General features: G+C 59.9%; 102 protein-coding genes and 2 pseudogenes (1 of these 104 cut by a window edge). 57 read left to right on the forward strand and 47 right to left on the reverse strand.

The features are described 5' to 3' along the window. From atpG to ACIO0C_RS00055, 11 genes and pseudogenes are all read left to right on the forward strand, one after another. Positions 1-847: pseudogene (gene atpG / locus ACIO0C_RS00005) on the forward strand (F0F1 ATP synthase subunit gamma); the annotation flags it as partial. A gap of 27 nt (positions 848-874) precedes the next feature. Next, positions 875-2,254, forward strand: a complete 1,380-nt coding sequence (gene atpD / locus ACIO0C_RS00010) for a F0F1 ATP synthase subunit beta (protein WP_401306338.1) — start codon at positions 875-877, stop codon at positions 2,252-2,254. A gap of 45 nt (positions 2,255-2,299) precedes the next feature. Continuing rightward, positions 2,300-2,725, forward strand: a complete 426-nt coding sequence (locus tag ACIO0C_RS00015) for a F0F1 ATP synthase subunit epsilon (protein WP_007969909.1) — start codon at positions 2,300-2,302, stop codon at positions 2,723-2,725. A gap of 114 nt (positions 2,726-2,839) precedes the next feature. Next, on the forward strand, positions 2,840-4,207 hold the full coding sequence (glmU, locus tag ACIO0C_RS00020; protein WP_401306341.1) for a bifunctional UDP-N-acetylglucosamine diphosphorylase/glucosamine-1-phosphate N-acetyltransferase GlmU: 1,368 nt from the start codon (positions 2,840-2,842) through the stop codon (positions 4,205-4,207). 200 nt (positions 4,208-4,407) lie between these two features. Further along, positions 4,408-5,187, forward strand: coding sequence for a DeoR family transcriptional regulator (locus tag ACIO0C_RS00025; protein ID WP_180202467.1), 780 nt, complete (start codon positions 4,408-4,410; stop codon positions 5,185-5,187). A 1-nt stretch (position 5,188) separates the two neighbouring features. Beyond that, on the forward strand, positions 5,189-7,021 hold the full coding sequence (glmS, locus tag ACIO0C_RS00030; RefSeq protein ID WP_401306344.1) for a glutamine--fructose-6-phosphate transaminase (isomerizing): 1,833 nt from the start codon (positions 5,189-5,191) through the stop codon (positions 7,019-7,021). Positions 7,022-7,098: 77 nt separating this feature from the next. Beyond that, positions 7,099-8,001: a LysR family transcriptional regulator gene (locus tag ACIO0C_RS00035; RefSeq protein ID WP_401306347.1), complete on the forward strand. Its 903-nt coding sequence runs from the start codon at positions 7,099-7,101 to the stop codon at positions 7,999-8,001. Positions 8,002-8,130: 129 nt separating this feature from the next. After that, positions 8,131-8,757, forward strand: a complete 627-nt coding sequence (locus ACIO0C_RS00040; RefSeq protein WP_401306350.1) for a glutathione S-transferase family protein — start codon at positions 8,131-8,133, stop codon at positions 8,755-8,757. Positions 8,758-8,820: 63 nt separating this feature from the next. Continuing rightward, on the forward strand, positions 8,821-10,851 hold the full coding sequence (locus tag ACIO0C_RS00045; RefSeq protein WP_401306352.1) for a pyridoxamine 5'-phosphate oxidase family protein: 2,031 nt from the start codon (positions 8,821-8,823) through the stop codon (positions 10,849-10,851). 109 nt (positions 10,852-10,960) lie between these two features. Then, positions 10,961-12,157, forward strand: coding sequence for a DUF3142 domain-containing protein (locus ACIO0C_RS00050; protein WP_401306355.1), 1,197 nt, complete (start codon positions 10,961-10,963; stop codon positions 12,155-12,157). Further along, positions 12,144-14,273, forward strand: a complete 2,130-nt coding sequence (locus ACIO0C_RS00055) for a hypothetical protein (RefSeq protein WP_401306358.1) — start codon at positions 12,144-12,146, stop codon at positions 14,271-14,273. Before ACIO0C_RS00050 ends, ACIO0C_RS00055 begins: the two co-directional genes overlap by 14 nt. A gap of 3 nt (positions 14,274-14,276) precedes the next feature. Here ACIO0C_RS00055 and ACIO0C_RS00060 read toward each other — a convergent pair whose 3' ends face one another. Next, positions 14,277-14,906, reverse strand: a complete 630-nt coding sequence (locus ACIO0C_RS00060; protein ID WP_401306360.1) for a LysE family translocator — start codon at positions 14,904-14,906, stop codon at positions 14,277-14,279. A 146-nt stretch (positions 14,907-15,052) separates the two neighbouring features. Here ACIO0C_RS00060 and ACIO0C_RS00065 point away from each other — a divergent pair, with 146 nt between their 5' ends. Continuing rightward, entirely contained in the window at positions 15,053-15,526 is a 474-nt protein-coding gene (locus tag ACIO0C_RS00065) for an Lrp/AsnC family transcriptional regulator (RefSeq protein ID WP_401306363.1), read from the forward strand. 109 nt (positions 15,527-15,635) lie between these two features. Here the strand turns inward: ACIO0C_RS00065 and lpdA are convergent, their stop codons facing one another. Beyond that, positions 15,636-17,036, reverse strand: a complete 1,401-nt coding sequence (lpdA, locus tag ACIO0C_RS00070) for a dihydrolipoyl dehydrogenase (RefSeq protein ID WP_401306366.1) — start codon at positions 17,034-17,036, stop codon at positions 15,636-15,638. 321 nt (positions 17,037-17,357) lie between these two features. Here lpdA and cfaB point away from each other — a divergent pair, with 321 nt between their 5' ends. Continuing rightward, positions 17,358-18,542, forward strand: coding sequence for a C17 cyclopropane fatty acid synthase CfaB (gene cfaB / locus ACIO0C_RS00075; RefSeq protein WP_401306369.1), 1,185 nt, complete (start codon positions 17,358-17,360; stop codon positions 18,540-18,542). On the opposite strand, the gene cls is transcribed toward cfaB, so the two are convergent. Next, positions 18,539-19,978 carry a cardiolipin synthase gene (gene cls / locus ACIO0C_RS00080; RefSeq protein ID WP_401306371.1) on the reverse strand — a complete coding sequence of 480 codons (1,440 nt, stop codon included), beginning with the start codon at positions 19,976-19,978 and terminating at the stop codon, positions 18,539-18,541. The two genes, cfaB and cls, sit on opposite strands and share 4 nt — an antisense overlap. 133 nt (positions 19,979-20,111) lie before the next feature. Between cls and ACIO0C_RS00085 the strand changes: the two genes are divergently transcribed. Next, a complete protein-coding gene (locus ACIO0C_RS00085; protein ID WP_401306373.1) occupies positions 20,112-20,633 on the forward strand; it encodes a DUF3617 domain-containing protein in 522 nt (173 codons plus the stop codon). 58 nt (positions 20,634-20,691) lie between these two features. On the opposite strand, the gene ACIO0C_RS00090 is transcribed toward ACIO0C_RS00085, so the two are convergent. Further along, complete coding sequence (locus ACIO0C_RS00090) at positions 20,692-21,591, reverse strand: His/Gly/Thr/Pro-type tRNA ligase C-terminal domain-containing protein (RefSeq protein ID WP_401306375.1); 900 nt, start codon at positions 21,589-21,591, stop codon at positions 20,692-20,694. Positions 21,592-21,787: 196 nt separating this feature from the next. Continuing rightward, entirely contained in the window at positions 21,788-22,684 is an 897-nt protein-coding gene (folE2, locus tag ACIO0C_RS00095; RefSeq protein WP_401307319.1) for a GTP cyclohydrolase FolE2, read from the reverse strand. 92 nt (positions 22,685-22,776) lie between these two features. On the opposite strand from folE2, the gene zigA reads away from it, so the two are divergent. Next, the gene (zigA, locus tag ACIO0C_RS00100; protein ID WP_401306378.1) at positions 22,777-23,982 is read left to right on the forward strand and encodes a zinc metallochaperone GTPase ZigA; all 1,206 of its coding nucleotides are present in this window, start codon (positions 22,777-22,779) and stop codon (positions 23,980-23,982) included. 3 nt (positions 23,983-23,985) lie between these two features. Here the strand turns inward: zigA and ACIO0C_RS00105 are convergent, their stop codons facing one another. Continuing rightward, positions 23,986-24,342: an NADH:ubiquinone oxidoreductase gene (locus ACIO0C_RS00105; protein WP_401306380.1), complete on the reverse strand. Its 357-nt coding sequence runs from the start codon at positions 24,340-24,342 to the stop codon at positions 23,986-23,988. A gap of 26 nt (positions 24,343-24,368) precedes the next feature. Here ACIO0C_RS00105 and ACIO0C_RS00110 point away from each other — a divergent pair, with 26 nt between their 5' ends. Further along, complete coding sequence (locus ACIO0C_RS00110; protein WP_401306383.1) at positions 24,369-25,334, forward strand: CobW family GTP-binding protein; 966 nt, start codon at positions 24,369-24,371, stop codon at positions 25,332-25,334. Positions 25,335-25,346: 12 nt separating this feature from the next. Here ACIO0C_RS00110 and ACIO0C_RS00115 read toward each other — a convergent pair whose 3' ends face one another. After that, entirely contained in the window at positions 25,347-25,760 is a 414-nt protein-coding gene (locus tag ACIO0C_RS00115; protein WP_274073754.1) for a DUF3301 domain-containing protein, read from the reverse strand. A gap of 120 nt (positions 25,761-25,880) precedes the next feature. Here ACIO0C_RS00115 and pdxY point away from each other — a divergent pair, with 120 nt between their 5' ends. Next, positions 25,881-26,753, forward strand: coding sequence for a pyridoxal kinase PdxY (gene pdxY, locus ACIO0C_RS00120; protein WP_401306386.1), 873 nt, complete (start codon positions 25,881-25,883; stop codon positions 26,751-26,753). A gap of 63 nt (positions 26,754-26,816) precedes the next feature. Here the strand turns inward: pdxY and ACIO0C_RS00125 are convergent, their stop codons facing one another. Further along, entirely contained in the window at positions 26,817-27,299 is a 483-nt protein-coding gene (locus ACIO0C_RS00125; protein WP_008064551.1) for an acyl-CoA thioesterase, read from the reverse strand. Positions 27,300-27,586: 287 nt separating this feature from the next. On the opposite strand from ACIO0C_RS00125, the gene ACIO0C_RS00130 reads away from it, so the two are divergent. Further along, positions 27,587-29,350: a cation:proton antiporter gene (locus ACIO0C_RS00130; RefSeq protein WP_401306389.1), complete on the forward strand. Its 1,764-nt coding sequence runs from the start codon at positions 27,587-27,589 to the stop codon at positions 29,348-29,350. A 23-nt stretch (positions 29,351-29,373) separates the two neighbouring features. Here the strand turns inward: ACIO0C_RS00130 and ACIO0C_RS00135 are convergent, their stop codons facing one another. From ACIO0C_RS00135 to uvrD, 3 genes are all read right to left on the reverse strand, one after another. Then, positions 29,374-29,781, reverse strand: a complete 408-nt coding sequence (locus tag ACIO0C_RS00135) for an SMI1/KNR4 family protein (protein ID WP_007934432.1) — start codon at positions 29,779-29,781, stop codon at positions 29,374-29,376. Positions 29,782-29,919: 138 nt separating this feature from the next. Further along, positions 29,920-30,798, reverse strand: coding sequence for a Tim44 domain-containing protein (locus tag ACIO0C_RS00140; RefSeq protein WP_401306392.1), 879 nt, complete (start codon positions 30,796-30,798; stop codon positions 29,920-29,922). Between the two features lie 269 nt (positions 30,799-31,067). Further along, entirely contained in the window at positions 31,068-33,251 is a 2,184-nt protein-coding gene (uvrD, locus tag ACIO0C_RS00145) for a DNA helicase II (protein ID WP_401306394.1), read from the reverse strand. A 257-nt stretch (positions 33,252-33,508) separates the two neighbouring features. On the opposite strand from uvrD, the gene ACIO0C_RS00150 reads away from it, so the two are divergent. Beyond that, positions 33,509-36,373: an EAL domain-containing protein gene (locus ACIO0C_RS00150; RefSeq protein WP_401306396.1), complete on the forward strand. Its 2,865-nt coding sequence runs from the start codon at positions 33,509-33,511 to the stop codon at positions 36,371-36,373. Positions 36,374-36,461: 88 nt separating this feature from the next. Here the strand turns inward: ACIO0C_RS00150 and ACIO0C_RS00155 are convergent, their stop codons facing one another. From ACIO0C_RS00155 to aspA, 3 genes are all read right to left on the reverse strand, one after another. Beyond that, the gene (locus tag ACIO0C_RS00155) at positions 36,462-37,466 is read right to left on the reverse strand and encodes an asparaginase (RefSeq protein ID WP_401306399.1); all 1,005 of its coding nucleotides are present in this window, start codon (positions 37,464-37,466) and stop codon (positions 36,462-36,464) included. A gap of 138 nt (positions 37,467-37,604) precedes the next feature. After that, complete coding sequence (locus tag ACIO0C_RS00160; RefSeq protein WP_401306401.1) at positions 37,605-39,056, reverse strand: alanine/glycine:cation symporter family protein; 1,452 nt, start codon at positions 39,054-39,056, stop codon at positions 37,605-37,607. 378 nt (positions 39,057-39,434) lie between these two features. Next, complete coding sequence (gene aspA, locus ACIO0C_RS00165) at positions 39,435-40,859, reverse strand: aspartate ammonia-lyase (protein ID WP_020797941.1); 1,425 nt, start codon at positions 40,857-40,859, stop codon at positions 39,435-39,437. 180 nt (positions 40,860-41,039) lie between these two features. Here aspA and ACIO0C_RS00170 point away from each other — a divergent pair, with 180 nt between their 5' ends. Continuing rightward, the gene (locus ACIO0C_RS00170) at positions 41,040-41,951 is read left to right on the forward strand and encodes a LysR substrate-binding domain-containing protein (RefSeq protein WP_401306405.1); all 912 of its coding nucleotides are present in this window, start codon (positions 41,040-41,042) and stop codon (positions 41,949-41,951) included. Between the two features lie 37 nt (positions 41,952-41,988). On the opposite strand, the gene ACIO0C_RS00175 is transcribed toward ACIO0C_RS00170, so the two are convergent. Beyond that, a complete protein-coding gene (locus ACIO0C_RS00175; RefSeq protein ID WP_401306407.1) occupies positions 41,989-42,585 on the reverse strand; it encodes a reprolysin-like metallopeptidase in 597 nt (198 codons plus the stop codon). Between the two features lie 362 nt (positions 42,586-42,947). On the opposite strand from ACIO0C_RS00175, the gene purE reads away from it, so the two are divergent. The 4 genes from purE to ACIO0C_RS00195 all read left to right on the forward strand — a co-directional run bounded on the left by purE (position 42,948) and on the right by ACIO0C_RS00195 (position 45,512). Continuing rightward, positions 42,948-43,439: a 5-(carboxyamino)imidazole ribonucleotide mutase gene (gene purE / locus ACIO0C_RS00180; protein ID WP_007971731.1), complete on the forward strand. Its 492-nt coding sequence runs from the start codon at positions 42,948-42,950 to the stop codon at positions 43,437-43,439. An 11-nt stretch (positions 43,440-43,450) separates the two neighbouring features. After that, the gene (locus ACIO0C_RS00185) at positions 43,451-44,533 is read left to right on the forward strand and encodes a 5-(carboxyamino)imidazole ribonucleotide synthase (RefSeq protein WP_401306410.1); all 1,083 of its coding nucleotides are present in this window, start codon (positions 43,451-43,453) and stop codon (positions 44,531-44,533) included. 113 nt (positions 44,534-44,646) lie between these two features. Beyond that, positions 44,647-44,892 carry a GlsB/YeaQ/YmgE family stress response membrane protein gene (locus ACIO0C_RS00190; RefSeq protein ID WP_020797938.1) on the forward strand — a complete coding sequence of 82 codons (246 nt, stop codon included), beginning with the start codon at positions 44,647-44,649 and terminating at the stop codon, positions 44,890-44,892. An 83-nt stretch (positions 44,893-44,975) separates the two neighbouring features. Then, positions 44,976-45,512, forward strand: coding sequence for a DUF3299 domain-containing protein (locus tag ACIO0C_RS00195; RefSeq protein ID WP_401306413.1), 537 nt, complete (start codon positions 44,976-44,978; stop codon positions 45,510-45,512). Positions 45,513-45,596: 84 nt separating this feature from the next. On the opposite strand, the gene ACIO0C_RS00200 is transcribed toward ACIO0C_RS00195, so the two are convergent. Together ACIO0C_RS00200 and ACIO0C_RS00205 are read right to left on the reverse strand one after the other, a co-directional pair. Beyond that, on the reverse strand, positions 45,597-46,496 hold the full coding sequence (locus ACIO0C_RS00200; RefSeq protein WP_401306416.1) for a D-hexose-6-phosphate mutarotase: 900 nt from the start codon (positions 46,494-46,496) through the stop codon (positions 45,597-45,599). 73 nt (positions 46,497-46,569) lie between these two features. Continuing rightward, entirely contained in the window at positions 46,570-46,974 is a 405-nt protein-coding gene (locus tag ACIO0C_RS00205; protein WP_007896491.1) for an acyl-CoA thioesterase, read from the reverse strand. A gap of 361 nt (positions 46,975-47,335) precedes the next feature. Here ACIO0C_RS00205 and ACIO0C_RS00210 point away from each other — a divergent pair, with 361 nt between their 5' ends. The 8 genes from ACIO0C_RS00210 (at position 47,336) to ACIO0C_RS00245 (ending at position 57,954) form a co-directional block, all read left to right on the forward strand. Next, entirely contained in the window at positions 47,336-48,634 is a 1,299-nt protein-coding gene (locus tag ACIO0C_RS00210) for an MFS transporter (protein WP_401306418.1), read from the forward strand. Between the two features lie 152 nt (positions 48,635-48,786). Beyond that, entirely contained in the window at positions 48,787-49,788 is a 1,002-nt protein-coding gene (locus ACIO0C_RS00215; RefSeq protein WP_401306421.1) for a phosphate ABC transporter substrate-binding protein PstS, read from the forward strand. Positions 49,789-50,026: 238 nt separating this feature from the next. Next, complete coding sequence (locus tag ACIO0C_RS00220) at positions 50,027-52,309, forward strand: ABC transporter permease subunit (RefSeq protein ID WP_401306423.1); 2,283 nt, start codon at positions 50,027-50,029, stop codon at positions 52,307-52,309. A gap of 15 nt (positions 52,310-52,324) precedes the next feature. Then, positions 52,325-53,995: a phosphate ABC transporter permease PstA gene (pstA, locus tag ACIO0C_RS00225; protein WP_401306425.1), complete on the forward strand. Its 1,671-nt coding sequence runs from the start codon at positions 52,325-52,327 to the stop codon at positions 53,993-53,995. 94 nt (positions 53,996-54,089) lie between these two features. After that, positions 54,090-54,923, forward strand: coding sequence for a phosphate ABC transporter ATP-binding protein PstB (gene pstB, locus ACIO0C_RS00230; protein ID WP_008064516.1), 834 nt, complete (start codon positions 54,090-54,092; stop codon positions 54,921-54,923). Between the two features lie 118 nt (positions 54,924-55,041). After that, positions 55,042-55,803 (forward strand): phosphate signaling complex protein PhoU, encoded by a 762-nt coding sequence (gene phoU, locus ACIO0C_RS00235; RefSeq protein WP_401306429.1) that lies wholly within the window; start codon positions 55,042-55,044, stop codon positions 55,801-55,803. Between the two features lie 166 nt (positions 55,804-55,969). Continuing rightward, on the forward strand, positions 55,970-56,863 hold the full coding sequence (locus ACIO0C_RS00240) for a response regulator (RefSeq protein ID WP_401306431.1): 894 nt from the start codon (positions 55,970-55,972) through the stop codon (positions 56,861-56,863). 194 nt (positions 56,864-57,057) lie between these two features. After that, positions 57,058-57,954 (forward strand): peptidoglycan DD-metalloendopeptidase family protein, encoded by an 897-nt coding sequence (locus tag ACIO0C_RS00245; RefSeq protein ID WP_401306433.1) that lies wholly within the window; start codon positions 57,058-57,060, stop codon positions 57,952-57,954. A 6-nt stretch (positions 57,955-57,960) separates the two neighbouring features. Here ACIO0C_RS00245 and ACIO0C_RS00250 read toward each other — a convergent pair whose 3' ends face one another. From ACIO0C_RS00250 to phoB, 3 genes are all read right to left on the reverse strand, one after another. Further along, on the reverse strand, positions 57,961-59,301 hold the full coding sequence (locus tag ACIO0C_RS00250) for a hemolysin family protein (RefSeq protein WP_272604052.1): 1,341 nt from the start codon (positions 59,299-59,301) through the stop codon (positions 57,961-57,963). Between the two features lie 123 nt (positions 59,302-59,424). Then, on the reverse strand, positions 59,425-60,711 hold the full coding sequence (gene phoR / locus ACIO0C_RS00255; protein WP_401307322.1) for a phosphate regulon sensor histidine kinase PhoR: 1,287 nt from the start codon (positions 60,709-60,711) through the stop codon (positions 59,425-59,427). Between the two features lie 80 nt (positions 60,712-60,791). After that, entirely contained in the window at positions 60,792-61,481 is a 690-nt protein-coding gene (phoB, locus tag ACIO0C_RS00260; RefSeq protein ID WP_008064504.1) for a phosphate regulon transcriptional regulator PhoB, read from the reverse strand. Positions 61,482-61,633: 152 nt separating this feature from the next. Here phoB and ACIO0C_RS00265 point away from each other — a divergent pair, with 152 nt between their 5' ends. Continuing rightward, the gene (locus ACIO0C_RS00265; RefSeq protein WP_401306437.1) at positions 61,634-62,020 is read left to right on the forward strand and encodes a hypothetical protein; all 387 of its coding nucleotides are present in this window, start codon (positions 61,634-61,636) and stop codon (positions 62,018-62,020) included. A gap of 48 nt (positions 62,021-62,068) precedes the next feature. Here ACIO0C_RS00265 and ubiA read toward each other — a convergent pair whose 3' ends face one another. Beyond that, positions 62,069-62,959, reverse strand: a complete 891-nt coding sequence (gene ubiA, locus ACIO0C_RS00270; RefSeq protein ID WP_401306440.1) for a 4-hydroxybenzoate octaprenyltransferase — start codon at positions 62,957-62,959, stop codon at positions 62,069-62,071. Further along, positions 62,959-63,522, reverse strand: coding sequence for a chorismate--pyruvate lyase family protein (locus tag ACIO0C_RS00275; protein ID WP_401306443.1), 564 nt, complete (start codon positions 63,520-63,522; stop codon positions 62,959-62,961). The genes ubiA and ACIO0C_RS00275 overlap by 1 nt, the downstream gene beginning before the upstream one ends. Positions 63,523-63,723: 201 nt before the next feature. On the opposite strand from ACIO0C_RS00275, the gene ACIO0C_RS00280 reads away from it, so the two are divergent. From ACIO0C_RS00280 to ACIO0C_RS00300, 5 genes are all read left to right on the forward strand, one after another. Continuing rightward, positions 63,724-63,894 (forward strand): rubredoxin, encoded by a 171-nt coding sequence (locus tag ACIO0C_RS00280; protein WP_007995385.1) that lies wholly within the window; start codon positions 63,724-63,726, stop codon positions 63,892-63,894. Positions 63,895-63,912: 18 nt separating this feature from the next. Further along, a complete protein-coding gene (locus ACIO0C_RS00285) occupies positions 63,913-65,061 on the forward strand; it encodes an NAD(P)/FAD-dependent oxidoreductase (RefSeq protein ID WP_401306446.1) in 1,149 nt (382 codons plus the stop codon). A gap of 194 nt (positions 65,062-65,255) precedes the next feature. After that, entirely contained in the window at positions 65,256-65,531 is a 276-nt protein-coding gene (locus ACIO0C_RS00290) for an HU family DNA-binding protein (protein WP_003213368.1), read from the forward strand. Between the two features lie 447 nt (positions 65,532-65,978). Further along, positions 65,979-66,353, forward strand: coding sequence for a DUF6124 family protein (locus ACIO0C_RS00295; RefSeq protein ID WP_401306449.1), 375 nt, complete (start codon positions 65,979-65,981; stop codon positions 66,351-66,353). A 148-nt stretch (positions 66,354-66,501) separates the two neighbouring features. Further along, positions 66,502-66,885 carry a hypothetical protein gene (locus ACIO0C_RS00300; protein WP_047535153.1) on the forward strand — a complete coding sequence of 128 codons (384 nt, stop codon included), beginning with the start codon at positions 66,502-66,504 and terminating at the stop codon, positions 66,883-66,885. Between the two features lie 97 nt (positions 66,886-66,982). Here ACIO0C_RS00300 and ACIO0C_RS00305 read toward each other — a convergent pair whose 3' ends face one another. The 6 genes from ACIO0C_RS00305 to exbB all read right to left on the reverse strand — a co-directional run bounded on the left by ACIO0C_RS00305 (position 66,983) and on the right by exbB (position 73,804). Further along, positions 66,983-68,383 carry an aminoacyl-tRNA deacylase and HDOD domain-containing protein gene (locus tag ACIO0C_RS00305; protein WP_401306453.1) on the reverse strand — a complete coding sequence of 467 codons (1,401 nt, stop codon included), beginning with the start codon at positions 68,381-68,383 and terminating at the stop codon, positions 66,983-66,985. A 78-nt stretch (positions 68,384-68,461) separates the two neighbouring features. Continuing rightward, positions 68,462-70,537, reverse strand: coding sequence for an ATP-dependent DNA helicase RecG (gene recG / locus ACIO0C_RS00310; RefSeq protein ID WP_401306455.1), 2,076 nt, complete (start codon positions 70,535-70,537; stop codon positions 68,462-68,464). A gap of 8 nt (positions 70,538-70,545) precedes the next feature. Then, positions 70,546-71,475 (reverse strand): hydrogen peroxide-inducible genes activator, encoded by a 930-nt coding sequence (locus ACIO0C_RS00315; protein WP_008064487.1) that lies wholly within the window; start codon positions 71,473-71,475, stop codon positions 70,546-70,548. A 173-nt stretch (positions 71,476-71,648) separates the two neighbouring features. Beyond that, positions 71,649-72,398 carry a TonB family protein gene (locus ACIO0C_RS00320; protein WP_401306457.1) on the reverse strand — a complete coding sequence of 250 codons (750 nt, stop codon included), beginning with the start codon at positions 72,396-72,398 and terminating at the stop codon, positions 71,649-71,651. Further along, positions 72,395-72,823: a TonB system transport protein ExbD gene (exbD, locus tag ACIO0C_RS00325; RefSeq protein WP_008064483.1), complete on the reverse strand. Its 429-nt coding sequence runs from the start codon at positions 72,821-72,823 to the stop codon at positions 72,395-72,397. The genes ACIO0C_RS00320 and exbD overlap by 4 nt, the downstream gene beginning before the upstream one ends. A gap of 6 nt (positions 72,824-72,829) precedes the next feature. Then, positions 72,830-73,804 (reverse strand): tonB-system energizer ExbB, encoded by a 975-nt coding sequence (exbB, locus tag ACIO0C_RS00330; protein WP_401306460.1) that lies wholly within the window; start codon positions 73,802-73,804, stop codon positions 72,830-72,832. Between the two features lie 190 nt (positions 73,805-73,994). Between exbB and ACIO0C_RS00335 the strand changes: the two genes are divergently transcribed. After that, positions 73,995-74,852 (forward strand): SDR family oxidoreductase, encoded by an 858-nt coding sequence (locus ACIO0C_RS00335; RefSeq protein WP_401306462.1) that lies wholly within the window; start codon positions 73,995-73,997, stop codon positions 74,850-74,852. A 126-nt stretch (positions 74,853-74,978) separates the two neighbouring features. Here ACIO0C_RS00335 and ACIO0C_RS00340 read toward each other — a convergent pair whose 3' ends face one another. From ACIO0C_RS00340 to ACIO0C_RS00365, 6 genes are all read right to left on the reverse strand, one after another. Beyond that, positions 74,979-75,719 carry a hypothetical protein gene (locus ACIO0C_RS00340; RefSeq protein ID WP_401306465.1) on the reverse strand — a complete coding sequence of 247 codons (741 nt, stop codon included), beginning with the start codon at positions 75,717-75,719 and terminating at the stop codon, positions 74,979-74,981. A gap of 67 nt (positions 75,720-75,786) precedes the next feature. After that, positions 75,787-76,167, reverse strand: a complete 381-nt coding sequence (locus ACIO0C_RS00345) for a RidA family protein (protein WP_003229509.1) — start codon at positions 76,165-76,167, stop codon at positions 75,787-75,789. 27 nt (positions 76,168-76,194) lie between these two features. Beyond that, a complete protein-coding gene (gene spoT, locus ACIO0C_RS00350; RefSeq protein WP_008062824.1) occupies positions 76,195-78,300 on the reverse strand; it encodes a bifunctional GTP diphosphokinase/guanosine-3',5'-bis pyrophosphate 3'-pyrophosphohydrolase in 2,106 nt (701 codons plus the stop codon). A 57-nt stretch (positions 78,301-78,357) separates the two neighbouring features. Next, positions 78,358-78,621, reverse strand: coding sequence for a DNA-directed RNA polymerase subunit omega (gene rpoZ, locus ACIO0C_RS00355; protein WP_007921129.1), 264 nt, complete (start codon positions 78,619-78,621; stop codon positions 78,358-78,360). A gap of 167 nt (positions 78,622-78,788) precedes the next feature. Continuing rightward, positions 78,789-79,409 carry a guanylate kinase gene (gene gmk, locus ACIO0C_RS00360; RefSeq protein WP_008062825.1) on the reverse strand — a complete coding sequence of 207 codons (621 nt, stop codon included), beginning with the start codon at positions 79,407-79,409 and terminating at the stop codon, positions 78,789-78,791. Between the two features lie 10 nt (positions 79,410-79,419). Beyond that, complete coding sequence (locus ACIO0C_RS00365; RefSeq protein ID WP_401306469.1) at positions 79,420-80,283, reverse strand: YicC/YloC family endoribonuclease; 864 nt, start codon at positions 80,281-80,283, stop codon at positions 79,420-79,422. A gap of 267 nt (positions 80,284-80,550) precedes the next feature. On the opposite strand from ACIO0C_RS00365, the gene rph reads away from it, so the two are divergent. From rph to gltS, 3 genes are all read left to right on the forward strand, one after another. Further along, positions 80,551-81,273 (forward strand): ribonuclease PH, encoded by a 723-nt coding sequence (rph, locus tag ACIO0C_RS00370; RefSeq protein ID WP_007975179.1) that lies wholly within the window; start codon positions 80,551-80,553, stop codon positions 81,271-81,273. 30 nt (positions 81,274-81,303) lie between these two features. After that, positions 81,304-81,672 carry a DUF4870 domain-containing protein gene (locus tag ACIO0C_RS00375; RefSeq protein ID WP_401306473.1) on the forward strand — a complete coding sequence of 123 codons (369 nt, stop codon included), beginning with the start codon at positions 81,304-81,306 and terminating at the stop codon, positions 81,670-81,672. 422 nt (positions 81,673-82,094) lie between these two features. Then, positions 82,095-83,303 carry a sodium/glutamate symporter gene (gene gltS / locus ACIO0C_RS00380; RefSeq protein WP_401306475.1) on the forward strand — a complete coding sequence of 403 codons (1,209 nt, stop codon included), beginning with the start codon at positions 82,095-82,097 and terminating at the stop codon, positions 83,301-83,303. 105 nt (positions 83,304-83,408) lie between these two features. Here the strand turns inward: gltS and ACIO0C_RS00385 are convergent, their stop codons facing one another. Further along, positions 83,409-84,188: an exodeoxyribonuclease III gene (locus tag ACIO0C_RS00385; protein WP_008062840.1), complete on the reverse strand. Its 780-nt coding sequence runs from the start codon at positions 84,186-84,188 to the stop codon at positions 83,409-83,411. An 82-nt stretch (positions 84,189-84,270) separates the two neighbouring features. Between ACIO0C_RS00385 and pyrE the strand changes: the two genes are divergently transcribed. Then, complete coding sequence (gene pyrE / locus ACIO0C_RS00390) at positions 84,271-84,918, forward strand: orotate phosphoribosyltransferase (RefSeq protein WP_401306477.1); 648 nt, start codon at positions 84,271-84,273, stop codon at positions 84,916-84,918. A 108-nt stretch (positions 84,919-85,026) separates the two neighbouring features. On the opposite strand, the gene argB is transcribed toward pyrE, so the two are convergent. From argB to coaBC, 4 genes and pseudogenes are all read right to left on the reverse strand, one after another. Continuing rightward, positions 85,027-85,932 carry an acetylglutamate kinase gene (argB, locus tag ACIO0C_RS00395; protein ID WP_008047078.1) on the reverse strand — a complete coding sequence of 302 codons (906 nt, stop codon included), beginning with the start codon at positions 85,930-85,932 and terminating at the stop codon, positions 85,027-85,029. 17 nt (positions 85,933-85,949) lie between these two features. After that, positions 85,950-87,353: pseudogene (locus ACIO0C_RS00400) on the reverse strand (phosphomannomutase/phosphoglucomutase); the annotation flags it as partial. Between the two features lie 176 nt (positions 87,354-87,529). Continuing rightward, positions 87,530-87,985 carry a dUTP diphosphatase gene (gene dut / locus ACIO0C_RS00405; RefSeq protein WP_008054604.1) on the reverse strand — a complete coding sequence of 152 codons (456 nt, stop codon included), beginning with the start codon at positions 87,983-87,985 and terminating at the stop codon, positions 87,530-87,532. Positions 87,986-87,990: 5 nt separating this feature from the next. Continuing rightward, complete coding sequence (gene coaBC / locus ACIO0C_RS00410) at positions 87,991-89,199, reverse strand: bifunctional phosphopantothenoylcysteine decarboxylase/phosphopantothenate--cysteine ligase CoaBC (protein WP_401306481.1); 1,209 nt, start codon at positions 89,197-89,199, stop codon at positions 87,991-87,993. Between the two features lie 136 nt (positions 89,200-89,335). On the opposite strand from coaBC, the gene radC reads away from it, so the two are divergent. After that, the gene (radC, locus tag ACIO0C_RS00415; protein ID WP_401306484.1) at positions 89,336-90,010 is read left to right on the forward strand and encodes a DNA repair protein RadC; all 675 of its coding nucleotides are present in this window, start codon (positions 89,336-89,338) and stop codon (positions 90,008-90,010) included. 19 nt (positions 90,011-90,029) lie between these two features. Here radC and ACIO0C_RS00420 read toward each other — a convergent pair whose 3' ends face one another. Continuing rightward, positions 90,030-91,616, reverse strand: a complete 1,587-nt coding sequence (locus ACIO0C_RS00420; RefSeq protein WP_401306486.1) for an ABC transporter substrate-binding protein — start codon at positions 91,614-91,616, stop codon at positions 90,030-90,032. A 446-nt stretch (positions 91,617-92,062) separates the two neighbouring features. On the opposite strand from ACIO0C_RS00420, the gene rpmB reads away from it, so the two are divergent. Next, positions 92,063-92,296 carry a 50S ribosomal protein L28 gene (rpmB, locus tag ACIO0C_RS00425; RefSeq protein WP_003176907.1) on the forward strand — a complete coding sequence of 78 codons (234 nt, stop codon included), beginning with the start codon at positions 92,063-92,065 and terminating at the stop codon, positions 92,294-92,296. A gap of 11 nt (positions 92,297-92,307) precedes the next feature. Next, entirely contained in the window at positions 92,308-92,463 is a 156-nt protein-coding gene (rpmG, locus tag ACIO0C_RS00430; RefSeq protein ID WP_007894709.1) for a 50S ribosomal protein L33, read from the forward strand. Between the two features lie 71 nt (positions 92,464-92,534). On the opposite strand, the gene ACIO0C_RS00435 is transcribed toward rpmG, so the two are convergent. Continuing rightward, positions 92,535-92,897, reverse strand: a complete 363-nt coding sequence (locus ACIO0C_RS00435) for a cupin domain-containing protein (protein WP_008054608.1) — start codon at positions 92,895-92,897, stop codon at positions 92,535-92,537. Positions 92,898-93,131: 234 nt separating this feature from the next. On the opposite strand from ACIO0C_RS00435, the gene ACIO0C_RS00440 reads away from it, so the two are divergent. Both ACIO0C_RS00440 and ACIO0C_RS00445 read left to right on the forward strand, forming a co-directional pair. After that, positions 93,132-94,625, forward strand: coding sequence for an aldehyde dehydrogenase (locus ACIO0C_RS00440; protein ID WP_401306490.1), 1,494 nt, complete (start codon positions 93,132-93,134; stop codon positions 94,623-94,625). A gap of 184 nt (positions 94,626-94,809) precedes the next feature. Further along, a complete protein-coding gene (locus ACIO0C_RS00445; RefSeq protein WP_401306493.1) occupies positions 94,810-95,955 on the forward strand; it encodes an MFS transporter in 1,146 nt (381 codons plus the stop codon). On the opposite strand, the gene ACIO0C_RS00450 is transcribed toward ACIO0C_RS00445, so the two are convergent. Together ACIO0C_RS00450 and ACIO0C_RS00455 are read right to left on the reverse strand one after the other, a co-directional pair. Further along, entirely contained in the window at positions 95,952-97,520 is a 1,569-nt protein-coding gene (locus ACIO0C_RS00450) for a phospholipase D family protein (RefSeq protein ID WP_401306494.1), read from the reverse strand. The two genes, ACIO0C_RS00445 and ACIO0C_RS00450, sit on opposite strands and share 4 nt — an antisense overlap. A gap of 60 nt (positions 97,521-97,580) precedes the next feature. After that, the gene (locus tag ACIO0C_RS00455; protein ID WP_401306496.1) at positions 97,581-99,014 is read right to left on the reverse strand and encodes a PLP-dependent aminotransferase family protein; all 1,434 of its coding nucleotides are present in this window, start codon (positions 99,012-99,014) and stop codon (positions 97,581-97,583) included. 179 nt (positions 99,015-99,193) lie between these two features. Here ACIO0C_RS00455 and ACIO0C_RS00460 point away from each other — a divergent pair, with 179 nt between their 5' ends. Further along, positions 99,194-99,439 (forward strand): DUF1127 domain-containing protein, encoded by a 246-nt coding sequence (locus ACIO0C_RS00460; RefSeq protein WP_401306499.1) that lies wholly within the window; start codon positions 99,194-99,196, stop codon positions 99,437-99,439. A 142-nt stretch (positions 99,440-99,581) separates the two neighbouring features. Here ACIO0C_RS00460 and ACIO0C_RS00465 read toward each other — a convergent pair whose 3' ends face one another. Beyond that, positions 99,582-100,895, reverse strand: coding sequence for an NAD(P)/FAD-dependent oxidoreductase (locus ACIO0C_RS00465; RefSeq protein ID WP_401306502.1), 1,314 nt, complete (start codon positions 100,893-100,895; stop codon positions 99,582-99,584). 146 nt (positions 100,896-101,041) lie between these two features. Between ACIO0C_RS00465 and ACIO0C_RS00470 the strand changes: the two genes are divergently transcribed. Further along, positions 101,042-101,395, forward strand: coding sequence for a YkgJ family cysteine cluster protein (locus ACIO0C_RS00470; RefSeq protein WP_401306504.1), 354 nt, complete (start codon positions 101,042-101,044; stop codon positions 101,393-101,395). A 38-nt stretch (positions 101,396-101,433) separates the two neighbouring features. Here the strand turns inward: ACIO0C_RS00470 and ACIO0C_RS00475 are convergent, their stop codons facing one another. Then, positions 101,434-101,922 carry an Lrp/AsnC ligand binding domain-containing protein gene (locus tag ACIO0C_RS00475; RefSeq protein WP_003177284.1) on the reverse strand — a complete coding sequence of 163 codons (489 nt, stop codon included), beginning with the start codon at positions 101,920-101,922 and terminating at the stop codon, positions 101,434-101,436. 157 nt (positions 101,923-102,079) lie between these two features. On the opposite strand from ACIO0C_RS00475, the gene dadA reads away from it, so the two are divergent. The 6 genes from dadA to ACIO0C_RS00505 all read left to right on the forward strand — a co-directional run bounded on the left by dadA (position 102,080) and on the right by ACIO0C_RS00505 (position 108,214). Beyond that, positions 102,080-103,384, forward strand: coding sequence for a D-amino acid dehydrogenase (gene dadA / locus ACIO0C_RS00480; RefSeq protein WP_401306507.1), 1,305 nt, complete (start codon positions 102,080-102,082; stop codon positions 103,382-103,384). Beyond that, positions 103,356-103,709 carry a RidA family protein gene (locus ACIO0C_RS00485; RefSeq protein WP_180202157.1) on the forward strand — a complete coding sequence of 118 codons (354 nt, stop codon included), beginning with the start codon at positions 103,356-103,358 and terminating at the stop codon, positions 103,707-103,709. The genes dadA and ACIO0C_RS00485 overlap by 29 nt, the downstream gene beginning before the upstream one ends. 107 nt (positions 103,710-103,816) lie before the next feature. Beyond that, the gene (alr, locus tag ACIO0C_RS00490) at positions 103,817-104,896 is read left to right on the forward strand and encodes an alanine racemase (RefSeq protein WP_401306511.1); all 1,080 of its coding nucleotides are present in this window, start codon (positions 103,817-103,819) and stop codon (positions 104,894-104,896) included. A 122-nt stretch (positions 104,897-105,018) separates the two neighbouring features. Further along, on the forward strand, positions 105,019-105,567 hold the full coding sequence (locus tag ACIO0C_RS00495) for a cupin domain-containing protein (protein WP_007947433.1): 549 nt from the start codon (positions 105,019-105,021) through the stop codon (positions 105,565-105,567). A gap of 182 nt (positions 105,568-105,749) precedes the next feature. Further along, entirely contained in the window at positions 105,750-106,163 is a 414-nt protein-coding gene (locus tag ACIO0C_RS00500) for a cytochrome c5 family protein (RefSeq protein WP_306669899.1), read from the forward strand. 128 nt (positions 106,164-106,291) lie between these two features. After that, the gene (locus ACIO0C_RS00505; protein WP_401306514.1) at positions 106,292-108,214 is read left to right on the forward strand and encodes an acetyl-CoA hydrolase/transferase C-terminal domain-containing protein; all 1,923 of its coding nucleotides are present in this window, start codon (positions 106,292-106,294) and stop codon (positions 108,212-108,214) included. 129 nt (positions 108,215-108,343) lie between these two features. Here the strand turns inward: ACIO0C_RS00505 and ACIO0C_RS00510 are convergent, their stop codons facing one another. After that, positions 108,344-108,916, reverse strand: coding sequence for a xanthine phosphoribosyltransferase (locus ACIO0C_RS00510; RefSeq protein WP_007934646.1), 573 nt, complete (start codon positions 108,914-108,916; stop codon positions 108,344-108,346). 56 nt (positions 108,917-108,972) lie between these two features. Beyond that, on the reverse strand, positions 108,973-110,982 hold the full coding sequence (gene rep, locus ACIO0C_RS00515) for a DNA helicase Rep (protein ID WP_008054626.1): 2,010 nt from the start codon (positions 110,980-110,982) through the stop codon (positions 108,973-108,975). 254 nt (positions 110,983-111,236) lie between these two features. Between rep and ACIO0C_RS00520 the strand changes: the two genes are divergently transcribed. Then, on the forward strand, positions 111,237-112,129 hold the 5' portion of the coding sequence (locus tag ACIO0C_RS00520; protein WP_401306519.1) for a putative bifunctional diguanylate cyclase/phosphodiesterase. 781 nt of this gene lie beyond the right edge of the window; only the first 893 of its 1,674 coding nucleotides appear in the window; it begins with the start codon at positions 111,237-111,239; its stop codon lies beyond the right edge, outside the window.

Genomic DNA, 112,129 nt, shown 5'->3' on the forward strand with positions numbered 1-112,129 from the left:
AAGAGATACGCAGTAAGATTGCGAGCATCAAAAGCACGCAAAAAATTACCAGCGCCATGGAAAAAGTGGCGGTCAGCAAAATGCGCAAGGCACAAATGCGCATGGCTGCTAGCCGTCCTTATGCGGAGCGCATCCGCCAGGTTATTGGGCATCTGGCCAACGCCAACCCGGAATACCGCCACCCGTTCATGATCGACCGCGAAATCAAGCGTGTTGGTTATGTCGTAGTGAGCAGTGACCGTGGTCTGTGCGGTGGCTTGAACACCAACCTGTTCAAGGCCCTGGTCAAGGACATGGCGGTAAACCGCGAGAAAGGCGTCGAGATTGATCTGTGTGTAGTGGGTAGCAAGGGTGCGGCCTTTTTCCGCAACTTCGGCGGCAACGTCGTAGCAGCTATCAGCCACCTGGGTGAAGAGCCGTCGATCAACGACTTGATCGGTAGCGTCAAAGTGATGCTGGATGCTTACCTGGACGGCCGTATTGACCGCCTGTCCGTGGTGTCCAACAAGTTCATCAACACCATGACGCAACAGCCTACCGTGGAGCAATTGATTCCACTGGTGGCAACCCCGGATCAAGACCTCAAGCACCACTGGGACTATCTCTACGAACCGGATGCCAAAGAGCTGCTTGACGGCTTGATGGTCCGCTACGTTGAGTCGCAGGTCTACCAGGCGGTGGTCGAGAACAACGCGGCTGAACAAGCTGCGCGGATGATCGCAATGAAGAACGCTACCGACAACGCCGGTGATTTGATCAGCGATTTGCAGCTGGTCTACAACAAGGCGCGTCAGGCTGCGATCACCCAAGAGATCTCGGAATCGTCGGCGGCGCTGCCGCGGTTTAACGGTTCAAATATTCAGAGGATCCAGCTATGAGTAGCGGACGTATCGTTCAAATCATCGGCGCCGTTATCGACGTGGAATTTCCACGCGACAGCGTACCGAGCATCTACAACGCGCTGACAGTTCAAAGCGCGGCCGCAACCACCCTGGAAGTTCAGCAGCAGCTGGGCGACGGCGTGGTTCGCACCATTGCGATGGGTTCCACCGAGGGCTTGAAGCGCGGTCTGGAAGTGACCGACTCTGGCGCAGCCATCTCCGTACCGGTCGGTAAAGCGACCCTGGGCCGGATCATGGACGTACTGGGCAACCCGATCGACGAAGCTGGCCCAATCGCCACCGACGAGCGTTGGGGCATCCACCGTGCAGCGCCTTCGTTCGCTGAACAGGCAGGCGGCAACGACCTGCTGGAAACCGGCATCAAGGTTATCGACCTGGTTTGCCCGTTCGCCAAGGGTGGTAAGGTCGGTCTGTTCGGTGGTGCCGGTGTAGGCAAAACCGTAAACATGATGGAACTGATCCGTAACATCGCCATCGAGCACAGCGGTTATTCCGTGTTCGCCGGTGTGGGTGAGCGTACTCGTGAGGGTAACGACTTCTACCACGAGATGAAGGACTCCAACGTTCTGGACAAAGTGGCACTGGTTTACGGTCAGATGAACGAGCCGCCGGGTAACCGTCTGCGCGTAGCACTGACCGGCCTGACCATGGCCGAGAAGTTCCGTGACGAAGGTAACGACGTTCTGCTGTTCGTCGACAACATCTATCGTTACACCTTGGCCGGTACTGAAGTATCCGCACTGCTGGGCCGTATGCCTTCTGCAGTAGGTTACCAGCCGACCCTGGCTGAAGAGATGGGCGTTCTGCAAGAACGTATCACTTCGACCAAGGAAGGTTCGATCACTTCGATCCAAGCGGTATACGTACCTGCGGACGACTTGACCGACCCGTCGCCAGCGACCACTTTCGCCCACTTGGACGCCACCGTCGTTCTGTCCCGTGACATCGCTTCCCTGGGTATCTACCCAGCGGTAGACCCACTGGACTCGACTTCGCGCCAGCTGGACCCGAACGTTATCGGCCAGGACCACTACGACACCGCTCGCGGCGTTCAGTACGTTCTGCAGCGTTACAAAGAACTGAAGGACATCATTGCGATCCTGGGTATGGACGAGCTGTCGGAAGCCGACAAGCAGTTGGTAAACCGTGCTCGTAAGATCCAGCGTTTCTTGTCGCAGCCGTTCTTCGTGGCTGAAGTCTTCACCGGTGCATCGGGTAAATACGTTTCCCTGAAAGACACCATTGCTGGCTTCAAAGGCATCATCAACGGTGACTACGACCACCTGCCAGAACAAGCGTTCTACATGGTTGGCGGCATCGAAGAAGCGATCGAGAAAGCCAAGAAACTGTAATCCCGGCGCCCGGTAACGGGCGCTAATTTAGGTTGAGGCAATCAGATGGCTATGACAGTCCATTGCGATATCGTCAGCGCGGAAGGGGAAATCTTTTCCGGTCTGGTCGAGATGGTGATTGCGCACGGTGCACTGGGTGATCTTGGTATCGCCCTGGGTCACGCGCCGCTGATCACTAATCTGAAGCCAGGTCCGATCCGCCTGGTCAAGCAGGGCGGGGAAGAGGAGGTGTATTACATCTCCGGTGGTTTCCTCGAGGTTCAGCCGAACATGGTCAAGGTTCTTGCCGACACCGTGCAACGTGCTGCCGACCTGGACGAAGCTTCCGCTCAGGAAGCCGTCAAGGCTGCCGAGAAGGCCTTGCATGAGCGGGGCGCGGAGTTCGATTACGGTTCCGCCGCCGCACGTCTGGCCGAGGCCGCAGCTCAGCTGCGTACCGTCCAGCAGATCCGCAAGAAGTTCGGCCACTAAGGCGGCGCTTGTTGTGTGATTGATTAAAAAGGGTAGCCTCGGCTACCCTTTTTTCTTTTCCGATATTCACCACGTTGGTCGCAGCCGCTGACCACCCAGGATTGGTAGCCAGTCATGTCTCTTGAAATCGTTATCCTCGCTGCTGGCCAGGGCACCCGCATGCGTTCGGCCCTGCCGAAAGTCTTGCACCCGATTGCCGGCAATTCGATGCTCGGCCATGTTATCCACAGCGCCCGTCAACTTGATCCACAGCGCATTCACGTGGTGATTGGCCATGGTGCCGATGTGGTACGCGAGCGCCTGGCCGCCGACGATCTGAACTTCGTCCTTCAGGATAAACAATTGGGTACCGGTCATGCCGTGGCCCAGGCTGTTCCCTTCATCAAGGCCGACACCGTGCTGGTGCTTTACGGTGATGTGCCGTTGATTGAAATCGAAACCCTGCAGCGTTTGCTCAAGCTTGTAGTTCCCGGGCAGATGGGTCTGCTCACCGTCGAGCTGGATGACGCAACCGGTTACGGTCGCATCGTTCGCGACACTGATGGCAAGGTCTCTGCCATCGTCGAGCACAAGGACGCCAACGAAACCCAGCGCGCCATCAAGGAAGGCAACACCGGCATCCTCGCGGTGCCGGCCGATCGCCTGGCCGACTGGACGGGCCGCCTGTCGAACAACAACGCGCAGGGCGAGTACTACCTGACCGACGTGATTGAAATGGCAGTCAGTGACGGTCTGGTGGTGGCCACCGAACAACCCCACGACCCCATGGAAGTGCAGGGCGCCAACGACCGCAAGCAGCTTTCCGATCTCGAGCGTCATTATCAGCTGCGCGCCGGCCGTCGCTTGATGGCCCAAGGCGTGACCCTGCGCGACCCGGCCCGTTTCGATGTTCGGGGAGAGGTCAGTGTGGGTCGCGATGTGCTGATCGATATCAACGTGATCCTCGAAGGCAACGTTGTCATTGAAGACGACGTGGTCATCGGCCCGAACTGCGTGATCAAGGACAGCACCTTGCGTAAAGGCGTGGTGATCAAGGCCAACAGCCATATCGAAGGGGCGATACTCGGTGAAGGCAGCGATGCCGGTCCGTTCGCGCGTTTGCGTCCAGGCACCGTGCTGGAAGCGCGGGCGCATGTGGGTAACTTCGTCGAGTTGAAAAATGCTCACCTGGGCGAAGGTGCCAAGGCAGGCCACCTTACCTATCTGGGCGATGCCGAAGTGGGCGCGCGCACCAACATCGGTGCCGGCACCATCACCTGCAACTACGATGGCGCCAACAAGTGGAAAACCGTGTTGGGCGAAGATGTATTCATCGGTTCCAACAATTCGTTGGTGGCACCTGTGGATATCTTGTCTGGTGCGACAACAGCAGCCGGTTCGACTATTACCTCCACTGTGGATAAAGCACAGTTGGCGGTAGCCCGTGCTCGCCAGAAGAACATCGACGGGTGGAAGCGTCCGGAGAAGCTCAAGAAGAGCTAAGTTATCCACACATCAATGCTCGGAAGGAGTTATTCACAGGGCATAACCTGTCAATAATATTAACCGGCAAGTCTCGCTCCCTTCAGGAGGCTTGCTGTTAATAATTTTATCCACAGGGTCTTTTGCTCACTCCGCGCTTGACGAAATTTCACTGATAGGGTTTGATTGCTTTCGTTATCTTTCGAATCGAAACTTATCAAATCATGTCGAAGCGCAATACACCTCAACGACGCCACAACATCCTTGCCTTGCTGAACGAGCAGGGCGAAGTCAGTGTGGATGAGTTGGCCAAGCGTTTCGAAACCTCTGAAGTTACGATCCGCAAGGACTTGGCGGCTCTTGAGAGCAATGGTCTGTTGCTGCGTCGTTATGGCGGCGCGATCACCCTGCCTCAGGAACTGGTGGCTGACCTGAGTCAACCAGTCTCCAGATACAAGCAGGCCATTGCCCGTGCAGCCGTCGCGCGGATTCGCGAACATGCACGCATCATCATAGACAGCGGCAGCACCACCGCATCGATGATTCCGGAATTGGGCCAGCAACCGGGCCTGGTGGTGATGACCAACTCCCTGCACGTCGCCAACGCCTTGAGCGAACTTGAGCATGAACCGGTGCTGTTGATGACCGGCGGTACCTGGGACCCGCATTCCGAGTCCTTTCAGGGGCAGGTCGCCGAGCAGGTACTGCGCTCCTACGATTTCGATCAATTGTTCATCGGTGCCGATGGTATTGATCTGGTCCGCGGTACAACCACCTTCAACGAATTGCTGGGGCTTAGCCGGGTCATGGCCGAAGTCGCCCGTGAAGTGGTCGTGATGGTGGAGGCCGACAAGATCGGCCGCAAGATTCCCAACCTGGAGCTGCCCTGGAGCAGCGTCCATACCCTCATTACCGATGATCGTCTGTCGCTCGAAGCGCGGGATCAGATTAAAGCCCGCGGTATCACTTTGATTTGCGCGGCTGTCAGTCAGGAGAAATAACATGTGTGGAATTGTCGGCGCAGTTGCAGAACGTAACATCACCGCCATCCTGGTCGAGGGCCTCAAGCGCCTGGAATACCGTGGGTACGACAGCGCGGGCGTAGCGGTGTACACCAACGATCAAAAGCTCGAGCGCGCACGTCGCCCGGGCAAAGTCAGCGAACTTGAACTGGCCTTGGCCGAAGAAGCGCTGATCGGCCGACTGGGCATTGCCCACACTCGCTGGGCCACTCACGGTGCACCGTGCGAGCGCAACGCGCATCCGCATTTCTCTGGTGATCTGGCAGTGGTGCACAACGGCATCATCGAAAACCACGAAGCCCTGCGCGAACAGCTCAAGGCCCTGGGTTACGTCTTCACTTCGGACACTGACACTGAAGTCATCGCCCACCTGCTGAACCACAAACTCAAGGACATTCCTGACTTGGCCGAGGCCCTCAAGGCAACGGTGAAGGAACTGCAAGGTGCTTACGGCTTGGCGGTGATCAGCGCCAAGCAACCAGATCGCCTGGTAGCAGCCCGCAGTGGCAGCCCGCTGGTGATCGGCCTGGGCCTGGGTGAGAACTTCCTGGCGTCCGACCAATTGGCGCTGCGTCAGGTGACCGACCGTTTCATGTACTTGGAAGAGGGTGATATCGCCGAAATTCGACGCGACAGCGTGCAGATCTGGGATGTGAGCGGCAAGGCTGTCGAGCGCGAGACCGTGCAGTATCGCGATGGTGCCGAAGCGGCTGAAAAAGGCGAGTTCCGCCATTTCATGCTCAAGGAAATCCATGAGCAACCGTCCGTGGTGCAGCGCACCCTGGAAGGTCGTTTGAGCCCGAACGGTGTGCTGGTACAAGCTTTCGGCCCACAGGCCGCCGAGCTGTTCGCCAAAGTGCGCAATGTGCAGATCGTCGCCTGCGGCACCAGCTATCACGCCGGCATGGTTGCCCGTTACTGGCTCGAAGAACTGGCCGGCATCCCGTGCCAGGTCGAAGTCGCCAGCGAGTTCCGCTACCGTAAGGTCGTGGTACAACCCGACACCCTGTTCGTGACCATCTCCCAGTCCGGCGAAACCGCCGACACCCTGGCGGCGCTGCGCAATGCCAAGGAGCTGGGTTTCCTCGCCAGCCTGGCCATCTGCAACGTCGGCATCAGCTCGCTGGTGCGTGAATCCGACCTGACTCTGCTGACCCAGGCCGGTCGCGAAATCGGCGTGGCGTCTACCAAAGCCTTTACCACGCAATTGGTGGGTCTGCTGTTGCTGACCCTGTCCCTCGGCCAGGTCCATGGCTCGTTGGCTAAAGGCGTTGAAGCAACGCTGGTCGAAGAGCTGCGTCGCTTGCCAGCCCGTCTGGGTGAAGCGCTGGCAATGGACGGCACCGTGGAAAAAATCGCTGAACTGTTCGCCGAGAAGAATCACACCCTGTTCCTGGGACGCGGTGCGCAGTTCCCGGTCGCGATGGAAGGGGCCCTCAAGCTTAAGGAAATTTCCTATATCCACGCCGAAGCCTACCCGGCTGGCGAACTGAAGCACGGCCCGCTGGCGCTTGTGGATAACGACATGCCAGTGGTGACCGTGGCGCCAAACAACGAACTGCTGGAGAAGCTCAAGTCCAACCTCCAGGAAGTCCGCGCCCGTGGTGGCGAACTGATCGTCTTCGCTGACGAGAAGGCCGGCATGACCAATGGTGAAGGCACGCACGTTGTGCACATGCCGCACATCCACGACATCCTGTCGCCGATCCTCTACACCATCCCGCTGCAGTTGCTGTCGTACTACGTGGCCGTGCTCAAAGGTACCGACGTCGACCAGCCACGCAACCTGGCGAAATCGGTGACTGTGGAATAAGTTATCCACAGCGATCGAACCTAAAAAAATCGCAGCCTTTGGTTGCGATTTTTTTTATCAGAATCGAGGACACGCCCATGGACCGCTTCCAGGAAATGCAGGTCTTCGCTGCCGTCGCCCAGGACCAGGGCTTTTCGGCGGCGGCACGGCGGTTGGGTCTGTCGGCCGCCAGCGTTACTCGGGCGGTGGCGGCGCTGGAGAAGCGCATTGGCACGCAGTTGCTTACGCGCACTACGCGTAGTGTGTATTTGAGCGAGGCGGGGCAGCGTTATCTGGAGGACTGTCGGAGAATTCTGGCTGAAGTGCAGGAAGCTGAGGATTCGGCGGCAGGCAGTCACGCCCAGCCCCGTGGGCAGCTGACGATTACGGCGCCGGTTTTGTTCGGCGAGTTGTTCGTCACTCCGCTCATGGTGAGTTTTCTCACGCAATTTCCCGACGTGACGATCAATGCGCTGCTGGTAGACCGGGTAGTGAGTGTCGTCGAGGAGGGGGTCGATGTGGCCATCCGCATCGGTGAGCTGCCTGATAGCAACCAGCATGCGATTCGGGTGGGAGAAGTGCGACGGGTGATCTGTGCATCGCCGCGGTTTCTGGCTATCCATGGTCGGCCAAAACATCCACAAGAGCTGGCTCAGGCGCCGATTATCGCGACGTCCGCCATCGGACAGTTGAAACACTGGCCCTTCCTCGAGCGCGGCGAGCCACTGAGTGTGCGGGTAGAACCGCGGCTGACCGTGACAGCGAATCAGGCAGCGATTACCGCGGCCGCGCTTGGGCTGGGTTTCACGCGGGTTCTGTCCTATCAGTCGGCAAGCAAAGTGGCGGCAGGGGAGCTGGAAATCGTTCTGGCGGATTTCGAAATGCCACCATTGCCCATCCATGTGCTCTATCAAGGCGGGCACAAGGCTGCGGCGCGCGTTCGCAGTTTTGTCGATTTTGTGGTGAAGGCACTGCGCGAACATCCGGCGTTGCAGGACTGATGATTTGTTTCACTGGATGAAATAATGGATTGCGTTTGCTGGTTATTCTGTTGTTTTGGTGGCTGGGGGAAGATGACCGCCATCGGTGCTGATCTCTTCCGACAGCGCCACTGACCAGCGGAGTCGACCATGCAAGCCATCAAACTCTACAACTTCCCACGTTCCGGCCACGCGCATCGTGTGGAGCTGATGCTTTCGTTGCTGCAGCTGCCGACCGAATTGATCTTCGTCGACTTGGCCAAGGGCGAGCATAAAAAACCTGAGTTCCTGGCCCTCAACGCTTTTGGCCAAGTGCCGGTGCTGGACGATGAAGGTGTGGTGTTGGCGGATTCCAATGCGATCCTGGTCTATCTGGCACAAAAATACGGTAAAGGTCGGTGGCTGCCAGCCGATCCGGTCGGTGCTGCCAAAGTGCAACGCTGGTTGTCGGCCGCTGCCGGACCAATTGCCTTTGGCCCCGCCCGGGCCAGGCTGATCACCGTTTTCGGTGCGCCGTACAATCCTGATGAAGTGATTCCTTACGCCCATAGCGTGCTCAAGGTGATCGATCAGGAACTGGCCAACACACCTTTCCTGGCGGGCAGCGAACCAACCATCGCCGACGTGGCTGCCTACAGCTACATCGCCCATGCACCGGAAGGCAATGTGTCGCTGGACGACTACGCCAACATTCGCGCCTGGTTGGCAAGGGTCGAAGCCTTGCCCGGTTTTGTTGGCATGCCGCGCACTGTCGCCGGCCTGCAAAAAACTGCCTGATGTTTTTCGCCCGACGCTATCGGGCCCTTCACGCTGTGCCGATGGCGCAGGGGAGAAGCCGCTATGGATCATTCACCGTGGCATGCTGGCGAGAAAGAGTTACAGGCTCACATCGGTGTCAGTGAGCGAATGGATATACTCGGGCGCAGGGTGATTCGCGACGAGATGCCTGATCAACACCGCACCTTCTATCAGCAGCTTCCGTTCATGTTGTACGGCGCGGTTGATGCTGACGGTCGTCCTTGGGCCAGCGTGCTTGAAGGTGAACCGGGCTTTGTTCATTCACCCGAACCAGGATTGTTGAACTTCAGCAGCTTGCCGGCTGCCGATGATCCCGCGCAGTTGAGCGCGGGGGCGGCGATCGGGCTGCTGGGGATTGAGTTGCATACCCGGCGCCGTAATCGCATCAATGGCCATATCGGTGCAATGACCGCCAGCGAATTTGCAGTGACGGTGGATCAGTCCTTTGGTAATTGCCCGCAGTATATCCAATTGAGGCAGTTCCGCTCGGTACCCCTGGCAGATCCGGCAACACGTCCCGCGCAGCAATTCAATGAACTGGATGATGCGGCCAAGGTCATGATTGCCGAGGCGGACACCTTCTTTGTCGCGAGTTTCGTGGACGTCGATGGCGTACGGTCGGTGGATGTTTCCCACCGTGGCGGTCAATCGGGTTTTGTCCAGGTGGAAGGCAATCGCCTGACCATCCCGGACTTTGCTGGCAACCTGTTCTTCAATACCTTGGGCAACCTGCTGATCAATCCAAAGGCCGGGTTACTGTTCATCGATTTCAATTCCGGTGACCTGCTACACCTCAGCGGGCGCACTGAAATAATTCTTGAAGGGCCGCAGGTTGAGGCATTTCAAGGCGCCGAACGTTTGTGGATGTTCCACGTGGAACACGTTGTGCGTCGTGCCGCTGCACTCGGTTTGCGCTGGCGCTTTGACGGTGTTTCGCCCACCAGTTTGCTGACGGGAACTTGGGAACAGGCCAAGGCGCGCTTGCAAGCCAAGACTTTGGGCGATCAATGGCGGCCGCTGCGGGTGGTGCGGATCGAAACGGAAAGCCAGCACATCCGCTCGATATATATGGAGCCAGCCGACGGCGCCGGATTGCCCTTGTTTCAGGCCGGGCAGCATTTGCCGCTGCGCTTCAACATTGATGGCGAAACCCATATCCGCACCTACAGCCTGTCGAGTGCACCATCGGATGACTTTTTCCGTATCAGCGTGAAGCGTGACGGTCGGGTGTCTTCGCACCTGCATGAGCAGGTTCGTGTCGGTGACCTATTGGAGGCACGGGCGCCCCAGGGTCATTTCACAGTGGCTCCCCATGAGCGTCGGCCGCTGGTGTTGTTGGCCGCTGGCGTGGGTATTACGCCGCTGCTGTCGATGCTGCGTGAGGTGGTCTATCAAGGCTTACGTACCCGCCACATCCGGCCGACCTGGTTCTTCCAGAGTTCACGCTCGTTGGCCGATCAGCCGTTTCGTGCCGAGGTGGATCGCTTGCTTGAGCGTGCCGGCGACGCGGTGAGGGTGGTGCGCCTGCTCAGCCAACCTGAGCCCGAGGCGCGGGAGGGCGAAGACTTCGATTTGACCGGGCGAATTGATGTCGCTCGGCTTTCGGAACTGCTCGAAGTCGAGGACTACGATCAGCTGGATTTTGTGCTTTGCGGCCCCGGCAGTTTTACCCAGGCGTTGTACGACGCCTTGCGCGAACTGGATATTCGCGATGCGCGGATTCACGCCGAAACCTTCGGTCCCTCAACGTTGCGCCGTCGGCCCGACCCTGACGCCGTAGTCATCGAACAACCGCCAGCGGCTACCACCGCAGTGCCGGTGGTGTTCCAGCGCTCAGCCAAGGAGGCTCGCTGGCAACCGGATGGCGGCAGTCTGCTGGAGCTGGCGGAAAGCCGCGGCTTGCACCCGGAATTCAGTTGCCGTGGCGGCTCCTGCGGCACCTGTCAGACACGGCTGATCAGTGGCCAGGTCCATTATCCACAGCCGCCAGCGGAGGTACCGGGTGAAGGTCAGGTGCTGATTTGTTGCGCAGTTCCGGCTCAAGGCGCCCAGCCTTTGGTCCTGGATCTCTGAGAGATCGTTGCAGGAGCCATTGCCCGAAGGTCGATGGCTGAGTAGGGTAGGGAGTACGAAAAAGGGCCGAGAAAGGCCCTTTGTGCATGTCAGGGACAGGCGTTTTTTCATGGTTTTTCTCACTCGCGTGATCATCACGCTGACGGCGCTCGCGCTGCTTGGTGGTTGCGAGCAGCACGATGCCCCGCCACTCGATCAGCAACTCTATGTCTGGCAACGACAATGGACTCCGGCGCATGACGCTGCGTTGCGGGACAGTCGCGCTGATTTCTCCACCTTGCGGGTGCTGGCACTACAGGCCTTCCCTCAGGCGGGCTGGAGTCGTGCGCGGATTGATCCTGCGCTGCTCAAGCGGGATGGCCGGCCATTGATTGCGGTGGTTCGCCTGGATGGCCAACTCAAGTCGCTGGATCAGGACGAGGTCATGGGGCAGATCCAGCAACTGATCAGCGATTGGCAGGGGCAGGGGCTGGTTCTCGCCGGGGTGGAAATCGACCACGATGCGGGCAACGCTCGGCTACTCACCTACCGCGAATTTCTTGTGCGCCTGCGTTCTGCTCTGCCAGCGCCCATGGCCTTAAGCATCACGGCATTGCCCGCGTGGCTCGACAGTCAAGAGTTGCCGGCGTTGTTATCCACCGTCGATAGCAGCGTGTTACAGGTACATGCCGTGAGCGATCCCCGGCGCGGTTTGTTCGATCCCGACCTCGCTCACCAATGGGCAACGGCCTGGAGTCGCATCACGTCGAAACCCTTTTTCCTGGCCCTGCCGGCCTATGGCGTCGCGTTGTTGCCGAGTGTCGGTGGCGCGCCGATGGTGGAAAGCGAAGTAGCGATTGAACGTAACGGCAAGCGCCGGGAGCTGTTGGCTGATCCACTGCAATTGAGCAAGCTTGCTGCCCGGTTGCGCGCGGATCCGCCGACTCATCTGGCCGGCTTGATCTGGTTTCGCCTGCCTTTGGACGGCGACCGTCGAGCCTGGAGCCTGGCGACCTTGCGAGCGGTGTCGCGTGGTGAAGTTCTTGGGAGTCATCTGGCACTGAATCTTTCGGAGCGCGGAGGCCTCTATGACATCGGTATCACCAATGAGGGCAACCTCGACAATGCCTGGCCCGAGCGCGTGACGCTGGCGGTACAGGGTTGCGAGGGGGCCGATGCGCTGGCCGGTTATACGTTGCAACAAGAGCCGAACCTGCTTACCTTCACCCGCCTGCGCGACGGTCGGATAGCGGCTGGCGGACAGCGCGCCATCGGTTGGGCGCGCTGTGCAACCATTGATCAAGGAGCTTCGAATGTTCACCCGTAACTGGCCCCGTCACTTGCTCTGTCTGAGCCTTGGCCTGACATTGCCGGCCATGGCGTGCGGGCCGGATTTCCCCATGCGGCTGCTGGACAATCGAGGTCAATCCCTGGCGGAGTTGCCGGAAGGCAATTTCAGCTTCGAGGTGAGTCGCATCGGTCATGCGATTGCCGGTCTCAAGCCTGTTACGGCAGCCACCCTTGTCCCTGGCGCAGCCTATGGAGAAGCCTCGGCTCATGTTGAACAGCGGGATCAGGCCGAGCAGGTTGGTTTGACCCATGAGCAGCAGGCGCAGGTGAAACAGTTGCGTGAGCTCTCCGATGCCCGCCAGGTTGAAGCACAGGGTACGAGCCTGCCCGCCGAGCTCAAGTTGTATCTGGCGGGCGCGGTGGCGTTCAATGCCGGCGACCAAGCACTGGCTGCCGAATACTTCCGCCAGGTGCTGGCGCTGCCCGCCGATCAACGGGCATTGCGCAGCACCTGGGCTGCCTACTCGCTGGGGCGGGCATTGTTCGCCATGAGTTCGCAGGCCGATGCGGCTCCCGACCTGCTGGAACAATCGCGCAAAGCCTTCGAGCAAACGCGTCAGCTGAGCATCGACGGTTTCAGCGACCCGCTGGAACTGGGCGTCGCCAGTCTCGGTGAAGAAGCTCGCGTGGCGCGGACGGCGGGTGACTGGAACCGCGCCGTCGAACTCTATGCCACGCAAAACCTTCAGGGGTCGGCCGTGGGCTACACCTCGTTGAAGCTGTTGATGGCAGATCTGGCTTCGCTGCCTGAGGATCAACTGTCCGTGCTACTCAAGGGTCAGCCTGTGCAGCAACTGGTGACCGCCTCCTTGATCAGTCGGCTGGGCTGGTCATTCGGTGATCAACCACCGAACGAGCAAAAACTGATCAAACTGTTGCAGAACAGCACGCGCGGCAGCCTCGACAATGCGGACCGTCTGGCCGCGATGAACTATCAACAGGGCGACTTCAGCAGCGCCAAAGCCTTTCTCGAGCACGCCGGCGAGGGCGGCCTGGCCTGGTGGCTGCGGGCCAAACTGGCGGTGCGCGATGGCGATAAAACGGCGGCTGCGGCGGCGTATGCCAAGGCAGCCAAGGCCTTTCCGCAGAATGAAACCTGGGGCGATCGGAGAACGCCGGACTTCGATTTCGAAACCCTGCAACCCAAGTGTCGGGTCGAGGGCGAAAGTGCGATCCTGGCTCTGCAACGCGGGGATTATCTGCAGGCGTTCGACCAGTTGTACCGTAGCCAAGGCATCTATTGGTTCGATGCGGCCACTGTTGCCGAGCGTGTCCTGACGCTCGATGAACTCAAGCACTACGTCGACACCCAGGTACCGCCACCGCCACCACTCAGTCAGCAGGACCTGGACAACTACGTGCCCCTGCCTGTGGCGGCGAGCCTGCGCAATCTGCTTGGGCGGCGTTTGTTGCGCGAAGGACACTACGAGCAAGCGCCGGCTTATTTCGATAACGATGGCTTGCGCCACAAAGCCAGGCTGTACGGCCAGCAACGGATGGCGGCGGATTCGGCATGGTGGCCGACGCGACGTGCCGCGGCACTGTTCAATGCTGCCTGGACCGCACGTGAATGGGGGATGGATATTCTCGGTTATGAAATGGCGCCGGACTACGCCACGTTCGGGGGCAACTTCAGCCTTGAGAGTGCTGAACTCAAGGTCGGGCCGCTGGTAGCCGAGGACGAAGTGAAGCGTCAGCTAGCCAGCGCTGCCCAACCCGATCAGCGTTACCATTATCGCTTCGTGGCAACGGCACTGGCCAGCCGTGCTGCCGACAATCTGCCGCACACCAGCCAGGCGTTCGCCGCTGTGCTGTGTGAAGCGGCCGGCTGGAACAGCAGTCTTGAAGAACAAAGTGCGCTCTACCAGCGATATGTCAAAGAGGGGCCATTCGTGGAGTGGGCGGCGGACTTTGGGCATCAATGCCCGTATCCCGACTTCGAGAACGCCGACAAGCGCTATGTCACCCAGGCCACCGACGCTACTCGCTCGGCCCTGCGGCCGTACAAGACTGCTCTGCAGATAGGTGTCGTGCTGGTGGTCATGGCGGTGGCGCTGGTGCAGGTCAAGCGCCGCCGCCGCAAGGTGCGATAAGGTTCAAGCCTGTTGAACAAAGGTCAGCCGCACGGCGAAACCGATCAACAGGCTACCGAACAGCCATTGTTGCAGGCGCTGGGCGCCGGGGCTGCGTTGCAGCCAACGACCCAGCGCGGCGCCGGTCAAGGCGTAGGTGCTATCGAACATCAAACCGACACCGACCAGCACCAGTCCCAGGATCGCAAATTGTGCGAGTACCGGTCCGTTGAGTGGATCGATGAACTGCGGCAGCAACACCGAGCAGAACAGCAGCGCCTTCGGGTTAAGCAGGTTGGTCAGTAAACCGCGGCGGATCGCTTCGCCCCAGCGTGGTTCTTCGTCCGTTGCACCTGGACCGTTCAGGCTAGGCAGCATCGTCGTTCGCAAACATTGAATGCCGATCCACAGCAGATAAGCGGCACCGACCAGGCGCACCACGTCAAAGGTCCAAGGAGCGGCCTTGAACAATGCCGCCAACCCCAACGCCGCCAGCACTACATGACAACCGCGGGCGATCCCCAGGCCGACCGCCGTGGCCAGCGCAGCGCCTTTGCCCTGACGGGCACCTGTTTGCAGCAGCAGGATCATGTCCGGGCCGGGTAACAGATAGACCACTGCCAGCGCCATGAAAAACAGCCCGAGTCCCGCCATGTTGCACCCCTGTCCGTTGTCGATTCAGTAGGGCTAGTCTAGAGCCAGGTAGCAGGGCATGTGCTTGCGTAGTTCGCTTCTAAAGCTGTCTGATTTGGCATAACCTGCCAACAAATCACAGCTCAGCCAGCAGGATCTGCCAAACGATGAAACTGGATGCCTACGACCGCAAGATTCTCGCCGCGCTGCAACGGGATGGTCGCCTGAGCAATGTGCAGTTGGCTGAAGAAATTGGTCTGTCTGCTTCGCCATGCTTGCGCCGGGTGCGGATGCTAGAGGAGGCCGGAGTGATTCGTGGTTATCAGGCCAATTTGGATCGCGATGAAGTGGGGCTCGGGCTGACTGTGTTCGTCGGGGTGAAAGTCGAGCGCCATAACGATGAACAGGCTGAATCTTTTCGCTTGGCCGTGACCGCATTGCCGGAGGTGATTTCGGCGTTCCTGGTGTCAGGTGAGTCGGATTTTCTGTTGCAAGTGGTGGTACCGGATTTACGCGCCTACGACCGGTTTCTAACTGGGTGTTTGTTGACGCTGCCAGGTGTGAGCGATATCCGCAGCAACTTTGCGATTCATACCGTGAAGACGCCGGGAGCGTTGCCGTTGGGGCATTTGCCGCTTTAGGCCGCGCTCGCAAGCTCGCTCCCACAACTGATCCGTGGCGTTCACAAAATCACTGTGGGAGCGAGCTTGCTCGCGGTGGCGATAGATCAATCACCGCCAATTTCCAGGCCTACATCTGCGTCGCCATCCCCTCCACATTCATCGCGGCCTGGCGCAAGGCTTCGGATCGGGTGGGGTGTGGATGGCAGGTCAGGGCAATGTCTTCGGCGGATGCGCTGAACTCCATGGCCACGCAATATTCGCCAATCATTTCACTGACGCTTGGCCCCACCAGATGCACACCGAGGATTTCGTCGGTACGCTCATCGGCCAGTACTTTGGCGAATCCTTCGGTTTCATGATTGATCTTCGCCCGGCTGTTGGCGGTAAACGGAAATTTGCCGACCTTGAATGCGCGACCTTCGGCCTTCAACTGTTCTTCGGTCTTGCCGACGCTGGCCAGCTCCGGCTTGGTGTAGATCACGTTGGGGATCAGATCGTAGTTGACCTCACCTGCCTTGCCGACGATCTGTTCGACACAGGCCATGGCTTCGTCTTCAGCCTTGTGGGCAAGCATCGGTCCGGAGGTGACGTCGCCAATCACCCAGACGCCCGCGGCTTCGGTACGGTGCCCCTTGTTGGCGAGCATGCCGCGTTTATCGGTGGCGAGACCGACGTTCTCCAACCCCAGACCTTGGGTATAAGGCCGACGTCCAATCGCCACTAGCACGTAATCGGCCTCCAGGGACTCGGCGGTGCCGCCCGCGGCGGGCTCGACGCTGAGCTGCACACTGGTTGCGGATGTCGTGGCGCTGGTCACTTTTGAACTCAGTTTGAAACTGATGCCTTGCTTGCTCAATGAGCGTTGCAGCGTTTTGCCTGCTTCGCCGTCCACGCCCGGGCAGATCCGATCGAGGAATTCGACCACGGTCACTTGCGCCCCCAAGCGCCGCCAGACCGAACCCAGCTCCAGCCCGATCACCCCGGCGCCAATCACCACCAAGTGTTTTGGCACTTCAGTCAACGACAGTGCGCCGGTGGAATCGAGGATGCGTTGGTTATCGATGTCCACGCCGGGCAGGGGAGTGGGTTCGGAACCGGTGGCGATGATGATGTCTTTGCCGATCAGTTCAGTCTTGCCGCCGGCGTTATCCGTCACGGTGACTTTGCCCGGCCCGTCGATGTGGCCCCAACCCTTGATCCAGTCGACCTTGTTTTTACGAAAGAGAAACTCGATGCCCTTGGTCAGCCCGGTCACGCTTTCGTCTTTCTGTTTCATCATCTGCGCGAGGTTAAGGGTCGGTTTTACCTCGATGCCCAGATTGGCGAATTCCGCACCCATAGCTGCGTCGTAGAGTTCAGAAGCGTGCAGCAATGCCTTGGACGGCATGCACCCCACATTCAGGCAGGTGCCGCCGAGCGTGGCGCGACCTTCTACACAGGCCGTTTTCAAACCTAGCTGGCCAGCGCGGATTGCCGCGTTGTAACCGCCAGGGCCGCCGCCCAGAATCACGACGTCATATGTGCTCATGAATGTACTCCTGTAAACGAGGACGGAAGGGTAAAAGGTAGCTCGTTTCGAGGTATCTCGTTCAAAGGTTCCACGTGGAACAAATATGTAATGAGCAATTCCTGAATTGAACCAGGGGTAGGTTTTATTGGCTTGGAAAATTTTCAGAACTGCATGCCGGGTTTGCTGTCATTAATGCTGAGGGTCTGTCATTTAGTGGATTCGCGGTGGATAAGACTGCCCCCTCGGGAATCATAGAAATTGGCTATTAATTCGATAGCCAGCTATTTTTCAAGGATGGTCTAACCTCTCAGCAGACGTCTGAAACAAGGGGAATTTTCCATGCTCGCGCAACTTCCACCGGCCTTACAGAATCTGCAGCTACCGCTACGCCTGCGACTCTGGGACGGCCATGAGTTCAATCTGGGGCCGACGCCCAGTGTCACAATTGTGGTCAAGGACCCACAAATGGTCACCCAGTTCACCCATCCTAGTTTGGACGCGCTAGGGGCTGCGTTCGTCGAGGGCAAACTGGAACTGGAGGGTTCCATCAGCGATGTGATCCGTGTCTGTGATGAGTGGAGCCAAGCATTGCTCGGTGATCTCGACAGTCAGCCTGTGCGCACCGTCCACGACAAGGAAACAGACGCCAAGGCGATCTCCTACCATTACGACCTCTCGAATGCCTTTTATCAACTGTGGCTCGACAGCGACATGGCGTATTCCTGCGCGTACTTCGAGACGGGCAGTGAGTCCCTTGAACAGGCCCAACAAGCAAAATTCCGTCACCTGTGTCGCAAGTTGCGCCTGCAACCCGGCGAATATCTGCTGGATGTCGGCTGCGGTTGGGGCGGGCTGGCCCGGTATGCGGCCCGTGAGTTTGGCGCGAAGGTGTTCGGTATTACCCTCAGCAAGGAACAACTGGCCCTGGCCCGGGAACGCGTAAAAGCGGAAGGGCTGGAGGATTTGGTCGAGCTGCAGTTACTTGACTACCGCGACCTGCCTCAAGACGGGCGCTTCGACAAAGTGGTCAGCGTCGGCATGTTCGAACACGTCGGGCACGCGAACCTGGCCGAGTATTGCAAAACCTTGTTCGGCGCGGTGAAAGAGGGCGGGCTGGTGATGAACCACGGAATCACCGCCAAGCACACCGATGGTCGCCCGGTGGGACGCGGTGCCGGGGAGTTCATCGAGAAGTATGTGTTCCCCAACGGCGAGCTTCCGCACCTGTCGATGATCTCTGCCGAGATCAGTGAAGCAGGGCTGGAGATCGTCGATGTCGAGAGCCTGCGCCTGCATTACGCACGGACCCTGGATCACTGGAGCGAGCGTCTGGAAGACAACCTGGAGGCCGCCTCGAAACTGGTGCCGGATCAAGCCCTGCGCATCTGGCGCCTGTACCTGGCCGGTTGTGCCTATGCGTTCGCCCGTGGCTGGATCAACCTGCACCAGGTTCTCGCGGTGAAGGCCCACGCCGATGGCAGTCATGAGCTGCCTTGGACGCGAGACGATATCTACAATCCCTAGAGGATGGGTGAAATAAGCCGGGCGACCCGCATGCCGACCTGCTGCAAGCGATGGGTCTCCCGGCCTTCTTCCTTGGCGATTTCGTGAGCCTGGTCAAAGTCGTCGTTGAGCATCTGCTCCACCTTGGCAGCGAACGCCCTGTCGACCGTCAGTAACATCACTTCGAAGTTCAATCGAAACGAACGGTTGTCCATGTTGGCGCTGCCAATGGCGCTGATTTCACTGTCAATCAACACCACTTTCTGATGCAGGAAACCGGGTTCGTAGCGGAACACCCGCACACCGGCGCGCACGGCTTCAAAGGCATAGAGGCTGGAAGCGGCGTAGACGATTCGGTGATCAGGCCGCGACGGCAGCAGAATGCGCACATCCACCCCGCGCAAGACTGCCAATCGCAACGCAGCGAGCACCGCTTCATCGGGGATGAAATACGGGCTGGTGATCCACACCCGTTCGGTCGACGCGTGAATCGCTTCGACGAAGAACAGTGAGCAGGTTTCGTAGGCATCCGCCGGGCCGCTGGCAAGCATTTGGCACAGCACTCCGCCGTCCGGATAAACCTGCGGCAGGATCAGCTGCGGTAATTCGCGAGCCGCCCAGAACCAGTCTTCGGCGAAGGACTCCTGCATGCAGGCCACCACCGGCCCCCGTACTTGCACATGGGTATCGCGCCAAGGTGCCAGCGGTGGTTTCTCGCCCATGTATTCGTCGCCAACGTTGTGGCCTCCCACGAAGCCAAGGATGCCGTCGACGACCACGATCTTGCGGTGGTTGCGAAAGTTGACCTGGAAGCGGTTGAGCCAGCCGCTACGGGTAGCGAAGGCTTTGACCTTGACACCGCCATCGCGCAGCGACTGGACGTAACCGTGGGGCAGGGAGTGGCTGCCGATTCGGTCGTAGAGCAGGTAAATCACCACGCCTTCGCTGGCCTTGTGCAGCAGCAGGTCACGCAGGCGTCGGCCCAGGCGATCATCGTGGATGATGAAGAACTGGACCAGCACGGCTTCCCGGGCCTGGTTGATGGCCTGGAAAATCGCCTCGAAGGTCGCCTGCCCATTCACCAGCAAGCGCACTTCATTGTTTGCCAGGCAAGGCATGCGCCCCAGTTTCGGCATCGCCCTCAGCGACGCGTAGGCGCTGGATGCGCGAGCGGTGAGGGCTTCCTCCACCCATGGCCGCCAGTTGAGCTCGGAGACCGCCTTGCGCATCTCCTCGTTGGCCTGGCGCCGTGCCTTGATGTAGCCGTCGAAGGAGCTGCGGCCGAATACCAGATAGGGAATGAGGGTCAGGTAAGGCATGAACATCAGTGACAAGGCCCAGGCAATCGAGCCTTGTGCGGTGCGGACGGTCAACACGGCATGGATTGCCGCGATCAAGCCCAATGAGTGCAGCAGGGCGATGACATAACCAAAGACATGCGGTCCAAAATAATCCATGGGGGGCAGCCTTGCTCCTGAAGATTCAATGCTTAACAGACCATGTTCCGTGCAGAATGTCGCTATTTAATTGGCCCATGAACCGAAGCCCGTCGGCGACGTCTAACGGCCACTACTGATCAGGAGTTACTCGATGAACGTTCGTCTGCTGGGTTTGGCCATGGCATTTGGTTTGGCACTTCCTGTGGCTGCTCAGGCGCAGATGCTTCAGCCAGGTTTGTGGGAATTGACTTCGAGCAACATGAAAGTCGATGACCAGAACCTGCCGGATCTGCAACTGATCCTGGGTCAAATTCAAAGCCAGATGACCCCTGAACAGCGCGCGCAGCTGGAAAAACAGGGCATCACCATGGGTGGCAAAGGGATTCGGGCGTGCTTGACCCCAGAGCAGGTCAGGAGCGACAACATTCCGCTGACCGACCCACAATCGGGCTGCAAACAGGAAATCACCGAGCGCACCGGCAACCAGTGGAAATTCCGCTTCAGCTGCCCGAAAGCCCAAGGCGCGGGTGTTGCCACCTTCCTCAGCGATCGTGAGTTCACCACCAAGGTCAATGGTACATTCAACGCCACCGGCATCCAGCAGAAGGGTAGCCTCGATACCCGCGCGGTCTGGTTGGGGCAGGATTGCGGCACCGTGAAGCCAAGAGCCTAAGCGTTATCGAGCAAGCCTCGCTCTTGTTTGGTAGGAGCGAGGCTTGCCCGCGGACCTTTCAGTCACCTGAAATCCCTGGCTGACCCAACCACTCACACACCGCCTCAACTTTCATCCTGCCGAAATCCTCCCCGTTGCGATTGCGCACGCTGACATACCCGCCAGCCCTTTCCTGTTCACCGACTACCACCAGGTACGGCACCGTCTGACTGTGATGACGAATCTTGTGGCGAACCTTTTCGTTGCGCAGGTCTGCCAAGGCGCGTACGCCGCTTCGGCGCAGGCGTTCGGTGACCGCGTGGGCGTAGCTCGTCTGGCGCTCATCCATGGTGACGACCACCACATGGGCCGGCAGGCGCCATTGCTGAAGCTCCTGGTGGCTGGACCAACAGGTGCCATAGATGCGTTGCTGCAAGGTCCCGTTGATGTGATCGAGGGCAAACGCCTGTAAGACCCTGGTGGTGGGCACATGCGGGCCGCTCGTCAAATAGTCGGTGTCTGCGAGGCGATACAGCGACAGATCGGCGCGAGACGGGGAGTGGCTGCGACTGCGGCGAATCGAGTGGTTGGCCGCCGCCAATGATTGCATGCGCGCTTCGATCAGCGGCAAATCAGCAGTCCGGATTGGGCGCTCGACACTGAACTCGCAATAGAACCCGTCACCCAGCGACGAGCCGGTTCGCAATTGAGCATGGGAATGCATTTGCTTGACCGCCATCGCCAACATCAGCGAACACGAGCGCCGGAGAATCTCCAGGCCATCGGGTTCCTGGGGTGTAATGATGCTGACCCTGGCATTGGTCCGGATCACGAACTCACAGTCCACCAACAGACCGTCCACCCGACCCGCTACCGCAGCGTTGGCCAGCCCGGGGCCAATACTCGCGGCAACTTCATGCACGGACAGCGGTTGATCGTATTCACGCAATGAACCATCGGGCAGAGTGATCTGGATCATGATTGTTGTTCTCGAATGCTTCGATCACATGCGTCAGCGGATTAACCTTAGATCCAAACCCCGGTCGCTGTCATGTAGACGTTTGTCGTGCCCACTTAAAACTCTTTTCACAAAGCCCTGTAGACGCGCAGAAGATTGCTTGTCGATGCGCGATACATGCTTGGGTCCACATTCCGGCGCAAAGCCTGGAAACGCATTATACGGCCTCCCAGTTCCAGCGACTTTCGGCAATGGCATCGTGGGCATGCAGACTTTCAGCATGGATAACGCGTATCTGAAAGCCGCTGATGCCGGGTGAGCGTTTGAGGGCCAGGTTCAAGCGTCGAGCGGCGTCTTCGCAGAACATCAGGTTCTGCCCATTGGCCAAGGCGAACGCCTGTTCATCAGCGCGTTTGACGGCAGTCTGCACCGCGGTGCCGAGCGCTGCTTCGGCGTCGTTGATGACTGCGATAAGTGGCAGCTCATCCACGCACTCGTGCAAACGCAAACTCAAGTGCGCCGTGCTGCGTTGACTGTGGGGCGTCGCGACGATGCCCTCAGGGGAGCCGAGCCAAGCCAGCACCTCGGCGTGATGCAATGTCCGGTTGGCAAAATCATCGACGAATTGCTGTTGAATCAGTTGACGGGAAAGCGCGGCTGAGCAAGGACAGGTTGAGGAATAAGGCAGCGCGATTTTAAGTTCCACGTGGAACATATGGTTTTTCAAACGGGCTTCGATGCTGACGGGATAGCTTTTCCAGCCAGCCAAAGGACTGAGCAGAGCCGGTCTTTTCAGTAGTAGATCGGTGTGAATGTTCAGGTAGGCGCTGTTTGATAGCCCTGCGTGACTGCTCAGGAAACAGTGCAAAACCCGTCCCAGCAAGCTGGGCGAGAGCGGCTCTTGCTCAAGCGTTTCCAGCGCGAGATACAACCGCGACATATGAATACCGCGTGCCTCGCCGTTATCGAGGCTTACACCGGCATCGACCGTTGCAGGCAATTTTTTGCTATCGAGCAAAACAGGAAGAGCAATGCCACACATGCCCACCCACTCCAGGGGCAGGGCTTGGCGTGAGGCCTGCGTGGCGATGTCCGGCAGAGTCAGTGCGTTCATGAGGAAATCCATCGTGGAAACGTGATTGCAATGTTATATGATAACATCAAGCCAACGATAGATTTTTATGAATGGCCTGTGAGGAGCCTCTGATGCCAAATCGCCTTCCCGTGACCGTCCTTTCGGGCTTTCTTGGAGCAGGAAAAAGTACACTTCTTAATTACATACTACGTAATAGAAATGGCCTGCGCGTTGCCGTTATCGTCAACGACATGAGTGAAATCAACATCGACGGCAGCGAAGTCCAGCGCGACGTCAGCCTCAATCGTGCGCAAGAGAAGCTGGTGGAAATGAGCAATGGCTGCATCTGCTGCACGTTGCGTGAAGACTTGCTGAAGGAAGTCGGCTCACTCGCCCGGGAGGGTCGTTTTGATTACCTGTTGATCGAATCAACCGGCATTTCAGAACCGTTGCCAGTGGCGGAGACATTTACCTTTCGTGATGAAAACGGCCAGAGCCTCACCGACATCGCCCGGCTCGACACCATGGTTACCGTGGTCGATGGCATGAATTTCCTGCTCGACTTTCAGGCTGCCGAAACCCTGGCTTCCCGTGGCGAGACGCTGGGGGAGGGGGATGAGCGGGCGATTACCGACCTATTGATCGAGCAGATCGAATTCGCCGACGTCATCCTGATCAGCAAGATCGACTTGATCAGCAGTCGTGAACGCGAGGAGCTGACGGCAATTCTCAAACGCCTCAACGCTCAGGCGCAGATCATCCCGATGGTCATGGGCGAAGTGCCGCTGGAGAAGATCCTCGATACCGGTCGCTTCGACTTCGAGAGAGCGGCGCAGGCGCCGGGCTGGTTGCAGGAACTGCGCGGCGAACATGTGCCGGAAACCGATGAGTATGGCATCGCCTCCTACGCCTATCGCGCGCGTCGCCCCTTCCATCCGCAGCGCTTCTTCAATTTCATCGACGGCCCGTGGCTCAATGGCAAGCTGCTGCGCTCCAAGGGTTTCTTCTGGTTGGCGAACAAACACACGGACGCCGGCAGCTGGTCCCAGGCCGGCGGGATGATGCGTTATGGTTTTGCCGGGCGTTGGTGGCGGTTCGTGCCGAAGGACCAGTGGCCGCAGGACCAGGAAAGCACCGCCGCCATCTTGCAGAACTGGGACGCTGATAGCGGGGATTGCCGGCAGGAACTGGTGTTCATCGGCCAGAACATTGATTTCGCGCAGCTTGCCGCCGAGCTGGCCGATTGCTTGTTGAGCGATGAGGAGATGGCGCTGGGAGCAGAGAGCTGGTGCTCGTTGCCTGATCCGTTCGGCCCTTGGTATGAAGAGGTCGCTTGACCCTCAAGGCTTGAGCCAGGTCCCCTGGCTCTGGGCTTCGCAAAACGGCTTCAAATACGCCGCATCCGTGGCAACGCCGTAATAGTGAATATCCTGCCGGTAAGGCATATTGGCGACTTGGGCGTTGCTGCACACGCCGAACGCGCCACCAGGGCATTGGTCGACGTACTGCACCTCGACTCTCTGCCCTGCAAGGCTTGGTTGGCAGAAGCCATCGGCAAAGAGCCTTTGCGGAATATTGCGGTTTTGCTGGCAGACTTTAACGTCGAGCCGCTCCGCCTGACTGTGGACCACGCAAGCCTGGGCCAGTGCCTCGCCGCAATTGAGCGCCAGCAGCAACGACACGCCAATCCACCGCATCCTTACCTCCCTAGACACTTTCGATCATGTTGCAGAACATACCCACCCATGTCATCGCCGGGCCATTGGGGGCCGGCAAGACCAGCCTGATCAGACACCTGCTGGCGCAACGTCCCGCTGGCGAGCGCTGGGCGGTGCTGATCAATGAATTCGGACAGATCGGTATCGATGCCGCGTTGCTGACCCGTGACGCCGATGGTATCGCACTGGGTGAAGTGGCCGGGGGCTGTTTGTGTTGCGTCAACGGTGCGCCGTTTCAGATCGGCCTCGGCCGTTTGCTGCGCAAGGCGCGACCGGATCGACTGTTCATCGAGCCGTCCGGGCTGGGGCATCCGGCGCAGTTGCTCCGGCAGTTGCGTGACGCGCCGTGGCAAGGTGTCCTGAGTGTCCAACCCTGCGTTCTGGTGCTGGACGCCCAGGCGCTTGCCGCTGGCAAGCCGCTACCGCCGGCGCAACAGGAGGCACTGGAGAGTGCCGGTCTGTTACTGATGAACAAGTCGGAACACCTCGATGAAACCGCTCGCCAACGTCTCGTCGCGCAGTTGCCGGTACGCCCGTTGTACTGGGTGCAGCACGCAGCCTTGCCATTGAGCCAATTGCCTGGCCTGGACGCTCAGGCTGTGTCAGGTGTGGATAACTTCGTTGCACCCAAAGGGCTGACGCCGTTGCCGGCGATCTGGACTGATCCGGCGTTGCCGATTTGCTTGAGCCAGGCACAGGAGGGCGGTTGGAGCATTGGTTGGCGCTGGCATCCGACCCAGACTTTTGACACGGACAGGATCGCTCGGTGGCTCGCAGGCCTTGAATGGCGGCGGGCCAAGTTGGTTATCCATGGCGCCGAGGGCTGGGTGTCGGTGAATGCGCTGGATAACGCGGTGCTGGATTGGAGAAGCAGCGAGTGGCGGCAAGATTCGCGGATTGAGCTTATTTTTAGCGAGTTACAGGATGTAGAGGTGTTGAAAAAAGGCCTGGACGGCTGTCGGTTGGGGTGAAGATCAAAAGACTCAAGGCCGCCACTTGGTATGTTCCTGGCGCCACTGGCTCAATTCGATCACTTCGGCACGTGGCTTGACCACGTCGACTACCGTGGGGGTGTCGTCGAATGGCACGGGATAGGGCGCCAGTTCGATCTGTGCGCTGTGCGGGCCGAATTGTGTGATGGTACCGTTGTGGCGGGTTTCGCCGGTCACGGTGAATTCGAAGTTATACACACGGGCCAATCGTCGCCGACCATTGGCATCCTTGATGAAGGCGATTTTTTTCAATGCTACGTTGCCATCCAGCAACTCGATGCCGAGCTTGGCGCAATGCTGCTTGACCCGCTCCAGTGCGTGTTCGCGCAAGCCGTGGTTGTGCCATAGCCACGCACCCGCGGTAGCGAAAAGCATCAGCACTAGAATATTTCCGAGGGTCAGCATCAACAGGGCGCTCCAACAAGATAGTGTCAGCTTAACTGTGTCGTCGGTCTGTCGTACAGGCTGCGTTTAGTCGCATACTGCGTGGCTCGAATTTCAATCGTTTTACGGATAACTCACCGCATGAAACGTACGCCCCATCTGCTCGCTATCCAGTCCCACGTGGTGTTCGGTCACGCCGGCAACAGTGCCGCGGTTTTCCCGATGCAGCGGGTCGGGGTGAATGTCTGGCCGCTCAACACCGTGCAGTTCTCCAATCACACCCAGTATGGCCAATGGGCGGGTGACGTGTTGGCACCGCACCAGATTCCCGATCTGGTCGAAGGTATCGCGGCCATTGGCGAATTGGGCAATTGTGATGCGGTACTGTCCGGTTACCTCGGCAGTGCGGCCCAGGGCAGGGCAATACTGACGGGCGTGGCGAAAATCAAATCGATCAATCCCAAGGCGCTGTACCTGTGTGATCCGGTAATGGGCCATCCGGAGAAGGGCTGCAGCGTACCGGCGGAAGTCAGCGATTTCCTGCTGGAAGAGGCCGCCAGCGTGGCCGACTTCATGTGCCCCAATCAGCTGGAGCTCGACAGCTTCTCGGGACGCAAGCCGCAGTCGCTGTTCGATTGCCTGGCGATGGCGCGTGCGCTGCTGGCACGTGGACCGAAGGCGGTGCTGGTCAAGCACCTGGATTATCCCGGAAAAAAGACGGATGTCTTCGAGATGTTGCTGGTGACGGCCGAAGGCAGCTGGCACCTGCAGCGTCCGCTGCTGGCGTTTCCGCGTCAGCCGGTGGGCGTTGGCGACCTGACGTCCGGGTTGTTCCTGGCTCGCGTGCTGTTGGGCGACAGCCTGGTGGTGGCTTTCGAGTTCGCCGCGTCGGCGGTGCATGAGGTGTTGCTGGAAACCCAGGCCTGCGCCAGTTACGAGATGGAGCTGGTTCGGGCTCAGGACCGGATCGCCCATCCGCGGGTGCGGTTCGAGGCGACTCCGATCAGTTTGTAATCCGGTTACGGTTAAAAAGATCGCAGCCTGCGGCAGCTCCTACAGTGGCTGCGATCTTTGGCTTTAAGCGTCGCCCTTGATTTCCTGATAACGCTTTTCCAGTTCCTGGCGAATCTGGCGGCGTTGCTGCGCCTGCATATAACGGCGCTTGTCCTCACTGTTTTCAGGTTGCAGCGGCGGTACCGGGGCGGGCTTGCGCTGGTCATCCACGGCGACCATGGTGAAGAAGCAGCTGTTGGTATGGCGTACCGAGCGCTCACGGATGTTCTCAGTCACCACCTTGATGCCCACCTCCATGGAGGTGTTGCCGGTGTAGTTGACCGAGGCCAGGAAGGTCACCAGTTCACCGACATGGATCGGCTCGCGGAAAATCACCTGGTCCACCGACAGGGTCACCACATAGCGGCCGGCATAGCGGCTGGCGCAGGCGTAGGCGACTTCATCGAGGTACTTGAGCAGGGTGCCGCCATGAACATTGCCAGAGAAATTGGCCATGTCGGGGGTCATCAATACTGTCATCGACAGCTGGGCGTTTCCGGGTTCCATAGCGATCTCACGGGTCAAGGCAAGGTTGAGGGACGCACCTCTGCGGGCGCTTCAGCGGTTTTTTTCAAACCAACAGATATCGGGACGCCGCGCGGACGACCGCCGTCACCCCCAATCGATCTGTTTCCATATATTGCACCGCCTTTGCGCTGGAAGTCGCGGTGTTACCCTGCAAAAGCCCAGACCAAGGGAAATAGTCCTACACGAGAAGCAGATTTTTACACTGCTCAAATCGGAGGTTTCCTGCGTCCGGTGATCAAGCCATTGCACCCAAGGAGCCCCACGCCATGCATGCCATCAGTTTTATTCAGGATCTGGCAGTGATCATGTTGGTCGCAGGCGTGGTGACCGTACTTTTCCATCGGTTCAAGCAGCCGGTGGTGCTGGGCTACATTGTGGCCGGCTTCATTATTGGCCCGCACACTCCGCCGTTCGGCCTGATCCACGACGAAGAAACCATCAAGACCCTGGCTGAGCTGGGGGTGATTTTCCTGATGTTCTGCCTGGGCCTGGAATTCAGCCTGCGCAAGTTGTTCAAGGTCGGTGCCACGGCGTTTATCGCGGCGTTCCTGGAAATCGTGCTGATGATCTGGATCGGCTACGAAATCGGCCGCTGGTTCGATTGGAACACCATGGACTCGCTGTTCCTCGGGGCGATACTGGCCATTTCCTCGACCACCATCATCGTCAAGGCGCTCAATGACCTGAAGATGAAAAACCAGCGCTTTGCGCAGTTGATATTCGGTGTACTGATCGTCGAAGACATCCTGGGTATCGGCATCATCGCCTTGCTGTCGAGTATCGCGGTCAGTGGCACGGTCAGTTCGGGCGAAGTGTTCTCCACCGTCGGCAAGCTCTCGCTGTTCATGATCGTCGCGCTGGTCATTGGCATCTTGCTGGTGCCGCGCCTGTTGGCCTACGTGGCCAAGTTCGAAAGCAACGAAATGCTGCTGATCACCGTGCTGGGCCTGTGTTTTGGCTTCTGCCTGCTGGTGGTCAAGCTTGAGTACAGCATGGTGCTCGGTGCGTTCCTGATTGGCGCGATCATGGCTGAGTCGCGGCAGTTGCTGAAAATCGAGCGCTTGATCGAACCGGTTCGCGACCTGTTCAGTGCGATTTTCTTCGTGGCGATCGGGTTGATGCTCGACCCGATGATTTTGCTGCAATACGCCTGGCCAATCGCGGTAATCACCGTGGCGGTGGTGCTCGGCAAGATGCTGTCTTGTGGCATTGGCGCCTTTATCGCCGGCAACGACGGGCGTACCTCGCTGCGGGTCGGGATGGGGCTGTCGCAGATTGGCGAATTCTCTTTCATCATTGCATCGCTGGGCATGACCCTGCAGGTCACCAGTAACTTCCTTTACCCGGTGGCCGTGGCGGTCTCGGTGCTTACCACGCTGATGACACCCTATCTGATCCGCGCAGCCGATCCACTGTCGATCAAACTGGCCGCGGTGATGCCGCAACGGCTGGCACGGGTGTTGGGGATGTATGGCGAATGGTTGCGCAGCATTCAGCCGCAGGGCGAGGGTGCGTTGCTGGCTTCGATGATTCGGCGGATTTTGCTGCAGGTGGGGGTCAATCTGGCGTTGGTGATTGCGATCTTCTTCGCCGGCGCTTACTTCGCCGAAGGCATGTCCACGTACCTGCAGGACTGGATCAGCGACCCGAGCTGGCAGAAAGCGTTGATCTGGGGCGGGGCGCTGATGCTGTCGCTGCCCTTCCTGATTGCCGCGTATCGCAAGCTCAAGGCATTGTCGATGTTGCTGGCGGAGATGGGTGTCAAACCGGAGATGGCGGGCCGTCACACGCAGCGAGTGCGCCGGGTGATCTCCGAAGTGATCCCGATCCTCTCACTGCTGGTGATTTTCCTGCTGCTGGCAGCCTTGTCGGCCAGTATTCTGCCGACCAACAAGTTGCTGGTCCTGATCGCCGTGGTCGCGGCCGCCGTGGCGGCGCTGCTCTGGCGCTGGTTCATCCGAGTGCACACACGGATGCAGGTGGCCTTGCTCGATACCCTGGAAAACCACAAGGATTCGCCGGGGCATTGATCATGTGAGGGGCGTCGAACGGCTCAGCTTTCCAGCCAGACGTCCCGTGCCCAGTGCCATACCGATTCCCAGGTTTCTTCGGCGAGCAGCTCTTCTTCGGCCAGCCAAAGCACCACGGTGCCGTCTTCTTCGACGCAGTAGTAGTTGTCGCCGTCCTGGCAGATCGGGATCAGGCTGCGATCGACGCCTGCATCCCAGGCATTGGCGGCAACGTCCGGCAGGTAGGTGTGGGATTGCGGGTCAGTGACCGTGACGGGTTCCAGGCTGCCATAGACCACGTCGCTGACGGTCAGCAGGAACTCTCTGAAGACGAACGGAATGTCAATGAACAGTTGTTCTTCGATTTCCACCAGCAGGTCTTCGTCAGGCAACTCCAAGGGGACCGGTACCGGTTCGTTGGCTTCACGCAGTTGTTCGATGATTTCTTCCACGTCCGGGATCCTCTTGCTTGTGTGGCGCGGTTTATATGGGGCGGTTTATACAGTAGCTCGCTATAGATGCAACCGCGAAATAGAAAACCCCAGCCGAGGCTGGGGTTTTTATTACATCAAGTGAAGCGCGGAGGAGAATCAGCCGTTCTGGCGGATACCGGCCACCAGCCAAGGCTGGTTTTCGCCCTGTGCACGTTCCATGTTCCAGCTTTCGCTGAACACTTCACCCTGGTCGAAACGCGAGGTTTTCGACACGCCGCTGAAGGTCAGGGTGGCAATGGTCTTGTCGGCGCGATCATCCACACCGTCCAGTTGCACATTGAGGTTATCAATGTAGGTGGACTGGAAGCCGTCACCCAGGTCAGCACGCTCGCGCTTGAGGAACTCCAGCATTTGCGGGGTCACGAACTCGGCGATCTTGTCCATTTCGTTCGCGTCCCAGTGTTGCTGCAGGGACTGGAAGTGATTGCGCGCGGCTTCGATGAAGTTGTGTTCGTTGAACCAGGCTGGAGCGTTGATTACCGGACGAGCGGCGACCGGAGCTGCTGCGCCGCCGAAGATCGAACCGCCAGCAGGCTTGGGTTCGAACGCTTCACGTTGCATCGGCGCATAACCTGCCGGAGCCATCTGCGGCTGCTGCTTGCGACGACGAGCGGCGATGAAGCGGAAGACCAGGAACGCAATGACCGCCATGATCAGGATGTCGAAGATCTGCATGCCCTCGAAACCGTCGCCCATGAACATGGACGCCAGCAGGCCACCGGCGGCGATGCCGGCCAGAGGGCCGAGCCAGCGCGAAGCGCCACCGGCCTTGGCTGCGGCGCCCGCGGCACCGGCTGCACCAGCGGTCGCCGCAGCGCCGCCCATGCCTGGAGAAGAAGGAGCCATCTGGCTGGTCTGGTGCGTCGGCGCAGCGCCTGTGCTTTTGCCACCACCAAAGCGCTTGGCGGCATTGGCGTCGAGGCTCATCGTCAAGCCGATGCACAACGCCATGGCGATGCTAAGAAAACGTTTCATAAAGGGAATTCCCATTTGTGGAAGGCACGCGCGCCATGTTGCACAGCTGAAGTGTTACTGGCTAGCGGCAGAGTGTTTCGAGCTTTTGCCTGACAGGTTGCATTCAGCTTCAGTCAGCGCAATAGGGCTTGTTAACTTTGGTCTGTAGGAGAAGTAGATAAGTTCTGTAGGAAAGGATGCATTTGGGTCCAGCGTGGCCGTGTATAAGATCGAAGCCTTCGCCAGCCCCTACAGTTTAGGCGCTGGCGAAGCCTGCGATTTTCCAGCCGTCAGATCGCTTCCAGCTTGGCGTAGCCCAGCATCAACCACTTGCTGCCTTCGCTGAAGTTAACCTGCACCCGGGCCGCCGCCCCGGCGCCTTCGAAGTTAAGGATCACGCCGTCACCGAAGATCGAGTGGCGCACCGTCTGGCCCAGGCTGAAGCCGGTCTGCGGAATCTCGCTGCCGCTGAACAGGTTGCTGCCACTCATTGACTGGTTGCCGCCGTACGGCCGGCTGACGCTGTTGGACAGCCGCACTTCCTGAATCAGGCCCTTGGGCACTTCGCGTACGAATCGCGAAACCTTGTTGTAGGTCTCGCTGCCGTACAGGCGTCGGGTTTCAGCATAGGTCATCACCAGGTTCTGCATGGCCCGAGTGATGCCGACATAGGCCAGGCGACGCTCTTCCTCAAGGCGGCCGGGTTCTTCCAGGCTCATCTTGTGCGGGAACAGGCCTTCTTCCATGCCCACCAGGAACACGTAGGGGAATTCCAGGCCCTTGGCGCTGTGCAGGGTCATCAATTGAATGCTGTCTTCGTGTTCGTCGGCCTGGGTGTCGCCGGCTTCCAGCGAGGCGTGACCGAGGAAGGCCGCCAGTGGCGTCAGGTCCTCGTCCTCCTCGCTGTTTTCGAAGTTGCGTGCCGCGCTGACCAGTTCCTCAAGGTTTTCTACCCGGGCCTGGCCCTTCTCGCCTTTTTCCGCTTCGTGATAGGCGATCAGCCCCGACTGTTCGATGACGGTCTGGGTCATCAGGTGCAACGGCATTTCCATGCACTTGGCGGCGAGGTTCTCGATCAACTCGATAAATGCGCCCAGCGCGCCGGCTGCCCGGCCGGTTACGCCTTTATTGGCCACCAGTTGGCGCATCGCTTCCCACATCGACACATCGCTGTGGCGGGCATGGTCGCGGATCGCTTCGACGGTTTTCTCGCCGATGCCCCTGGCCGGCACGTTGATCACCCGTTCCAGCGCGGCGTCGTTGCCACGGCCTTCGAGCAAGCGCAGGTAGGCCATGGCGTTCTTGATTTCCGCGCGTTCGAAGAAGCGCTGGCCGCCATAGATGCGGTACGGAATTCGCTCGCGCAGCAAGGCTTCTTCCAGCACGCGCGATTGGGCGTTGGAGCGGTACAGAATCGCGATATCGCTGCGAGCTAAGCCGGTTTTCAGCGCACTTTCGATGGTTTCGACAACATAGCGAGCTTCATCGTGTTCGTTGAACGCGGCGTACAGGTTGATCGCTTCGCCGTCGCCGCCATCGGTCCACAGCTCCTTGCCCAAGCGCCCGGTGTTGTTGGCGATCAGGGCGTTGGCAGCCTTGAGGATGCCGGCGGTGGAGCGATAATTCTGCTCCAGGCGAATGGTTTCGGCGTCCGGGAAGTCTTCGGAATACTGGTAGATGTTCTCGATTTTCGCGCCACGCCAGCCATAGATCGACTGGTCGTCGTCGCCGACCACCATCAGGCTGTCGCCACCTTTGGCCAGCAGGCGCAACCAGGCGTACTGCACGGCGTTGGTGTCCTGGAACTCGTCCACCAGGATGTGCCGGAAGCGCTTCTGATAATGCGCCAGCAGGCCAGGGTGATCGCGCCACAGGTCGAGCGCGCGCAACAGCAATTCGGAGAAGTCGATCACGCCGGCGCGCAGGCAGGCGGCCTCGTAGGCTTCATAGATGCCGCGCATGGTCGCCAGGAACAGGTCGCCGCTGGCTTGAATGTGTTGCGGGCGCAGGCCTTCGTCTTTCTGCCCGTTGATGAACCATTGGGCCTGACGGGCGGGCCAGCGCTGTTCGTCCAGGCCGAGCTCGCGGATCACCCGCTTGACCAGGCGTTGCTGGTCGTCGCTATCGAGAATCTGGAAGGTCTGGCTCAAGCCCGCTTCCTGCCAGTGCGCCCGCAGCAAGCGGTGCGCCAGGCCGTGGAAGGTGCCGACCCACATGCCGGCCGGGTTGATACCCATCAGCTGCTCGATGCGCTGTCGCATCTCGGCAGCGGCCTTATTGGTGAAGGTCACCGACAGGATGGAGTGGGGCGAGGCGTTTTCAACCTGGATCAACCAGGCGATACGGTGCACCAGCACTCGGGTTTTACCGGAACCAGCACCGGCCAGGACCAACTGACGACCCACGGGGGCCGCTACGGCCTGGCGTTGGGCATCGTTGAGGGAGTTCAGCAGAAGGGAGAGATCATCGCGCATCGGGGCATTCTATGGGGCTGCGTCACCACGGGCAAACTCCGCTTCGTTTTAGCCGATGAAAGTTACGCACGGGACGACCGGTCAGTCATCGGCTGCAATCGTTTGCCGGGCTTGTTTGGCGGCATTGTGCCACTCCTGACGGCTGATACTTTGGTCTGCTTTTTGATCGGGAGCAGTTTGGTCCGGGCATTGGCTTGTGTATGCTCCGTGCACGTTTCGGGCACATGCTCATCATTATAAGAACAAGAACACTGCCTATGACCCTCAGCTTCGACCTGTCGGGCCCTACTGTGGAGCCCCGGGTTATCCGTAAACAATTCGCCATGGAAATGGCGGTCGAACGCACGCGTCTGCTGTATCAGGGTTCCTTGCTGCCCACGCTATTCATGTTGATCAATGGCCTGGTGTGCGCTGGATTACTCTGGAGTCCGCAGCGTTACTTCCTGGTCAGTGTCTGGCTGGTGTGGTTGCTGTCGCTGGTCGCATTGCGGGTTATCCAGGTGGCGGCCTTCGATTCGGCGATTCCCAACCGCCAGGCGCATCCGATCTGGCGCCGCATGTTCTTACTGGGCTCCGGTCTCACCGGCCTGACCCTGGCCGGTGCCGGCATTGCCCTGGTTCCCGCCGATAACTTCATTCAACAAGCGTGGGTCTTCGGCCTGATCGGTGCCGCGGCACTGTCGGCAAGCGTGGCCTACGCGGTGAGTTTGCCGGCGTTCCTGTCCTTCACCTTGCCCTGCCTGTTGCCGGCCATTGCCTATATGTTCTGGGGCGGGGACGAGCACGGTTGGGGCTGGTTCGGCCTGATTCTGCTGGGGGCGCTGAGTGTGGTCGCCTGGCAGGTGAATCGGCTGATCGATCGCGGCCTGTTGCGACGCTTCCAGAATCAGGCGCTGATCGAAAATCTGCAGCAGGCGCAGAACTGCAGCGACCAGCTCAATCAGAAGCTGGCCAGGGAAATCGATCAGCGTCGACGTGCCGAAGACGAATTGCGCGAAATCCAGGTCGATCTGGAAAACCGTGTCGCCCAGCGCAGTGTAGAGCTGGAGGCGGCCGGCCAGGCGCTGAGCCAGAGTGAGGCGCGTTTGGCACTGGCATTGAAGGCCAGCGAGCTGGGGTTGTGGGACTGGAACCTGCAAACCGACGAAGTCCATCACACGCATATCCAGGAATTGTTCGGTCTGGCGCCGGAACAGGTAACGGCATTACTGCGCCACCTCAAACCGCGCCTGCATCCCGACGATCTTCCTGCACTGAAAAGGGCCCTGGTCGAGCATTTGAAAGGCCGTACCGAGGATTACCAGATCGAGTACCGCGTGCGGCATGGCGATGGCCACTGGGTGTGGATCGAGGACCGCGGACGGGCAGTGGAACGCGCCGACAATGGCCGGGTGATTCGCATGGTGGGCACGCGGCGCGATATCAGCGTCGGCAAGGCCCAGGAAGAGCAGCTGCAGCTGGCGGCGACGGTGTTCGAGGCGGCCAGCGAAGGTATCGTGATTTTCGATCCGAATTACGCCCTGATCGCGGTCAATCAAGCCTTCAGCCGGGTGACCGGCTATGAGCTCGAGGAAATTCTCGGGCGTAAGGTGGTCGATTTGCCCTGCAGTCGCGATGCTCGCCGGCATTACGGTGCGATCCATCTGGCGCTGGAGCAGCACGGCAGTTGGCAGGGTGAGCTGGTGGAGACTCGCAAAAATGGCGAGATGTACCCGCAATGGCTGCAATTGACCGCCGTACGCGATTCCCGGGGAAATGTGAGTCATATCGTGGGCTTCTTCGCCGATCTCTCGGCACGGCGAGAATCCGAAGAGCGCATGCGCTACCTGACCCATCATGACGAACTCACGGGCCTGGCCAATCGCTCGATGTTCCGCGAACGGCTGAGCGAGGCGCATCAGCGTGTGCGTCAGGGCGGGTATCGCAGCCTGGCGTTGTTGCACATCAATCTGGATCGCTTCAAGCAGCTCAACGACAGCCTGGGTCACGAGGTGGCCGATCAGTTGTTGCAGAAAATGGCCCGGCGCCTGGTCAACGCATTGCCTGAGGCAGATACCATCGCACGCTTGTCCGGCGATGAATTCGCCGTGCTGTTCAATGCCTACGGCAACCTCTCCAGTCTGGCGCGAGTGGCGACTCGCTTGTCGGCCAAATTGCGTGTGCCGGTGACCGTCGACGGTCATGAGCTGGTGGTCAGCGCATCCATGGGTATCAGCCTGTTGCCAGACAACGCCCGGGAAATATCCGCATTGGTCAGTCAGTCGAACATGGCTATGCAGCACGCCAAGCATTTGGGGGGTAACAATTTCCAGTTCTATACCGATAGCTTGCAAGCCAGCACCCTTGAGCGCCTGCAGCTGGAAAATCATCTGCGCAAAGCGGTCGAAGAGAAGCAGCTGAAGGTGTTTTACCAACCGAAGCTGTGCCTCGCCACGGGCAAGCTCAATGCCGCCGAGGCCTTGGTGCGTTGGGACCATCCGACCATGGGGCGTGTGCCGCCGGGGGATTTCATTGGCTTGGCGGAGGAGACCGGGTTGATCGGCCCGATCGGCGAGTTCGTCTTGCGCCAGGCCTGCTGGCAAGCCTGCGAGTGGCAGCGCCTGGGGCTTGAGGGAATTCGGGTGTCGGTCAATCTGTCGGTGCACCAATTGCGCCAGGGCAAGCTGGTCAGCCTGGTGCGTCAGGTCCTGGAAGAAACCGGACTGGCGCCGCATTACCTGGAGCTGGAGCTGACCGAGAGCCAGCTGCTCGACAGCGTCGAGCACATTATCGCGACGTTCCAGCAATTGCGTGAGTTGGGGGTGAAGCTGGCGATCGACGATTTCGGCACCGGGTATTCGTCCCTCAGCTACCTCAAGCGCATCCCGGTGGATTACGTGAAGATCGATCAGGCGTTTATCCGGGGCCTGGGAGAGGGTACGGAAGACGCGGCGATCACCCGGGCGATCATCGCCATGGCCCACGGCTTGAAATTGAAAGTGGTGGCTGAAGGCGTGGAACGGCTGGAGCAGCTTGAGTTTTTGAAAGCCGAACGCTGTGATGAAGTGCAAGGCTATCTGATCAGTCGTCCGGTTGAGGCTGAGGCTCTGGCGGGCTTGCTGCAAGCGCAAGGCGTAACGTGAGCGACGAGGTTTCCCGCCAGGCACATTGTTGTGTCCGGCGGGAAGTTCTACAGCGTGGCAAACGCGTTAAATGCGTGGGTTTGATGTACTAAGTCAGCTCGCCACACAGGTCCAGTTCAACAAGCCGGCGAACCTCAGCGGGTTCCAGTCCTGCACCCAGCAAACCATGCAGCTTGCCGAACGCCGCTTCACGGGTCATGCCGCCACCTGAAAGCACACCGGCAACCCGCAACCGACTACCGGCCTCATAGACATCCAGCTCTACGCCTCCTTCATGGCACTGCGTGACTGCCACCACCACGACGCCCGTGTCCCGCGCCCGTTCCAGGCTGGCGAGAAACCCCGGATTGTCGCTAGGCCCGGTGCCGCTGCCGTAGCACTCCAGCACCAGGCCCTGAATACCGCTGGCGATCAGGCCATCCAGAATTTCGGCGCTGATGCCGGGAAACAACGGGAGCACGGCGACGTTCGACAATTTCCTGGGTTGGTTGTAGTGGAGTTGTGCAGGAATCGAAGGCACTTTCACGCCACCACCCTGACGCTCCAGTCGCTTGAAAGGGTGTCGGCCGAAACTGCGCACTTTGGCGCAACGGGTCGGGTCCAGCAGTTCGCCATGGAAATACAAGTGCACACCCGGCGCCAAGCCTCGGCCCAATGCAACCAGCGCGCCGCTGAGGTTTTCCCAGGCATCGCTGTCGCTGACGCCGGCCGGCAGCATCGAGCCGGTAAAGCACACCCGGGCCTGCAGGCCGAGCAGTTGAAAGCTCATGGCGGCGGCGCTGTAGGCGAGGGTGTCGGTGCCGTGCAGGATCAGCACGCTGTCGCAACCTTGCACGTCCACGGCATCGACTACCGCTTCGCGCAATTGCTGCCAATACGCCGGGGTCATGTTGGCGCTGTCGATCAGCGGCGACATCTCGCGAAAGCGCCATTGCGGTACCACGAGATCAGGCTGGCTGTGCAGGTACTCACGCATCCGCGCTTCGAAACCGGATGCCGGCGCCAGGCCGTAGGCGCTGGCTTGCATGCCGATGGTGCCGCCGGTGTAGAGCACCATGACGTGCTGGGCGGCAGGGTAGGTCGAGGAATTCATGGGGGTGCTCCGAGACAATGACGTCCTGTAGGAGTGAGCTTGCTCGCGATGGCGGTGTGTCAGTCGACATCCATATCGAATGTCAGTCCGCTTTCGCGAGCAAGCTCGCTCCTACAAGGGATTTTGCACTTTAACCGATCAGCGTTGCGCTGCGGGTACGCCCTGCGGCTCGGCTTCAGCCTTGGTCATGGCGGCTGGCGGATTGGCTGGCCAGGCCTGGCGATCCAGATCCAGGTCCGGGAACTTGCTCGAATCGAACACCGGCGTCTTGATCCCGGCCGCGCGCTGGTCATCGTAGTCACGCAGGATGCGCATGCCGACCTTGAACAGCAGGAACAGCGCGATCAGGTTGACGAACGCCAGCATCGTCATGGTGATGTCGGCAAAAGCGAACACGGTCCCGAGGTTTTCGATGGCGCCCCAGAAAATCAATACCAGAACCAGCGCACGGTAGCCCATCAGCGCCTTGCGGTTTTCACCGATCAAAAAGCGCAGGTTGCTCTCGCCCAGATAGTAGTTGTAGAGGATCGAGGTGAACACGAACAGCGCCAGCGCCACGGAAATGAACATCCGCCCCCAGTCACCGACCACGGCGGCCAGGGAGTTCTGGGTCAGGGCAATGCCGTCGCCTTCGAAGCCCGGGGTGTAGAAGCCCGAGAGCAGGATCAGCAAGGCCGTACAGGTGCAGATCACGAAGGTGTCGAGGAACACACTGAACGCCTGGACCACGCCTTGGGCGACCGGGTGCTCGACCGCGGCGACCGCGGCCACGTTCGGCGCGCTGCCCAGGCCGGCCTCGTTGGCGAACACGCCGCGCTTGACGCCCATGATGATGGCGCTGCCGATCAGGCCGCCAAACGCCTGGTCCAGGCCGAAGGCGCTTTTGACGATGGTCATCAGCATGCCCGGTACCTGGTCGAACTGCAGCACGATCACGTAGATGGTCACGCCGATGTACACCAGGGTTTTCACCGGCACCAGCAGGTCAGCGACCTTGGCGATGCGCTTGATCCCGCCGATGAATACCAGGCCCAGCAGCACGGCCAGGCCAAGGCCGGTCCAGGTGGTGTCGAGGCCGAAAGCGTTGTTCAGCGAGTGGGTCACGGCATGGGATTGCAGGCCGTTGAAGGCGAAACCGAAGGTGATCAGCAGCAGGAATGCCATGATCATCCCCAGCCAGCGCTTTTGCAGGCCATGCTGGATGTAATAGGAGGGGCCGCCGCGGAATTGGCCTTCGGAATCGCAGCGCTTGTAGAGCTGGCCGAGGGAGCATTCGAAGAAGCTGCTGGACATGCCGACCAGTGCGGTAACCCACATCCAGAACACGGCACCGGGGCCGCCCAGTGTCACGGCAATGCCGACACCGGCGATGTTGCCTGCGCCGACACGGCCGGCAAGGCTGAGCATCAAGGCCTGGAACGAGCTGAGTTGACCGGCACTGCTTTTGAGGCTGTCACGGAACACCGCGAACATGTGGAAGAAGTGACGCAATTGAACGAAACGCGAGCGGATCGTGAAGTAGCTGCCGAGCCCGACAATGAGCACGATGAGTACTTTGCCTGAGAGGAAGTCGTTGATGACTTCGAGCATGGATTATTCCTCGCTGTTTTTTGTGTATGCAAATGCTGGCCGGGCAGACGCATCGTGTTACACCCGTTGGCGCACGGCACAACAGGCGGGTCGATGATCGTCCCGGTTTCATATCGCGGGTTTGTTATTAGTTCGGGTTTCGCATGGGTTGTGGCCTCGCTGCCGACGACCGCTCACGCGAAGAGGGGCGGCACTATACCGATGACAGTACCGTCCGTCTGCACGATTGTGGTGCATGCAGCGAAACAAGGGTGTTGTTCCTACAGGTAAAGCGGAACAGCAAAAGTCAAAAAAAAGGGCCTGGAGATTGATCTCCAAGCCCTCAAAAGGTGAGAGGTGTCTAGTCCCTCGACCTGGTGAGCAGTGCTACAGCGTTGGTCAAGCCTTCAGAGGTACCAGGCGCGGGGCAATCATGTTTTCCGGGCGCAGGATGTCGGCGAGCATGGCGTCGTCGAGCAAACCTTCTTCGCGCACCAGTTCCAGCACGCCGCGGCCGCTTTCGAGGGCGATACGGGCGATGCGGGTGGCGTTTTCATAGCCGATGTACGGGTTCAGCGCGGTGACCAGGCCGATCGAGTGCTCGACCAGTTCACGGCAACGTTCTTCGTTGGCGGTGATACCGGTGATGCAATGCTCGCGCAGCATGTCCATGGCGCGTTGCAACAGGCGGATCGAGTCGAAGATCTTGAAGGCGATCAGCGGCTCCATCACGTTCAGTTGCAGCTGGCCGCCTTCGGCCGCAATGGTCAGGGCCAAGTCGTTGCCGATGATCTGGAATGCTACCTGGTTCACGGCTTCCGGGATTACCGGGTTGACCTTGCCTGGCATGATCGAACTGCCTGGCTGACGCGCCGGCAGGTTGATTTCGTTGATGCCGGTGCGTGGGCCGCTGGACAGCAGGCGCAGGTCGTTGCAGATCTTCGACAGCTTGACCGCGGTGCGTTTGAGCATGCCGGAGAACAGCACGAAGGCGCCCATGTCGGAGGTGGCTTCGATCAGGTCGGCCGCCGGTACCAGCGGGTGGCCGCTGATGGTAGCCAGGCGCTGAACGGCCAGGTGCTGGTAACGCGGGTCGGCGTTGATGCCGGTGCCGATCGCGGTACCCCCCAGGTTCACTTCGGTCAGCAGCTCGGGTGCCAAGGTCTTCAGGCGTGCAAGGTCTTCGCCCAGGGTGGTGGCGAAAGCGCGGAATTCCTGGCCGAGGGTCATCGGCACGGCGTCTTGCAGCTGGGTACGGCCCATCTTCAGGACGTGGCTGAATTCTTCACCTTTGGCGGCGAACGACTGGATCAGGCTGTCGAGGCTGGCCAGCAGCGCGTCGTGACCCAGCAGCAGACCCAGGCGGATCGCGGTCGGGTAGGCGTCGTTGGTCGACTGCGCCATGTTCACGTCGTTGTTCGGGTGCAGGTACTGGTATTCGCCCTTCTGGTGGCCCATGGCCTCCAGCGCGATGTTGGCGATGACTTCGTTGGCATTCATGTTGGTCGAAGTGCCAGCGCCGCCTTGAATCATGTCCACCACGAATTCTTCGTGGAAATCGCCGCGGATCAAACGGGCACAGGCTTCGCTGATGGCAGCGTGCTTGGCTTCACTCAAGTGACCCAACTCACGGTTGGCGTCAGCGGCGGCTTGTTTGACCATGGCCAGGCCGACTACCAGCTTCGGGTAATGCGAGATCGGAACGCCGGAGAGACGGAAGTTGTTCACCGCTCGCAGGGTCTGGATGCCGTAATACGCTTGAGCCGGTACTTCAAGTACGCCAAGCAGGTCTTTTTCTGTGCGGAATGATGCAGCGGAGGACATGATAGAAATCATCTCGATATGGACCCGGGCTGTGCCGGAACACTGCAAATGCTAGGCTTGTGGAGAATTTTGGGCCAATGCTGTTAAACACTGGCCTATGCATATTCGGCATAATGCCCATGTGACGCCGGGTTGACGGCGAGCGTGTGACCTAAATTGGTGCGTGTCCGGGAGGGCGAGATGAATCTGGAAAGTAAATGGCTGGAGGACTTCAGTGCCCTGGCCGCCACCCGCAGCTTCTCCCAGGCTGCCGAGCGACGCTTCGTGACGCAGCCGGCATTCAGTCGACGTATCCGCAGCCTTGAAGCCGCGCTGGGGCTGACGTTGGTCAATCGCTCGCGCACGCCTATCGAGCTGACGGCAGCGGGGCAGTTGTTCCTCGTCACGGCGCGAACGGTGGTCGAACAGCTCGGCGAAGTGCTGCGCCACCTTCATCACCTGGAAGGCGGGCAGGGCGAAGTGATGCAAGTCGCTGCCGCACACTCCCTGGCACTGGGATTCTTTCCGCGCTGGATCGCGCAGTTGCGTAATGAGGGTTTGAACATTGCTACGCGGTTGGTGGCGACCAACGTTGGCGATGCGGTACATGCTCTGCGCGAAGGCGGTTGCGATTTGATGTTGGCGTTCTACGACCCGGACGCCGCCATGCAGATGGACCCCGAGATTTTCCCGTCTTTGCACTTGGGCCAGACCGAAATGCTCCCGGTGTGCGCCGCCGATGCCGATGGCAAGCCACTGTTCGATCTCGAAGGCGAAGGCAGTGTACCGCTGCTGGCCTACAGTGCCGGTGCATTCCTGGGCCGCTCGGTCAATATGCTGCTGCGCCAGCGGGCACTGCGCTTTACCACCATCTACGAGACAGCGATGGCCGACAGCCTCAAGAGCATGGCACTCGAAGGCCTGGGGATTGCGTGGGTGCCGCAACTGAGTGTGCGCGCCGAACTGGCGCGCGGGGAGCTAGTGGTATGCGGCGGCCCGCAATGGCATGTGCCACTGGAAATTCGCCTGTATCGCTGTGCGCTGGTGCGCAAGGCGAACGTGCGGTTGTTGTGGCGCAAGCTGGAAGGTGGTGCTGCAAGTGGCAATCAATAACGCTCAGGGGCTCACCAAGTGCGAACAGAGTCGACGGTCAATTTTTGGTGGCCAGATAATTCTTGATGTTCTTGCGATTGCTTTCGCTGAACCTGTAACTGTTGGAGCGTAATGGTTGCTGCTCTGGTGTCATGTAGCTCTCACTCCACCAGCCGTTGAAAGTGACCTCGGAGTCCTCATGCCTGGCCCCGAGCAGATGACCGATCTCATGGCCAATGACTTGATAGCCCTTCACCGAAGCGATCGCGAATTGTCCCGTTCCTTTTGGCGGCCACGTCAGGGCCACTCCCAACATGTTACCGGTAATAGCTTCACCTGTGACTAATACCGCCACATGTACATCGTCCATATCGAAACCTTCTGCACGGTATCGATCGAGGTATTGACGGCCAACATGTTCCCACCTGCGCAGGGTCGCCATTGTATCTTCGCCCTTGTAGTCGAAGTTGCTGAATGGTTCGCCAGCACCAAATACGACGTAAACCTTGCGGTCAGTAAAGCTTTCCAGCTCCTGCACGAATGGGCGGAAATGATCTGCATAGATGGAAATTCTAACTGACTCCGGAACATCCTGATGCATCGCAGCGTAAATCGTGATGGTTTTTTGTTTGTGCTGACGGAGGTTTTCGTTCATCTCTAAATCCTTTTAGAGGTTGATGTAATAGTTAATCAATAGCGGGTCGTTAATTAACTGTTCAAGTTGATGTTTTGTAAACTAACTTCAATGGAGTCTATCGACGAGTCGATTTGTATTTCCTGGGTTTTCATACCCACTGGGCAAAGGCTCCGGCGCCTGACCTCAAAGTCAACAAGTCGCGCCGCAAACAGCAAATGACAGATGGTCGAACCAGGGGCTGTTTATCTGCTTCATTGAGGTATACTGCGCGGCCTTCGGCCGGTTCGCCTGGCCATAATTCGTACAATCAAGCCACGCATTCTGCGTGGCTTGTTGTTTTTTGATGCGCCTGCGGGCGCCCAGAGAGAAGAGGCACGACGATGAGTGCATTGGTTGGCGTGATCATGGGCTCCAAGTCCGATTGGTCCACCCTTAGCCACACCGCCGATATGCTGGAAAAGCTCGGCATCCCTTACGAGGTGAAAGTGGTCTCTGCCCACCGCACCCCGGACCTGCTGTTCCAGTACGCTGAAGAAGCCGAGGCGCGTGGTATCGAGGTGATCATCGCCGGTGCCGGTGGCGCAGCCCACTTGCCTGGCATGTGTGCGGCCAAGACCCACCTGCCGGTGCTGGGCGTGCCGGTGCAGTCGGCGATGCTCTCGGGCGTCGATTCGCTGCTCTCGATCGTACAGATGCCAGCAGGCATTCCGGTTGCCACCCTGGCCATCGGCAAGGCCGGTGCGATCAACGCAGCCCTGCTGTCGGCGAGTATCCTGGGCGCCAAGCACCCACAGTTCCACGCGGTGCTGAAAACCTTCCGTGCTGAGCAGACAGACAGCGTCCTGGAAAATCCAGACCCACGCATCGCCTGAGGTTGTTGACGATGAAGATCGGTGTAATCGGTGGCGGCCAGTTGGGTCGCATGTTGGCGCTGGCGGGGACTCCGCTGGGCATGAACTTCGCTTTCCTGGACCCGGCGCCGGACGCTTGCGCGTCTGCATTGGGCGAGCACTTGCGCGCCGATTACGGCGACCAGGATCACCTGCGTCAGCTGGCCGATGAAGTAGACCTGGTGACTTTCGAGTTCGAAAGCGTCCCGGCAGAAACCGTGGCATTCCTCTCGCAGTTCGTGCCGGTTTACCCGAGCGCCGAAGCCCTGCGTATTGCCCGCGATCGCTGGTTCGAAAAGAGCATGTTCAAGGACCTGGGGATTCCGACCCCGGCGTTCGCCGACATTCAGTCCCAGGCTGACCTTGACGCCGCCGTGGCCTCCATTGGTCTGCCGGCCGTGCTGAAAACCCGCACCCTGGGTTACGACGGCAAGGGCCAGAAAGTCCTGCGTACCGCTGAAGATGTGGTTGGCACATTCGCCGAGTTGGGCAGTGTGGCTTGCCTGCTGGAAGGCTTCGTACCCTTCACCGGCGAAGTCTCGCTGATCGCCGTGCGTGCTCGCGATGGCGAAACCAGATTTTATCCGCTGGTACACAACACCCACGACAGCGGCATCCTCAAGCTGTCCGTGGCCAGCACCGATCACCCGTTGCAAGCCTTGGCCGAAGATTATTCCAGCCGGGTGCTCAAGCAATTGGAATACGTCGGCGTGATGGCGTTCGAGTTCTTTGAAGTCGACGGCGGCCTCAAGGCCAACGAAATCGCCCCGCGCGTGCACAACTCCGGTCACTGGACCACCGAAGGCGCCGAGTGCAGCCAGTTCGAAAACCATCTACGGGCGGTCGCCGGTCTGCCGCTGGGTTCGACCGCCAAGGTTGGCGAAAGCGCAATGGTGAACTTCATCGGTAAAGTGCCGGAAACTGAAAAAGTCCTGGCCATCGCCGATTGCCATCTGCATCACTACGGCAAGGCATTCAAGGTCGGCCGCAAGGTCGGTCACGCCAACCTGCGCTGTGCAGATCGCGAAACGCTGGCCGCGCAGATCCTCAAGGTCGAAGCGCTCATCGCCGAGTAAAAACAGTTTCATGTGGCAGCGGCGGAACCATTGCGGGGCCGCCGTTCTCTCATGGCAGGATGCCAAAGTCTGACTAGGCTTTGGCATAACCAACCAAATCAGAGGGAAATGCCATGGGAATCATCGGAACCATCTTTATCGGCTTGATCGTCGGCCTGCTGGCTCGGTTCCTGAAACCGGGCGATGACAGCATGGGCTGGATCATGACTATCCTGCTCGGTATCGGCGGTTCGTTGGCAGCCACTTACGGCGGCCAGGCCCTGGGCTTATATCAAGCGGGTGAAGGCGCAGGCTTCATCGGGGCACTGGTGGGCGCCGTCATCTTGCTGGTGATCTACGGCTTGATCAAAAAGAACTGATCCAAGCGACAAAGTCCTCTCGGCTGCGCAGCCCGGGAGGACTAGAATGCCCGGCGATTTCCTTAACCCTACCGGGCATTTTCATGCGACGTCTTCTGCTGACTCTTGTTTTACTGAGTACGGGCCTTGCCCATGCCGGCGAGCTGCCGGAAACCGACTGGCTCGAACTGATGCCCAAGTCGGACCAGAAAGCTCTCGAGGCCATGCCCGAAATCGACCACGACTCCCCGGAAGCCAATGGCACCTTCACTGAAAAAGGTGGCATGAAGCAGAGCAAGGGTTTGCCCGCGGTGATGTATTCCACCAAGACCGTAGCCTCGATGAACGACAAGGACATCCGTATCGGTGGTTATCCGGTACCGCTGGAGTCCGACGCCAAGGGCCGCAGCACATTGTTCTTCCTGGTGCCTTACCCGGGGGCCTGCATCCACGTACCGCCACCGCCACCCAATCAGCTGGTGCTGGTGCGTTATCCCAAGGGCCTGAAGCTGGATGACATCTACACGCCGCTGTGGGTGACCGGCACGCTGAAGATCGAGAAGGTCAGCAATGACCTGGCGGATGCGGCGTATGCGCTGGATGCGGCGAAGGTGAGGGTGGTGCAGGAGTCGGATTTGTAACGTTTGATTAGATCAGTTCGCGGGCAAGCCTCGCTCCTACAGGATCACACGGTCCTGTAGGAGCGAGGCTTGCCCGCGAAGCTTTTAAAGCGATTTGCTGCTGATGCTCACGCCCAGCGTATGACTGGCACCCGGTGCCAACGTCACCACATCACCCATCACATTCGCCGTTTCAATGCACAGCATGCGTTGCCAGCCATCGTCGGCCATGTCGCTGAACGCCGCGGCGCGCTCGGTCCACGGGTTCCAGATCACTGCCGAGCGTGAACCGGTACTGGTCAGCTCGATGCGTCGTTCCCAGGTCGGGTCGACAATGCTGAGCCGGGGCGGCGTATCGAGGTAGATGCGATCGGTTTCACCGGTAAAGTGCAAGTCACCGGACTGGGGCACGGTTTTCCAGTCGTCCAGCGTCTCGATATAGCTCAGGCCGTCCAGCCCTTCGACATGCACATGGCGCACATCGCTCACCGCGAAATAGCTGTGCAGTGCCTGGCTGATCGTAACGGTGTCGGTGCCCTGGTTGAGACTGGTCAGGCTGATATGCAGCTGCTCGTCCAGGCGAATGCTCAACTTCAGGTCGACCTTGTGCGGCCAGCCTGGCAAGCCGCCTTCGGGGCAGGGCAGGAGGAACTCGATCTTCAGGCTTTCGCCCTCGGCCTCGATGCCGCCCAATTCCCAGTCGATCGCCCGCACCAGCCCGTGAGCGGCGGCGGGTTCGTTGCCGGTGCGCATCGCCTGGACGCTCTGCGGGTTGCGCGCCAGGTTGCCGAACCACGGCCAGCACACCGGCACACCGGCGCGGATGCTTTTGCCCGCCTTGAAGACAGCCTCGTCGTTAAGCCAGATCAGCGGTGGCTGGCCAGCCAATTGATAGCTGAGGATGTGCGCACCTTGCTGGGCCACCAGCAATTCGGCCTGGCCGTGGCGGATGCGCCAGCAGTTCAGTTCATCCAGTTTGACGGCTTCAACGTTGGGCGTGCTCATGGGACAGCTCTCGATCAGTAACAATGACTGCAATGGACCACAAAACGCTTATCGGGTTTAGCGCAGCCCGGTTTTAACGTGCTCTGGGCGGAACCGAACGAGTACGGCCGCTGCCATCGATGGCGACAAACACAAACACCGCTTCAGTGACTTTGCGCCATTCGCTGGACAGTGGATCGTCGCTCCAGACCTCGACCATCATCTGAATCGAACTGCGGCCGATTTCCAGTGCCTGGGTATAGAAGGAGAGCTGGGCGCCCACGGCGACCGGAACCAGGAATGCCATGCGGTCGATCGCGACAGTGGCCACACGACCACCCGCCACCTTGCTGGCCATCGCAGTACCGGCCAAGTCCATCTGCGCCACCAGCCAGCCGCCGAAAATATCGCCAAAGCCATTGGTTTCGCGAGGAAGCGCGGTGATTTGCAGGGCCAGGTCGCCTTGCGGGATCGGATCTTCTTGTTCGAGCTCTATCATGCCGGGGGTGCCTCTGACCCGTGACTCTACGTGTGTATTTCAGTGAATAGCCGTCTTCAGGAAAAACGATTCATCCCCGAACATACTGCGTTCGTCACGTTTTTCGTCAGGCGCCTAAAGGGAAACTCTGCGAAATCGCCTATGAACCTGACAGGCGTTTTCGCACAGCAACCCTTGCAAGCTGTTACTTAATTGCGAGTATATCGGTCGGTAGACTCCGATACGACCATCCGGTTCTCATTTTGACCATCAAATACGCACCTCTATGTGCTTTTTCGAACAATTTGCTATCGTGCCGGTCCTGCCCGAGCCCTTGCCAGCGTTGTTGGGGCGGCAGATTGACTATAAGAGATGCCTTGCCATGACCACAGCGCCCTCGAGTATCGCGCAGCCTTCCCAATCCGCACGTCCTTTGACCCGCAACGATTACAAGACGCTATCGCTGTCGGCCCTGGGCGGCGCGCTGGAATTCTACGATTTCATCATCTTCGTGTTCTTTGCGACCGTGGTGGGCAAGCTGTTCTTCCCGGCGGACATGCCCGAGTGGCTGCGCTTGATGCAGACCTTCGGCATCTTCGCCGCCGGCTACCTGGCGCGGCCACTTGGCGGCATTGTGATGGCGCACTTCGGCGACCTGCTGGGGCGCAAGAAGATGTTCACCCTGAGCATCTTCATGATGGCGGTGCCGACCCTGATCATGGGCCTGTTGCCGACCTACGCGCAGATCGGCATGTGGGCGCCGATCCTGCTGCTGCTGATGCGGGTGATCCAGGGTGCTGCGATTGGCGGTGAGGTGCCGGGTGCCTGGGTCTTCGTTTCAGAGCACGTACCGCAGCGGCATGTCGGCTATGCCTGCGGCACCCTGACCAGCGGCCTGACGGCGGGGATCCTCCTGGGTTCCCTGGTTGCCACGGCGATCAACAGTATTTACACGCCGGTTGAAGTGGCGGATTACGCCTGGCGGATCCCGTTCCTGCTCGGTGGTGTGTTCGGTCTGTTCTCGGTGTACCTGCGCCGTTGGCTGCACGAAACCCCTGTGTTCGCCGAGCTGCAACAGCGCAAGGCCTTGGCCGAAGAAGTGCCGTTGCGCGCGGTGCTGCGCGACCATCGTGGTGCGATTGCCATTTCGATGCTGCTGACCTGGCTGTTGTCCGCCGCCATCGTGGTGTTGATCCTGATGACCCCGACCGTGCTGCAGACGGTCTACCACTTCGCGCCAACCACCGCGCTGCAGTCCAACAGCGTGGCCATCGTGTTCCTGAGCATTGGCTGCATCATTGCCGGTGCCTTGGCGGATCGCTTTGGCGCGGGGCGTGTGTTCGTTGTCGGTTGCACGGCGTTGCTGGCCAGTTCCTGGACCTTCTACCACAGCCTGGCCGATCATCCCGACTGGTTGTTCCCGCTGTACGCCCTGACCGGCCTGCTGGTGGGCACCATCGGTGCGGTACCGTATGTAATGGTCAAGGCGTTCCCGCCGGTGGTGCGTTTCAGCGGTCTGTCGTTCTCGTACAACGTGGCCTACGCGATTTTCGGTGGCCTGACGCCGATGATTGTCAGCCTGCTGCTCAAGGAAAGCCCGATGGGGCCGGCGTATTACGTGGCGGTGCTGTGCGGGGTCGGGATATTGGTGGGTGCGTATCTCTGGAAGAAGGGGCGCTGATCCACCGCTGATCGTTCCCGCGCTGCGCGTGGGAACGATCTGTCGCCAGATGCTGGCCTTTCATCCAATTGTCATATTTCAGCCATAGAGTGTTCACACGGCCTGCTGATACTTGGCCCCGAATAACACACCCTATCTGCTAGGAGTAAGGCATGAAACTGAAGCGTTTGATGGCGGCAATGACTTTTGTCGCTGCTGGCGTTGCGACTGCCAACGCGGTTGCCGCTGTTGACCCTGCTATCCCGAGCTACACCAAGACCACTGGTGTGTCGGGCAACCTGTCCAGCGTCGGTTCCGATACCCTGGCCAACCTCATGACCCTCTGGGCTGAGAACTACAAGAAAGAATACCCGAACGTAAACATCCAGATTCAGGCCGCCGGTTCGTCTACCGCGCCACCTGCGCTGACCGAAGGCACCGCTAACCTGGGCCCGATGAGCCGCAAGATGAAGGATAACGAGCTGCAAGCCTTCGAAACCAAGTATGGCTACAAGCCAACCGCTATCCCGGTTGCCGTGGACGCCTTGGCTGTATTCGTGCACAAGGACAACCCGATCAAGGGCCTGACCATGGCTCAAGTCGACGCGATTTTTTCCTCGACTCGCCTGTGCGGCGCCAAGACCGACGTCAAAACCTGGGGTGATCTGGGCGTGACCGGTGACCTGGCCAACAAGCCGCTTCAACTGTTCGGTCGTAACTCGGTATCCGGCACCTACGGCTACTTCAAGGAAGAAGCCCTGTGCAAAGGCGACTTCAAGCCAAACGTCAACGAACAGCCTGGTTCGGCTTCGGTCGTGCAGTCGATCAGCAGCTCGCTTAACGGCGTCGGCTACTCGGGCATCGGCTACAAGACTGCCAGCGTGAAAACCGTTGCCCTGTCCAAGAAAGAAGGCGGCGAGTTCATCGAAGACACCGAAGAAAACGCCCTGAACGGCAAGTACCCGCTGTCCCGCTTCCTGTACGTATACGTCAACAAAGCTCCGAACAAGCCTCTGGCCCCGCTGGAAGCCGAGTTCGTGAAGCTGGTTCTGTCCAAGCAGGGCCAGGAAGTTGTGGTGAAAGACGGCTACATCCCGCTGCCAGCCAAGGTTGCAGCAAAAGCACTGGCTGACCTGGGACTGCAAGAAGGCGGTACCGACGTCGCAAAAAAGTAAAACCCTAGGTCCGGGGTTCAGCCCGGGCCTGTAGGAGCGAAGCTTGCTCGCGAAAGCGGTGGTTCAGTCACCATTGATGTTGAATGTACTGACGCCTTCGCGAGCAATCTACGCTCCTGCAAATGCCGGTGCGCCGGCCCCCCAAATTCTCGCTCCGCTGCCGGTTTCACCGGGTGGCGGATTTGTTGCGTCACTGCACTGTCATCTTTCTGTCATACAGGATCGCTAGGGTGTGCGAATGAATGATCTGGCCAATTCCACAATGACTACAAATCCCCCCAAGCGAATTGATTTCAATACGCCTGAGCTGCAACGCAAGCGCCGCATCCGCGCGCTCAAGGATCGCCTGACCCGCTGGTACGTCCTGGTGGGCGGCCTCGCCGTTCTCGGTGCGATCACGCTGATCTTTTTCTTTCTCGCCTACGTGGTGATGCCCCTGTTCCAGGGTGCCAGCCTGACCGCCAAGGACGCCATCACGCCTGCCTGGATGCAAGATGCCGGCAAGCCGCTGATGTTTTCCCTTGAAGAACAGAACCAGGTCGCCATGCGGGTTTCCGACAAGGGCCAGGCACTGTTCTTCGACATCGACAGTGGCGCTGAACTCAAGCGCGTCGATCTGCCGGTGCCGGCGGGCGCCAGCGTAACGTCCATCGGCGAAGATCAACCCGGTCACCCGCTGGTCGCCGTGGGTTTTTCCAACGGTCAGGCGCTGGTGTTCCGTCACACGTATAAAGTCAGCTATCCGGACGGCAAGAAAACCATCTCGCCGGCCATCGAATACCCTTACGGCGAAACTCCGATCGCGCTGAACGAAGCGGGCGGTGCGCTGGAGCATGTCAGCCTCAACGTCAACGATTCGACCCTGATGCTGGTCGGCTCCACCGGTGCGCAACTCAATGTTCTGTCGCTGACCAGCGAAGAAAACATGATGACCGGCGAAATCACCAACGAGCAGATGCGCATCGACCTGCCGCAAATGACCGAGCCGGTGAAGAACATCTTCGTCGACCCGCGTCAGCAATGGCTGTATGTGGTCAACGGTCGTGCCCAGGCCGACGTGTTCAGCTTGCGCGACAAGAGCCTCAACGGTCGCTACAAACTGCTGGAAAACGGTGATGCCGAAATTACCGCCAGTACCCAGCTCGTAGGCGGCATCTCGCTGATCCTTGGCGACTCCAAAGGTGGCCTGGCCCAGTGGTTCATGGCCCGCGACCCAGATGGCGAGCAGCGCCTGAAGCAGATTCGCACCTTCCAGATGGGCACCACGCCAATCGTTGAAATCACCGCCGAAGAGCGCCGCAAGGGCTTCGTCGCCCTTGACGCCTCCGGCAAGCTTGGCGTGTTCCACAGTACTGCGCACCGTACCTTGCTGGTCGAGCAGGTGGTCGAAGGCCAGGGCCTGTTCGGCCTGTCGCCGCGGGCCAACCGCGTGATCGTGGAGGCCGGTGGCAAGTTGCAACCATTGCTGCTGGATAACCCGCACCCGGAAGTTTCGTGGAGCGCGTTGTGGAGCAAGGTCTGGTACGAAAACTACGACGAGCCTAAATACGTCTGGCAATCGACTGCCGCCAACACCGACTTCGAACCGAAACTGAGCCTGTCGCCGCTGACCTTCGGTACCCTCAAGGCCGCGTTCTACGCCATGCTGCTGGCCGCCCCCCTGGCCGTCGCCGCGGCGATCTACACCGCGTACTTCATGGCCCCGGGCATGCGCCGCAAGGTCAAGCCGGTGATCGAGCTGATGGAAGCGATGCCGACGGTGATCCTCGGTTTCTTCGCCGGCCTGTTCCTCGCACCTTATGTCGAAGGGCATTTGCCGGGTATCTTCAGCCTGTTGATGTTGCTGCCGATCGGCATTCTGGTCGCCGGTTTCACCTTCAGCCGCCTGCCGGAATCGATCCGCCTGAAGGTCCCTGACGGTTGGGAAAGTGCGCTGTTGATCCCGGTGATCCTGTTCATTGGCTGGCTGTCGCTGTACATGAGCCCGTACATGGAGAACTGGTTCTTCGGCGGCGACATGCGCATGTGGATCTCCCACGACCTGGGCATCACCTACGACCAGCGCAACGCACTGGTGGTCGGCCTGGCCATGGGCTTCGCGGTGATCCCGAACATCTACTCCATCGCCGAAGACGCCGTGTTCAGCGTGCCCCGTGGCCTGACCCTGGGTTCCCTGGCCCTCGGTGCCACCCCGTGGCAGACCATGACCCGCGTGGTGATCCTCACCGCCAGCCCGGGCATCTTCTCGGCGCTGATGATCGGCATGGGCCGTGCGGTCGGCGAAACCATGATCGTGTTGATGGCCACCGGTAACACCCCGGTCATGGAAATGAACCTGTTCGAAGGCCTGCGCACCCTGGCGGCCAACGTCGCGGTGGAAATGCCGGAGTCGGAAGTTGGCGGCAGCCACTACCGCGTGCTGTTCCTCTCGGCGCTGGTGTTGCTGTTGTTCACCTTCATCATGAACACCCTCGCGGAACTGATTCGTCAGCGTCTGCGCAAGAAATACTCGTCGCTTTAAGAAAGGTAGAAGTCTGTGAAACAGAACACCCTGAAAGGATGGTTCAAGAGCGGCGCCCCGGGCGTCTGGATCAGCGGTGGCGCGGTGTCCATCGCGGTCATCATGACCATTGGCCTGCTGGCAGTGATTGCCGTGCGCGGCCTGGGTCACTTCTGGCCGGCGGACCTGATCCACGCCAGCTACGACGTGCCCGGCCAGGCCAATCACCTGGTCATCGGCGAAGTGGTCCAGAAAGAAGAAGTGCCGCGTGCGCGTTTGAAGAGCGCCGGCCTGCCGGTGCCTGACGAAGGCCCGGAATTCATGACCCGCGAGCTGATCAAGGTCGGCAACCGTGACCTGAACGGCACCGACTTCACCTGGATCGTCGGCGAGTGGCTGACCAACCAGACGACGCCAGTCGAACTGATGGCGCTGGAACGTCGCGAGTGGGGCAATTTCTACGGCTACCTGGTCAACGTCAAGCAGGACGGCAAGGTGATTGCCGAAGGCGAGGCTGCATGGCCCGAGCTGCAGGCGCGGATCGACCGCGTGAATCAGCTGGCTGGCAAGCTCAAGACCCTGGAAAAAGTCGACATCGGCGCGATCAACGCCGGTCTCGAACGCATCCGCCTGCACGGCCGCAAGCTGGAACTGGAAGGCAAGCTCGACGCCGCTGCGCAAGCGGACATGGAATCCGAGCGCGCCGAGCTCAATGCCCGTTATCAGGACGTTGAAGCACGCCTGGCTGATCTGCACGCGCAGTTCAACCGCGACAGCCTCACCGCCCGCGATGCCAACGGCAAGGAAATCGAAATTGGCCTGGGTAAAGTGGTTCACGCCTACCAGCCGAACGCCATGGGCACCTTCACCAAGATCGGTTTCTACTTCAGCAAGGTCTGGGAATTCCTGAGCGACGACCCGCGTGAAGCGAACACCGAAGGCGGGATTTTCCCGGCGATCTTCGGCACCGTGATGATGACGTTGATCATGGCGATGATCGTGACCCCGTTCGGCGTACTGGCCGCGGTGTACCTGCGTGAATACGCCAAGCAGAACACCCTGACCCGGGTGATCCGCATCGCGGTGAACAACCTGGCGGGCGTTCCGGCCATCGTCTACGGCGTGTTCGGCCTGGGCTTCTTCGTCTACGTGCTGGGTGGCTCGCTTGACCGTCTGTTCTTCCCTGAAGCCTTGCCGGCGCCGACCTTCGGTACGCCTGGCCTGCTCTGGGCGTCGTTGACCCTGGCGCTGCTGGCGGTGCCTGTGGTGATCGTGGCCACCGAAGAAGGCCTGGCGCGGATTCCCCGCACCGTGCGTGAAGGCTCGTTGGCCCTCGGCGCGACCAAGGCGGAAACCCTGTGGAAGATCGTATTGCCAATGGCCAGCCCGGCGATGATGACCGGCATGATCCTCGCCGTGGCTCGCGCCGCCGGTGAAGTGGCGCCGTTGATGCTGGTGGGTGTGGTGAAGCTGGCACCGTCGCTGCCGGTGGACGGCAACTACCCGTACCTGCACCTGGACCAGAAGATCATGCACCTGGGCTTCCACATCTATGACGTCGGCTTCCAGAGCCCGAACGTCGAGGCCGCGCGGCCGCTGGTGTACGCCACGGCGCTGTTGCTGGTGCTGGTGATCGCGACGTTGAACCTGTCGGCCGTCTATATCCGTAACCACCTGCGCGAGAAGTACAAGGCGCTGGATAGCTAATCACGCCGCTCCTACGGGAAAACGGCAACACCACTGGCCCATTTTGTGAGGCCAGTGGCAATCGAACCGAATTTGTTAGCACAGGGAGCCTCCCATGCAGCACGAAGCACATACCCACGGCATCAACATGTCGGCCCTGGGTCGCGACAAACAGAGCCTGAGCCTCGAGCAGGAAACCGTGGCCATCGAAGTGCCGGGCCTGAGCCTGTTCTACGGCGACAAACAAGCGCTGTATGACGTCAGCATGAACATCCCGAAACAGCGCGTGACTGCCTTCATCGGCCCGTCCGGTTGCGGCAAGTCCACGCTGCTGCGCACCTTCAACCGCATGAACGATCTGGTGGATGGCTGCCGCGTCGAAGGCGCGATCAACTTGTACGGCAACAACATCTACCGTAAGGGCGAAGACGTGGCCGAGCTACGTCGTCGCGTAGGCATGGTGTTCCAGAAGCCGAACCCGTTCCCGAAAACCATCTACGAAAACGTGGTCTACGGCCTGCGCATCCAGGGCATCAACAAGAAGCGCGTACTGGACGAAGCCGTCGAGTGGGCGTTGAAAGGCGCGGCACTGTGGGATGAGGTCAAGGACCGTCTGCACGAGTCGGCCCTGGGCCTGTCCGGTGGTCAACAGCAACGTCTGGTGATTGCCCGTACCATCGCCGTGGAACCGGAAGTGCTGCTGCTCGACGAGCCATGCTCGGCACTCGACCCGATCTCGACGCTGAAAGTCGAAGAGCTGATCTACGAGCTGAAATCCAAGTTCACCATCGTCATCGTGACCCACAACATGCAGCAGGCCGCGCGGGTTTCCGACTACACGGCGTTCATGTACATGGGCAAACTGGTGGAGTTCGGCGACACCGACACCCTGTTTACCAATCCGGCGAAGAAGCAGACCGAAGACTACATCACCGGTCGGTACGGCTAGCCGTACAGCCGCGAGCTTCAAGCTGCAGGCGGCAAGAAGAAGCGGTGCGATTTCAGGACTTGTACATAACTGCTTGAAGCTTGCAGCTTGAAGCTTGCAACTTTCGCGGAGCGAAAAGATGATTAGTAAAGAAGGCCTTACCCACCACATCTCCCAGCAGTTCAACGCCGAGCTCGAGGAAGTGCGCAGCCACCTCCTGGCCATGGGCGGGCTGGTGGAAAAGCAGGTCAACGACGCGGTCACCGCGCTGATCGAGGCCGATTCCGGCCTGGCCCAGCAGGTGCGTGAGATCGACGACCAGATCAACCAGATGGAACGCAATATCGACGAAGAATGCCTGCGCATTCTGGCCCGTCGTCAGCCGGCGGCGTCCGACTTGCGCCTGATCATCAGCATTTCCAAATCGGTGATCGACCTGGAACGCATCGGTGACGAAGCGACCAAGATCGCCCGTCGCGCCATCCAGCTGTGCGAAGAAGGTGAAGCGCCGCGCGGTTACGTCGAGGTCCGCCACATCGGCGACCAGGTGCGCAACATGGTCCGTGATGCGCTGGATGCCTTTGCCCGTTTCGATGCCGACCTGGCGTTGTCGGTGGCGCAGTACGACAAGATCATCGACCGCGAATACAAGACCGCCTTGCGTGAGCTGGCGACCTACATGATGGAAGACCCGCGCTCTATCTCGCGGGTCTTGAGCATCATCTGGGTACTGCGTTCGCTGGAGCGTATCGGCGACCACGCGCGCAATATCTCGGAGCTGGTGATTTACCTGGTGCGCGGCACCGACGTACGTCACCTGGGTCTCAAGCGCATGAAGGAAGAAGTTGAAGGAACCAGCGGCGAAACCGCTAATGTTCCGGGCCAATCTGACGATAAGTAAGATTGCCCAATCAAAGCGCCCGGCCTATTGGCCGGGCGTTTTCGTTTGCGGTTCACGAATTCGAAAAGCAGCACCCGCGATCGAAAAATCCCGGAGTGACTGAGTTTCTGGCAATGTGCCATCAGTAAGACGGTAGGCTTGCCGGGATTTTTTAAAGGGGTTATGGATGAGTAAGGTCAGTGTGTTGGTCGTGGACGATGCCTCGTTCATTCGTGACCTGGTGAAGAAATGCCTGCGCGACTATTTCCCGGGCATGCGCATCGAAGACGCGGTCAACGGCCGCAAGGCTCAGTCGTTGCTGGCAAGGGAGGCCTTCGACCTGGTGCTGTGCGACTGGGAAATGCCGGAAATGTCCGGCCTGGAACTGCTGACCTGGTGCCGCGAGCAAGACAGCCTCAAAGGCCTGCCATTCGTGATGGTGACCAGCCGCGGCGACAAGGAGAACGTCGTCCAGGCGATCCAGGCCGGCGTTTCCGGCTACGTCAGCAAACCGTTCACCAACGAGCAACTGATCACCAAGGTCAAGCAGGCGCTGCACAAGGTTGGCAAACTCGACAGCCTGATGAGCGTGGCGGCCACCAAGACAATCTCGGCATTCGGTAACGATACCCTGAACGCATTGACCGGCAACAAGCCTGCCGTAAGCGCTCCGGTGGCCGCTGCACCGTCCCCGGGCTTGCTCAACAACTCGCCGGTGAAAGCCCAGGTGGCGGCTGTCGGCGGTGGGCGTGGCCAGGGTCAGCTGCGGTTGCCCAATGGCATCCAGCAGTGCGTGATCAAGGCGCTGAGCCTCAAGGAAGCGCTGCTGGTGGTCAAGCGTACCGACAACTTGCCACAGGTTCTCGACAGCGCCGTACTGGATCTGGAGCAGGGCGAGCGTGCCGAAGTGGCTCGCCTCAATGGCTACCTGCACGCCGTGGTGGCCCACGAACCCAAGCCCGACAGCGACTGGCTGCAGCTGACCTTCCGTTTCGTCGATCAGGACGCGCAGAAACTGGACTACCTCTCCCGCCTGATTGCCCGCGGTACCGCGCAGAAACATTTCATTCCTGGCGCGTAATTCCAGCTTCGCCTGCCAGGCCGCCTTCGCGGGCAAGCCTCGCTCCTACGGGTTCAACACCGACCTGCAGGAGCGAGGCTTGCCCGCGAAGAGGGCCTTGAAATTACCGTACATCCCTCTGAACATCTGCCGACTACCCGGGTCCATTGCAGCTGCTAGGCTCAATTCCAAACCTGACTCGACAGAATCCCCCCATGCTCGCGCGCCTGCTGTTGTTCTGTGGTCTTTTCATAGCCTCGACCGCGGCCATGGCCATGACCATCTACAAGTCCACCGATGCCAATGGCGTGGTCTCCTACAGTGACCGCCCCACGACAGGCTCCAAGGTGTTCACTTTCCAGGACCGCATGGACGAGCGCCTTGAGCGGCAGGTGTACCTCGTCATCACGAAGAAGGACGGCGTGGACAGCGTGTACGTGCGCAATGACCTGTATGCGCCGGTAGAGATCGAGTTGAGTTTCGCCGGGTTGAAGAACGTCAGCGGCGCGCCCAGTCGACCGATTCGCCGGGTGATGCCGTTGCGCAGCAGCATTCGCCTGGCGCAGCTCACGGCGACTAAGGCCGGGAGTCCGATTGCCTACATCCCCAAGTTTGAATATTCCCTGGGCGACCCCGCAGGCGCCTCCATGGCCTATCGCTACCCGTTGCCCTGGCGGGGCGGGCCATTCCGGGTCAGTCAGGGCGCCAATGGCCAATATAGCCACTTCGGCCCGAAGAACCGTTACGCCCTAGACATCGCCATGCCTGAAGGTACGCCGATCATTGCCGCGCGAGGCGGGGTCGTGATTAAAACCGAAAACAGTCAGAGCGGGCGTGGCACCGACGCGTCGGGCAATTTTGTGCGGGTGCTGCACGATGACGGGACCATGGGCGTGTACCTGCACCTGAAACAGGGCTCGGTGAGCGTTCGGGAGGGGCAGCGGGTGGCAGTGGGCAGCCCGTTGGCGTTGTCGGGCAATACCGGCAACAGCAGCGGGCCACACCTGCACTTCGTGGTGCAGCGCAATACCGGGATGGGGCTGGTGTCGATTCCGTACCAGTTCAATCAACCGGTCAATGCGTTGCCCAACTTTGCGTTGGGCAAGCAGTGAGGCCAATTAATCCAGCATCAACACCTTGGCCAGCACAATCTTCGGTCCTTTCATCTTCTTGATGATGATGCGCAGGCCTTCGACCTCCAGCACTTCTTCCTCTTCAGGAACGCGCTTGAGGCTTTCGTAGACCAAGCCTGCGAGGGTTTCGGCTTCAACGTGGTCCAGATCGATGCCCAGCAGGCGTTCGACCTTGAACAGTGGCGTATCGCCCCGTACCAGCAGCTTGCCTGGTTGATAGGCGAGGATGCCGCGCTCGGCCTTGCGGTGTTCGTCCTGGATATCGCCCACCAGCACTTCCAGCACGTCTTCCATGGTCAGGTAGCCAATGATGTTGCCGTCGGCCTCTTCGACCACGGCGAAGTGCGAGCCGCCCTTGCGGAACTGCTCCAGCAACTGCGACAGCGGCATGTGCCGCGACACGCGCTCCAGCGGGCGGGTCAGTTCGGCCAGGTTGAACGACTCGGGAATGTGGTCCAGGGCCGCCAGCTCAAGCAGCAGGTCCTTGATGTGCAGCAGGCCGACGAACTCCTGGCGCTCGCTGTCGTACACCGGGTAACGGCTGAACTTGTGGCGACGGAACATCGCCAGGATTTCCTTGAGCGGCGCGTTGAATTCCAGGGTCACCAGGTCTTCGCGGGAGTTGGCCCAGTCGACCACTTCCAGCTCGCCCATTTCCACAGCCGAGGCCAGAACGCGCATGCCCTGGTCGCTAGGGTCCTGGCCACGGCTCGAGTGCAGGATCAATTTCAGTTCTTCGCGGCTGTAATGGTGCTCGTGATGCGGGCCGGGTTCGCCTTGCCCTGCGATGCGCAGGATCTGGTTGGCGCTGGCGTTGAGCAGGTAAATGGCCGGGTACATGGCCCAATAGAACAGGTACAGCGGCACGGCGGTCCACAGCGACAGCAGTTCGGGTTTGCGGATGGCCCAGGATTTCGGGGCGAGTTCGCCGACCACGATGTGCAGGTACGAAATGATGAAGAACGCGGTGAAGAACGACACGGCCTTGACCACTTCGGCCGAATCTACGCCCACGGCACTCAGTACGGGTGCCAGAAGGTGCGCGAATGCCGGCTCACCGACCCAGCCAAGGCCCAGCGAGGCGAGGGTGATACCCAATTGGCACGCTGACAGGTAAGCATCGAGCTGACTGTGCACGGTGCGCAGGATGTGCCCGCGCCAGCCGTGTTGTTCAGCGATGGCTTCGACCCGGGTCGAGCGCAATTTGACCATGGCGAATTCCGCCGCAACGAAAAAGCCGTTGAGCAATACCAGGATCAGAGCAAAAAGGATCATGCCGAAGTCGGCGAATATTGTTGCGAGGGACAAGCCAGGGGAAGGGTCCATGATGGAGTTTTGCGGGTTCCGTGTATTCGAAAGGAAAGAAAAAAGTGCGCCTGAAAGACAGGCACAAGTCAGCCAATGTAGCGGCTGACTGGGCAATTGCCTAGTGGCGCGTGCTGGCCGGTATCAGTCGGCGGTGCTGATCACCCGGGATTTGCTGACCTGGGCCGGCGCGAAATGGCAGGTAAACGTGCTTCCGTGCCCCGGCACGCTGCTGATTTCCATCCGCGCGCGGTGACGCAACAGCACGTGCTTGACGATGGCCAGACCCAGCCCTGTGCCGCCAGTGTTGGAATTGCGGCTGGAGTCGACGCGGTAGAAGCGTTCGGTCAGGCGCGGCAGGTGTTTGCTGTCAATGCCGATCCCGGAGTCCTGCACGCTCAGGTGCGCGCCTTGCTCATCGCCCCACCAGCGAATGCGGATGTTGCCTTCGGCCTGGGTGTATTTCACCGCGTTGAACACCAGGTTGGAAAACGCGCTGCGCAATTCCGCTTCACTGCCCTTGAGCAGAATCGTCGGGTCGGCTTCCAGGGTGATTTTCTGGTTTTTCTGACCCGAGAGCTGTTGGGCGTCACCCTTGATCGATTGCAGCAAGCCGTCGATGGCCACCGGTTGGTTGTCCGACGGGTAATCGGTGGCTTCCAGTTTGGCCAGCAACAGCAGGTCGTTGAGCAAGGTTTGCATGCGCCCGCCTTGCTGCTGCATTTGCTGCAGGGCACGAGTCCAGCGCGGGTTCACTTCCTCGACGTTATCGAGCAGGGTTTCCAGATAGCCACAGATCACCGTCAGCGGCGTGCGCAGTTCGTGGGACACGTTGGCGATGAAGTCTTTGCGCATCTGTTCCAACTGATGGATACGCGTCACGTCGCGCACCAGCATCAGGTGTTCATTGTTGCCGTAACGGGTGATGTACAGCTGGATACGCATCCGGTCGTTGGTCGGCGAAGGAATTTCCAGCGGCTCGTTGTAGCTGTCCTGTTCGAAGTATTCCTTGAAGCGCGGATGGCGTACCAGGTTGGTCACCGGTTGGCCGCTGTCCTGGGGCGTCTTGAGGCCCAGCAGGGTTTCGGCGGCACGGTTCCACCATTCCAGGTTGCCGTCGCTGTCGAGCATGACCACCGCGTCTTTCAAGGCCGCGGTGGACTCCTGGACCCGGTCGATGACCGCTTGGAGGCGCCCGCGAACGCGTTGGTCGCGACGTTGCAGATGGTAGATGCTGTCGAACACCTCGCCCCACAGGCCGTAGCCGTCGGGAGGTGCTTCATCGGGTTTGTGCAGGCGCAGCCATTCGTGCAGGCGTAGCAGTTGCTTGAGGGTCCAGGCCAGGTAAACGCCAAGCCCCGCGGCGAGGCTCCAGCCGTAGTAGCCGGTGATCAGGCCGATCACCAGGCAGGCGGTGACCAGCAGCAGCATGTGGCGAATCAGGGTGCCATGCCAGTTTTGGTTCACTTGAAAGCGCGTCCTTGTCTACTTCTAAAACGGGGAAATCCGGGTCACGCTTTTGTTGAAAAGCGGTAACCGGTGCCGCGCACGGTTTGTACCAGGTTTTCGTAGGCATCGCCGAGGGCTTTGCGCAGGCGCCGGATGTGCACGTCTACGGTGCGCTCCTCGACATACACATTGCCGCCCCAGACCTGATCCAGCAACTGGCCACGGGTGTAGGCGCGTTCCTGGTGGGTCATGAAGAACTGCAGCAGACGGTATTCAGTCGGTCCCATTTCCGCCGGTTTGCCATCAATGGTCACGCGGTGGCCAATCGGGTCCAGCAGCAGGCCGCCAACTTCGATCGGCGCTTCGCCATCGGAAGGGCCGGCACGGCGTAGCACGGCTTTGAGGCGTGCAACCAGCTCGCGCGGGGAAAAGGGCTTGGTGATGTAGTCATCGGCGCCGACTTCCAGGCCCTGGATCTTGTTGTCCTCTTCGCCCTTGGCGGTGAGCATGATGATCGGGATATCCCCGGTCAGTTCGTCGCGCTTGAGGCGGCGGGCCAACTCGATGCCGGACGTGCCGGGCAGCATCCAGTCAAGCAGGATCAGGTCCGGTTTGCGGTCGACGATAATGGCGTGGGCCTGCTGGGAGTTCTCCGCCTCCAGGCAGTCATAGCCGGCCATTTCCAACGCAACGGCGATCATTTCGCGAATGGGCGCTTCGTCGTCGACGATCAGAATGCTCCTGCCAACCATGCGTTAATCCTCTTGTCATTTAACTGTCTTGCGCCGCATTAGATAACGGAATTATTGCAGTCGTGTGACAGTATTTTAGTTGGTCGGCGCTTGTCATGAACCCGGACTAAGCTCTAAGTCCGAATCCTGACAACCACAAACGGAAGGTTTCCATGAAACACATTGCTCAATCCTGGAAGGCTTTGCTGGTGACTGCTGCGCTAACGCTGCCGACCATGGCCTTCGCCGCCGACCCGGCGATGATGAAAGACGGCATGATGGTCGACCATAAGGGCATGACCCTGTACACGTTTGACAAGGACTCCGGCGGCAAGTCGATGTGTAATGACGAGTGCGCCAAGAACTGGCCACCGATGATGGCGCCGGCGGGTGCCACGGCCGATGGCAAGTGGAGCACGATCAAACGCGATGATGGCACGATGCAATATGCTTACGACGGCAAGCCGCTTTACACGTTCATCAAGGACAAGAAGCCTGGCGATATGACGGGCGACAAGATGAAAGACGTCTGGCACGTTGTTCACGAATCGCAGAAGTAACGGATTCGGCCCGGTTTGACTGCCCCGCTTTGCGGGGCAGTCATCGTTTTAGCGCAACCCGTAATCCAGCACGATCCCGACAAAAATCGCCATCCCGGCCCAGTGGTTGTGCAGGAACGCCTTGAAACAGCGCATCCGGTCCTTGCTGCGGGTGTACCAGAACTCCCAGACAAAACAGCCCGCCGCCACCGCCAGCCCAAGATGGAACCAGCCACCCAGCTCGAATTTCGACCCGGCCAGCAGCAGGCAGCCCAGCGCCAGTCCTTGCAGGGTCAGGATGATCACCCGGTCTGCCTCGCCAAACAGGATCGCCGTGGATTTCACGCCGATCTTCAAATCGTCGTCGCGGTCGGTCATCGCGTAGTAAGTGTCGTAGCCCACCGTCCACAGCAGGTTGGCGATCCACAGTAGCCACGCCGCCGCCGGCAGTTCGCCAGTCTCAGCAGTGAAGGCCATCGGCATCCCCCAGGAAAACGCCGCGCCCAGCACCACTTGCGGGTAATAGGTGTAGCGCTTCATGAACGGATAAGTGAAGGCCAGGGCCAAACCACCGAACGACAGCCAGATCGTTGCCGCATTGGTGCACAGCACCAGCAGGAAACTCAGGCCCATCAGTAATGCAAAGAACACCAACGCTTCTTTGGAGCTGATCCTGCCGCTCGGCAGCGGGCGCTGTTCGGTGCGTTTCACATGGCCGTCGACCTTGCGGTCCGCCCAATCATTGATCACGCAGCCGCCCGCGCGGGTCAGCACCACGCCGAGGACGAAAATCACGATGTTGGCCAGCGATGGCGAACCCTTGCCGGCAATCCACAGCGCCCACAGTGTCGGCCACAGCAGCAGGTAAATGCCGATCGGCTTGTCCATGCGCGTCAGCTGAATAAAATCCCAGGCCCGGGGATTCAAGCGGTTCAAGGACTTGAGCAGGCTCTGGTACATCAGCAGTTCTCCGGATGGGCGCGGGCGGCGCTCCACAGGGTCGGCAGGAAGATTTCGGCCACCAGTACACTCAAGGCGCCACGGTCGAAACGCGAGCGACGGCCCCACAGCTCAGGGGCTCGTACTTCCGCCGGCAACCAGGCTTGAGGATAGTGACAGACTTCGATGGCACGGCGCTGGAAGGCGTGATCGCAAAACAGCAGCTCGCCCAGGGACCGGCTGCCCAACTCGTCCATGTGCAAGCCGTCGCCCTGCAGTGCGCTGCGCGCCGCAACGCTACGGGCAAACACCAGGGCTTGCCCGTGACCACGCAAATACACCTCACGCACCCAGCCTTCACTGCCTTCGGCCAGGTCGAGCGTTGCGCATTCGTCCGCGCGAAGGGTCTGCCAGCCTTCGAACAACGGCGTGACGCTAAACGCATCATTCGTCAGATGAATGAGACGCCTGGTCAGTGAGCCATTATCGAACAACCAGTCGAGGATAGACGTGTCGGGGAGAGGCGTCAGTTGGCTTTGAGGGAGCCAGAGTGGGGGCGGGCAGGGGGATTCTGTGTGTTGCACAATGAGTCATTATTGGCAGCAAATGAGGCCGCGAGCTTACCATGTCAGCCACGAATTTTGATTGATGGGGCCGCCCATTGCGCCGAACAGGCTTGCATCTGTTGGGCCCGATCAGTAAAAAAACGCTTTGAGCTGGATGGCAGCGCAGTAACCATCGACCGTCCGCGCCGGCAATAGCCTGAATCCCGAGGAAATACCTGAATGAAAAAGTGGCAATGTATCGTCTGCGGCCTGATCTATAACGAAGCCGACGGTTGGCCCGATGACGGCATCGCGCCGGGCACCCGTTGGGAGGATGTCCCGGCAGACTGGCTGTGCCCGGACTGCGGTGTGGGCAAGATGGATTTCGAAATGATCGAAATCGCCGCCTGATCAACTAAGGAGTCATGCATGAACGCACCTGTCGTAATCGTTGGTACCGGGCTGGCTGGTTACAACGTCGCTCGCGAGTTTCGCAAACTCGACAGCGAGACCCCGCTCCTGCTCATTACCGCCGATGACGGGCGTTCTTATTCCAAACCGATGCTCTCCACCGGTTTCGGCAAAAACAAGGATGCCGACGGTCTGAGCATGGCAGAGCCGGGCGCCATGGCCGAGCAGTTGAAGGCCGAAGTGCGTACCCATACCCGCATCAGCGGTATCGACCCGGGCCACAAGCGCTTGTGGATTGGTGAGGAAGCGGTGATCTACCGTGACCTGGTCCTGGCCTGGGGCGCTGAAACCTTACGCGTGCCCATCGAGGGGGATGCAGCGGATTGCGTGTTCCCGATCAACGACCTGGAAGACTACGCGCGCTTTCGCGCGGCAGCGGCTGGCAAGCGTCGGGTCTTGTTGCTGGGTGCCGGCCTGATCGGCTGCGAGTTCGCCAACGACCTGACTCTGGGCGGCTACGAGGTGCAACTGGTTGCACCGTGCGAACAGGTCATGCCGACCCTGTTGCACCCAGCGGCGGCCGCAGCGGTCCAGGCCGGGCTGGAAAGCCTGGGTGCGCGCTTCCACCTCGGGCCTGTGCTCAATCGCCTGCAGCGGGTTGCTGGCGGCCTGGAAGCCCATCTTTCCGATGGTCAGGTCATACCGTGCGACGTGGTGGTGTCGGCCATTGGCCTGCGTCCGCGCATCGACCTGGCCGCCGCTGCCGGCCTGCAGGTCAATCGCGGCGTAGTGGTTGACCGTCACCTGCAAACGTCCCACGCCAACATCTACGCCCTGGGCGACTGTGCCGAGGTCGATGGGCTGAATTTGTTGTACGTGATGCCCCTGATGAGCTGTGCGAGAGCGCTGGCCCAGACCCTCGCCGGCAACCCGACGGTGGTCAACTATGGCCCGATGCCGATCACCGTCAAAACCCCGGTGTGTCCATTGGTGGTATCCCCGCCGCCACGGGGTGCGGAGGGCGTCTGGACCGTCGAAGGGCAGGGCGCTGACATCAAGGTTTTATGCCGCGATAACAACGGCAAACTGCTCGGTTATGCCCTGACAGGTGCGGCCGTGATGGAAAAACTCGCCCTCAACAAAGAGCTTCCGGCACTGCTGGCGTAAATACCGGTCGTTCTGTCGGAATCACCCCCCTTTTGCCCAAACATTGGCCGCGCCGACACTGGCGCGGCTCCTCACTGCGTGCCATCCTCACTCCCGTCGGCCGCAGAGTAGAGCACCTGCGGCGCTTTGGGCGCTGCTCCACAGAGAGCGGCACGGACATAACAACAAAAAACCGTCAAAGGGGCTTCACTAATATGCGCAAACCAGAACTCGCCGCAGCCATTGCTGAAAAAGCAGATCTCACCAAAGAGCAGGCCAACCGCGTCCTCAACGCCGTACTTGAAGAAATCACCGGCGCCCTGCACCGCAAAGACAGCGTGACGCTGGTCGGTTTCGGCACCTTCCTGCAACGCCACCGCGGTGCCCGCACCGGCAAAAACCCGCAAACCGGTGAGCCGGTAAAAATCAAGGCCAGCAACACTGTTGCATTCAAGCCGGGTAAATCGTTGAAGGATAGTGTTAATCCGTAATCTGTTTCCCGAACCTGCTTTGCGGGGGAGCGGATTGAAGAATGGGCACGCCAATGAGATTGGGTGCCCATTTTTTTATGGAGCGCGAGGGTCGCGCATTGCGTTGTAGGAGCCAGCTTGCTGGCGATAGCGGTGCGTCCCAGTGTTTTGAAGGAAATTTCCGACGGGTATGCAGGGGAACAATCAAAAGATCGCAGCCTACAGCGGTTCCTACAGGAATGTGTTTCCTCTGGTGCAGGATCGGCGCATGGGGGATTTCGCCGGTTACCGTTGTGTTGATGGCCAAGGCGCCCTATCGCCAAACAGCGGGTTTTAAATTATTAAACGCGGCTGGAAAATGATTAATTCCCTTACAAAGTTGAGGAAGCATCCGACGCTTTTTTAAGGTTGGCCGTCGGAAGCGCGGCGGTTAGTTTGGTCACTCCCAATATTCCTCGGAGTTGCACCATGCCCAAGGTCAAAGAATTGCCCGCCGGATTAGAAAGCGTTAGCACTACCCCGTACATGTCCGCGACTTCAAGAAAGTTGCACCATGCCGCCACCCGCGCCCTGGACCATTACCTGAAACCCAATGCCCTGGTCATGACCGGGGCTCATCCACCCGGTGCGATCTTTGTCGTGGCGCCTGACATCGACAACGAGACGCTATTAGCCCACGCCTGTGAGTCGTTGGCTTCAGCCAACGTGATGGCGAGTGAAATCGCCGCAATGCTCGAGGGGGCGCACCGCAGTACGATGCTGGCGCTTCAGCAGGTGATCATGCTCGGTGAGTTGGCGGTAAATCGAGTGCTGGATAACGTCGCCCCACCACACCCTGTCTAAGTCCAGGAAAGGCAGGCTTTCGTCAGTGACTTGGTAGTCATCGGCGTCAAAAAACCTGGCATCTCCTCCAAACGTAACTGGAAGGTGGCGTTCTGGAATTTAATCGCTACACTGCGCCGGCCGTTCATTTTTCTTCTGAGGCTTGCGCATGAAATTTCGTTTTCTGCTGTGGATGCTGGGTTTGTTGATGGGTAAGGCCAGTCGGACCAATCCGGCGTTTCAGCAGCAGCTGGGTGATAAAGAACTGGTGTTTCAACTGCAGACTCTGGACGGGAAAGTAGCGCGGCACTTCCGGGTGAAGGATCAGCGCATCACCAGCAAGGCGGGTGTGTATGCCGAGCCGGCGTTTGCGATTGCTTTCAAGGATGCGGCCTACGGCTTTGCCACGATGCAGGCCAAGAACAAACAGTTGGCGTTCATGACGGGGATTCAGGACAAGTCGATCCAGATCAAGGGCAATCCGGCGCTGGTGATCTGGTTCCAGGGGCTGACCAAGTATTTGAAGCCGAAGAAGGCTAAGCCTAAGGCTTGAGTTTTTTCAGTTGGACCGAATTGGGTTCTTCGCGAGCAGGCTCGCTCCCACAGGGATTTTGGTGATCCCTGTGGGAGTGAGCCTGCTCGCGAAGCTTCTAAGCTTGGCTGAACTGCGAAGCCAGTTCGCGCAGTAACACTTCAGCCTCAAGCACTTTGCTGGCGACGTCTTCTGCTTTGGCACGGCTCAGACCGAGGCGTTCGAGCAAGGCGTCTGGGATATCTTCGTCCGGTCCCGAACCTATGCCGCGGCTGCGCAGCAGGCGCACCGCCAGGCAAACCAGGTTCGGGTATTCGGCGTAGGGGCCGTCGTAGCCTGGATCGTGCTGGAAGCGCAGCGCGGTGGTGAGTTCCTCCGGCATGTCCCAGTAGCGCATCAGCCATGAGCCGATCTGTTCACGGCTGATGCCGAGCAGGTGTTGCTCCACAAAGCTGTGGCACAGGTGCGGGTTGACCTCCATGTGCCTGCAGATCAGCGAGAAGTGTGGCGGGAACACGTGGGCCAGCAACAGGTAGCCGAAGTTGTGCAGCAGGCCCGCCAGGTAGGTCAGGCCCGCTTCCGGGCGCTGGGTGCGGGGCATGGCCCGGGTCAGGCCGTCGATGACCGCGGCGGTGTAGATCGATTGCTGCCAGTACGGAGTGCTGTGTTGCGGGCGGTCCTTGGGCAGGCTCAAGGTTTTGCCCAGGGCCAGGCCCAGCGCCAGGTTGATCACCAGGTCGAAACCCAGTACCCGGACGATCGCGTCTTCCACCGAGCGAATCTTGCCCGGTGAGGCGTAGTACGGCGATGCGGCCCAGCTCACCACTTGTGCGGCAAGGGCCGGGTCGGTTTCGACCACGCCGGTAATGTCGTCGATAGTGGCGTTAGGGTCGACGCGCAGCTTGATGATTTTCTGCGCCGTTTCGGCCAGCGGTGGGATCTCGATGGTCGCTTCCAGTCGTTGCTGGATACGTCGCGCGGTGAACGCCTGGACGGCCTGGGAGATTTCCTCGCGGTCATCGTCAGGGCGATCGAGGTTGGGGCGGATGCTGCTCAGGTTCTCGCCGAAATTGGCGGCGCTGGCCTTGGTCAGCATGGACCTGAAGGCTTCACTGCTGATTTCCAGCAGCACGCCCGGCTCACCCGAATTGACCAGCACCACAGGCTCGCGCAACAGGCTTTCTTCATACAGGCAGGGCGAGCTGGTCAGCGATGGCAGGCCCGGCAGCAGGCTCAGGCTGTGTTTGCCGAGCATTTTCTGCAGGCGCTCGGTCGACACGGCGGTAAGGCGGCGGCCTGTGAGTTCGGTCAGGCGATTGAGGTCCAGCAATTGGCTCTGCGGATACAGCACCATCAGCGCGCCGACGCTGTCATCGAGCAGCACGGCCTGGACTTTGCGCGCGGCGTTCAGGCCGTGATGGTCGAGCACTTCTTCGAAGGCTATGCCCATTTTGTCCAGCAGCAGCCGAATGACCGACGGAGCGTGCGGAGCAGCGGGTGCGAGGGCAACTTCGGTCATGGTCTGTATCCGTTCCAAAACAATTTCAGGAGTATAACCAGCTTGCTCAAAACCATGGCCTGGAAACTGAGACGCTGCTCACACTTGGCCGTATTGCTGCCCATGGCGCAGCCAGCGGTCGAGTAACGGGCTGACATGGTCGGGCCAGCGTTCCAGCAGGGCCTGGGCGGCGTCGCGTACGGCCGGCAGCAGGTCGGCGTCGCGCATCAGGTCGGCGACCTTGAATTGCAGCAGGCCGGTTTGCCGCGTGCCGAGCATTTCGCCAGGACCGCGCAGTTCGAGGTCTTTTTCGGCGATCACGAAGCCGTCGTTGGTTTCACGCATGATACCCAGCCGCTGACGCCCGATTTGCGACAACGGCGGATGATAAAGCAGCACGCAATGGCTGACCGCGCTGCCCCGCCCGACGCGCCCGCGCAGCTGGTGCAGTTGCGCCAGGCCCAGGCGTTCCGGGTTTTCGATGATCATCAGGCTGGCGTTGGGCACGTCCACGCCGACTTCGATCACGGTGGTGGCGACCAGCAGCTGCAGGTTGCCAGCCTTGAATTGGGCCATCACTTCGGCTTTTTCGGCAGGTTTCATGCGGCCGTGAATCAGCCCCACTTTCAGCTCGCCGAGGGCCGCGGTGAGGTCTTCGTAAGTGGTTTGCGCGGCCTGGCAGGTCAATTCTTCCGACTCTTCGATCAGCGTGCATACCCAGTAGGCCTGACGCCCTTCGGCGCAGGCACCGCGGACCCGCTCGATGACTTCGACGCGCCGGGTGTCGGTGATCAGTACGGTATTCACCGGGGTTCGGCCAGGCGGCAGTTCATCGAGGATCGAAGTATCGAGATCGGCGTAGGCGCTCATGGCCAGGGTACGAGGGATCGGTGTGGCGGTCATGATCAGCTGATGCGGGCACATGCGCCCACCGACACCTTTCTGTCGCAACGCCAGGCGTTGTTGCACGCCAAAACGGTGCTGCTCATCGATGATCACCAGCGCCAGGTTCTGGAACTGCACCTCGTCCTGGAACAGCGCGTGGGTGCCGACCACCATGGGGGCGCCGCTGGCGATCTGCTCCAGTGCGGCCACGCGGTTTTTGCCTTTGAGCTTGCCGGCCAGCCAGGCGACTTCGAGGCCCAGCGGCTCGAGCCAGCGCTTGAAGGTGATGTAGTGCTGTTCGGCGAGAATCTCGGTCGGCGCCATGAGCGCAACCTGATAACCCGCTTCCAGGGCCTGCAGTGCGGCAAGGGCGGCGACCACGGTTTTACCGGCGCCGACGTCGCCTTGAATCAACCGCAGCATTGGTTCGTGCTGACTGAGGTCGTAGGCGATTTCGTTGCCGACCCGCTGCTGTGCGCCCGTGGGACTGAAGCCGAGATTGGTCAGGTATTTGGCCGGCAGTCGCGTGGCCTTGGGCATCGCCGGTGCGCGCAACGAGCGCATGCTCTCGCGCAGGCGTTGTTGGGACAGTTGATGGGTCAGCAGTTCTTCGAAGGCCAGGCGGTGCTGGGCCCAGTGATGACCCAGGGCGAGTTCGTCGACATCGGCATCGGCAGGCGGGTTGTGCAGGTAGCGGATCGCATCGGCCAGCGGCGCCAGTTGGTAATCGCGGGCCAGTTCCGTCGGCAGCCAGTCGGGCAGGCTGCTGGGGCCGAGCAGGGTCAGGGTTTGCAGGCACAGCTGGCGCAGGCGCTGTTGGGTCAGGCCTTCGGTGAGCGGGTACACCGGGGTCAGGGTTTCATCCACGGGCGGTGGTTCGTCGCCGGTGATGGCGCGGTATTCCGGGTGGTAGATTTCGAGGCCCGACGCACCGGGCCGCACTTCGCCATAGCAGCGAATCCGCGTGCCGCGCTTGAGGCTTTCTTTCTGTGCATTGCTGAAATGATAGAAGCGCAGGCTCAGGCCGCCGGTGCCGTCCTGCATGCGCACGACAAGGCTGCGGCGCCGGCCCATGACCACGTCCGCGCCGCTGACGGTGCCTTCGACGACGGCGTCCTGGCCGGGACGCAGTGCGCCGATCGGCACCACGCGAGTGCGATCCTGGTAACGCAATGGCAAATGAAACAGAACGTCCTGGAGATTCTCCAGGCCGACCTTGGCCAGTTTTTCGGCCATGGCTTCGCCGACACCCTTGAGTGCCGTCACCGACACTTGCGACAACTCGGTCATGGCGTGGCTTAACCGGCCGTTACCGGTGCGGCGGGTTTGGCCACCGAGCACAGGCGAATGGAGTCAGCGAGAATTTCAATGGCCTTGGGTCGCGGGAAGCTCGCACGCCAGGCAATGGCTACGGTGCGGAATGGCACCGGCGCCGACAGTGGTCGAACCTCGATCACGCCGGGGGCGTAGTGATGGCTATCGACCGCCGACAGCGGCAATATTGAAATGCCGAGGCCGGAGGCCACCATGTGGCGGATGGTTTCCAGCGAACTGGACTCCACCGTGGTGTGCTTGGCGCCGTCGTTGCCCTTGGCCAGTGTCGGGCAGGCTTCCAGTACCTGGTCGCGGAAGCAATGCCCTTCGCCGAGCAGCAGCAGGCTCTTGTCGTTGAGCAGGTTGGCGTCGATGGATTCTTTCTGCGTCCATGGGTGCTGAGCCGGCATCAGGACATAGAACGGCTCGTCATAGAGCTGCAAGGTCAGCACGTCGGCTTCGTTGAACGGCAGGGCGATGATGATCGCGTCGAGTTCGCCGTTGCGCAGTTTGTCGCGCAGCACATGGGTGAAGTTTTCCTCGATGTACAACGGCATCTGCGGGGCAACCCGGTGCAGTTGTGGAATCAGGTGCGGGAAAAGGTATGGGCCGACGGTATAGATCGCGCCAACCTTGAGCGGCGCGGTCAGCTGGTTCTTGCCCGCCTGGGCCAGTTCGCGGATGCCTTGGGCCTGTTCGAGCACTTTTTGCGCCTGGGCGACGATACCTTCGCCGACCGGGGTCAAGCGCACGGCGCTTTTGCTGCGCTCAAAGATCAGCACACCGAGTTCGTCTTCAAGCTTTTTCACGCCCACCGACAGGGTTGGCTGGCTGACGTGACAACGCTCGGCGGCATGGCCGAAGTGTTGTTCTTGGGCGAGGGTAACGATGTAGCGTAATTCTGTGAGGGTCATAGCAAGCGTCCATGAAGTTGCGGGCCAAGCATACCGGCTGCAATCGATAGACGCACGTTATCAGAAGGTATGTGGCGTGTGACACAGGGCAATTGCGGTTTGGCGTTTCCAGATAGGCAAAAGGCACCTTTCGGTGCCTTTTGCAGGTCCAGTGGCCTGGGTTGCCGGTGTGATTAACGCCGACGTTTGTCGATCGAGTAAACAAAGGGCGCAACGATTTCGATGGAGCCGTTGGTCAGCATGTCGGCCGGTGGCTTGGGTAGCGGCTGGGCACGGCGGATCATGTCCAGGGTCGCCCGGTCCAGATCGGCCGTGCCTGAAGCGCCAACCAGTTCGAATGACAGGACGTTGCCTTCGGAATCCACCACGAAACGCAGACGGTTCATGCCTTCCTTGCCCCGTGCCTGTGCACTGGCCGGGTACTTTTTGTACTTTTGCAGGTGCGCCAGCAATGCGCCTTGCCAACTGGCCTTGGCCGCGACTTGAGCGGCGGAAGGGCCAGGTGCAGGCTGGGCGGATTTCTCCGTCGGCGCCTGGGTCGGCTGCGTGTCGGCGGGTTTCTCTTCCGACGGTTTTTCCTTTGGCGGATCAGGCTTCTTCTCTACCGGTTTGGGCGGCTGAGGCTTCGGCTTGGGTTTTACCGGCTTGGGCACGGCAATCTCGGCCTTTGGCGCTTCGGCAAGCTTGGGTATCGGCAGTTCTTCAACCGGAGCGGGCGGCTGCGGTGGCGTGACGACCTTCGGCGGTGCAGGCGGTGGCGGGGCGGGAAGCGGTGCCAGTTCGACTATCATTGCCTGGGGTGGCAATTCGATGGGCGGGTGGGCGTTCCAGTTCACGGCCAGCGCGATGGCCAGTGCGTGAACGCCCAGCACGATGGCCAGGCTACCGCTGTAACGCGTCAGCTTATGGCGCGTAGTGATCATTTCTTGGCTGCCGTCTCGAGTCCGACCAGGCCGACCTTGAGGTAACCGGCGGCGCGCAGATTGTCCATTACGCTCATCAGGTCGCCGTAATCCACACCTTTATCGGCCTGGAAGAAGATCGTCGTGTCTTTCTTGCCCTGGGTCCTGGCGTCGAGCGTGGCGCCAAGTGCTTCGGCCTTCACTTCGTCTTCACCGAGGAACAGGCGCTGGTCAGCCTTGACGCTCAGGAACACCGGTTTCTCCGGCCGTGGCGCCGGCTTGGCGGTGGACGCGGGCAGGTCGACCTTGATATCCACGGTGGCCAGCGGGGCTGCCACCATGAAGATGATCAGCAACACCAGCATCACGTCGATGAACGGCGTGACGTTGATTTCGTGGTTTTCGGACAGATCGTCGTCTGCCCCTTCTTTCAAATGCAGGCCCATGGCCGATTACCCCACTTTCACCATGTGCGGATGTGAGCTGCGCTCAGGCTGGTGGTCGAGGTCGCGGCTGACCAGCAGCAGGACCTGTGCCGACGCGTCGGAGACCTGAGCCTTGTAACCGGCGATGGAGCGGGCGAAGACGTTGTAGATCACCACCGCGGGGATCGCTGCCACCAGGCCCAGAGCTGTGGCCAACAGGGCTTCGGCGATGCCGGGGGCGACGACGGCGAGGTTGGTCGTCTGGGTCTTAGCGATGCCAATGAAGCTATTCATGATGCCCCACACGGTACCGAACAGACCGACGAACGGCGCGGTGGAACCGATGGTGGCGAGCACGCCGGTGCCGCTGCTCATGTTGCGACCGCAGGCCGCTACCAGGCGCTCAAGACGGAAGCTGACGCGTTCCTTGATGCCTTCTTTCTCACGGCTGTTGACCGAAAGGCGCATCTCTTCGAGGGCGTCATGGACCAGCAGGTTGGCCAGGGTGCCTTCCTTTGCCGCAGTGGCGCTGGCTTCCTTGAGGGAGGCGGACTTTTTCAGTTGGGCGATTTCCCCGCGCAGACGACGCTTGGCGCCCATCAACTCAAGACCCTTGGCGATCCAGATGGTCCAGGTGATGATCGAGGCGATGGCAAGGCCAATCATCACGATTTTCACGATGATGTCGGCGTTCTTGTACATGCCCCACGGCGACAGGTCATGGGCCATGCCCAGGGTGTTGTCGGCCTCGAGGACTTCGGGAGCGTCTTCACCGATCGTGTCTGCCGGTACTGCCTGGGCAGGATCGGTCGCGACCGGCGTCACAGCCGGGGCAGCGTGGTCGGCCTGGGCAGGTGCGGCGGCGGCAGCCGGTGCGGTGGGGGCTTGCGCATCAGCAAAGGCGGCGGTTGGCGCCAGCATCAGGCTGAATAGCAGGGCGGCCACCGCGCTCCAGGCGCGAGGTCGTTTGGTTGGCGAAGCGGAGAGTTGAATACGTGTCATGCTGGGCCGGACCTGAAGGAAAAAGACGGTTAATGTTCTTCCAGGCCTCGTAAGGCCGAGAACAAAAGTGGTCCGCATTATTGCAAGTAATTCTTGTTAACAGAAGTAATAGCGTCTCTTTTTTTCCTGCATTGCTAGCCGCTCGTCCACTGGCAGCGCTGGTTTGTCCATTTTCAAGGAGAGTTTCCTGATGTCCGCACCCTCTGTTTTGATCGCCGGTTGCGGTGATGTCGGCAGTCGCCTGGCCACGCAGTTGTTGGCTGGCGGGTGGGAAGTCCATGGCCTGCGCCGTGACGTTTCACGCCTGCCCGACGGGGTTGTCGGAGTAGCCGGCGACCTGTTCAACAAGGACTGCCCGGCAACTTGGCCGGTCGGTGCGGTGGATTACCTGGTGTACTGCGCGGCCGCCACCGATCACGATGAAGCGGGTTATCGGGCCGCTTATGTCCAGGGCTTGCAGCACGTGCTGGAGTGGTTGGACGACTATGGTCAGGTGCCCAATCGCTTGCTGTTCGTTTCCAGTAGCAGTGTCTACGGCCAGCAGCAGGGCGAGTGGATTGATGAGGCTTCGCCAACCGTGGCGGCGTGTTATTCAGGGCGGGTGATGCTTGAAGCGGAGCAGATTGCTCTCAATAGCGGCATCCCGGCCAGTATCGTGCGTCTGACCGGTATCTACGGACCGGGTCGTGAGTGGTTGCTGACCCAGGTACGCCGGGGCTATCGCGTTGCGGTCGATCCACCGCTGTACGCCAATCGTATTCATGCCGATGACGCGGCCGGGTTGATGGCTTGTCTGCTGGAGGCGGACCGGCGTGGCGTGGCACTGGATGACGTCTATATAGGCGTTGATGACGCGCCCGCAGCGCTGGCTGATGTGGTGGGCTGGTTGCGCGAGTATATGGGTGTGACCGAATGGGCGGACGACGCCACTGTGCGCCGCACCGGGAGCAAGCGTTGCAGCAATGCGCGGGCGAAGGCGTTGGGCTGGACGCCGAAGTATCCGAGTTTTCGCGAGGGTTATGCGGCGATTATTGAGGGGCGTTGCTGACTTATAAACGCCACAAGCCCCTGTAGGAGCGAGCTTGCTCGCGAAAGCGGTCTGATAGGCAACACATTTGTTGACTGATACGGGCCTCTTCGCGAGCAAGCTCGCTCCTACAAGGGGGGGTGTTGCTTACTGTTTTTCCAGCAGCCACTTGCGATTGCCCGGTGTGTACTGGGGCATTTCGTCTGCCTGGGCGGTATTCACTGCTTGGAAAATTTCCAGTTCCTTGCCTTTGCGCGCGAAGATCCAGGGGTTTCCCTGTCCGTTGAGTTGCAACCACATGTTGTCGTTGCCACCGCTCATCGACGCACAGTCACCCGCCAGGCACAGGGCATAACGATCGGCTTCCGGCAGGCCGATGATCTGGCCGTCGGCCTGGAACTGCACGCTATTGCCTTCGCCGGGGCCGCTGACGACCTTCCAGCTACCACCCATGTACGCCGAGTACAGTGCGCGTTCGAAGCTGGCACCCATCGGTGCGCCATCCGGAACCGGAATCAGCGCGCGGTCGAAGACCTGTTCGGGTTCGTTGTCGCTGGCGGCCTGGCTCAGTTGCTTGCCGTCACGCTTGAGCTCGCTGGCAGAGCTGCCATAAAAGTCGACTTTCCAGGCGCCGGACTGTTCGCCCAGCAACTTGCCTTCGACATTTTCAAAACCATTGGTGTAGCGGGCCTGACTGGCCTTGGTGTTGACGTCCCACTCCAGGTTCGGACCATAGGCCTGGAGGGCTTCACGCAGGGGGCCGCCTTTGGCTGCAGCATCGATCGCCGCCTGGTTGATCCAGGTGCCGCTGATATCACGGTCGGCAGGGTTGCTGGCACAACCGCCCAAAAACAGGGCGAGCAGCGAGAGAACAAGCGCTTTGCGCATGGTGGAATCCTTTCAGACTTTCTTTACTGCAGAGCGGTCGGCGCAGCCATTGGCTGCGCCAGACGCATTACTCGATGACCAGGATGGCATCCATTTCAACCTGCGAACCCTTTGGCAGGGCCGCTACGCCAATGGCGGCGCGTGCTGGGTAAGGCTGGTCGAAGTATTTGCCCATGATCTCGTTGACCTTGGCGAAATGGCTCAGGTCGGTGAGGAAGATGTTCAGTTTGACGATGTCCTTGAACGAACCACCAGCGGCTTCGGCCACGGCCTTGAGGTTCTCGAACACCTGGACGGTCTGGGCTTCGAAGCCTTCGACCAGTTCCATGGTTTTTGGGTCCAGAGGGATCTGGCCCGACATGTAGACGGTGTTGCCAGCCTTGATCGCCTGGGAGTAAGTACCGATGGCGGCCGGGGCCTTGTCGCTGGTGATAACAGTCTTGGTCATGAATGACTCCTTGTAATGGATGGGTGGCTACGCGCGCATGCGGGTGATACGGATCACCCCGGTCAGGGCGCGCAGTTTCTTGATCACGCGGGCCAGGTGCACACGGTCGTGCACGCTGACCACCAGTTGGACCACGCTGATGCGACCATCGCGTTCATCCATGCTGATTTTTTCGATGTTGCCGTCGGCCGCGTTGACGCTGCTGGCAAGCAGGGCGATCAGGCCGCGCTGGTGTTCCAGCTCGACGCGCAGTTCGACGTTGAATTCGCCGGTGACATCCTTGGCCCACGAGAGCTGGATGCATTTTTCCGGGTTGTGGCGGATTTCGCTGATATTGCGGCAGTTGTCCAGGTGCACGACCATGCCTTTGCCTGCGGACAGGTGGCCGACAATCGGGTCGCCCGGGATCGGTGTGCAGCACTTGGCATAGCTGAGGACCAGACCTTCGGTGCCGCGGATCGCCAACGGACCTTCGGGGCTGGGTAACTGCTCGCCTTCGCCAAGCAGGCGTCGGGCGACGACGTAGGCCATGCGATTGCCCAGGCCGATGTCTTCCAGCAAGTCCTCAATCAGTTCGAGGCGATACTCGGCGAGCATCGCCTTGACGCGTTCGGCCGGGATTTTTTCCAGCGAACTGTCGAAACCGTTGAGCACCTTGTTCAGCAGGCGTTCGCCCAGGCTGATGGATTCGGAGCGGCGTTGCAGTTTCAGCGCATGGCGGATATGGGTGCGCGCCTTGCCGGTGACCACGAAGTTGAGCCACGCCGGGTTCGGCCGTGCGCCCGGAGCGCTGACGATCTCAACCGTGGAGCCGCTTTGCAACGGTTCGGACAGCGGTGCGAGACGACGGTTGATCCGGCAGGCAATGCAGCTGTTGCCGACGTCGGTGTGCACCGCGTAGGCGAAGTCGACCGCCGTGGAGCCCTTGGGCAGCTCCATGATCCGGCCTTTGGGCGTGAACACGTAGACCTCGTCCGGGAACAGGTCGATCTTCACGCTTTCGATGAATTCCAGCGAGTTGCCGGCCCGTTGCTGCATTTCCAGCACGCCTTTGACCCACTGGCGGGCACGGGCGTGCGTGCCTTTTGGCTGCTCGTCGCCGCTGGATTTGTATAGCCAATGGGCGGCAATGCCGTTGTTGGCCATCTCTTCCATTTCACGGGTGCGGATCTGGATCTCGATCGGAACACCGTGCATGCCGAACAGCGTGGTGTGCAGCGACTGATAGCCGTTGGCCTTGGGGATCGCGATGTAATCCTTGAAGCGCCCCGGCAGTGGTTTATACAAGTTATGCACAGCACCCAGCACGCGGTAGCAGGTATCGACCTTGTCGACGATGATCCGGAACGCGTAGACGTCCATGATCTCGTTGAAGGCTCGACGTTTGCCGCGCATCTTCTTGTAGATGCCGTAGAGGTGTTTCTGCCGACCGCTGACCTCGCCCTGGATGCCGTCGATGGCCAGGCAGTGGCTGAGGGATTCTTCGATCTTGTTGACGATTTCCTTGCGGTTGCCCCGGGCGCGCTTGACCGCCTGGTAGATTCGCGCGGAACGCATCGGGTGCATGGCCTTGAATCCGAGGTCTTCGAATTCTATGCGGATGGCGTGCATGCCCAGCCGGTTGGCGATGGGTGCATAGATTTCCAGGGTTTCCTTGGCGATGCGCCGGCGTTTTTCCCCGGACAGCACTTCCAGCGTGCGCATGTTGTGCAGGCGGTCGGCCAGCTTGACCAGGATCACGCGAATGTCGCGGGCCATGGCCATGGCCATCTTCTGGAAGTTTTCAGCCTGGGCTTCGGCCTTGGTCTCGAAGTTCATCTGGGTCAGTTTGCTGACCCCGTCGACCAGTTCGGCCACGGTTTCGCCAAATTGCGCTTGCAGCGCTTCCTTGGCAATGCCGGTGTCTTCGATGACGTCATGCAGCATGGCCGCCATCAGGCTCTGATGGTCCATGTGCATGTCTGCAAGAATATTCGCCACCGCGAGTGGATGCGTGACGTACGCCTCGCCGCTACGGCGGCGTTGGCCGTCGTGGGCTTGTTCGGCGTAGAAATACGCTCGGCGGACCAGGTTAACCTGGTCTTTGCCGAGGTAGGTCGATAAGCGATCGGCGAGGGCGTCTATGCTCGGCATGATGACTCCTGCCGCAAGCTGTGTTCCCGCGCCGTGCTACGTCGACCAGGCATAGGCTTAGACGGCCTCGTTGGACTCGTCCTCGAATGCAGCGAAAAGCGGTTCATCTTCAACGATTTCGGCTTCGGCGATAGCTGCGTAGTCGATCAGGCCTTCAGCGATTTCACGCAGGGCGACGACGGTAGGCTTGTCGTTTTCCCATGCTACTTTCGGCTCTTTGCCGCCGGTGGCCAGTTGACGGGCACGCTTGGTAGAGAGCATGACCAGCTCAAAGCGGTTATCCACGTGTTCTAGGCAGTCTTCAACGGTTACGCGGGCCATGGTCTTCCTCGTAGCAAATGCAATATGCGCGCTGCCCGGATGGGCGAGCGGACTCAACAGTTTAAAAAAACACCAGCGATTAGGGAAGCGCTGATTTTTTGACCAAGCCCTTCAACGCGCTGCAAGTGCCAATGTAAAGCCCTTGCAGCTGTTTTGGGAAGAGCTCTTTAGCCGAGCAATTCAGCCAGTAATTTGCCAAAACGTTGCTGCTGGCGTTTCTGTTGCAGCTGATTGGCGCGGAAAATCGCCTTCAGGTCGTCCAGCGCGTGGGCAAAATCGTCGTTGATGATCAGGTAGTCGTAGTCGACGTAGTGGCTCATTTCGCTGACGGCTTCACGCATACGGCCTTCGATGATCTCGTTGCTGTCCTGGCCGCGGTTGTCCAGGCGCTGGCGCAGGGCCTCCTGGCTCGGCGGCAGGATGAAGATCGAACGTGCCTGGGGCATCAGCTTGCGCACCTGCTCGGCGCCTTGCCAGTCGATTTCCAGGATCAGGTCGTGGCCTTCGTCCAGCGTCTGCTGCAGGTGGCTCTGCGAGGTGCCGTAGAGATTGCCGAACACTTCGGCGCGCTCAAGGAAATCGCCGTGCTCGATCATCTTCACGAACTCTTCGCGCGAGACGAAGTTGTAGTTCACGCCGTCCACTTCGCCCGGACGCATGGCACGGGTGGTGTGGGAAACGGAAACCTGGATCTGCGGCTGGGCGTCGATCAAGGCCTTGACCAGGCTGGTCTTGCCGGCGCCAGAAGGCGCGGAAATGATGTAGAGGGTGCCGGTGCTGTGGGTCATGGGGTTTGCCTTACTCAATATTCTGCACTTGTTCGCGCATCTGCTCGATCAACACCTTGAGGTTGACCGCCGCCTGGGTGCTGCGCGGGTCGAAGGCTTTGGAGCCCAGTGTGTTGGCTTCGCGGTTGAGCTCCTGCATCAGGAAGTCGAGGCGCCGCCCGGCGGCACCGCCGGACTTGAGTACCCGGCGAACTTCGATAATGTGGGTGCTCAGGCGATCCAGTTCTTCGGCGACGTCGCTTTTTTGCGCGAGCATGACCATTTCCTGCTCCAGGCGCTGCGGGTCCATTTCGGCCTTCATGTCGGCGAAGCGGTCGAGCACTTTCTGGCGCTGGGTGGCGAGCATCTGCGGAACCAGCTCGCGCAGGGTCACCACGTCTTCTTCAATGGACGTCAGGCGGTCGTTGATCAACCGTGCCAGTTCCGCGCCTTCGCGCTCACGGCCGGCCTTGAGCTCCTTGAGGCCCTGGTTGAACAGTGCCAGCGCTTCGGCGTTCAAGGCTTGCGGGTCGGTGGCGTCGCCAACCAGTACGCCGGGCCAGGCCAGAACTTCCAGTGGGTTCAGCGCTGCCGGGTTCTTGATCAGGTTGGCGATGGTCTCGGCGGCGGCGACTAGTTGCGCGGCGCGCACCTGATCGATCTGCAGCGCTTTGCCGGTGTTTTCTTCGGTGAAGCGCAGGGTGCATTCGAGCTTGCCCCGCGATACGCCTTGGCGCAGGGCTTCACGTACCGCACCTTCGAGGTCGCGAAAGGACTCCGGCAGGCGCAGGTGGGGTTCCAGGTAGCGGCTGTTGACCGACCGCAGTTCCCAGCTCAGGGTGCCCTGGACGCCGGCTTTTTCGACGCGGGCGAAGGCGGTCATGCTGTGCACCATGGCGGTACCTCGCAAGGCAGATCGGCGCAGAACCGTGGTTCCGGGAATCCGATATCAATGAATTAAAGCCGACTGGCAGCAAAGGCGCAGGATTGTAGCGCAGTGGCGCGGATGCGCCCAAACACAGGGTGTGACAAAGAGCGGCAGGCCTGCGCCGGCGTGCAGTGCAGAGCCTTCGGTCGTCGGCAAATTTTTTAGAAGTGCCCAGTGGCGGTCGTCGGCTCTATAATGCTCCGCAGTTTTCCGTCCCCAGTACAGGTATTCCCTATGATACGTCCAAGTGGTCGCGCTGCCGATCAGCTCCGCTCGATCCGCATCACCCGCAACTACACCAAACACGCCGAGGGTTCTGTGCTGGTCGAGTTCGGTGATACCAAGGTCATCTGCACCGTTAGCGTTGAACCGGGCGTACCGCGTTTCCTGAAAGGCCAGGGCCAGGGCTGGCTGACCGCCGAGTACGGCATGCTGCCACGTGCCACCGGCGAGCGTAACCAGCGTGAAGCCAGCCGTGGCAAGCAAGGCGGCCGTACGCTTGAAATCCAGCGCCTGATCGGCCGTTCTCTGCGCGCTGCGCTGGACATGACTAAGCTGGGCGACGTCACCCTGTACGTCGACTGCGACGTGATCCAGGCAGACGGTGGCACCCGTACGGCGTCGATCACCGGTTCTATGGTCGCGCTGATCGATGCCTTGAAGGTGATCAAGAAGCGTGGCGGCCTGAAAGGTGGCGACCCGGTCAAGCAGATGATCGCTGCTGTTTCGGTGGGCATGTACAAGGGCGAGCCTGTGCTCGACCTCGACTACCTGGAAGACTCGGCCGCCGAGACCGACTTGAACGTGGTGATGACCAGTGCTGGCGGCTTCATTGAAGTTCAAGGTACTGCCGAAGGCGCGCCGTTCCAGCCTGAAGAGTTGAACGCGATGCTGGAGCTGGCGAAAAAAGGCATGAACGAGATCTTCGAGTTGCAAAAGGCTGCATTGGCCGACTGACCGGCCGCTCCAGGCAAGGAGGACACCACCATGAGTGACGAACAACTGCCGCTGCCCACGCCGAGCCAGGAGGTGCGTCAGTGGGCGATGTTCTGTCACCTGTCCGCCTTGTTGGGGATCTGGATTCCGTTCGGCACGCTGATTGGTCCGCTGATTCTCTGGCAATTGAAGCGCGAGATGGACCCGTTCATCGACGCCCAGGGCAAGGAGGCACTGAACTTCCAGATTACCGTCGCCATTGCCTCCGCCATCTGCTTCCTGCTGATGGTGGTGATCATCGGGTTCTTCCTGTTCGGACTGGTGGCGATAGGTGCGCTGGTGCTGGCGATTATTGCCGGGGTGAAAGCCAATGAAGGGTTTCCTTATCGGTACCCGTTTACCTGGCGATTGATCAAGTAACGTTCAATTTTCACTTGTAGCGAGCCCGCTCGCACCCACAGAAGTAAAGCAGAAGCAGCGGCAGCCCAAGGTAATAAGCAAATGCCCCGATAATTCGGGGCATTTTCGTTTGTTGCATCAAATAATGTTTCAAGTTGTAATTTATATTTTCTGGTTGTAACAACTATTATGGCAAGTACTGCTGAGTTAATACATTTTTAGTCACAACTGTAAAGTGTCGATGTTGCACTTATGCTTGGCAATAAGTCAGGGTGATTGATAAAGTTGCCCTCACGAAATATTTCAAGAAATATTTTGATATATTCAAACCATTGAAGGTCCTTGAATCCACCATCAATCAGTGTTGAAGAATTCAACCTGTTCAAGAGGCGTGTCCAGGTAAAAAGTTCGCCCCTGAATATATATCCAAGAATAAGTGAAAAATGATTCAGCTCGATTTTTATGGAACATTGGTCGCCGCCTCCCTGGTACTGTTATTGGGTCGCGGGCTTGTCACACGTGTCGGTTTTTTACGCGCCTACAATATTCCCGAACCTGTAGCGGGTGGCCTGGTGGTTGCCTTGGTTCTCCTGGCCTTGCGCAGCTTCGATGTTCAAGTCCGGTTCGACACTTCGTTGCAGACCCCCTTGATGCTGGCGTTTTTCGCCACCATTGGCTTGAGCGCCGACTTCGCCAGCCTGAAGAAGGGCGGGCGCGTCGTGGGGATTTTCATTCTTGCGGTCACCGGGCTTCTGCTGGTCCAGAATGCCATGGGTATCGGTCTTGCCAGTCTGCTGGGGCTTGATCCTCTGATGGGCCTGCTGACAGGCTCGGTGACCCTGGCAGGCGGTCACGGCACAGGCGCTGCCTGGAGCGCGACATTCAGCGAGAAATACGGCCTGGCTTCGGCTTCCGAGCTTGCGATGGCCTCTGCGACCTTCGGCCTGGTGCTGGGCGGTCTGATTGGTGGGCCGGTCGCCCGCTTGCTGATCAAGCGAGTACAGGTACCCGGTTGCGTTGAGCAAACGAGGCCGCGCGCGCCAAAGGGCTTTGAACAACCGAACAAGGAACGCTCGATCACGCCCTTCTCGTTTATCGAGACTCTCGCGCTGATCGCCGTCAGCTTGCTGGCAGGTAATCTTCTCAATGGGCTGTTGCTCGGCAGTGCATTCGAGTTGCCGACTTTCGTTTGTGTGTTGTTCGTCGGTGTTGTTCTGCGCAACGGGCTTTCGGCACTTGGCTTGTATCAGGTGTTTGAGCGCGAAGTTTCGGTACTGGGGAATGTAAGCTTGTCGCTGTTCCTGGCAATTGCCCTGATGTCGCTCAAGCTGTGGGATCTGGCATCGCTGGCTTTGCCGATCTTTATCATTCTGGCTGTGCAAACGTTGGTCATGGCGCTGTTCGCGATTTTTGTGACGTTCAGAGTCATGGGCTGTAATTATGATGCGGCAGTACTGGCGGCGGGGCATTGCGGTTTTGGACTGGGTGCCACGCCAACGGCCATCGCCAACATGCAAGCGGTGACACAGCGTTACGGGCCTTCGCAGATAGCGTTCCTGGTGGTGCCAATGGTGGGCGCTTTCTTCATCGACATCATCAATGTCATCGTGATCAAGTTGTACCTGGCCCTACCGTTTTTTGCCGCGGCTTGAGGCTCGGATCAGCGGGCACTCCTGAATAGAGCGTATAAAAAATGCCCGTATCTTGCGATACGGGCATTTTTTTAACCGCCTATCAGACTGCTCAGTGAAGATCACTCAGATGGTCAGCGTCCAGTCGTAGTCCACGATCAGCGGCGCGTGTTGCGAGAACCGTGGCTGACGTGGCAGGCGCGCGCTGCGTACGAAGCGGCGCAGGCCCGGAGTCAGGATCTGGTAATCGAAACGCCAGCCGAGGTTGAGCATTTCGGCCTGTTCGTTATCCGGCCACCAACTGTACTGGTCGCCTTCGCGGCTGACTTCGCGCAGGGCGTCGACATAGCCCATGTTGCCGACAATCTCGTCCATCCAGGCACGTTCAGGCGCCAGGAAACCCGGAGATTGCTGGCTATCGCGCCAGTTCTTGATGTCCAGCTTCTGTTGCGCCACATACAGCGAGCCACAATAAATGTACTCGCGGCGTTTGCGCCGCTGCTTGTCCAGGTATTTGGCGAAGTCGTCCATGAGCTTGAACTTCTGGTTCAAGTCCTCATCGCCGTTCATCCCGGAAGGAAGCAGCAGGGTTGCAATACTGACTTTGTCGAAATCTGCTTGCAGGTAGCGCCCGTAGCGGTCGGCCGTCTCGAAACCGAGACCACTGATGACAGCCTTCGGTTGCAACCGCGAGTACAAAGCCACGCCGCCTTGGGCGGGAACTTCGGCGTCGCAGGCATAAAGGAAGTATCCATCCAGTTGGAAGGCTGGATCGTCCAGTTCAAAGGCGGAGGCACGGGTGTCCTGCAGGCAGATGACGTCGGCATTCTGTGCCTGCAGCCAACTGAGCAAACCTCGCTCGACTGCAGCCTGAATACCATTGACGTTCACACTGATGATCCGCATAAATGGCCCCAAAAATCGCGTGCGTGTATGATACACGGCGTCAACCTAATTAGCTAAATCCGTGGTATTTGGGGTTTTTTTCATGCAAGCGTATCAGCGCGATTTCATTCGTTTTGCCATCGATCGCGGCGTTTTGCGCTTCGGTGAGTTCACCCTGAAGTCCGGGCGCACCAGTCCTTACTTCTTCAATGCGGGCCTGTTCAACTCGGGTTCGGCCCTGGCGCAGCTGGGTCGTTTCTACGCCGCAGCCATTGCCGAAAGCGGAATTGCCTTCGATGTCCTGTTCGGCCCGGCCTACAAAGGGATCCCTTTGGCGGCGACCACTGCAGTGGCATTGGCCGAGCATCATGGTCGTGACCTGCCATGGTGCTTTAATCGCAAGGAAGCCAAGGCTCACGGTGAAGGCGGTAGCCTGGTCGGCGCTCCGCTGACCGGCGATGTGCTGATTATCGACGATGTGATTACCGCTGGCACCGCGATCCGTGAAGTGATGCAGATCATCGCCTCCCAGGACGGCGCCAAGGCAGCCGGCGTGCTGATCGCCCTGAACCGTCAGGAGCGTGGCAACGGTGAGTTGTCGGCGATCCAGGAAGTGGAGCGTGATTTCGGTATTCCGGTGATCAGCATTGTTTCGCTGAACCAGGTGCTGGAATTCCTGGCTGATGATCCGCAGCTCAAGCAACACCTGCCAGCCGTGGAAGCGTACCGCGCCCAATTCGGCGTCTCATAATACGGGCCTGTAGGAACGCCGCCCGCTCGCTCCTGCAAGGGAACGCGCAGGCAAAAAAAAGACCCCGCTCAGCCTGGCTGAGCGGGGTCTTTTGGTTTGCGCTGTTGCTTATGGACGCTTGCGATTGCTGATCAAGGTGCCCACACCGGTATCGGTGAAGATCTCCAGCAGAATCGCATTCGGAACCCGGCCATCAATGATCAGCGAGCTGCCCACGCCGCCCTGGACCGCTTCCAGTGCGCAACGGATCTTTGGCAGCATGCCGCCATAGATGGTGCCGTCGGCAATGAGGTCATCGACCTGCTGCGTGGTCAAGCCAGTCAGGACCGTGCCCGACTTGTCCATCAGGCCCGCAATGTTGGTCAGCAACATCAGCTTCTCGGCTTTCAACGCCTCGGCCACCTTGCCGGCCACCAGGTCGGCGTTGATGTTGTACGACTCGCCATTGGCGCCAACGCCGATTGGCGCGATCACTGGGATGAAATCACCTTTGACCAGCAGGTTCAGCAGATCGGTGTTGATGCCGACTACTTCGCCGACATGGCCGATGTCGATAATTTCCGGGGTGGTCATCTCTGGCGTCTGGCGGGTGACGGTGAGTTTCTTCGCACGAATCAGCTCGGCGTCCTTGCCGGTCAGGCCGATGGCGCTGCCGCCGTGACGGTTGATCAGGTTGACGATGTCCTTGTTGACCTGGCCACCGAGGACCATCTCGACCACGTCCATGGTCGCGGCATCGGTAACGCGCATGCCGTCGACGAAGTGGCTCTCGATCGACAGGCGCTTGAGCAGGTCACCGATTTGCGGGCCGCCGCCGTGAACCACGACCGGGTTGATACCCACGGCCTTCATCAACACGATGTCGCGGGCGAAGCCGGTTTTCAGCTCCTCGCTTTCCATCGCGTTGCCGCCGTATTTGATCACCAGTGTCTTGCCGACATAGCGGCGAATGTAAGGCAGCGCTTCGGACAGGACCTTGGCGGTGTTGGCGGCGGCTTCGCGTTCGAGGGTCATTCAGGGCTCCGGGTGAATCAGAACGGTAGTTGGAGATCAGGTGCAACACGCTTCAACTGGACGTGGAAAACGTCCTTGATGCGTTGCAATTCAGCCTCGTCATCGGCCTCGAAACGCAGGACCAGCACCGGTGTGGTGTTGGAGGCGCGAACCAGGCCCCAGCCTTTGGCATAGTCGACTCGCACGCCGTCAATAGTGGTCAGGTCGGCGCCTTCACCCCACTTCGCGTCGTGCAATGCATCAATGATGCTGAATTTGCTCTCTTCGGTCACATGGATATTGATTTCCGGCGTAGAAATATCGTTCGGGAAGGTCGCGAACAACTCTTCGGCGGTGGATTTTTCCTTGCTGAGGATCTCCAGCAAGCGTGCGGCGCTGTAGATGCCGTCGTCGAAACCGAACCAGCGCTCCTTGAAGAAGATGTGTCCGCTCATTTCGCCGGCCAACAGGGCGCCGGATTGTTTCATTTTCTTTTTGATCAGCGAGTGGCCTGTCTTCCACATCAGCGGACGACCGCCGTATTGCTTGATCAGCGGAATCAGGCGGCGGGTACATTTGACGTCGAAGATGATTTCCGCGTCGGGGTTGCGTGCTACCACATCCTTGGCGAACAGCATCAGCAGGCGGTCCGGGAACACGACGCTGCCGGTGTTGGTGACCACGCCCACGCGATCGCCGTCGCCGTCGAAGGCCAGGCCCAGGTCAGCATTGGTTTCCTTGACCTTGGCAATCAGGTCTTCCAGGTTTTCCAGCTTGCCCGGATCCGGGTGGTGGTTGGGGAAATTGCCGTCTACGTCGCAGAATAACGGGATGACTTCGCAGTTCAGGGCTTCGATCAGTTGTGGGGCAATCACACCGGCCGCGCCGTTGCCGCAATCGACCACGACTTTCAGACGGCGGGCGAGTTTGATGTCCTGAACGATTTCAGTGTTGTAGCGGTCGAGGATCTCGACCTTGGTGATGCTGCCCTTGCCGCTGCTCAGGTCGTTGTTCTTGAGGCGGTCATGCAGGGCCTGGATCTGTTCGTTGGCCAGGGTGTCGCCGGCAATGACGATCTTGAAACCGTTGTAGTTCGACGGGTTGTGGCTGCCGGTGAGCATCACGCCGGATTTGCCGGCCAGTACGTTGGCGGCGTAGTACAGCGCTGGCGTTGGCACCAGGCCGACATCGCTGACGTGGCAGCCGCTGTCGGCCAGGCCTTGGATCAACTGTTCAACCAGCTCCGGGCCGGACAGGCGACCGTCACGGCCAACGGACACATTGGGTTCATCCTGGGCCAGACTCTGGGCACCGATGGCGCGACCGAGCCAGTAAGCGGTTTCGGCGTTGAGAAATTCCGGGACGGTGCCGCGTATGTCATAGGCGCGGAAAATGCTGTCGGGGAACTTGGGGGCAACGCGCACTGGGGTGCTCATCTGGGGAAATGCTCCATATTGAAAGTGGCTGGACCTGCCTGCGAATGACTCGTCGGCAGGTTCAAACTGAAAGGTATGACGGCGTTTTTCGCGCAGAGTTCGTGGTGCGAAAAGGCCATGCCAGCGACGCGAGCGGTGTTTTGCCCGCTCAATCCCTTGATATCAGGCTCATAGAGAGTGAATTAGTGGCTGCCGGAATGACCGAAACCGCCGGTACCACGCTGGGTTTCGACGAACTCTTCAACCATCTCGAAATGCGCCTGCACCACCGGCACCAGCACCAGTTGCGCCAGGCGCTCGCCGACGGCCATGGTGAAGTCGGTCTGGCCACGGTTCCAGCAAGAGACCATCAGCGGTCCCTGGTAGTCGGAGTCAATCAGCCCGACCAGGTTACCCAGCACGATGCCGTGTTTATGGCCCAGGCCGGAGCGCGGCAAGATCAGCGCCGCCAGGTTGGGGTCGCCGATGTAGATCGACAGGCCAGTGGGGATCAGTACCGTTTCACCCGGCTTGATCACGATGTCCTGTTCCAGCATGGCGCGCAGGTCGAGGCCGGCGGAGCCTGGCGTGGCGTACTGAGGCAGCGGGAATTCGGTACCGATGCGGGGGTCGAGGATCTTGGCTTGCAAAGCGTGCATGTAAATTAAACCTGGTTCAGACGTTCGGCGATAAAAGTGATCAGCTGGCGAGCAATCTTGCTCTTGCTGGTCTGGGCGAAGAGTGTGGCGTGAAGTTCACGGTCGATCACGCTGCAGGCGTTTTCTTCGCTGTTGAAGCCAATGCTCGGGTTGGCGACGTCGTTGGCGACGATCAAATCGAGGTTCTTGTCTTTCAGCTTGCGGGCAGCGTAATCGAGCAGGTGTTCGGTTTCGGCGGCGAAACCGACACTGAACGGACGATCGGGGCGTGTGGCGATGCTGGCCAGGATGTCCGGGTTGCGCACCATTTGTAGCAACAAGCCGTCGCCGTTCGTAGGATCTTTCTTGAGTTTCTGTGGTGCTACGACTTCCGGGCGGTAATCCGCGACCGCTGCCGAGGCGATAAACAGGTCGCAAGGAATCGCGGCTTCGCATGCGGCGAGCATGTCGCGGGCGCTGACGACGTCTATGCGCGTAACGCGGTCCGGGGTCGGCAGATGCACAGGACCCGTGATCAGGGTGACGCGGGCGCCGGCTTCAACCGCCGCTTCGGCCAGGGCAAAGCCCATTTTTCCGGAGCTGTGGTTCGTGATGTAGCGCACCGGGTCAATGTTTTCCTGGGTCGGGCCGGCGGTGATCAGCACGTGTTTGCCGGTCAGTGCCTGACGCTGGAAGCAATCTGCCGCACATTGAGCCAGCTCCGTGGCTTCGAGCATGCGCCCCAGGCCGACGTCGCCGCAGGCCTGGCTGCCGGAGGCCGGGCCGAAAGCCTTGATGCTGCGGCTTTCGAGGGTTTGCAGGTTGGCCTGGGTGGCCGGGTCGCGCCACATGGCCTGGTTCATCGCCGGAGCGACGGCAACCACTGCGTCGGTGGCCAGCACCAGCGTGGTCAGCAGGTCATCGGCAATGCCCTGAGCCAGGCGCGCGATCAAATCTGCGGTGGCAGGTGCGATCAGCACCAGATCGGCCCATTTGGCCAGTTCGATGTGGCCCATCGCCGCTTCGGCCGCCGGGTCCAGCAGGTCCAGGTGAACCGGATGCCCGGACAGGGCCTGCATGGTCAGCGGGGTTATGAACTCGGCGCCGCCACGGGTCATGACCACGCGCACTTCGGCGCCCTGATCGATCAGGCGGCGAACCAGGTCGGCGCTCTTGTAGGCAGCAATACCGCCGCCCACGCCCAGAACAATGCGTTTCCGATACAGCCGCTGCATAGGCCTGCCTTTCATTTTCGTTGATGACTGCGTTGCGATACCCCCTCCCCAGGAGTGAAATCGCCCGCAAAAAAGATGGGCTACGATATCACAGCGACCGCTACGGAACAGCGGCGCCCACAGACAGGGAGGTGCTATGAGTATTCGCGATTGGCCGGCGTCGGAACGGCCGCGAGAGAGGTTGCTTGAACAGGGCCCGGGGAGTCTTTCGGATGCCGAGTTGCTGGCGATATTTTTACGCACCGGCGTGGTGGGTAAAAGTGCCGTAGATCTGGCGCGACACCTGTTGAATCAGTTTGGCAGCCTGCGTTTACTACTGGAGGCCGACCAGGAAACGTTCAGTAAGCAATTGGGGCTCGGGCCAGCGAAATTCGCGCAGTTGCAGGCTGCTCAAGAAATGAGCAGGCGCCATTTGGCCGAGCGTGCGCGCGAAAAGTCGGCACTGGAAAATCCGCAGGCGGTACGTGAATACCTCAAATCGATGCTGCGACATGAGCCCCACGAGGCGTTTGGTTGCCTGTTTCTCGACTCCAGGCATCAGGTGTTGGCTTTTGAGGTGCTGTTTCGCGGCTCGATCGACAACACCAGCGTTCATCCGCGGCAAGTGGTCAAGCGTGCACTGGCTCACAATGCGGCGGCACTGATCCTCTGCCACAACCATCCGTCGGGCAACACTGACCCCAGCCAGGCCGACCGGCTGCTGACCAAACGCCTGCAAAAGGCGCTGGACCTGATCGATGTGCGGGTGCTTGACCATTTCATCATTGGCGATGGCAACCCGCTGTCGATGGCGGAATACGGATGGATGTGAACCCCTGTAGGAGCGGTAATTATTTGATGTTGACCTTCGAGTAGTCCTGCCGCCCGAACGGGCTGACCGAGTAACCCTCGACACCCTTGCTGGTCAGGGCGAAGGCGGTTGGGTGCGCCAGGGGCAGCCACAATGCCTGTTGCTGGATCTGCGTCTGGGCCTGTTCGTAGAGTTTGGTGCGCACACCTTGCTCGCCGGTGGTCTTGCCGGCGCCGATCAACTTGTCCAGGTCCTGGTTGCAATAGCGGGCAAAGTTGGTACCGGACTTGACCGCCGCGCAGGAAAACTGCGGCGTGAGGAAGTTGTCCGGGTCGCCGTTGTCACCGGCCCAGCCCATGAACAGCAGGTCGTGTTCGCCGGCCTTGGCGCGGCGAATCAGCTCGCCCCATTCGATCACGCGGATTTCGGCTTGAATGCCGATTTCCGCCAGATCGGACTGGAGCAGTTGGGCGCCGAGGCTCGGGTTGGGGTTCAGCAGGCTGCCGGAAGGGCGGGTCCAGATCGTGGTCTGGAAGCCATCCTTGAGCCCTGCCTTGGCCATCAACGCCTTGGCCTTCTCGATGTCGTGCGGGTAACCCGGCAACGACTTCGCGTAGCTCCAGGTGTTGGGCGGGTAGGGGCCGTTGGCGGGTTCGGCGGTGTCTTCGAACACGGCCTTGACGTAGTTGGCCTTGTCGAAGGCGAGGTTGATCGCCTGGCGCACTTCAGGTTTGTCCAGCGGGGGGTGCTGGCTGTTGATGGCAACGAAGGCGGTCATGAAGGCGTCAGTCTTTTCGACTTTCAGCGTCGGCTCTTTCAGTGCGGCCTGGACATCCAGGGGCTTGGGCGACAGGGCGATCTGGCATTCATTGCGGCGCAATTTCTGCAGGCGCACGTTGGCGTCAGGGGTGATGGCAAAGATCAGCGGGTCGACCGAGGGCTTGCCGCCGAAATACTCGGCATTGGCTTTGTAGCGAACCGTCGCGTCCTTCTGGAAGCGCGTGAAAACGAACGGGCCAGTGCCGATTGGTTGGCTGTTGAGCTTCTCCGGCGTGCCGGCTTTCATCAGCTTGTCGGCGTACTCGGCCGAATAGATCGAGGCGAAGCCCATGCTCAGGGTGGCGAGAAAGGTGGAGTCCGGGTGATCAAGGGTAAAGCGTAGGGTCAGCGGGTCCAGTGCGTCGATCTTCTTGATCAGTGCAGGCAATTGCATCGACTGGGCATGGGGAAAGCCGCTCTGGGCGACTTTATGCCATGGGTTGGCCGGGTCGAGCATGCGGTCGAAACTGAACTTCACGTCCTCGGCAGTCAATTCGCGCGTTGGGCTGAAATAGTCGGTGCGATGAAATTTCACCTGCGGGTGCAACTTGAAGATGTAGGTCAGGCCATCCGGCGTGACCTCCCAGCTGTCCGCGAGGCTGGCGACCACTTTGCCGCTGGCCGTGTCGAAGTCCACCAGGCGGTTCATCAGCACGTCGGCCGAGGCGTTGGTGGTGGTCAGCGAGTTGTATTGCACCACGTCGAACCCTTCGGGGCTGGCCTCGGTGCAGACGCTCAGGGCGGCGGCGTAGGCCTGTGGGCCCAGCAGAAGCGGGGCAAGCAACAGCGGTAGGGCAGCGAGGCGCATGGTCGGGTTCCTTTACAGATCGAAGGCCCATCTGCAAGTGCAGTCTGGAAAAGGCTTACCCTAGTGGGCTGGATTGTAAATGACTATCCCCTTTTTCATTTTCAGGGGACTATAGCCGATCGATTCTGGTGAGCGCTGGTTGGAAAAACGCTGGATCGGCCTGTAGGGAAGATTCTCTGCGACGAGCGGTCGCAATCGACGATAGCCTTGATCCAAGGCGCCTGGCGCCTGAAAAATGGGGTTTTTATCAATTCAACGCACACCGAATGTTGTTGCTCTCCAGTCTTTCTGGTATAAAGCAGCGCTCTTTTCTAGGGGCCCGGTTCCTTCACTGTAGGTGTAGCCGGTAAGACCTCTAAAGAATCGCGGCGCCTGGCGCCACAATGACTAGAGATTAAGCGGCCAACCCATGCCGGGTTGGGCATGTGGTTTTAGAGGGCTGAGGCATGTCTAGAGTATGTCAAGTTACCGGTAAGGGTCCGGTAACCGGGAATAACATTTCCCACGCAAACAACAAAACCCGTCGTCGTTTCCTGCCGAACCTGCAGCATCACCGCTTCTGGGTTGAAGAAGAGAAACGTTTCGTGCGTCTGCGCGTATCTGCCAAAGGCATGCGTATCATCGACAAGCGTGGCATCACTGTCGTGCTGGCCGAAATCCGCGCCGCTGGCAAGATCTAAGGGAGCTAATCATGCGTGAATTGATTCGTTTGATTTCGAGCGCCGGTACTGGTCACTTCTACACTACCGACAAGAACAAGCGTACTACCCCGGACAAAATCGAGATCAAGAAATTTGATCCGGTTGTTCGCAAGCACGTGATCTACAAGGAAGGCAAAATCAAGTAATTGATTTTTCCCGACTTACGAAAAAGGCCCGTATCGCGAGATACGGGCCTTTTTTGTTGCCTGCAAAAAAATCAGGCCTTCTGTTCAAACGCCACATAGATCTTGCGGCAAGGCTCCAACACTTCCCAGGTACCCCGGAACCCGGCCGGGATCACGAAGCGATCACCCGCGCGCACGGTTTTGCTGTTGCCGTCGTTGTCGCGCAGCACAGAAACGCCCTGCACGATTTCACAGTATTCATGCTCGGTGAAATTCACCAGCCACTGTCCGACGGCGCCTTCCCACACGCCGGCATTCAATTGGCCGCAGGGGCTGTTGTAGTGGTTGTACACTGCTTGCTCGGGATCGCCCTTGAGGACTTTCGCCGGGTCTGGGCGATAGCGTTCGACGGCAGTGGTAGCCTGGCTGAAGTCGACGATGTTCTGGATGCTCATTGTTGTATTCCCCCGTGATTGCGACGCGAGTGGTTGAAAGAGCCAAAGTCTATGTTTATTAAAATGAACATCGCAAGGTCGTTTTCCAGCGTTATGTCAAATATATTGAAACTTCACCTGCCGCTGGTTTAGGGTGGTGGTTGCCTTCGGCCGTAAGCAGGCTGACGGGGCAGAATTCCTGACAGCGCCCGCGAAGAACGCGGGTGTCGTATTCAATAAGAGGAGGACACTCGCATGACCACCCTGACTCGTGCCGACTGGGAACAACGCGCTCGCGATCTGAAGATCGAAGGCCGCGCCTACATCAATGGTGAATACACCGATGCCGTCTCCTCCGAGACCTTCGAGTGCATCAGCCCGGTCGATGGCCGCCTGCTGGGCAAGATTGCCAGCTGTGACGCCGCCGATGCCCAGCGCGCTGTTGAAAACGCCCGCACCACCTTCAATTCCGGCGTCTGGTCGCGCCTGGCGCCGACCAAGCGCAAAGCCACCATGATTCGTTTCGCCGGCCTGCTGAAACAGCACGCCGAAGAGCTGGCCCTGCTTGAAACCCTGGACATGGGCAAGCCGATCAGCGACTCCCTGTACATCGACGTTCCCGGCGCGGCGCAAGCCCTGAGCTGGAGCGGCGAAGCCATCGACAAGATCTACGACGAAGTGGCGGCTACCCCGCACGATCAGCTGGGGCTGGTCACTCGCGAGCCCGTCGGCGTTGTCGGCGCCATCGTGCCGTGGAACTTCCCGTTGATGATGGCCTGCTGGAAACTCGGCCCGGCGCTGTCCACCGGTAACTCGGTGATCCTCAAGCCATCGGAAAAATCCCCGCTGACTGCCATCCGCATTGCTGCCCTGGCGGTCGAAGCCGGTATTCCGAAAGGCGTCCTCAACGTGCTGCCGGGTTATGGTCACACCGTCGGCAAGGCCCTGGCCCTGCACAACGATGTCGACACCCTGGTGTTCACCGGTTCGACCAAGATCGCCAAGCAACTGCTGATTTACTCCGGCGAGTCGAACATGAAGCGCGTCTGGCTCGAAGCCGGCGGCAAGAGCCCGAACATCGTGTTCGCCGATGCGCCAAACCTGCAAGAGGCTGCCGAAGCCGCTGCCGGTGCCATCGCCTTCAACCAGGGCGAAGTCTGCACCGCTGGTTCGCGCCTGCTGGTGGAACGCTCCATCAAGGATAAATTCCTGCCGCTGGTGATCGAAGCCCTTAAAGCCTGGAAGCCGGGCAACCCGCTGGACCCGGCGACCAACGTCGGCGCGCTGGTCGATACCCAGCAGATGAACACCGTGCTGTCGTACATCGAGTCTGGCCATGCCGACGGCGCCAAGCTGGTGGCCGGTGGCAAGCGTACGCTTCAGGAGTCGGGCGGCACCTACGTTGAGCCGACCATTTTCGACGGCGTGAGCAACGCGATGAAAATCGCCCAGGAAGAAATCTTCGGGCCAGTGTTGTCGGTCATCACCTTCGACAACGCCGAAGAAGCCGTCGCCATCGCCAATGACACGCCTTACGGCCTGGCTGCTGCGGTGTGGACCGCCGACATTTCCAAGGCTCACCTGACCGCCCGCGCACTGCGTGCCGGTAGCGTCTGGGTCAACCAGTACGATGGCGGCGACATGACGGCGCCGTTCGGTGGCTTCAAGCAGTCCGGCAACGGTCGCGACAAGTCGCTGCACGCGTTCGACAAGTACACCGAGCTGAAGGCGACCTGGATCAAGTTGTAAGCCAGTGAGGGAGTCCGGCAGCCATCCGGGCTCCTGAGCGACGCAGATCCCTTGTGGGAGCGGGCCTGCCCGCGAAGGCGCCATGACAGTCAACTTTGATGTTGGATGTGATGGCCTCTTCGCGGGCAAGCCCGCTCCCACAGTGTTTTGTGCTGTACAAGAAATATCCACAGGAGCGTGGAACATGCGTTGGGCGACGTATTTCGCCGTGTTGGCGTCTGTCTTGAGTGTCGGCCTGGCCCTGGGTGTCAGCATGCCGCTGGTGTCGTTTCGCCTGGAAAGCTGGGGCTACGGCTCGTTTGCCATCGGCGTAATGGCGGCGATGCCGGCCATTGGTGTGCTGCTGGGTGCAAAGATTTCCAGTCATCTGGCGGCGCGTCTTGGCACGGCCAATCTGATGCGCTTGTGTTTGTGGGGCGGAGCCGTGTCCATAGGCCTGCTGGCGCTGTTACCCAGCTACCCGATCTGGCTGGTGCTGCGCTTGATGATCGGCGTGGTTTTGACCCTGGTGTTCATCCTCGGTGAGAGCTGGATCAACCAACTGGTGGTCGAAGAGTGGCGCGGGCGGCTGGTGGCGCTGTACGGCAGCAGTTATGCGTTGAGCCAGTTGGCCGGCCCGATATTGCTGGGCGTGCTGGGCACCGAGCACGATTATGGTTTCTGGGTCGGCGTCGGACTGCTGGTGGCGGCGCCGTTGCTGTTGTTGGGCCGCAGTGGCGCGCCCAGCAGCGAAGCCTGTAGCGTGACCTTCGGCGATTTGATGACCTTCTGCCGCGGTTTGCCGGCGATTGCCTGGGCGGTGTCGCTGTTCGCGGCGTTCGAAGCCATGATCCTGACGTTGCTGCCGGTGTATTGCCTGCGCCAGGGCTTCACCACGGAAATCGCCCTGGCGATGGTCAGTACCGTGGTGGTGGGGGATGCTTTGCTGCAATTGCCAATCGGCGCGCTGGCGGACCGGATGTCGCGCCGCGTATTGTTCACGTGGTGCGCGGTGGTCCTGCTGGTGTCGAGCCTGGCGATCCCGTTGCTGATCGACACCCTGCTGATCTGGCCGTTGTGGGTGCTGTTCGGCGCCAGTGCTGGCGGATTGTTTACCTTGTCGCTGATCCTGATTGGCGAGCGTTATCGCGACGATGCCCTGGTTCGGGCCAATGCCCACATCGCACAGCTGTGGGGGATCGGTTGTCTGCTCGGGCCGTTGATCGCCGGTGCCGGCAGCCAGTGGATCAGCGGGCATGCGTTGCCATTACTGATGGCGGCGGGAGCGTTTGGCCTGGTGATTCTGCTGTCGCGCCAAGGGGCATTTGGTACGGTTGTCGAGCCGGCCTAGAGCATGCGCTCCAGCCCCACCGTGGTGCTGAGCCAGGCATTGAAGCGTCGCCACCAACTGGCCGGCTCCTCGGTCAGGGTGTGCATTTTGCCGTCATCTTCGGTCACCCATACCACTTGGCCATTCTCCAGCCGTGCCTGATAACTCAGGGCCGGCGCCATGCCTTCCAGTGCCAGTTCGCGCACCCGGGCTGCGAGTTCGGGGCTATCCACCAGCACGCCGACTTCGGTGTTCCACAGCACCGAGCGCGGATCGAAGTTGAATGAGCCAATGAAGGATTTCTGCTGATCGAAGATGATCGCCTTGCTGTGCAAGCTGGAATCGGACTCGCCATAGGACCTGCGGGAAAACAGACGAGGCCCGCTGCCACTTTCATCGCCGGGCTGGCGGCGCAGCTCGAAGAGCTGTACGCCATGCTCCAGCAACGCTTTGCGATACGGGGCGTAGCCGCCATGCACCGCCGGCACGTCCGTGGCCTCCAATGCATTGGTCAGCAACTTCACCGACACGCCGGCATCGGCGCGACCCGTCAGATACACCAGGCCCGGCTGACCGGGCACGAAATAGGCCGAGATCATCACCAGCTCTTTGCTGACGCCATCGAGTGCGGGCGCCAATTGGGTGGTCAGCAGCAGCTGCGGGTCTGGCTCGCCGTCCGCCAGCACTTTGCTCGGCGCATCCCACAACGCCTGGTTCCAGGCCCAGATCAGCTCTTTGCGCCAGGTATCCAGGCGCGGGTCGGTGGCAAACTTCATCAGCTGTTGAAAGAGCGCATGGTTCTGTTTGCGTGATTCTTCCAGGGATTCTTCCAGCCGGGTCCGGGTGATTTTCAGGTCCTGCGCGGTCGGTTTGCTCGACAGAAACTGCTCGATGGGCTTGCTCAGCGCACTGTTCCAGTACTGATCAAAACTGTGGCCCAACTGCTCGGCGACGGGGCCGACGCCGAGTATGTCGATATCGGTGAAATTCAGATTCGGCTCGGCATCGAAATACTCGTCCCCCAGATTGCGCCCGCCAACGATGGCCATGCTGTTATCGGCCAGCCACAACTTGTTGTGCATGCGCCGGTGTTGCTGCGACAGATTGAGCAGGCGGCCCATGGTGCGTGTGACGCCGGTGCTGCGCCCCAGGTGCAGCGGGTTGAATACACGAATCTGAATCTGTGGATGCGCCGCCAGGGTGGCGATGGTGACGTCCTGGCCGTCGCTGGTGGTGTCGTCGAGGAGAATGCGAACACTCACGCCGCGGTCGGCGGCCTTGAGCATTTCTTCCACCAGCATTCGCGTGCTGACACCGTCATGCACGATGTAGTACTGCAAATCGAGACTGCCCTGGGCGTTTCGGATCAGTTCGGCGCGGGCGGTGAAGGCTTCGGTGCTGTCCGATAACAGGCGAAAGCCGGATTTCCCTTCATGGAGCGCCGCCTGGGCCTGGACCGAGCGGCCGAATGCCGAAGCACTTGCCGGCAGTGCCTGGCTCGGTTCGCGCTGCACGTCGAAGCTGGCGCAGCCGCCAAGGTACGAAGCAAGTAACACAAGAGCTGGCAGGAGCTGTCTGACTCTCACGCGGGACCGTTCCGATTGGCGGCAGATGTTGGCATATGGACGCCGGTCTGCGCAGAAAGGTCAGTCGGCCAGCCCGTTGGTTTGCGCCAATAGCTTGATCGCGGCGGCCCCGACCTTGCGCACGGCCTCTTCAATCTGTGCCGTTGGTTTGGCAGCGTAGTTCATGCGCAGGCAATTGCGATATTTGCCCGAGGCGGAAAAGATGCTGCCGACGGCAATCTGTACGCCTTGATCATGCAAGGCGCGATTGAGTTTCAGGGTGTCGAAGCCTTCCGGCAGCTCGACCCACAGCATGAAGCTGCCTTGCGGGCGGCTGGCGCGGGTGCCTGCGGGGAAATACCGGGTGACCCAATCGATCATCGCGTCGCGATTGCGCTGGTATTGCGTGCGCATGCGCCGCAAATGCGGTTCGAAATGACCGGCCTTGAGAAATTCCGCGATGGCAATCTGCGGCTGCGGTGCGGTCGAGCCGGTGCTGATGTACTTCATGTGCAGCACACGCTCCAGATAACGTCCCGGTGCGACCCAGCCGATGCGCAGGCCAGGAGCGAGGGTCTTGGAGAATGAACTGCAGAGCAGGACTCGCCCGTCTTCGTCGAAGGATTTGATGGTGCGCGGGCGAGGATAGCTGTAGGCCAGCTCGCCATACACATCGTCTTCGATGATTGCCACGTCAAAACGCTGCGCAAGCGTCAACAATGAGCGTTTGCGCGACTCCGGCATGATATAGCCCAGCGGGTTGTTGCAGTTGGGAGTCAACTGTATGGCCTTGATCGGCCACTGTTCCAATGCCAGTTCCAGTGCGTCCAGGCTGATTCCGGTGAGCGGGTCGGTGGGGATTTCCAGGGCTTTCATGCCCAGGCCCTTGAGGGTTTGCATGGCGCCATGAAAGCTCGGCGAATCCACGGCCACGATATCGCCCGGCTCGCAAATGGAGCGAATGCTGGTGGACAGCGCTTCATGGCAGCCGGTCGTCACCACCAGGTCGCCGGGGCCCAGTTGGCAGCCGGAATCGAGCATCAACCGGGCGATCTGCTCGCGCAGTTCGAGATTGCCGTGGATGTTGTCGTAATAAAGGCCAGGCATGTCTTGTCGGCGACTGAGTTGCGCCAGGCCGCGCAGCAGCGGCTTGAGGGTCGGGGTTGTGATGTCCGGCATGCCGCGACCCAGTTGAACTACGTCCTTGCGCGGCACCGCACGGATCAACTCCAGCACCTGATCCCATTGGGAAATGTCCACCGGTCGCTGCGCCGGCCGGCCCACCGCTGGAAGTTCGGGCAGCTCGCGGCTGACCGGCACGAAATATCCGGATTTAGGCCTTGGCGTGGCCAGTCCACTGTCTTCCAGCACGCGATAAGCCTGCTGCACCGTGCTCAGGCTGACGCCATGTTCAACGCTCAACGCCCGCACCGATGGCAGTCGGTCACCGGGGCGATAGAAGCCCTGTTCGATTCGCGTGCCGAGCAGTTCGGCGAGGTTGACGTAGAGAGTCATGGTGCAGTCTCGTCAGAGGTCATGTGATTGACCAGTACAGATGGGGCCAAAAATCAGGATTCAGTGCGTCTGGCGGCAAATCTGTATGGAGATAATACAGTTTGGTTGAATCTGTAATGCTTTTCGCCGTCCACGCATCATGAAAGCTCTGGCTACCCAAGTAAACAGGAGCGATCAAAATGAACGGCTTGAGCGATGTGCGGCTGACTTTACACAGTCAGGAGCTGACGGCAGGGCAAGATCACGGTGCGCGCGAGGCGGACATGCGCAATGCGTCGTCCGGCCTGGGCCGCTGGAATCGGTTCTGGTGTCGTCTGCACACGCGCAAGGCGTTGCTGGAGCTGACACCCGCCCAGCTCAAGGATGTCGGGCTGACGCGTGAGCAGGCGCGGGAGGAGGGGTTGAAGCCTTTCTGGCGGATCTGAATTCTGTAGCGGTCTTTAGGGCCTCATCGCGGGCAAGCCCGCTCCCACAGTTATTGCGGGTGTTCACAAGATTTGTGAGTACAGCTAATTCCTGTGGGAGCGGGCTTGCCCGCGATGAGGTCCATAAGAACACCGGTAGCTTTCAGACCAACTCTTTGAGCCGATGCCACAACATCCCCAACGCCAACAACGGCGAGCGCAAATGCTTGCCGCCGGGGAATGTGATGTGCGGCACCTGGGCGAACAGATCGAAGCCACCACTGTGCTGCCCGCTGATGGCTTCGGCCAGCAACTTGCCCGCCAGGTGCGTGGCGTTCACGCCATGACCGGAATAGGCCTGGGCGTAATACACGTTCGGCTGATCCTTGAGCCGCCCGATCTGCGGTAGACGGTTGGCGCCGATGCCGATCATCCCGCCCCACTGATAATCGATCCTCACGCTGGCCAATTGCGCGAAGACGTCCAGCATCTTTGGTCGCATATAGGCGGCGATGTCTTTCGGATCTCGCCCCGAGTAATGGCAGGCGCCGCCGAACAGCAAGCGGCGATCCGCCGAGAGTCGGTAGTAATCCAGCGCCACACGTTGATCGCAGACAGCCATGTTTTGAGGCAGGAGCGCGTGAGCCAATTCTTCGCTCAAGGGTTCGGTGGCGATGATATAGCTGCCGGCGGGCAGTACCTTGCCACTGAGTTCAGGGTTGAGTTCATTGAGGTAGGCGTTGCACCCCAGTACCAGCGTTTTTGCCCGTACCGAGCCTTGGGTAGTATGTACTTTGACCTCCGGGCCGTAATCGATGCGCGTCACGGCTGATTGTTCGAACAGCTTCACGCCCAGCCGCTGCGCGGCGGCGGCTTCGCCCAGCGCCAGGTTCAGCGGGTGCAGATGCCCGGAGCCCATGTCGATCAAGCCGCCGACGTAACGGTCGGAGCCAACCACGGTATGCATTTCATGGGGTTGCAGCAGACGGGTTTCGTAGCGGTAACCGAGGCTGCGCAATTCTTCGGCGTCTTCGGCGAAACCTTCGAGATCACGGGGCTTGTTGGCAAGGTCGCAGTAACCCCAGGTCAGATCGCAGGGGATCTGAAAACGCTCGACCCGCTGTCGAACGATTTCCACCGCTTCCAGGCCCATGAGCTTCATCTGGCGTACACCGTCGGTGCCGATCACGTCGGTAAACTGATCAAGGCCATGGCCAACCCCCCGAATCAACTGCCCGCCATTGCGGCCGCTGGCGCCCCAGCCGATTTTATGGGCTTCAAGCAGCACCACGCTCAGGCCGCGTTCAGCCAGTTCCAGCGCTGTGTTCAACCCGGAGAATCCGCCGCCGACCACGCAAACGTCAGCCACGAGTTCGCCGGTCAGCCGCGGATAGTCGGGCTGAGGCAGGCTGCTGGCGGCGTAATAGGAAGCGGTGTGCCGGTGATTCGGGGCAGGCTGCTGGGCACGGCCATTCATGTGCGTGATCCTGATTGGTGCGTCTGGAAAATTTGTCGGAGCATATGCCGGACCTCGAAGGGGGGCAACATTGGTCGGCCGGTGCTGTCTGGATCGGGGCTTTTACGTCAGAATCCGCTTCTGTTTCGAGATCGGTAGTGGTTTGCATGAGCTGCAACAGTCAGAAAATTCGCACGTTGCGCCAGCAGATTCCCTCGTTCGAGTGCGTCCCCGGCTGCCACGACTGCTGCGGCCCGGTAACGACCTCGCCGGAGGAAATGTCCCGCCTGCCACGCAAGAGCCGCGCCGAGCAGGATGCGGCGATGGATGAACTCAATTGCGTCCATCTGGGGCCGAACGGCTGCACGGTATATGACGAGCGGCCGCTGATCTGCCGGTTGTTTGGCACCACCAAGACCTTGCCGTGCCCGAATGGGCGCGGGCCGGTGGAGTTGATTCATCCGAGTGCCGAAAAACAGGTGTTCGAGTACATGGCCAGTACCCGGCAGGTTCTCGTTTGATCGTTCCCACGCAGAGCGTGGGAACGATCCAAAGCTCTTCAATCCGGAATCGGCAGGCTCAAGCTCTCCTTCACCTCTTCCATCACGATATAGCTCTTGGATTCGCGCACATGCGGCAGCTTGAGCAGGATGTCGCCCAGCAGTTTGCGGTACGAGGCCATCTCCGAAATCCGCGCCTTCACCAGGTAGTCGAAATCTCCTGACACCAAATGGCACTCCAGAACGTGGGGCAGCTTCAGCACCGCGCGTCGGAACTCTTCGAAGGTATCGCCGGACTTGTAATCGAGGCTGATCTCGACGAATACCAGGAGACTGCCCTTGAGGTGTTGCGGATTGAGCCGGGCGTTGTAGCCCATGATGATCCCTTCGCGCTCCAGGCGCCGCACCCGCTCGGTACAGGGCGTGGTCGAGAGCCCGACCTTTTCCCCGAGCTCGGTAAAGGATATGCGCCCGTCCGCTTGCAGGATCCGCAGGATGTTGCGGTCGATCTTGTCCAGCTCACGTTTGGTCTGAGTGTTGGTACGCATAGGGGATGCGCCTCCGTGAAAAGGGTTTTTGCCGAGAATTGTCGCCAAATATAGGCGCTTATATAGTGAAAAGCACTGGCAAATCTTTTTTACACTGCGCACATCCGAAGCTCTGAACAACAAACGTCAGCGGTTAGCCGCGATGAGGGAAATGAAAATGCGCGTTATGGTCTTGGGTAGCGGCGTCATCGGTACCACCAGTGCTTATTATCTGGCGCGTGCCGGGTTTGAAGTGGTGGTGGTGGACCGGCAGCCGGCTGCTGCCATGGAGACCAGTTTCGCCAACGCCGGGCAGGTCTCGCCGGGTTATGCATCGCCGTGGGCCGCGCCAGGCGTGCCGCTCAAGGCCATCAAATGGCTGCTGCAGCGCCATGCGCCCCTGGCGATCAAGGCCACTGCCGACATCGATCAGTACCTGTGGATGGCACAGATGCTGCGCAACTGCACCGCCAGCCGTTACGCGGTGAACAAGGAGCGCATGGTCCGCCTGTCCGAGTACAGCCGTGACTGCCTCGACGAACTGCGCGCCGAAACCGGTATCACCTACGAAGGCCGCAGCCTCGGTACCACACAACTGTTCCGCACCCAGGCCCAGCTCGACGGCGCCGCGAAAGACATCGCCGTGCTGAAAGAGTCCGGCGTGCCGTTCGAACTGCTCGACCGCGAAGGCATTGCCCGCGTCGAACCGGCCCTGGCCAGCGTCACCAACATCCTCGCCGGTGCCCTGCGTCTGCCGAACGACCAGACTGGCGACTGCCAGATGTTCACCACCAAGCTTGCCGAAATGGCCACTAACCTCGGTGTGCAATTCCGTTTCGGCCAGGACATTCAAAGCCTCGACTTCGCCGGTGATCGCATTAACGGCGTGTGGATCGACGGCAAGCTGGAAACCGCTGACCGCTACGTGCTGGCCCTCGGCAGCTACTCGCCGCAACTGCTCAAGCCACTGGGCATCAAGGCGCCGGTATATCCGCTCAAGGGTTACTCCCTGACCGTGCCGATCACCAACCCGGCGATGGCCCCGACTTCGACCATTCTCGACGAGACCTACAAGGTCGCGATCACCCGTTTCGACAACCGCATCCGCGTTGGCGGCATGGCGGAGATTGCCGGTTTTGACCTGTCGCTGAACCCGCGTCGGCGCGAAACCCTGGAGATGATCGTCAACGACCTTTATCCTCAGGGCGGCAATCTGGCCGAGGCCAGCTTCTGGACCGGCCTGCGTCCGACCACGCCGGACGGCACACCGATTGTCGGAGCCACCCCGTTCAAGAACCTGTTCCTGAACACCGGTCACGGCACCCTCGGCTGGACCATGGCTTGTGGCTCTGGCCGTTTGCTGGCTGACCTGATGGCCAAGAGAAAGCCGCAGATCAGCGCCGAAGGACTCGATATTTCCCGTTATGGCAACAAAACCCAGGAGCCTGCAAAGCATGTCAGTCCAGCGCCAGCTCACCAATGAGCGCATGAGTCAGATCGTCACCCATAACGGCACGGTTTACCTGGCCGGGCAGGTCGGCGACGACATGAACGCCGGGATTGAACAGCAGACCCGTGAAACCCTCGCCAATATCGAGCGTTTGCTCGATCTGGCCGGCACCGACAAGCATCAATTGCTGTCGGTGACGATTTACCTGAAAGACATCGACGCACATTTCGAAGGCATGAACGCGGTGTGGGACCAGTGGTTGCCCAAAGGCGTTGCACCGGCCCGGGCCACGGTTGAAGCGAAGTTGTGCGAACCGGAAATCCTGGTGGAGCTGTCGGTTGTAGCCGCTCTGCCATAACTGCCTTCAAATCAGCAGCTCATAGAGATCCCTCTTCCGGTGCCACTGGCGGTTTACGCCGTCAGCAGCGCCGGTTTTTTTAAACGACCGACCAGAAGTCTGCCGCCATGCGTCCTGCCCGTGCCCTGATCGACCTCCAAGCCCTGCGCAACAACTACCGACTCGCCCGTGAAGTCACGGGCGCCCGTGCCCTCGCGGTGATCAAGGCCGATGCCTATGGCCATGGCGCAGTGCGTTGTGCCCAGGCGCTGGAAGCCGAGGCGGACGGGTTTGCCGTGGCCTGCATCGAAGAAGCCCTGGAGTTGCGGGCGGCGGGCATTCGCGCGCCGGTATTGCTGCTGGAAGGTTTTTTTGAAGCCGATGAGCTATCGCTGATCGTCGAACATGATTTCTGGTGTGTGGTGCATTCGCTGTGGCAACTCGAAGCGATCGAGAAAGCCGCATTGAGCAAGCCAATCACGGTCTGGCTCAAGCTCGACTCGGGCATGCACCGGGTTGGCCTGCATCCGAAGGATTATCAGGCGGGCTATCAACGCCTGCTGGCCAGCGGCAAGGTCGCGAAGATCGTGCTGATGAGCCACTTCGCCCGTGCCGACGAATTGAACTGCCAGGCCAGTGCCGAGCAGGTCGCGGTTTTCGAAGAGGCGCGTCAGGGCCTGTCGGCCGAGGTCAGCTTGCGAAATTCCCCTGCGGTGCTGGGTTGGCCACAGATTCCCAGCGACTGGGTGCGCCCTGGCATCATGCTATATGGCGCCACGCCATTCGAAGAAGCCAATGCCGTGGCCTCGCGCCTGCAACCGGTGATGACCCTTGAATCGAAGGTGATCAGCGTTCGTGAATTGCCTGCTGGCGAGCCAATCGGCTACGGCGCTAAATTCATTACCCAGAAGCCGATGCGCGTGGGCGTGGTGGCCATGGGTTATGCCGATGGCTATCCGCGGCTGGCGCCGACCGGGACGCCAGTACTGGTCGCTGGGCAACGCAGCCAGTTGATCGGCCGGGTGTCGATGGACATGCTGTGCGTCGATCTGACTGACATCCCACAAGCGGGTCTGGGCTCGACCGTCGAGTTATGGGGCAAAAATATCCTCGCCAGCGACGTGGCAATTGCCGCCGGCACGATTCCTTACCAGATCTTCTGCAACCTGCGCCGGGTGCCAATGCTCTATTGCGGGAGCGAGGGCTAAACCGCCCAGACCGGGAGTCGCCTCGCCGAACAGGATTCAGGTCAAGGTGTTGTAAATACTGAACGCTGTCGCCATGATAACGCTCAATATTCCAACAACCTGAATCCCTGGAGGCTCCTGCATTGGACGTCGGTGAACGACTGCAATCAATCCGCAAGCTCAAAGGTCTTTCCCAGCGTGAGCTCGCCAAACGCGCGGGCGTCACCAACAGCACGATTTCGATGATCGAGAAGAACAGCGTCAGCCCCTCGATCAGTTCGCTGAGGAAGGTGTTGGGCGGGATTCCCATGTCCATGGTCGAGTTCTTTTCCGAAGAAATCCTGCAGGAAAAACCGACTCAGATCGTCTACAAAGCCAACGAGCTGATCGATATTTCCGATGGTGCAGTGACCATGAAACTGGTCGGCCGGGCCCACCCGAGCCGCGCTATCGCGTTCCTCAATGAAATCTACCCGCCAGGCGCCGACACCGGTGACGAGATGCTCACCCATGAGGGCGAGGAAACCGGCATTTTGGTAGAAGGGCGGCTGGAGCTGGTGGTCGGGCTTGAAACATTTGTGCTCGAAGCCGGCGATAGCTACTACTTTGAAAGTACCAAGCCGCATCGTTTCCGTAATCCGTTCGATGCGCCGGCGCGACTAATCAGCGCAGCAACACCCGCGAACTTTTAAGGAAAGAGGCGCCCTGCCAGCATGGCCGAGGCACCCGAGACGTTTGACCGTTGCGCAACAAGACCCCTTCGACTTTGGGGTTGTTTCAGTGTCGCGGGCTTACCGCTATACTTGCGCCCGCCTGCGAACCGTGGCCGTAGGCGTGACTAGCCACCATTGAGGGTGAACGCGTGAATCTAATTATGAAAATGCTGGCCGCACCAGCAACCGTACTGGCCCTCTGGGCTGTCAGCGCTCAAGCTGCGACCAACGACGAAATCGCCAAGCGCCTTGAGCCAGTCGGCCAGGTCTGTGTCCAGGGCAAAGAGTGCAAGGGCATGGAAGTCGCCGCTGCGGCTGGCGGCGGCGGTGGTGCCAAGGCACCTAAGGACGTCATTGCCAAGCATTGCAATGCTTGCCACGGCACCGGCCTGCTGGGCGCGCCGAAGATCGGTGACAAAGCCGCGTGGAAAGAGCGCGCCGATCACCAGGGCGGCCTCGACGGCATCCTGGCCAAAGCCATTACCGGTATCAACTCAATGCCGCCAAAAGGCACCTGCGCCGACTGCTCCGATGACGAGCTCAAGGGCGCCATTAAAGAGATGTCGGGCCTGTAACCAGTCCGCCTCTTTCGCGAATAAGCCGCTTGCGAGCGGCTTTTTTGTGGGAGCTCCTACTTTTCAAGGGCGTAAAGACCCGGCAAGCTCGGTCCAACCCCACTTCATGGAATGTACGGGAGGATCGGATGGTACAGCTGTGTTCTATCGAGCAAGCGGTCGACGAGGTGCTGGCGAGGTTGCCGGCGCATATCCACATGGGCCTGCCTTTGGGCCTGGGCAAACCCAACCCCTTCGTCAACGCGCTGTATCAACGTGTCGTGCAACTGCCGCAGCGGCAACTGACGATCTACACCGCCCTGTGCCTTGGCCGTCCTGCGCTGGGTGACGGATTGCAAAAGCGTTTTCTCGAACCCTTTGTCGAGCGGGTCTTTGGCGATTATCCGGAACTGGATTTCCTCGCCGCCCTGCACCGCGACAACCTGCCAGCCAACATCCACATCCAACAGTTTTTCATGCAGCCGGGCAGCCTTCTCAACAGTGCGTCGGCCCAGCAGGATTACGTCAGCAGCAACTACAGCCATGCCGCCCGGGACATCAACGCCGCCGGGTTGAACCTGATCGCGCAACGGGTGGCCAGCCATGCCGAACACCCCGATCGCTTGAGCCTGAGCTGCAACCCGGACATCACCCTCGACCTGCTGCCGATGATCGCCAGGCGCCGGGCGGCCGGGGAGACGATTCTGATGGTTGGACAGGTGCACGACGATTTGCCCTACATGCCCGGTGACGCTGAAGTCGGCATTGACACCTTCGACCTGTTGATCGACGAGAAGGACAGCACCACGCTGTTTTCCACGCCGAACATGCCGGTGGGTTTACAGGATCACTTCATTGGCCTGCACGCCAGTACGCTGGTGCGTGATGGCGGCACCTTGCAGATCGGCATCGGTTCCATGGGCGATGCGCTGACCGCTGCACTGCTGGCGCGTCAGGCCGACAGCGACGCTTACAAGGCTTTGCTGAGCGACTTGGATCTGAGCCAATGGGCACGACTGATCGAGCGCGAAGGTGGCATCGAACCGTTCGCCAAGGGCCTGTACGGTTGCAGTGAAATGTTCGTCAACGGCTTGCTGGTGTTGGCCGATGCCGGGATCGTGCGGCGCAAGGTGTACCCGGATGTGCCGACCCAGCAGCAGGCCAATGCCGGCACGCTCGACGAAGTGGCGCAAACCGACGGCATTTCGGTGCATGGCGGTTTTTTCCTCGGGCCGCGCAGTTTTTATCAACGCCTGCGCGAGTTGCCGCAGAGCAAGCGGCTCGAATTCAACATGACCCGTATCAGCTACATCAATGAGCTGTACGGGCAGGAAGAGCTCAAACGCCTGCAGCGTCTCGATGCACGATTTATCAACACCGCCTTTACCGTAACCCTGCTAGGCGCCGGTGTGGCGGATCAGCTGGAAGATGGGCGCGTGGTCAGCGGCGTGGGTGGACAGTACAACTTCGTTGCCCAGGGACATGCGCTGGAAGGTGCGCGGTCGGTGTTGCTGCTGCGCAGTTGGCGGGAGTCGGGCGGTGACGTCAGTTCCAACATTGTCTGGGAGTACGGTCATTGCACCATCCCGCGACACCTGCGGGATATCGTGGTCACTGAGTACGGCATTGCCGATCTTCGCGGCAAGACGGACGCGGCAGTGATCGAGGCCCTGTTGAACATCAGCGACTCGCGTTTTCAGCCGGGCCTGATCGAGCAGGCACAGAAGGTTGGCAAGTTACCGAAGGATTTCCATCTGGATCCGCGTTTCACTGACAACACACTACAGCGTTTGCAGGCGATTGAGGCGCGGCATTCGCAGCTGTTTCCGGAGTATCCGCTGGGTTGTGATTTCACCGACGTGGAGCGGGACCTGTTGCGGGCGCTGAACTGGCTCAAGAGCAAATTCAAACTCAGCGAAGTACTGGAGTTGGGTAAGGCTGCGCTGGATGCGCCGGTGCCTTCTTCGTACCCGGAACATCTGGAACGGATGCAGCTCACCAACCCGGAAGGCCTGAAGGAAGACCTGTTTCAGCGTCTATTGCTCACCGGCCTCAAGGCCACCGCGCAATAACTGCTAACCAGGTGATCCCTGTGGGAGCGGTCTTGCCCGCGATGGCGGCAGGACAGGCAACATTGATGTTGAATGTTAAGGCCTCATCGCGGGCAAGCCCGCTCCCACAGGTACAGCGGAGAAGCTGATTTATTCGATGAAGGTTACAACGCCATCCTTCAGCGACTGCACGCGCGCCAGCGACTCAACACGATAACCCTGGGCATCGAGCTCCGCACGACCGCCCTGGAACGACTTCTCGATCACGATCCCCAAGCCGGCCACGGTGGCACCGGCCTGCTTGATGATCGAGATCAGCGCCTGGGACGCCTTGCCGTTAGCCAGGAAGTCATCGATGATCAGCACGCGGTCGCTGCTGGTCAGGTGGCGCGGAGAAATCGCCACGGTGCTTTCGGTCTGCTTGGTGAACGAGTAAACGGTCGCCGACAGCAGGTTTTCAGTCAGGGTCAGGGACTGATGCTTGCGAGCGAAAATCACCGGCACACCGAGGTTCAGGCCAGTCATGATCGCCGGCGCAATGCCCGACGCTTCAATGGTGACGATCTTGGTGATGCCCGAATCCTTGAACAGCGTGGCGAATTCATCGCCGATCAGCTTCATCAGGGCCGGGTCGATCTGGTGGTTCAGAAAGGCGTCGACTTTCAGGACCTGATCGGAAAGCACGATGCCTTCTTCGCGGATTTTCTTGTGCAGGGCTTCCATGAAGCTGTCCTCTTTTGGCGCCTTTTGCGCCGAAGGTCTAAATAAAGTGGTCAATTCTAGCGCTTTAACATCGCGCGTATATCCGCCAATGCGCTATTGCCACGCACGGCTTTGACTTCGGTCGGTGTGTCGTCGTTGCCTTCCCAGGCCAGGTCGTCCGGCGGCAGTTCATCGAGGAAACGGCTCGGTGCGCAGTCGATGATCTCGCCGTATTGCTTGCGCTTGGCGGCAAAGGTGAAGGCCAGGGTCTGACGCGCGCGGGTAATGCCCACGTAGGCCAGGCGCCGCTCCTCTTCGATGGTGTCGGCTTCGATGCTGGAGCGGTGTGGAAGGATTTCCTCTTCCATGCCCATGATGAACACGTAGGGGAATTCCAGGCCCTTGGAGGCATGCAAGGTCATCATCTGCACGCCTTCGGCACCTTCTTCCTCTTCTTGCTGACGCTCGAGCATATCGCGCAGCACCAGTTTGCCAATGGCGTCTTCGACGGTCATCTCGCCTTCTTCGTCCTTCTCGAGCGTGTTTTTCAACGCCTCGATCAGGAACCACACGTTGCCCATGCGGTAGTCGGCGGCCTTGTCGCTGGAGCTGTTGGTGCGCAGCCAGTTCTCGTAGTCGATGTCCATGACCATGCTGCGCAGGGCCGAGATCGGGTCTTCGCCGGCGCATTGCTCGCGAACTTTATCCATGAAGCGCTTGAAGCGTGACAGGCGATCGGTGAAGCGGCTGTCCAGATGCTCGCCCAGGCCGATTTCGTCGGTGGCGGCATACATCGAGATTTTTCGCTCGGTGGCGTAGTTGCCCAGCTTCTCCAACGTAGTCGAACCGATCTCGCGGCGTGGGACGTTGATCACGCGCAGGAAGGCGTTGTCGTCGTCCGGGTTCACGATCAGGCGGAAGTAGGCCATCAGGTCTTTCACTTCCTGGCGCCCGAAGAAGCTGTTGCCGCCGGACAAGCGATAGGGAACCTGATGATGCTGCAACTTCAGTTCGATCAACTTGGCCTGATAGTTGCCCCGGTACAGGATCGCGAAATCGCTGTAGGGCCGGTCGGTGCGCAAGTGCAGGCTGAGGATTTCCACGGCCACGCGCTCGGCTTCGGCGTCTTCGTTGCGGCAGCGGATCACCCGGATCTCGTCGCCGTGGCCCATTTCACTCCACAGCTGCTTTTCGAATTCGTGGGGGTTGTTCGAAATCAGTACGTTGGCGCAGCGCAGGATACGGCTGGTGGAGCGGTAGTTCTGCTCCAGCATCACCACTTTCAAGGACGGATAGTCGTCCTTGAGCAGCATCAGGTTTTCCGGGCGGGCGCCGCGCCAGGCGTAGATCGACTGGTCGTCGTCGCCTACCACGGTGAACTGATTGCGTTTGCCGATCAGCATCTTCACCAGCAGGTACTGGCTGGCGTTGGTGTCCTGGTATTCGTCCACCAGCAGGTAACGCACCTTGTTCTGCCACTTTTCCAGAATGTCGGCGTGCTCTTCGAACAGCTTCACCGGCAGCAGGATCAGGTCGTCGAAGTCCACTGCGTTGAACGCCTTGAGCGTGCGCTGGTAGTGGGTGTAGACGATGGCGGCGGTCTGTTCCTTGGGATTGCGCGCGTTTTCCAGGGCCTGGGCCGGCAGGATCAGGTCGTTTTTCCAGGCGCCGATCATGTTCTTGATCTCGTCGACGCCGTCGTCGCCCGAGTATTCCTTCTGCATGATGTCGGTCATCAGGGCCTTGACATCGGTCTCGTCGAAAATCGAGAAACCGGGTTTGTAGCCCAGCCGCACGTGTTCCTTGCGGATGATGTTCAGGCCCAGGTTGTGGAAGGTGCAGACCGTCAGGCCGCGGCCTTCTCCGGCGCGCAGCAGGGTGCCGACCCGCTCCTTCATCTCGCGCGCGGCCTTGTTGGTGAAGGTCATGGCGACGATGTACTGGGCGCGGATGCCGCAGTTCTGGATCAGGTGGGCAATCTTTCGGGTGATTACGCTGGTCTTGCCGGAGCCTGCACCGGCGAGCACCAAAAGAGGGCCGCCGACATAGCTCACGGCTTCTTGCTGCCGGGGATTGAGTCGGGACATAGGTAAATTCACGAGTCAGTCACGAAATGGGCCGGCATTTTAACAGGCTCAGCGAATTGTGCTGCTCTCTCCGACTTGTGACGTATAACGCGATCTGTATTTGCCGGTTTTGTTACTTTCACGCAGGATGCACAACGAATTCGCGTCTAATGTTCGTAATTCCAGATACAAAGGCCTCGGATGTCCATTGGTCATCAGGGATCGGCGCGGCATAATGCCGTCGCCTACATCTTTGCAGAGTCTAGGGAGCTAGATTGTCTACGCCTGTCGAACCCTTGCGTTTGCTGCTATTGGCCGAAGAGCCAGCGTGGGCAGCGTTGTTGCGCGAGTGTCTGGCTCCGATGGGGAGCTCGGCCGTGCTCATCAGTGCGCCGAGCTGGGAGTCGGTCAGCAGTCTGTTCGATGACAGCCGCAGCGCGGTGTTGTTGACGATCCCGACTCTCCAGCCGGCGCCGGGCCGTTGCTGTTTGCCAACAGTGTTGCTGCTCGAGCATGAGCCCCTGATCCCGCCCGACGGTGTAAGCGACTGGCTGGTACGCGACCATCTCGACCCGGGCATGCTGCGCCGTTGCCTGCGTCATGTGCGTGAGCGCGGCTTGCTGGAAAACACCCTGCAACGCCTGGCGGAGCAGGATCCGCTGACTGGCATCGCCAACCGCCAGGGTTTCCAGACCCTGCTGACGGCGCGGCTGGCGGAAAACGATGGTCGCGGCCTGGCCCTCGGTCATCTTGACCTCGACAACTTCCGTTACGCTAACGATGCCCTCGGCCACCAGGCCGGCGACCGCCTGATCCTGCAGGTGGTCGCACGGCTCAAAGGCCAGCTTGAAGCCGGCGATCAGCTGGCGCGGCTGGGCAGCGACGAGTTCGCCTTGCTGATCGACACTCGCCGCGCCCCTCAACGCGCCGAATGGATGGCCGAGCGCATCACCGAAGCGTTGGCCGAGCCTTATTGGGTCGACGGCGAAAGCCTGCTGATCGGCTCCAGCCTGGGCATCGCCCATGCACGGGCCCAGGCGGGCGCCGACCCGTTGATGTGGCACGCGCATATCGCCATGCAGCAGGCCAAGAGCACCCAGGGCTGTACGTTTCACATTTTCAACGAGCGCATCAACCGCAATGCCCGCAGCGTCGCCGACCTTGAGAC

Origin of the sequence: Pseudomonas sp. NPDC087336 (assembly GCF_044744285.1) — a bacterium.
In the GTDB taxonomy this organism is placed as follows: domain Bacteria; phylum Pseudomonadota; class Gammaproteobacteria; order Pseudomonadales; family Pseudomonadaceae; genus Aquipseudomonas.

What these genes read in the sequence shown, in the direction of transcription:
- ACIO0C_RS00060 (WP_401306360.1), bottom strand. Translation starts at nt 14,906, where the DNA reads ATGGCGGGACTCGGGCTGTTTTTCATGGCGCTGGCAGTGGTCTATCTG.
- ACIO0C_RS00385 (WP_008062840.1), bottom strand. Translation starts at nt 84,188, where the DNA reads ATGCGGATCATCAGTGTGAACGTCAATGGTATTCAGGCTGCAGTCGAG.
- ACIO0C_RS00065 (WP_401306363.1), top strand. Translation starts at nt 15,053, where the DNA reads ATGAAACTGGATGCCTACGACCGCAAGATTCTCGCCGCGCTGCAACGG.
- pyrE (WP_401306477.1), top strand. Translation starts at nt 84,271, where the DNA reads ATGCAAGCGTATCAGCGCGATTTCATTCGTTTTGCCATCGATCGCGGC.
- coaBC (WP_401306481.1), bottom strand. Translation starts at nt 89,199, where the DNA reads ATGCAGCGGCTGTATCGGAAACGCATTGTTCTGGGCGTGGGCGGCGGT.
- ACIO0C_RS00300 (WP_047535153.1), top strand. Translation starts at nt 66,502, where the DNA reads ATGAAATTTCGTTTTCTGCTGTGGATGCTGGGTTTGTTGATGGGTAAG.
- ACIO0C_RS00485 (WP_180202157.1), top strand. Translation starts at nt 103,356, where the DNA reads ATGTCAGTCCAGCGCCAGCTCACCAATGAGCGCATGAGTCAGATCGTC.
- ACIO0C_RS00335 (WP_401306462.1), top strand. Translation starts at nt 73,995, where the DNA reads ATGTCCGCACCCTCTGTTTTGATCGCCGGTTGCGGTGATGTCGGCAGT.
- ACIO0C_RS00285 (WP_401306446.1), top strand. Translation starts at nt 63,913, where the DNA reads ATGAACGCACCTGTCGTAATCGTTGGTACCGGGCTGGCTGGTTACAAC.
- glmS (WP_401306344.1), top strand. Translation starts at nt 5,189, where the DNA reads ATGTGTGGAATTGTCGGCGCAGTTGCAGAACGTAACATCACCGCCATC.
- gmk (WP_008062825.1), bottom strand. Translation starts at nt 79,409, where the DNA reads ATGACCCACAGCACCGGCACCCTCTACATCATTTCCGCGCCTTCTGGC.
- ACIO0C_RS00105 (WP_401306380.1), bottom strand. Translation starts at nt 24,342, where the DNA reads ATGCGGTGGATTGGCGTGTCGTTGCTGCTGGCGCTCAATTGCGGCGAG.
- ACIO0C_RS00215 (WP_401306421.1), top strand. Translation starts at nt 48,787, where the DNA reads ATGAAACTGAAGCGTTTGATGGCGGCAATGACTTTTGTCGCTGCTGGC.
- uvrD (WP_401306394.1), bottom strand. Translation starts at nt 33,251, where the DNA reads ATGCGCGATGATCTCTCCCTTCTGCTGAACTCCCTCAACGATGCCCAA.
- ACIO0C_RS00055 (WP_401306358.1), top strand. Translation starts at nt 12,144, where the DNA reads ATGTTCACCCGTAACTGGCCCCGTCACTTGCTCTGTCTGAGCCTTGGC.
- ACIO0C_RS00110 (WP_401306383.1), top strand. Translation starts at nt 24,369, where the DNA reads ATGTTGCAGAACATACCCACCCATGTCATCGCCGGGCCATTGGGGGCC.
- ACIO0C_RS00460 (WP_401306499.1), top strand. Translation starts at nt 99,194, where the DNA reads ATGAACGGCTTGAGCGATGTGCGGCTGACTTTACACAGTCAGGAGCTG.
- aspA (WP_020797941.1), bottom strand. Translation starts at nt 40,859, where the DNA reads ATGTCCTCCGCTGCATCATTCCGCACAGAAAAAGACCTGCTTGGCGTA.
- ACIO0C_RS00045 (WP_401306352.1), top strand. Translation starts at nt 8,821, where the DNA reads ATGGATCATTCACCGTGGCATGCTGGCGAGAAAGAGTTACAGGCTCAC.
- ACIO0C_RS00420 (WP_401306486.1), bottom strand. Translation starts at nt 91,616, where the DNA reads ATGCGCCTCGCTGCCCTACCGCTGTTGCTTGCCCCGCTTCTGCTGGGC.
- ACIO0C_RS00280 (WP_007995385.1), top strand. Translation starts at nt 63,724, where the DNA reads ATGAAAAAGTGGCAATGTATCGTCTGCGGCCTGATCTATAACGAAGCC.
- ACIO0C_RS00085 (WP_401306373.1), top strand. Translation starts at nt 20,112, where the DNA reads ATGAACGTTCGTCTGCTGGGTTTGGCCATGGCATTTGGTTTGGCACTT.
- phoU (WP_401306429.1), top strand. Translation starts at nt 55,042, where the DNA reads ATGATTAGTAAAGAAGGCCTTACCCACCACATCTCCCAGCAGTTCAAC.
- rpmG (WP_007894709.1), top strand. Translation starts at nt 92,308, where the DNA reads ATGCGTGAATTGATTCGTTTGATTTCGAGCGCCGGTACTGGTCACTTC.
- glmU (WP_401306341.1), top strand. Translation starts at nt 2,840, where the DNA reads ATGTCTCTTGAAATCGTTATCCTCGCTGCTGGCCAGGGCACCCGCATG.
- pstB (WP_008064516.1), top strand. Translation starts at nt 54,090, where the DNA reads ATGCAGCACGAAGCACATACCCACGGCATCAACATGTCGGCCCTGGGT.
- ACIO0C_RS00175 (WP_401306407.1), bottom strand. Translation starts at nt 42,585, where the DNA reads ATGAACGAAAACCTCCGTCAGCACAAACAAAAAACCATCACGATTTAC.
- dadA (WP_401306507.1), top strand. Translation starts at nt 102,080, where the DNA reads ATGCGCGTTATGGTCTTGGGTAGCGGCGTCATCGGTACCACCAGTGCT.
- ACIO0C_RS00140 (WP_401306392.1), bottom strand. Translation starts at nt 30,798, where the DNA reads ATGAAACGTTTTCTTAGCATCGCCATGGCGTTGTGCATCGGCTTGACG.
- ACIO0C_RS00315 (WP_008064487.1), bottom strand. Translation starts at nt 71,475, where the DNA reads ATGACCCTCACAGAATTACGCTACATCGTTACCCTCGCCCAAGAACAA.
- folE2 (WP_401307319.1), bottom strand. Translation starts at nt 22,684, where the DNA reads ATGAACGCACTGACTCTGCCGGACATCGCCACGCAGGCCTCACGCCAA.
- ACIO0C_RS00220 (WP_401306423.1), top strand. Translation starts at nt 50,027, where the DNA reads ATGAATGATCTGGCCAATTCCACAATGACTACAAATCCCCCCAAGCGA.
- alr (WP_401306511.1), top strand. Translation starts at nt 103,817, where the DNA reads ATGCGTCCTGCCCGTGCCCTGATCGACCTCCAAGCCCTGCGCAACAAC.
- rpoZ (WP_007921129.1), bottom strand. Translation starts at nt 78,621, where the DNA reads ATGGCCCGCGTAACCGTTGAAGACTGCCTAGAACACGTGGATAACCGC.
- pdxY (WP_401306386.1), top strand. Translation starts at nt 25,881, where the DNA reads ATGAAACGTACGCCCCATCTGCTCGCTATCCAGTCCCACGTGGTGTTC.
- ACIO0C_RS00240 (WP_401306431.1), top strand. Translation starts at nt 55,970, where the DNA reads ATGAGTAAGGTCAGTGTGTTGGTCGTGGACGATGCCTCGTTCATTCGT.
- ACIO0C_RS00195 (WP_401306413.1), top strand. Translation starts at nt 44,976, where the DNA reads ATGCGACGTCTTCTGCTGACTCTTGTTTTACTGAGTACGGGCCTTGCC.
- gltS (WP_401306475.1), top strand. Translation starts at nt 82,095, where the DNA reads ATGATTCAGCTCGATTTTTATGGAACATTGGTCGCCGCCTCCCTGGTA.
- ACIO0C_RS00245 (WP_401306433.1), top strand. Translation starts at nt 57,058, where the DNA reads ATGCTCGCGCGCCTGCTGTTGTTCTGTGGTCTTTTCATAGCCTCGACC.
- ACIO0C_RS00365 (WP_401306469.1), bottom strand. Translation starts at nt 80,283, where the DNA reads ATGGTGCACAGCATGACCGCCTTCGCCCGCGTCGAAAAAGCCGGCGTC.
- ACIO0C_RS00155 (WP_401306399.1), bottom strand. Translation starts at nt 37,466, where the DNA reads ATGAATTCCTCGACCTACCCTGCCGCCCAGCACGTCATGGTGCTCTAC.
- ACIO0C_RS00050 (WP_401306355.1), top strand. Translation starts at nt 10,961, where the DNA reads ATGGTTTTTCTCACTCGCGTGATCATCACGCTGACGGCGCTCGCGCTG.
- ACIO0C_RS00295 (WP_401306449.1), top strand. Translation starts at nt 65,979, where the DNA reads ATGCCCAAGGTCAAAGAATTGCCCGCCGGATTAGAAAGCGTTAGCACT.
- ACIO0C_RS00445 (WP_401306493.1), top strand. Translation starts at nt 94,810, where the DNA reads ATGCGTTGGGCGACGTATTTCGCCGTGTTGGCGTCTGTCTTGAGTGTC.
- ACIO0C_RS00040 (WP_401306350.1), top strand. Translation starts at nt 8,131, where the DNA reads ATGCAAGCCATCAAACTCTACAACTTCCCACGTTCCGGCCACGCGCAT.
- ACIO0C_RS00455 (WP_401306496.1), bottom strand. Translation starts at nt 99,014, where the DNA reads ATGACTCTCTACGTCAACCTCGCCGAACTGCTCGGCACGCGAATCGAA.
- ACIO0C_RS00475 (WP_003177284.1), bottom strand. Translation starts at nt 101,922, where the DNA reads ATGCGTACCAACACTCAGACCAAACGTGAGCTGGACAAGATCGACCGC.
- ACIO0C_RS00150 (WP_401306396.1), top strand. Translation starts at nt 33,509, where the DNA reads ATGACCCTCAGCTTCGACCTGTCGGGCCCTACTGTGGAGCCCCGGGTT.
- ACIO0C_RS00015 (WP_007969909.1), top strand. Translation starts at nt 2,300, where the DNA reads ATGGCTATGACAGTCCATTGCGATATCGTCAGCGCGGAAGGGGAAATC.
- radC (WP_401306484.1), top strand. Translation starts at nt 89,336, where the DNA reads ATGAGTATTCGCGATTGGCCGGCGTCGGAACGGCCGCGAGAGAGGTTG.
- ACIO0C_RS00305 (WP_401306453.1), bottom strand. Translation starts at nt 68,383, where the DNA reads ATGACCGAAGTTGCCCTCGCACCCGCTGCTCCGCACGCTCCGTCGGTC.
- phoB (WP_008064504.1), bottom strand. Translation starts at nt 61,481, where the DNA reads ATGGTTGGCAGGAGCATTCTGATCGTCGACGACGAAGCGCCCATTCGC.
- ACIO0C_RS00500 (WP_306669899.1), top strand. Translation starts at nt 105,750, where the DNA reads ATGAAAATGCTGGCCGCACCAGCAACCGTACTGGCCCTCTGGGCTGTC.
- argB (WP_008047078.1), bottom strand. Translation starts at nt 85,932, where the DNA reads ATGACCCTCGAACGCGAAGCCGCCGCCAACACCGCCAAGGTCCTGTCC.
- rep (WP_008054626.1), bottom strand. Translation starts at nt 110,982, where the DNA reads ATGTCCCGACTCAATCCCCGGCAGCAAGAAGCCGTGAGCTATGTCGGC.
- ACIO0C_RS00185 (WP_401306410.1), top strand. Translation starts at nt 43,451, where the DNA reads ATGAAGATCGGTGTAATCGGTGGCGGCCAGTTGGGTCGCATGTTGGCG.
- ACIO0C_RS00470 (WP_401306504.1), top strand. Translation starts at nt 101,042, where the DNA reads ATGAGCTGCAACAGTCAGAAAATTCGCACGTTGCGCCAGCAGATTCCC.
- ACIO0C_RS00250 (WP_272604052.1), bottom strand. Translation starts at nt 59,301, where the DNA reads ATGGACCCTTCCCCTGGCTTGTCCCTCGCAACAATATTCGCCGACTTC.
- ACIO0C_RS00125 (WP_008064551.1), bottom strand. Translation starts at nt 27,299, where the DNA reads ATGGAACCCGGAAACGCCCAGCTGTCGATGACAGTATTGATGACCCCC.
- exbD (WP_008064483.1), bottom strand. Translation starts at nt 72,823, where the DNA reads ATGGGCCTGCATTTGAAAGAAGGGGCAGACGACGATCTGTCCGAAAAC.
- ACIO0C_RS00505 (WP_401306514.1), top strand. Translation starts at nt 106,292, where the DNA reads ATGGTACAGCTGTGTTCTATCGAGCAAGCGGTCGACGAGGTGCTGGCG.
- phoR (WP_401307322.1), bottom strand. Translation starts at nt 60,711, where the DNA reads ATGCTGCTGCTGGTCACCGCCTGCCTGGTGATCGGCCTGATCACCGGC.
- ACIO0C_RS00320 (WP_401306457.1), bottom strand. Translation starts at nt 72,398, where the DNA reads ATGATCACTACGCGCCATAAGCTGACGCGTTACAGCGGTAGCCTGGCC.
- ACIO0C_RS00170 (WP_401306405.1), top strand. Translation starts at nt 41,040, where the DNA reads ATGAATCTGGAAAGTAAATGGCTGGAGGACTTCAGTGCCCTGGCCGCC.
- ACIO0C_RS00510 (WP_007934646.1), bottom strand. Translation starts at nt 108,916, where the DNA reads ATGGAAGCCCTGCACAAGAAAATCCGCGAAGAAGGCATCGTGCTTTCC.
- cls (WP_401306371.1), bottom strand. Translation starts at nt 19,978, where the DNA reads ATGGATTATTTTGGACCGCATGTCTTTGGTTATGTCATCGCCCTGCTG.
- ACIO0C_RS00205 (WP_007896491.1), bottom strand. Translation starts at nt 46,974, where the DNA reads ATGATAGAGCTCGAACAAGAAGATCCGATCCCGCAAGGCGACCTGGCC.
- recG (WP_401306455.1), bottom strand. Translation starts at nt 70,537, where the DNA reads ATGACCGAGTTGTCGCAAGTGTCGGTGACGGCACTCAAGGGTGTCGGC.
- ACIO0C_RS00160 (WP_401306401.1), bottom strand. Translation starts at nt 39,056, where the DNA reads ATGCTCGAAGTCATCAACGACTTCCTCTCAGGCAAAGTACTCATCGTG.
- ACIO0C_RS00090 (WP_401306375.1), bottom strand. Translation starts at nt 21,591, where the DNA reads ATGATCCAGATCACTCTGCCCGATGGTTCATTGCGTGAATACGATCAA.
- ACIO0C_RS00290 (WP_003213368.1), top strand. Translation starts at nt 65,256, where the DNA reads ATGCGCAAACCAGAACTCGCCGCAGCCATTGCTGAAAAAGCAGATCTC.
- lpdA (WP_401306366.1), bottom strand. Translation starts at nt 17,036, where the DNA reads ATGAGCACATATGACGTCGTGATTCTGGGCGGCGGCCCTGGCGGTTAC.
- ACIO0C_RS00265 (WP_401306437.1), top strand. Translation starts at nt 61,634, where the DNA reads ATGAAACACATTGCTCAATCCTGGAAGGCTTTGCTGGTGACTGCTGCG.
- spoT (WP_008062824.1), bottom strand. Translation starts at nt 78,300, where the DNA reads ATGCCGAGCATAGACGCCCTCGCCGATCGCTTATCGACCTACCTCGGC.
- ACIO0C_RS00130 (WP_401306389.1), top strand. Translation starts at nt 27,587, where the DNA reads ATGCATGCCATCAGTTTTATTCAGGATCTGGCAGTGATCATGTTGGTC.
- ACIO0C_RS00210 (WP_401306418.1), top strand. Translation starts at nt 47,336, where the DNA reads ATGACCACAGCGCCCTCGAGTATCGCGCAGCCTTCCCAATCCGCACGT.
- cfaB (WP_401306369.1), top strand. Translation starts at nt 17,358, where the DNA reads ATGCTCGCGCAACTTCCACCGGCCTTACAGAATCTGCAGCTACCGCTA.
- dut (WP_008054604.1), bottom strand. Translation starts at nt 87,985, where the DNA reads ATGCACGCTTTGCAAGCCAAGATCCTCGACCCCCGCATCGGTACCGAA.
- rph (WP_007975179.1), top strand. Translation starts at nt 80,551, where the DNA reads ATGATACGTCCAAGTGGTCGCGCTGCCGATCAGCTCCGCTCGATCCGC.
- zigA (WP_401306378.1), top strand. Translation starts at nt 22,777, where the DNA reads ATGCCAAATCGCCTTCCCGTGACCGTCCTTTCGGGCTTTCTTGGAGCA.
- purE (WP_007971731.1), top strand. Translation starts at nt 42,948, where the DNA reads ATGAGTGCATTGGTTGGCGTGATCATGGGCTCCAAGTCCGATTGGTCC.
- atpD (WP_401306338.1), top strand. Translation starts at nt 875, where the DNA reads ATGAGTAGCGGACGTATCGTTCAAATCATCGGCGCCGTTATCGACGTG.
- ACIO0C_RS00440 (WP_401306490.1), top strand. Translation starts at nt 93,132, where the DNA reads ATGACCACCCTGACTCGTGCCGACTGGGAACAACGCGCTCGCGATCTG.
- ACIO0C_RS00465 (WP_401306502.1), bottom strand. Translation starts at nt 100,895, where the DNA reads ATGAATGGCCGTGCCCAGCAGCCTGCCCCGAATCACCGGCACACCGCT.
- ACIO0C_RS00190 (WP_020797938.1), top strand. Translation starts at nt 44,647, where the DNA reads ATGGGAATCATCGGAACCATCTTTATCGGCTTGATCGTCGGCCTGCTG.
- ACIO0C_RS00375 (WP_401306473.1), top strand. Translation starts at nt 81,304, where the DNA reads ATGAGTGACGAACAACTGCCGCTGCCCACGCCGAGCCAGGAGGTGCGT.
- exbB (WP_401306460.1), bottom strand. Translation starts at nt 73,804, where the DNA reads ATGACACGTATTCAACTCTCCGCTTCGCCAACCAAACGACCTCGCGCC.
- ACIO0C_RS00115 (WP_274073754.1), bottom strand. Translation starts at nt 25,760, where the DNA reads ATGCTGACCCTCGGAAATATTCTAGTGCTGATGCTTTTCGCTACCGCG.
- ACIO0C_RS00035 (WP_401306347.1), top strand. Translation starts at nt 7,099, where the DNA reads ATGGACCGCTTCCAGGAAATGCAGGTCTTCGCTGCCGTCGCCCAGGAC.
- ubiA (WP_401306440.1), bottom strand. Translation starts at nt 62,959, where the DNA reads ATGTACCAGAGCCTGCTCAAGTCCTTGAACCGCTTGAATCCCCGGGCC.
- rpmB (WP_003176907.1), top strand. Translation starts at nt 92,063, where the DNA reads ATGTCTAGAGTATGTCAAGTTACCGGTAAGGGTCCGGTAACCGGGAAT.
- ACIO0C_RS00435 (WP_008054608.1), bottom strand. Translation starts at nt 92,897, where the DNA reads ATGAGCATCCAGAACATCGTCGACTTCAGCCAGGCTACCACTGCCGTC.
- ACIO0C_RS00340 (WP_401306465.1), bottom strand. Translation starts at nt 75,719, where the DNA reads ATGCGCAAAGCGCTTGTTCTCTCGCTGCTCGCCCTGTTTTTGGGCGGT.
- ACIO0C_RS00345 (WP_003229509.1), bottom strand. Translation starts at nt 76,167, where the DNA reads ATGACCAAGACTGTTATCACCAGCGACAAGGCCCCGGCCGCCATCGGT.
- ACIO0C_RS00200 (WP_401306416.1), bottom strand. Translation starts at nt 46,496, where the DNA reads ATGAGCACGCCCAACGTTGAAGCCGTCAAACTGGATGAACTGAACTGC.